General features: G+C 72.3%; 100 protein-coding genes, 1 tRNA gene, 2 pseudogenes and 1 CRISPR repeat array (2 of these 104 running past the window's edge). Of the genes and pseudogenes, 59 read left to right on the top strand and 44 right to left on the bottom strand.

The window, feature by feature from the left end; all coding sequences use genetic code 11:
- Positions 1–101: a CRISPR direct-repeat array (repeat unit 29 nt; unit sequence CCGCTCCCCGCGTGTGCGGGGCTGAGCCC); it reaches 1,882 nt to the left of the window's first position.
- Positions 102–240: 139 nt separating this feature from the next.
- Both AB0O01_RS21130 and AB0O01_RS21125 read right to left on the bottom strand, forming a co-directional pair.
- Positions 241–585 (bottom strand): hypothetical protein, encoded by a 345-nt coding sequence (locus tag AB0O01_RS21130; protein ID WP_365315361.1) that lies wholly within the window; start codon positions 583–585, stop codon positions 241–243.
- Between the two features lie 7 nt (positions 586–592).
- Positions 593–1,150 (bottom strand): hypothetical protein, encoded by a 558-nt coding sequence (locus AB0O01_RS21125; protein ID WP_365315360.1) that lies wholly within the window; start codon positions 1,148–1,150, stop codon positions 593–595.
- Between the two features lie 307 nt (positions 1,151–1,457).
- Between AB0O01_RS21125 and AB0O01_RS21120 the strand changes: the two genes are divergently transcribed.
- Both AB0O01_RS21120 and gltX read left to right on the top strand, forming a co-directional pair.
- Entirely contained in the window at positions 1,458–2,201 is a 744-nt protein-coding gene (locus AB0O01_RS21120) for a DUF317 domain-containing protein (protein WP_365315358.1), read from the top strand.
- A 167-nt stretch (positions 2,202–2,368) separates the two neighbouring features.
- The gene (gltX, locus tag AB0O01_RS21115) at positions 2,369–3,742 is read left to right on the top strand and encodes a glutamate--tRNA ligase (RefSeq protein WP_365315486.1); all 1,374 of its coding nucleotides are present in this window, start codon (positions 2,369–2,371) and stop codon (positions 3,740–3,742) included.
- Between the two features lie 9 nt (positions 3,743–3,751).
- Here the strand turns inward: gltX and AB0O01_RS21110 are convergent, their stop codons facing one another.
- The 9 genes from AB0O01_RS21110 to AB0O01_RS21070 all read right to left on the bottom strand — a co-directional run bounded on the left by AB0O01_RS21110 (position 3,752) and on the right by AB0O01_RS21070 (position 13,050).
- Positions 3,752–4,738 (bottom strand): glycosyltransferase, encoded by a 987-nt coding sequence (locus AB0O01_RS21110; protein ID WP_365315356.1) that lies wholly within the window; start codon positions 4,736–4,738, stop codon positions 3,752–3,754.
- Entirely contained in the window at positions 4,735–5,349 is a 615-nt protein-coding gene (locus AB0O01_RS21105; protein ID WP_365315354.1) for an HD domain-containing protein, read from the bottom strand. Before AB0O01_RS21105 ends, AB0O01_RS21110 begins: the two co-directional genes overlap by 4 nt.
- Positions 5,346–7,073 (bottom strand): carbamoyltransferase C-terminal domain-containing protein, encoded by a 1,728-nt coding sequence (locus AB0O01_RS21100; RefSeq protein ID WP_365315352.1) that lies wholly within the window; start codon positions 7,071–7,073, stop codon positions 5,346–5,348. Before AB0O01_RS21100 ends, AB0O01_RS21105 begins: the two co-directional genes overlap by 4 nt.
- A 21-nt stretch (positions 7,074–7,094) precedes the next feature.
- Positions 7,095–7,886: a radical SAM protein gene (locus AB0O01_RS21095; RefSeq protein WP_365315350.1), complete on the bottom strand. Its 792-nt coding sequence runs from the start codon at positions 7,884–7,886 to the stop codon at positions 7,095–7,097.
- A 73-nt stretch (positions 7,887–7,959) separates the two neighbouring features.
- Positions 7,960–9,021 (bottom strand): hypothetical protein, encoded by a 1,062-nt coding sequence (locus AB0O01_RS21090; RefSeq protein WP_365315349.1) that lies wholly within the window; start codon positions 9,019–9,021, stop codon positions 7,960–7,962.
- Entirely contained in the window at positions 9,021–10,136 is a 1,116-nt protein-coding gene (locus AB0O01_RS21085; RefSeq protein ID WP_365315348.1) for a GTP 3',8-cyclase MoaA, read from the bottom strand. Before AB0O01_RS21085 ends, AB0O01_RS21090 begins: the two co-directional genes overlap by 1 nt.
- Positions 10,137–10,139: 3 nt before the next feature.
- Positions 10,140–11,138, bottom strand: coding sequence for a D-2-hydroxyacid dehydrogenase (locus tag AB0O01_RS21080; RefSeq protein WP_365315346.1), 999 nt, complete (start codon positions 11,136–11,138; stop codon positions 10,140–10,142).
- Positions 11,135–12,445, bottom strand: a complete 1,311-nt coding sequence (locus AB0O01_RS21075) for a glycosyltransferase family 4 protein (protein WP_365315344.1) — start codon at positions 12,443–12,445, stop codon at positions 11,135–11,137. Before AB0O01_RS21075 ends, AB0O01_RS21080 begins: the two co-directional genes overlap by 4 nt.
- 44 nt (positions 12,446–12,489) lie before the next feature.
- Entirely contained in the window at positions 12,490–13,050 is a 561-nt protein-coding gene (locus AB0O01_RS21070; protein WP_365315342.1) for an ATP-binding protein, read from the bottom strand.
- Between the two features lie 261 nt (positions 13,051–13,311).
- Between AB0O01_RS21070 and AB0O01_RS21065 the strand changes: the two are divergent.
- The 3 genes and pseudogenes from AB0O01_RS21065 (at position 13,312) to AB0O01_RS21055 (ending at position 16,451) form a co-directional block, all read left to right on the top strand.
- Positions 13,312–14,756 (top strand): annotated as a pseudogene (locus AB0O01_RS21065) (carph-isopro domain-containing protein).
- A 10-nt stretch (positions 14,757–14,766) separates the two neighbouring features.
- Positions 14,767–15,726, top strand: coding sequence for an FAD-dependent oxidoreductase (locus tag AB0O01_RS21060; protein ID WP_365315340.1), 960 nt, complete (start codon positions 14,767–14,769; stop codon positions 15,724–15,726).
- Between the two features lie 257 nt (positions 15,727–15,983).
- Entirely contained in the window at positions 15,984–16,451 is a 468-nt protein-coding gene (locus AB0O01_RS21055; RefSeq protein WP_365315338.1) for a hypothetical protein, read from the top strand.
- 135 nt (positions 16,452–16,586) lie between these two features.
- Here AB0O01_RS21055 and AB0O01_RS21050 read toward each other — a convergent pair whose 3' ends face one another.
- The 4 genes from AB0O01_RS21050 to AB0O01_RS21035 all read right to left on the bottom strand — a co-directional run bounded on the left by AB0O01_RS21050 (position 16,587) and on the right by AB0O01_RS21035 (position 21,113).
- A complete protein-coding gene (locus AB0O01_RS21050; RefSeq protein WP_365315337.1) occupies positions 16,587–18,269 on the bottom strand; it encodes a relaxase/mobilization nuclease domain-containing protein in 1,683 nt (560 codons plus the stop codon).
- Positions 18,266–18,556 carry a plasmid mobilization relaxosome protein MobC gene (gene mobC, locus AB0O01_RS21045; RefSeq protein WP_365315335.1) on the bottom strand — a complete coding sequence of 97 codons (291 nt, stop codon included), beginning with the start codon at positions 18,554–18,556 and terminating at the stop codon, positions 18,266–18,268. Before mobC ends, AB0O01_RS21050 begins: the two co-directional genes overlap by 4 nt.
- Positions 18,557–19,595: 1,039 nt before the next feature.
- Positions 19,596–20,285, bottom strand: coding sequence for a hypothetical protein (locus AB0O01_RS21040; RefSeq protein WP_365315484.1), 690 nt, complete (start codon positions 20,283–20,285; stop codon positions 19,596–19,598).
- A gap of 6 nt (positions 20,286–20,291) precedes the next feature.
- Entirely contained in the window at positions 20,292–21,113 is an 822-nt protein-coding gene (locus AB0O01_RS21035; protein WP_365315333.1) for a helix-turn-helix domain-containing protein, read from the bottom strand.
- A gap of 738 nt (positions 21,114–21,851) precedes the next feature.
- Between AB0O01_RS21035 and AB0O01_RS21030 the strand changes: the two genes are divergently transcribed.
- Both AB0O01_RS21030 and AB0O01_RS21025 read left to right on the top strand, forming a co-directional pair.
- Entirely contained in the window at positions 21,852–22,100 is a 249-nt protein-coding gene (locus AB0O01_RS21030) for a helix-turn-helix domain-containing protein (protein WP_365315331.1), read from the top strand.
- Positions 22,100–23,260 carry a site-specific integrase gene (locus tag AB0O01_RS21025; RefSeq protein WP_365315329.1) on the top strand — a complete coding sequence of 387 codons (1,161 nt, stop codon included), beginning with the start codon at positions 22,100–22,102 and terminating at the stop codon, positions 23,258–23,260. Before AB0O01_RS21030 ends, AB0O01_RS21025 begins: the two co-directional genes overlap by 1 nt.
- A 270-nt stretch (positions 23,261–23,530) precedes the next feature.
- Here AB0O01_RS21025 and AB0O01_RS21020 read toward each other — a convergent pair.
- A tRNA-Gly gene (locus tag AB0O01_RS21020) sits at positions 23,531–23,604 on the bottom strand.
- Positions 23,605–24,465: 861 nt separating this feature from the next.
- Here AB0O01_RS21020 and dcd point away from each other — a divergent pair.
- Both dcd and AB0O01_RS21010 read left to right on the top strand, forming a co-directional pair.
- Positions 24,466–25,041 carry a dCTP deaminase gene (gene dcd / locus AB0O01_RS21015; RefSeq protein WP_365315327.1) on the top strand — a complete coding sequence of 192 codons (576 nt, stop codon included), beginning with the start codon at positions 24,466–24,468 and terminating at the stop codon, positions 25,039–25,041.
- An 8-nt stretch (positions 25,042–25,049) separates the two neighbouring features.
- On the top strand, positions 25,050–25,571 hold the full coding sequence (locus AB0O01_RS21010; protein ID WP_365315325.1) for a phosphoribosyltransferase: 522 nt from the start codon (positions 25,050–25,052) through the stop codon (positions 25,569–25,571).
- Positions 25,572–25,631: 60 nt separating this feature from the next.
- Here the strand turns inward: AB0O01_RS21010 and AB0O01_RS21005 are convergent, their stop codons facing one another.
- The 4 genes from AB0O01_RS21005 to AB0O01_RS20990 all read right to left on the bottom strand — a co-directional run bounded on the left by AB0O01_RS21005 (position 25,632) and on the right by AB0O01_RS20990 (position 32,215).
- Complete coding sequence (locus tag AB0O01_RS21005; protein ID WP_365315323.1) at positions 25,632–26,657, bottom strand: YIP1 family protein; 1,026 nt, start codon at positions 26,655–26,657, stop codon at positions 25,632–25,634.
- A gap of 66 nt (positions 26,658–26,723) precedes the next feature.
- Entirely contained in the window at positions 26,724–28,178 is a 1,455-nt protein-coding gene (locus AB0O01_RS21000; RefSeq protein WP_365315321.1) for an FG-GAP-like repeat-containing protein, read from the bottom strand.
- 207 nt (positions 28,179–28,385) lie between these two features.
- The gene (locus tag AB0O01_RS20995; RefSeq protein ID WP_365315319.1) at positions 28,386–29,699 is read right to left on the bottom strand and encodes a VCBS repeat-containing protein; all 1,314 of its coding nucleotides are present in this window, start codon (positions 29,697–29,699) and stop codon (positions 28,386–28,388) included.
- Between the two features lie 233 nt (positions 29,700–29,932).
- Positions 29,933–32,215, bottom strand: coding sequence for a (Fe-S)-binding protein (locus AB0O01_RS20990; protein ID WP_365315317.1), 2,283 nt, complete (start codon positions 32,213–32,215; stop codon positions 29,933–29,935).
- Positions 32,216–32,581: 366 nt separating this feature from the next.
- On the opposite strand from AB0O01_RS20990, the gene AB0O01_RS20985 reads away from it, so the two are divergent.
- The 7 genes from AB0O01_RS20985 (at position 32,582) to AB0O01_RS20955 (ending at position 41,283) form a co-directional block, all read left to right on the top strand.
- Positions 32,582–33,976, top strand: a complete 1,395-nt coding sequence (locus tag AB0O01_RS20985; RefSeq protein ID WP_365315315.1) for an MraY family glycosyltransferase — start codon at positions 32,582–32,584, stop codon at positions 33,974–33,976.
- A gap of 94 nt (positions 33,977–34,070) precedes the next feature.
- Positions 34,071–35,924, top strand: a complete 1,854-nt coding sequence (dnaK, locus tag AB0O01_RS20980; RefSeq protein ID WP_365315314.1) for a molecular chaperone DnaK — start codon at positions 34,071–34,073, stop codon at positions 35,922–35,924.
- Entirely contained in the window at positions 35,921–36,577 is a 657-nt protein-coding gene (gene grpE / locus AB0O01_RS20975; protein WP_365315313.1) for a nucleotide exchange factor GrpE, read from the top strand. Before dnaK ends, grpE begins: the two co-directional genes overlap by 4 nt.
- A gap of 69 nt (positions 36,578–36,646) precedes the next feature.
- On the top strand, positions 36,647–37,825 hold the full coding sequence (gene dnaJ / locus AB0O01_RS20970) for a molecular chaperone DnaJ (protein WP_365315312.1): 1,179 nt from the start codon (positions 36,647–36,649) through the stop codon (positions 37,823–37,825).
- A 47-nt stretch (positions 37,826–37,872) separates the two neighbouring features.
- Positions 37,873–38,292 (top strand): helix-turn-helix domain-containing protein, encoded by a 420-nt coding sequence (locus tag AB0O01_RS20965; protein WP_355735833.1) that lies wholly within the window; start codon positions 37,873–37,875, stop codon positions 38,290–38,292.
- Positions 38,293–38,818: 526 nt separating this feature from the next.
- The gene (locus AB0O01_RS20960; RefSeq protein WP_365315310.1) at positions 38,819–39,922 is read left to right on the top strand and encodes a substrate-binding domain-containing protein; all 1,104 of its coding nucleotides are present in this window, start codon (positions 38,819–38,821) and stop codon (positions 39,920–39,922) included.
- 329 nt (positions 39,923–40,251) lie between these two features.
- Positions 40,252–41,283, top strand: a complete 1,032-nt coding sequence (locus AB0O01_RS20955) for a LuxR C-terminal-related transcriptional regulator (protein ID WP_365315308.1) — start codon at positions 40,252–40,254, stop codon at positions 41,281–41,283.
- 189 nt (positions 41,284–41,472) lie between these two features.
- Here AB0O01_RS20955 and AB0O01_RS20950 read toward each other — a convergent pair whose 3' ends face one another.
- Positions 41,473–42,423 (bottom strand): helix-turn-helix transcriptional regulator, encoded by a 951-nt coding sequence (locus AB0O01_RS20950; RefSeq protein WP_365315306.1) that lies wholly within the window; start codon positions 42,421–42,423, stop codon positions 41,473–41,475.
- Between the two features lie 395 nt (positions 42,424–42,818).
- Here AB0O01_RS20950 and AB0O01_RS20945 point away from each other — a divergent pair, with 395 nt between their 5' ends.
- The gene (locus AB0O01_RS20945) at positions 42,819–43,154 is read left to right on the top strand and encodes a hypothetical protein (RefSeq protein WP_365315305.1); all 336 of its coding nucleotides are present in this window, start codon (positions 42,819–42,821) and stop codon (positions 43,152–43,154) included.
- Positions 43,155–43,298: 144 nt separating this feature from the next.
- Here the strand turns inward: AB0O01_RS20945 and AB0O01_RS20940 are convergent, their stop codons facing one another.
- Positions 43,299–43,709 (bottom strand): TIGR03618 family F420-dependent PPOX class oxidoreductase, encoded by a 411-nt coding sequence (locus AB0O01_RS20940; protein ID WP_365315303.1) that lies wholly within the window; start codon positions 43,707–43,709, stop codon positions 43,299–43,301.
- 177 nt (positions 43,710–43,886) lie between these two features.
- Here AB0O01_RS20940 and clpB point away from each other — a divergent pair, with 177 nt between their 5' ends.
- Both clpB and AB0O01_RS20930 read left to right on the top strand, forming a co-directional pair.
- Positions 43,887–46,484, top strand: coding sequence for an ATP-dependent chaperone ClpB (gene clpB / locus AB0O01_RS20935; RefSeq protein ID WP_365315301.1), 2,598 nt, complete (start codon positions 43,887–43,889; stop codon positions 46,482–46,484).
- Positions 46,485–46,675: 191 nt separating this feature from the next.
- Positions 46,676–47,206: a YbjN domain-containing protein gene (locus AB0O01_RS20930; RefSeq protein ID WP_365315300.1), complete on the top strand. Its 531-nt coding sequence runs from the start codon at positions 46,676–46,678 to the stop codon at positions 47,204–47,206.
- A 131-nt stretch (positions 47,207–47,337) separates the two neighbouring features.
- Here AB0O01_RS20930 and AB0O01_RS20925 read toward each other — a convergent pair whose 3' ends face one another.
- Positions 47,338–48,528, bottom strand: coding sequence for a pyridoxal phosphate-dependent aminotransferase (locus AB0O01_RS20925; RefSeq protein ID WP_365315298.1), 1,191 nt, complete (start codon positions 48,526–48,528; stop codon positions 47,338–47,340).
- A 130-nt stretch (positions 48,529–48,658) separates the two neighbouring features.
- Here AB0O01_RS20925 and AB0O01_RS20920 point away from each other — a divergent pair, with 130 nt between their 5' ends.
- The 20 genes from AB0O01_RS20920 to AB0O01_RS20825 all read left to right on the top strand — a co-directional run bounded on the left by AB0O01_RS20920 (position 48,659) and on the right by AB0O01_RS20825 (position 70,340).
- Complete coding sequence (locus tag AB0O01_RS20920; RefSeq protein WP_365315296.1) at positions 48,659–48,949, top strand: hypothetical protein; 291 nt, start codon at positions 48,659–48,661, stop codon at positions 48,947–48,949.
- Between the two features lie 374 nt (positions 48,950–49,323).
- Positions 49,324–49,845: a DUF2617 family protein gene (locus AB0O01_RS20915; RefSeq protein ID WP_365315295.1), complete on the top strand. Its 522-nt coding sequence runs from the start codon at positions 49,324–49,326 to the stop codon at positions 49,843–49,845.
- A gap of 121 nt (positions 49,846–49,966) precedes the next feature.
- Positions 49,967–51,616: a polyamine aminopropyltransferase gene (locus AB0O01_RS20910; protein ID WP_365315293.1), complete on the top strand. Its 1,650-nt coding sequence runs from the start codon at positions 49,967–49,969 to the stop codon at positions 51,614–51,616.
- A gap of 52 nt (positions 51,617–51,668) precedes the next feature.
- A complete protein-coding gene (locus AB0O01_RS20905) occupies positions 51,669–52,544 on the top strand; it encodes a carbon monoxide dehydrogenase subunit G (protein WP_365315291.1) in 876 nt (291 codons plus the stop codon).
- Between the two features lie 146 nt (positions 52,545–52,690).
- A complete protein-coding gene (locus AB0O01_RS20900; protein WP_365315290.1) occupies positions 52,691–53,482 on the top strand; it encodes an aldose 1-epimerase in 792 nt (263 codons plus the stop codon).
- A gap of 10 nt (positions 53,483–53,492) precedes the next feature.
- Positions 53,493–54,041 (top strand): orotate phosphoribosyltransferase, encoded by a 549-nt coding sequence (gene pyrE / locus AB0O01_RS20895; protein WP_365315288.1) that lies wholly within the window; start codon positions 53,493–53,495, stop codon positions 54,039–54,041.
- A gap of 130 nt (positions 54,042–54,171) precedes the next feature.
- The gene (gene fbaA / locus AB0O01_RS20890) at positions 54,172–55,203 is read left to right on the top strand and encodes a class II fructose-bisphosphate aldolase (RefSeq protein WP_365315286.1); all 1,032 of its coding nucleotides are present in this window, start codon (positions 54,172–54,174) and stop codon (positions 55,201–55,203) included.
- Between the two features lie 138 nt (positions 55,204–55,341).
- A complete protein-coding gene (locus AB0O01_RS20885; RefSeq protein ID WP_365315285.1) occupies positions 55,342–56,820 on the top strand; it encodes an MFS transporter in 1,479 nt (492 codons plus the stop codon).
- Positions 56,821–56,995: 175 nt separating this feature from the next.
- Positions 56,996–57,409 (top strand): DUF3151 domain-containing protein, encoded by a 414-nt coding sequence (locus AB0O01_RS20880; RefSeq protein ID WP_365315284.1) that lies wholly within the window; start codon positions 56,996–56,998, stop codon positions 57,407–57,409.
- Positions 57,410–57,553: 144 nt separating this feature from the next.
- Positions 57,554–58,402 carry a tryptophan 2,3-dioxygenase family protein gene (locus AB0O01_RS20875; protein WP_365315283.1) on the top strand — a complete coding sequence of 283 codons (849 nt, stop codon included), beginning with the start codon at positions 57,554–57,556 and terminating at the stop codon, positions 58,400–58,402.
- Positions 58,395–59,777 (top strand): aminotransferase class V-fold PLP-dependent enzyme, encoded by a 1,383-nt coding sequence (locus tag AB0O01_RS20870; protein ID WP_365315281.1) that lies wholly within the window; start codon positions 58,395–58,397, stop codon positions 59,775–59,777. Before AB0O01_RS20875 ends, AB0O01_RS20870 begins: the two co-directional genes overlap by 8 nt.
- 357 nt (positions 59,778–60,134) lie before the next feature.
- On the top strand, positions 60,135–61,076 hold the full coding sequence (locus AB0O01_RS20865) for an alpha/beta hydrolase (RefSeq protein WP_365315280.1): 942 nt from the start codon (positions 60,135–60,137) through the stop codon (positions 61,074–61,076).
- Between the two features lie 275 nt (positions 61,077–61,351).
- The gene (locus AB0O01_RS20860) at positions 61,352–62,413 is read left to right on the top strand and encodes an alpha/beta hydrolase (RefSeq protein WP_365315278.1); all 1,062 of its coding nucleotides are present in this window, start codon (positions 61,352–61,354) and stop codon (positions 62,411–62,413) included.
- The gene (locus tag AB0O01_RS20855; protein ID WP_365315276.1) at positions 62,406–63,662 is read left to right on the top strand and encodes an acyltransferase; all 1,257 of its coding nucleotides are present in this window, start codon (positions 62,406–62,408) and stop codon (positions 63,660–63,662) included. Before AB0O01_RS20860 ends, AB0O01_RS20855 begins: the two co-directional genes overlap by 8 nt.
- A gap of 290 nt (positions 63,663–63,952) precedes the next feature.
- Positions 63,953–65,236, top strand: coding sequence for a sensor histidine kinase (locus AB0O01_RS20850; RefSeq protein WP_365315482.1), 1,284 nt, complete (start codon positions 63,953–63,955; stop codon positions 65,234–65,236).
- Positions 65,236–65,910: a response regulator transcription factor gene (locus tag AB0O01_RS20845; protein ID WP_365315274.1), complete on the top strand. Its 675-nt coding sequence runs from the start codon at positions 65,236–65,238 to the stop codon at positions 65,908–65,910. The genes AB0O01_RS20850 and AB0O01_RS20845 overlap by 1 nt, the downstream gene beginning before the upstream one ends.
- 87 nt (positions 65,911–65,997) lie before the next feature.
- Entirely contained in the window at positions 65,998–66,693 is a 696-nt protein-coding gene (locus tag AB0O01_RS20840) for a hypothetical protein (RefSeq protein WP_365315273.1), read from the top strand.
- A 250-nt stretch (positions 66,694–66,943) separates the two neighbouring features.
- Positions 66,944–68,320: a histidine kinase gene (locus AB0O01_RS20835; protein ID WP_365315271.1), complete on the top strand. Its 1,377-nt coding sequence runs from the start codon at positions 66,944–66,946 to the stop codon at positions 68,318–68,320.
- A complete protein-coding gene (locus tag AB0O01_RS20830; RefSeq protein ID WP_365315269.1) occupies positions 68,317–68,982 on the top strand; it encodes a response regulator transcription factor in 666 nt (221 codons plus the stop codon). Before AB0O01_RS20835 ends, AB0O01_RS20830 begins: the two co-directional genes overlap by 4 nt.
- 128 nt (positions 68,983–69,110) lie before the next feature.
- Positions 69,111–70,340, top strand: coding sequence for a cytochrome P450 (locus AB0O01_RS20825; RefSeq protein WP_365315267.1), 1,230 nt, complete (start codon positions 69,111–69,113; stop codon positions 70,338–70,340).
- A gap of 16 nt (positions 70,341–70,356) precedes the next feature.
- Here AB0O01_RS20825 and AB0O01_RS20820 read toward each other — a convergent pair whose 3' ends face one another.
- Positions 70,357–72,015 (bottom strand): ABC transporter permease, encoded by a 1,659-nt coding sequence (locus AB0O01_RS20820; RefSeq protein WP_365315266.1) that lies wholly within the window; start codon positions 72,013–72,015, stop codon positions 70,357–70,359.
- Positions 72,012–72,908 carry an ABC transporter ATP-binding protein gene (locus AB0O01_RS20815; protein ID WP_365315264.1) on the bottom strand — a complete coding sequence of 299 codons (897 nt, stop codon included), beginning with the start codon at positions 72,906–72,908 and terminating at the stop codon, positions 72,012–72,014. Before AB0O01_RS20815 ends, AB0O01_RS20820 begins: the two co-directional genes overlap by 4 nt.
- A gap of 113 nt (positions 72,909–73,021) precedes the next feature.
- Here AB0O01_RS20815 and AB0O01_RS20810 point away from each other — a divergent pair, with 113 nt between their 5' ends.
- Entirely contained in the window at positions 73,022–73,525 is a 504-nt protein-coding gene (locus tag AB0O01_RS20810; protein WP_365315262.1) for a MarR family transcriptional regulator, read from the top strand.
- Positions 73,526–73,667: 142 nt separating this feature from the next.
- On the opposite strand, the gene AB0O01_RS20805 is transcribed toward AB0O01_RS20810, so the two are convergent.
- Positions 73,668–74,579 carry a diacylglycerol kinase gene (locus tag AB0O01_RS20805; RefSeq protein ID WP_365315260.1) on the bottom strand — a complete coding sequence of 304 codons (912 nt, stop codon included), beginning with the start codon at positions 74,577–74,579 and terminating at the stop codon, positions 73,668–73,670.
- A gap of 186 nt (positions 74,580–74,765) precedes the next feature.
- Between AB0O01_RS20805 and AB0O01_RS20800 the strand changes: the two genes are divergently transcribed.
- Positions 74,766–76,049, top strand: coding sequence for an adenylosuccinate synthase (locus AB0O01_RS20800; protein WP_365315259.1), 1,284 nt, complete (start codon positions 74,766–74,768; stop codon positions 76,047–76,049).
- A gap of 192 nt (positions 76,050–76,241) precedes the next feature.
- Here AB0O01_RS20800 and AB0O01_RS20795 read toward each other — a convergent pair whose 3' ends face one another.
- Together AB0O01_RS20795 and AB0O01_RS20790 are read right to left on the bottom strand one after the other, a co-directional pair.
- Positions 76,242–78,635 (bottom strand): FtsX-like permease family protein, encoded by a 2,394-nt coding sequence (locus AB0O01_RS20795; RefSeq protein ID WP_365315257.1) that lies wholly within the window; start codon positions 78,633–78,635, stop codon positions 76,242–76,244.
- Positions 78,632–79,351 carry an ABC transporter ATP-binding protein gene (locus tag AB0O01_RS20790; protein ID WP_365315256.1) on the bottom strand — a complete coding sequence of 240 codons (720 nt, stop codon included), beginning with the start codon at positions 79,349–79,351 and terminating at the stop codon, positions 78,632–78,634. Before AB0O01_RS20790 ends, AB0O01_RS20795 begins: the two co-directional genes overlap by 4 nt.
- A gap of 350 nt (positions 79,352–79,701) precedes the next feature.
- Here AB0O01_RS20790 and AB0O01_RS20785 point away from each other — a divergent pair, with 350 nt between their 5' ends.
- Both AB0O01_RS20785 and AB0O01_RS20780 read left to right on the top strand, forming a co-directional pair.
- Positions 79,702–81,063 (top strand): histidine kinase, encoded by a 1,362-nt coding sequence (locus AB0O01_RS20785; protein WP_365315254.1) that lies wholly within the window; start codon positions 79,702–79,704, stop codon positions 81,061–81,063.
- 173 nt (positions 81,064–81,236) lie between these two features.
- Positions 81,237–81,896, top strand: coding sequence for a response regulator transcription factor (locus AB0O01_RS20780; protein ID WP_365315252.1), 660 nt, complete (start codon positions 81,237–81,239; stop codon positions 81,894–81,896).
- Here the strand turns inward: AB0O01_RS20780 and AB0O01_RS20775 are convergent.
- The 3 genes from AB0O01_RS20775 to AB0O01_RS20765 all read right to left on the bottom strand — a co-directional run bounded on the left by AB0O01_RS20775 (position 81,889) and on the right by AB0O01_RS20765 (position 85,399).
- Positions 81,889–82,539, bottom strand: a complete 651-nt coding sequence (locus AB0O01_RS20775; protein WP_365315251.1) for a hypothetical protein — start codon at positions 82,537–82,539, stop codon at positions 81,889–81,891. The genes AB0O01_RS20780 and AB0O01_RS20775 overlap by 8 nt on opposite strands.
- Before the next feature lie 176 nt (positions 82,540–82,715).
- A complete protein-coding gene (locus AB0O01_RS20770; protein ID WP_365315249.1) occupies positions 82,716–83,417 on the bottom strand; it encodes a GntR family transcriptional regulator in 702 nt (233 codons plus the stop codon).
- A 578-nt stretch (positions 83,418–83,995) separates the two neighbouring features.
- The gene (locus AB0O01_RS20765) at positions 83,996–85,399 is read right to left on the bottom strand and encodes an aspartate aminotransferase family protein (RefSeq protein WP_365315248.1); all 1,404 of its coding nucleotides are present in this window, start codon (positions 85,397–85,399) and stop codon (positions 83,996–83,998) included.
- Between the two features lie 191 nt (positions 85,400–85,590).
- On the opposite strand from AB0O01_RS20765, the gene AB0O01_RS20760 reads away from it, so the two are divergent.
- Both AB0O01_RS20760 and AB0O01_RS20755 read left to right on the top strand, forming a co-directional pair.
- Positions 85,591–86,214, top strand: coding sequence for a type 1 glutamine amidotransferase family protein (locus AB0O01_RS20760; RefSeq protein WP_365315246.1), 624 nt, complete (start codon positions 85,591–85,593; stop codon positions 86,212–86,214).
- Positions 86,211–86,693: a MarR family transcriptional regulator gene (locus AB0O01_RS20755; protein WP_365315245.1), complete on the top strand. Its 483-nt coding sequence runs from the start codon at positions 86,211–86,213 to the stop codon at positions 86,691–86,693. Before AB0O01_RS20760 ends, AB0O01_RS20755 begins: the two co-directional genes overlap by 4 nt.
- 223 nt (positions 86,694–86,916) lie before the next feature.
- On the opposite strand, the gene AB0O01_RS20750 is transcribed toward AB0O01_RS20755, so the two are convergent.
- Entirely contained in the window at positions 86,917–87,678 is a 762-nt protein-coding gene (locus tag AB0O01_RS20750; protein WP_365315244.1) for an SLATT domain-containing protein, read from the bottom strand.
- 246 nt (positions 87,679–87,924) lie between these two features.
- Here AB0O01_RS20750 and AB0O01_RS20745 point away from each other — a divergent pair, with 246 nt between their 5' ends.
- The 7 genes from AB0O01_RS20745 (at position 87,925) to AB0O01_RS20715 (ending at position 94,717) form a co-directional block, all read left to right on the top strand.
- Positions 87,925–88,263, top strand: a complete 339-nt coding sequence (locus tag AB0O01_RS20745) for a YbaB/EbfC family nucleoid-associated protein (protein ID WP_365315243.1) — start codon at positions 87,925–87,927, stop codon at positions 88,261–88,263.
- A 117-nt stretch (positions 88,264–88,380) separates the two neighbouring features.
- The gene (gene recR, locus AB0O01_RS20740; RefSeq protein ID WP_365315242.1) at positions 88,381–88,980 is read left to right on the top strand and encodes a recombination mediator RecR; all 600 of its coding nucleotides are present in this window, start codon (positions 88,381–88,383) and stop codon (positions 88,978–88,980) included.
- Positions 88,973–89,635 (top strand): DUF5063 domain-containing protein, encoded by a 663-nt coding sequence (locus AB0O01_RS20735; protein WP_365315240.1) that lies wholly within the window; start codon positions 88,973–88,975, stop codon positions 89,633–89,635. The genes recR and AB0O01_RS20735 overlap by 8 nt, the downstream gene beginning before the upstream one ends.
- Positions 89,636–89,829: 194 nt before the next feature.
- Positions 89,830–91,107, top strand: a complete 1,278-nt coding sequence (locus AB0O01_RS20730) for an aspartate kinase (RefSeq protein WP_365315238.1) — start codon at positions 89,830–89,832, stop codon at positions 91,105–91,107.
- On the top strand, positions 91,104–92,201 hold the full coding sequence (locus tag AB0O01_RS20725) for an aspartate-semialdehyde dehydrogenase (RefSeq protein ID WP_365315236.1): 1,098 nt from the start codon (positions 91,104–91,106) through the stop codon (positions 92,199–92,201). The genes AB0O01_RS20730 and AB0O01_RS20725 overlap by 4 nt, the downstream gene beginning before the upstream one ends.
- A 660-nt stretch (positions 92,202–92,861) precedes the next feature.
- Positions 92,862–93,434: a SigE family RNA polymerase sigma factor gene (locus tag AB0O01_RS20720; protein ID WP_365315234.1), complete on the top strand. Its 573-nt coding sequence runs from the start codon at positions 92,862–92,864 to the stop codon at positions 93,432–93,434.
- Between the two features lie 242 nt (positions 93,435–93,676).
- Positions 93,677–94,717: a hypothetical protein gene (locus AB0O01_RS20715; RefSeq protein WP_365315233.1), complete on the top strand. Its 1,041-nt coding sequence runs from the start codon at positions 93,677–93,679 to the stop codon at positions 94,715–94,717.
- 20 nt (positions 94,718–94,737) lie between these two features.
- Here the strand turns inward: AB0O01_RS20715 and AB0O01_RS20710 are convergent, their stop codons facing one another.
- A complete protein-coding gene (locus AB0O01_RS20710) occupies positions 94,738–95,553 on the bottom strand; it encodes an SURF1 family protein (protein ID WP_365315231.1) in 816 nt (271 codons plus the stop codon).
- Between the two features lie 226 nt (positions 95,554–95,779).
- Here AB0O01_RS20710 and AB0O01_RS20705 point away from each other — a divergent pair, with 226 nt between their 5' ends.
- Positions 95,780–97,639: a prolyl oligopeptidase family serine peptidase gene (locus AB0O01_RS20705; protein ID WP_365315230.1), complete on the top strand. Its 1,860-nt coding sequence runs from the start codon at positions 95,780–95,782 to the stop codon at positions 97,637–97,639.
- A 15-nt stretch (positions 97,640–97,654) separates the two neighbouring features.
- Here AB0O01_RS20705 and AB0O01_RS20700 read toward each other — a convergent pair whose 3' ends face one another.
- Positions 97,655–97,978, bottom strand: coding sequence for a DUF6191 domain-containing protein (locus AB0O01_RS20700; protein WP_365315228.1), 324 nt, complete (start codon positions 97,976–97,978; stop codon positions 97,655–97,657).
- 346 nt (positions 97,979–98,324) lie between these two features.
- Positions 98,325–98,759: an ATP-binding protein gene (locus tag AB0O01_RS20695; RefSeq protein WP_365315226.1), complete on the bottom strand. Its 435-nt coding sequence runs from the start codon at positions 98,757–98,759 to the stop codon at positions 98,325–98,327.
- A 585-nt stretch (positions 98,760–99,344) separates the two neighbouring features.
- On the opposite strand from AB0O01_RS20695, the gene AB0O01_RS20690 reads away from it, so the two are divergent.
- The gene (locus AB0O01_RS20690; protein WP_365315224.1) at positions 99,345–100,349 is read left to right on the top strand and encodes a transcriptional regulator; all 1,005 of its coding nucleotides are present in this window, start codon (positions 99,345–99,347) and stop codon (positions 100,347–100,349) included.
- Here the strand turns inward: AB0O01_RS20690 and cutA are convergent, their stop codons facing one another.
- The 6 genes from cutA to AB0O01_RS20660 form a co-directional block, all read right to left on the bottom strand.
- Positions 100,350–100,688, bottom strand: coding sequence for a divalent-cation tolerance protein CutA (gene cutA, locus AB0O01_RS20685; protein ID WP_365315222.1), 339 nt, complete (start codon positions 100,686–100,688; stop codon positions 100,350–100,352).
- A 176-nt stretch (positions 100,689–100,864) separates the two neighbouring features.
- A complete protein-coding gene (locus AB0O01_RS20680) occupies positions 100,865–101,656 on the bottom strand; it encodes an ABC transporter permease (protein WP_365315220.1) in 792 nt (263 codons plus the stop codon).
- The gene (locus AB0O01_RS20675; protein WP_365315219.1) at positions 101,653–102,672 is read right to left on the bottom strand and encodes an ATP-binding cassette domain-containing protein; all 1,020 of its coding nucleotides are present in this window, start codon (positions 102,670–102,672) and stop codon (positions 101,653–101,655) included. The genes AB0O01_RS20680 and AB0O01_RS20675 overlap by 4 nt, the downstream gene beginning before the upstream one ends.
- A gap of 42 nt (positions 102,673–102,714) precedes the next feature.
- A complete protein-coding gene (locus AB0O01_RS20670) occupies positions 102,715–103,557 on the bottom strand; it encodes a DUF4097 family beta strand repeat-containing protein (protein ID WP_365315218.1) in 843 nt (280 codons plus the stop codon).
- Between the two features lie 81 nt (positions 103,558–103,638).
- A complete protein-coding gene (locus AB0O01_RS20665; RefSeq protein WP_365315217.1) occupies positions 103,639–104,157 on the bottom strand; it encodes a hypothetical protein in 519 nt (172 codons plus the stop codon).
- Positions 104,158–104,815: 658 nt separating this feature from the next.
- Positions 104,816–106,705, bottom strand: a complete 1,890-nt coding sequence (locus AB0O01_RS20660) for an NAD-binding protein (RefSeq protein WP_365315215.1) — start codon at positions 106,703–106,705, stop codon at positions 104,816–104,818.
- A 451-nt stretch (positions 106,706–107,156) separates the two neighbouring features.
- Here AB0O01_RS20660 and AB0O01_RS20655 point away from each other — a divergent pair.
- The 4 genes and pseudogenes from AB0O01_RS20655 to AB0O01_RS20640 all read left to right on the top strand — a co-directional run.
- Positions 107,157–107,528, top strand: a pseudogene (locus AB0O01_RS20655) (GntR family transcriptional regulator); the annotation flags it as partial.
- Between the two features lie 194 nt (positions 107,529–107,722).
- Positions 107,723–108,751 carry an ABC transporter ATP-binding protein gene (locus AB0O01_RS20650; protein ID WP_365315213.1) on the top strand — a complete coding sequence of 343 codons (1,029 nt, stop codon included), beginning with the start codon at positions 107,723–107,725 and terminating at the stop codon, positions 108,749–108,751.
- A complete protein-coding gene (locus AB0O01_RS20645) occupies positions 108,748–109,758 on the top strand; it encodes a transporter (protein ID WP_365315212.1) in 1,011 nt (336 codons plus the stop codon). The genes AB0O01_RS20650 and AB0O01_RS20645 overlap by 4 nt, the downstream gene beginning before the upstream one ends.
- Positions 109,759–109,815: 57 nt before the next feature.
- Entirely contained in the window at positions 109,816–110,616 is an 801-nt protein-coding gene (locus AB0O01_RS20640) for a class I SAM-dependent methyltransferase (RefSeq protein WP_365315211.1), read from the top strand.
- 13 nt (positions 110,617–110,629) lie between these two features.
- Here AB0O01_RS20640 and AB0O01_RS20635 read toward each other — a convergent pair whose 3' ends face one another.
- Together AB0O01_RS20635 and AB0O01_RS20630 are read right to left on the bottom strand one after the other, a co-directional pair.
- Entirely contained in the window at positions 110,630–110,851 is a 222-nt protein-coding gene (locus AB0O01_RS20635; RefSeq protein WP_365315210.1) for a DUF4287 domain-containing protein, read from the bottom strand.
- Positions 110,852–110,973: 122 nt separating this feature from the next.
- Entirely contained in the window at positions 110,974–111,600 is a 627-nt protein-coding gene (locus AB0O01_RS20630; protein ID WP_365315208.1) for a TetR/AcrR family transcriptional regulator, read from the bottom strand.
- 122 nt (positions 111,601–111,722) lie between these two features.
- Between AB0O01_RS20630 and AB0O01_RS20625 the strand changes: the two genes are divergently transcribed.
- Entirely contained in the window at positions 111,723–113,567 is a 1,845-nt protein-coding gene (locus AB0O01_RS20625) for an ABC transporter ATP-binding protein (protein WP_365315207.1), read from the top strand.
- A gap of 178 nt (positions 113,568–113,745) precedes the next feature.
- On the opposite strand, the gene AB0O01_RS20620 is transcribed toward AB0O01_RS20625, so the two are convergent.
- Positions 113,746–114,093 carry the 3' portion of a hypothetical protein gene (locus AB0O01_RS20620; RefSeq protein ID WP_365315206.1) on the bottom strand. It continues 3,684 nt past the right edge of the window, so only the last 348 of its 4,032 coding nucleotides appear in the window; its start codon lies beyond the right edge, outside the window — the gene reads right to left on this strand; it ends in the stop codon at positions 113,746–113,748.

Here is a 114,093-nt window from a genome sequence, read left to right as displayed (position 1 = left end):
CGCACGTCGAACCGCTCCCCGCGTGTGCCGGGCTGAGCCCAAGGGCCTGCTCCGGCAGATCCTGAACATGGGCCGCTCCCCGCGTGTGCGGGGCTGAGCCCCGATCCAACTCGGGGACGATCAGGGGTACGCCGTAGCGGGCAGCGTCCGTCACCAGCCCGGGTTCCTTACCCACCCCCGGACGGCGGGCCACCACCACGGCGTCCGCTGCGGCATACACCAGGCGCAGTACGGGTTCGCTCACCGGCCGGGCTCGACGTGGAGGCGGACGTGGGGCAGTGCCTGCCAGCGGGCCAGGACCGTGTCGTGTACGGGGTGGCTGGTGACGCTGACGTGCAGTGGTTCGGTGAGACGGGCCAGGGCCCGGCCGATGACGGCGATGTCCTTGTGCGGCCACCAGCCCCCGACCATGGAGACCGCGGCCTCGGCTTCCGGGATGGAGAAGGCGGCCCGGCCGCCGTGACGTTCGCCCTGACTCAGGCGCAGCCCGTCAGCGACCGTGAACACCCGCACCTGCGTGGCGAGCTGCGGGAACCTGCGGGCGACCTGGTCGCGGACCGCGGTGGTCGGGCACACGGCCGTCACCCGCCGCTCACCTTTCCGGGCGAGCCGTCCCAGAAGCCGCAGCGGCAGGTCCTCGGTGGTGACGACCTCGTGGACGAACCGCAGATGCGCCTGCGCCCAGGAGGGCAGCCGTGCCGCGCAGGCCCTCGCTCGCGCTCAGGACCACCACCGTCACCGCCCCTGCCCGTGTGCCTGGGGCCCTGTGGCGGGCGGTGCGCAGAGCGGATGCTTCGACCAGGCACCGGGCGAGGAGGGTGATCTGATGGGGCCAGCGCCGCACGGCGTCCGGCCACCGGCCCATACGGAGCAGCTTCTGCCCGGCCCAGGACTGCCTCGACAGCGGACCTGCCGCCCGCAGCAGGAGCCGTGCACGCACAACGGTGGCGCCGGCCACCACCGTCACAGGCGCGCGGCGCAGTGTGGTGGCCGTGGGGCGGGCGATGCCGTGCGGGGCGATCACCACCGTGCCCGGGACGGCCCGGGCCAGGGCCAGCAGGGTGCGCTGGTGGTGGCCGCCGAGCCGGAACGCGTACGGCTCGATGAGCACCAGCGGAACCGTCTCGGGTTCGTCCAGCGGGCGGTCCATACGACGCCCTCCCGGATGCCCTTCGTGCCGTGCACGGCGGTGAACCGGGCCCGCAGCCACACCGGGTCGTTCAGCTTCCCGAACTCCCGCGGACCGGCGGTGGCCGCCCGGCGGGCGAAGGCGACACCGTGGCGGGCCCCCGACGCTGCGTACGCGCCGTCCCGGCCTACGTCCAAGCGGCGATCCGCCCGGCGGCCGGCCCGGATCTCGAACCGGCTGGAATACCGCTGACGCGGCATGTCAACGTAGACGACCTTCGAAACCTTTGGGGCGCGGAGCCGATCTTGGCCACGCCCTTTACCTGGAGGTGCCTCTGCCATCATATCAGCTCTCCGGCAATCCTGACGGACCTGGCTCCCCGTACCCCGTCTACTGGGTCTCACCACGCCATCTGGCTGGCGACGACGACTCGCTCTGTCAGGCCGTCGGCGACACTCTCACCGCGCTCGGCTGGAACATGTGGCCCACGGCCCGCGACACTCTCCTGTACCTCAGCCCCGACGGACTGCACGGTGTCGAGTGGATTCTCGCCGCCCATCCCTTCGTACTCGGTGGACTACGAGTCGCATGGCAGTTGAGCGCCCGATCACACACCGCGTCCGCGATGACCGAATGGAACGCCTACTTCACTCCCGGAACCCCTCAGGAGGCATTGGCCGATCTCATCACCGCCACTGCCACCCTCGCCGGTGACGTGGTGAGGACGGTGCCGGACTCCGTCCTCGTCGCGCTCACCGCACAGGGGTGGATGCGGGACCTGGACCACCCCTCCACCACCGCCTCGGACCCCGGCTTCTCCACCAGCGTCTCTTTGGGGGCTGTACCAGCACTCATTCAGGACAGCGACCCCCGCCCGGGTCCGCTGGGCTGGCAGGCATGGGCCGAACCGGTCGTCGGTGACCCCTACCTGTGGTGCGCCTCGTTCAGCCCCAGCGCTCCGCACGCTCTCGTTGCCGCGTTCGCGACCTCACTCGCCTCGCCGGTTCCTGTACCGCGTCGCAGGCTGCCCGAGGGCACTGAGGGCAGACTCACCGTCGTCCGCCGTACGTAGCAATGACGTTCTGTAAGCGACGCGCGGAGAGCGGATCCCCCCCATGCGAGAGTGGACGATGGCGCGGGCGTAGGCGGAGTGGTCCGGGGTGAGTGTCCGGCGTCGGTACCCTGGAGCGCATGTCTACTGCCCCGGTTCGCGTCCGTTTCGCCCCCTCCCCGACCGGCATGTTCCACGTCGGCGGAGCCCGCTCCGCCCTCTACAACTGGGCAGTGGCGCGACAGTCCGGCGGCACGTTCGTTCTGCGGATCGAGGACACCGACGCGGCCCGGAACAAGCCGGAGTGGATCGACGGCATCATCAGCGCGCTCGCGGCGATCGGTATCCATAGTGAGGACCCGGCCTTCGAGGGGCCGTACTTCCAGTCGCACAACGCAGACCGGCACCGGGAAGCGGCTCAGCAGCTCTTTGCGGCCGGTCGGGCGTACTACTGCGACTGCACCCGGGAGCAGCTGAAGGAGCGCACCGGGTCGGAGCACCTCGGGTACGACGGGTTCTGCCGGGAGCGGGGGCTGACCTTCGAAGAGGGGCGGGCGCTGCGGTTCCGGACGCCGGACGAGGGCGAGACGGTCGTCGTCGACCTCGTCCGGGGGGAGCCGGCGTTCCCGAACAGCGCGATCGAGGACTTCGTGATCGCTCGCGGTGACGGGTCCCCGGTGTTCCTGATCGCGAACGTCGTCGATGACCTGGACGAGGGAATCACGCAGGTCATCCGTGGTGAGGAGCACCTGTCGAACACGCCGAAGCAGCAGCTGCTGTGGGAAGCGCTCGGCGCCAAGCCGCCCGTGTGGGCGCACCTCCCGGTGATCGTGAACGAGAAGCGGCAGAAGCTGTCCAAGCGCCGAGACAAGGTCGCGCTGGAGGACTACCTAGCCGAGGGCTTCCTCCCCGAGGCGATGGTGAACTACCTCATGCTCCTCGGCTGGGGCCCCGGCGACGACCAGGAGATCCTGCCGTACGAGGAGCTGGAGCGACTCTTCCGGATCAAGGACGTCAACACCGCCCCGGCCTTCTTCGACGTGAAGAAGCTGACGGCCTTCAACGGCGACTACATCCGTGCCCTCTCGCCGGAGCAGTTCGCCAACGCCTGTGCCCCGTGGCTCGTCGCTCCGTACGCGCCATGGGCGCCGGAGGCGTTCGATAAGGACCTCTTCGAGGCGGCGCCACTGGCCCAGACCCGACTGGCGCTGCTGTCGGAGATCACCAGCTACGTCGACTTCCTGTTCCTGGACGAGCCGGTCGAGGACGAGGCGTCGTGGAACAAGGCGATGAAGGCGGGCGCCGACGGCATTCTCACCGACACGCGTGACGAGCTGGCCGCCGTCGAGGAGTGGAAGGCGGATGACCTGAAGGCGGTCCTGCTCGCCGTCGGTGAGAAGCACGGGCTCAAGCTGGGCAAGGCCCAGGCGCCCATCCGGGTCGCGGTCACCGGCCGGACCATCGGGCTCCCGCTGTTCGAGTCGATGGAGCTGCTGGGGCGGGAGCGTGTGCTGGCCCGGCTTGATGCTGCGGCCACGAAGCTGGGCGCCGCCCAGGTATAGAGCCGGGCTTCAGGCGATCTTCGCTAGGAGGTCGCCCCAGGCGTTGGCGAAGTAGTTCGTGTCGAACCTGCTCAGGGCCTCGTACGCGGCCTTGGTCTCGGTCTGGCCTGTTGCCGCGCGGTCCCGGACCTGTGCCAGCAGGCGGTCGAGGTCCGGGGGCGGCTGGCCGGTCAGTGCGGCGAGGTCGCCCAGGCCGGCCAACGGGCGGATCACGCAGGGCAGCCCGAGCAGCAGGGCCTCGGCCGCACAGCGGCTCCAGCCCTCCCGCATCCGGGGCAGGAAGACACCGACGTCGCACGCGCGCAGCAGCCGTAGGTATCGGTTCCACTCCACGTCGTAGTGGGCCCCGGCGAAGCCGATGGTGTTGCTGCCGCTGGTGATCACCCGCAGGCCAGGGGTGCCGTTCAGGGCCGCGAAGACCTCCTCGGTGCCCTTCCAGTGGACGGCCTTGCCCGCGTACACGGCGATCACGTCCTCGGGCAGGCCGAACTCGGCACGGCACTCAGCGCGGTCGAAGCCGCGTGCCCGTTCGATCTCCGTCGCGTCGAAGGCGTTGTAGATCACCTGTACGTTATGGACGCCTCGGGCCCGGAGGAAGTCCGCCCAGTACGGAGCCACGCACACGACGGCGGCGCACTCTGGCAGCGCCCTGAACAATCGGTCCCAGAGCATCGCCTCGATAGGGGCGGAGTCGTGCTGCAACGGCTCGTAGTGGTGGAAGACGAACACCGTGCGGGCCCGCATCCGGGGTGTGAAGAGCAGCAGGCTCAGGTCGTCCCAGACGAATGTGCCGGTGGTGTCCTCCAGCGCTCTCAGGGTCGGGGCCAGGCGGGCCAGGTGGCGGAGCTTGCGCCAGCGGCGGGTGCGGTAGGTGCGCTTGTGGTCCGGGACCGTGCGCCACTCCACGTCGTCGGCCATCGCCTCGTGCAGCATCCGCAGGTAGACCCGGCCGCCGGTCCGGCCGACCGGCTCCATCGAGTGGACGATCCGTTTCACGGGCGTACCTCCTGTTGGTGTCGGACGTACTCGGCGTGGAGCAGGGAGTGCATGGCCTCCAGGTGAGGGCTGAAGTCGCGGGCCGCTTCCGCGAGCGGGAGGTGGAAGTCCCTCAGGGTCTGGAGGAATCGCCGTCGCCGGTCGACATTGGGGGAGGCGGCGAGGTCGCGCAGGTTGTGCACGCGGTCGGCGAGGCGGACGACCAGGTCCTCGGGTGGGAGCGCGGCCTGCTTGGTGCGCCAGCGGGTCTCGTCGCCGGCGGCCTTGGGGCGCTGTTCGAGGCGATGGTCGGCGGTCATCGCGCGGAGGCGATCAGTGAAGGGGGTGCCGAGGTAGTTGGTGAGGAGCGGCGCTGACTCGGGAGACACCTCCAAGGCGTCGTGGAGGAGAGCGAGGAGGAGCGTCTCGGGGTGGCTGACCCTGATCTCGGTGCGCAGGAGGGTGGTGACGGCCAGTGGGTGTTCCAGGTACGGGGTTGCCTGGTTGCGGGTGTGGCCGTCGTAGATGGTGAGGGTGAGGTTCGCGGCGACGCGTGCGCGGGACTTCTCGGTCGGACTCCATGTGGTGGTGTCCAGGGCGGTCAGGACTCTGTCCAGGTCGATGGGGCTCATCCGGCTTGTTCCGTCCGGATGAGCGGCGTCGTACGCGGGTCGGGTACGTGGTCGGCGAGCAGCAGGGTGTCGCTGATCGCGACGGCGTCCAGGCCCAGGTCTGCCGCGGCTTCCACTGCCTGCTCGGCGGTCCGCAGGATCGGGGTGCCCTTGCGGTTGAAGGAGGTGTTGAGGAGGAGGGGCAGGCCGGTGCGGTCGTGGAAGTGTTCGAGGAGTGCGCGCAGGCCCTGGTGGTCGGCGTTGACGGATTGTGCGCGGGCTGTGCTGTCGTGGTGGGTGACCGCGCCGATGCGGTCGGCTCGGCAGTGGCGGACGCGTGCGACCCGGTTCATGAACGGGTCGCCCTCCGATATGAACCACTCCGTGGCGTGCTCTGCGAGGACGGCCGGAGCGAAGGGACGGTACACGGCCCGTTTCTTGATCGCGTTGAGTCGGTCACGGGTGGCGGTGTCGCCCGGGTGAGCGAGGATCGAGCGGTGGCCGAGGGCTCGCGGCCCGAATTCAAGTCCTCCCCGCGACCAGCCGACGATACGGTGTTCGGCGAGGAGCGCGGCGACCGTGGGGATCAGTGCCGGCCCAAGGTCGGGCAGGGTGCGGTAGCCGGTCGGTGTCGCCGTCGTCGGTAGGGTGCCGGGGTACGGGCCCCAGGCCGCGTCGGTCGGTACGGGCAGGCGTTCCTCCCCGAGCTGGTAGTTCCAGCCGTACAACGCGGCGCCCACGGCGGTGCCCGCGTCGTGCGGCGCCGGTGCCACGAACAACGTGTCGAAGCCGCTGTCGGCCGCCAGTTGGCCGTTGAGGTGGGAGTTCAGGGCGCATCCGCCGGAGAACACCAACGCCGAGGCTCTGGTGAGCCGTCGCAGGTGTCGGGCAACGTGGATGACCGATTCGGCGAAGACCTCCTGGACGGCGGCGGCCAGGTCGGCTCGCTTGTGTTCCGGCTGCTCTGCGACGTTGTCGGCGGTCCAGGCACGGCCGTCGAGGAGCAGGGGTGTGCTGCTGTCGGCCGAGCCCCAGGGGTGGACGATACGGACCTCGCCGTCCTCGCCGAGCCGGACCAGCTCGCGTATCTGCGCTCCGTAGCGCTGAGGATCGCCGAAGGCGGCGAGCGCCATCATGCTGCCCTCGGGCTCGTCGCCGGGTGGGATCACGCGGCGGGCGAGGTTCCGGTAGAAGTGCCCGAGGGAGGAGTGGATGCGACGGGGCCCGGCTGGGCCGGGGACGACAGAGGGTATGGCCTGGTGGAGGCGGTCGATGCGATCGGGGCGCAGGTCGTAACCGGTGATGCGTTCCCGGCCGCGGCCGAAGTCGGAGCCGAGGGAGGAGCCGCCGGCGTCGATGACGAGGCCCGCCGCGTGCTCGTGACTGCAGAGCAGGTAGCCGGAGAGCACGTGCGCCGTGTGGTGGGAGAGGAGACGCAGGCGTTCGCCGAGCGGGGCCGGGAGGTGTGCGGCGAGTTCGTCGCGTTCCTCGGCCAGCCACCAGCCGGCGGCGGGGTTGGGTCGCATCGAGGCGGCCCAGACGGCGTCGATGTCCCGCGGTTCGAGTCCGGCGGCCTCCAGGCACCACTGGAGTGCCCGTGCCGGGGCGGTGAGCGTGCCCTTTCGGGCGGGGTGGTTGTGCTTGATGCCGCTCCAGCGTTCCTCTTCGGCGGCGTAGAGGCGGCCGTCGACGACCAGCGCGGCGCTGGTGTCGTGGTGGAAGTTCAGTCCGAGGGCTGCGGGCATGGCGGTGTACCTCCCGATCGGTCAGCGGGTGAGAGCCGGGACGAGCGCGTGGCCGGAGTCGGTGTACTCGTGGCAGCGCAGGCAGAACCGGAAGTGTTGGTCGCGGGGCGCGAACACCCTGGCCGCGAAGTCCTCGTCCCAGATGCTGAACTCGCTGTCGTCCTTTGCCATGGCGTTGAAGCAGCGGTAGCAGGAGCCGTCCGTCTCGATCATCAGGTGCTGATCGAGGTAGCGGTCGCAGAGGCCGCGCAGCTCGTTTGCGGGCTGGCCGACGTCGATGTGGTGCACGTGGTTGGTGACGTGGATGGCCCCGTGGTCGGCGCAGAGCTTCGCGAGCTGGGCGAGGCGGGCGGGAGCGATCCCTTCCAGGACGCTGTTGATCACGACGGTCTTGCCAGCCTCGCGGAGGCCGGGCACTACGGCGTGGACCTCGTCGTAATTCTCGTGCTCGTCGTCGCAGCCGATGAGGATCTGGTCGTACGAGCGGAGGGTTGCCTCCATGATCCGCTTGTTGCGGGCGAGGGTGATGGCGTTGGTGCCTAGGACCATGACCTTGTCCGGCAGGCGTGTGCGGGCCGCCTCGCTGAGGGCGGGAAAGTCCCGGTGCACGGTGGGCTCGCCGCCGTTGATGTGCAGCTGCTGGAAGGGAATGGTTTCCAACCGGGCCAGGACGCTGGTGAACAACTCCTGGGGCATGTTCTCGCCCTGGGCGCCATCGGCGAAGATGCAGAAGTCGCAGGACCGGTTGCACTTCGTCGTGATTTTGATCTTCGCCGTCTTCAGGACGCGGGGCAGGGGCGCACGCGCGGGCATGGCGGGGCTCCTTGTGTCAGGGGTGGACGTCATCGAGGGTGAGGCTGAGGAAGTCCTGCACAGTGCACTTCTGTCAGTGCCAGAGCGCGAGGGCTGCGCGCAGGACGTCGGCGGTGGTCGGACCGGTGGGGATCAGGGCTGCCATCCGGGCGGCCAGCCGCTGGGCTGGGGTGGCTTTGTCCGCCGCGAGCGTGTTCAGGGTCTGTGCGGCGGCTCGGAGTTCCTTCGCCTCGCGACGGATCAGGTAGTCGGTTGCCACTCCCGGTGGCGGGGCGAGGTAGTACGTCCAGCGGGCGACGCGTACGCGGAGCATTCCGGCGGTCATCACCCAGTCGGTACGGGCGTGCTCTTCGCCCTGGCCGACAGGGTGGCCCGCATCGGGGACACGGCGCATCGCCGCCTCCAGTGCGACGTGGGCTGCCCGGAGCAGATGACGTGGGCTGCGCGGACCAGCATCGGGTCGGTCGTCGGCATGGCCGAGGAACAGTTCGGCGTACCCGTCCAGCCCGTCCGGCCGCCACTGTGTGAGGGCGGCCGTCTTTCCGGGGCAGCGGGTCCGGGTCGCGAGCGCGGCGGCGGCGAACCAGCACGGGGCGAGGTAGTGCCAGGCCACGCAGTGACGCTGGTACGCGGTGATGTCCTCCAGCACGTTGTCGGTGCTGTCCGCCGCCAGCTGGTAGCGGCCGCCCAGCCGCCCCTGGAGAATGCTCCGGTAGAAGTGCTCGTCGATCTCGCGCCACGGCGCCATCTGGGCCCGGGACTTCCAGCGCTGGAAGTCCCGGACGCTCCCGCTGATCAGCGACCAGGTCGCCAGCTCGGGCGCCCAGATGAGCCGTCCCTCCGCCTCGGCCACGGTAAACGCGAAGCCGGGCGGATGCTCCAGGAGGCGCCGGTGGGAGACCTCCCTGCCGACGGCGGTGAAGTGCGCGGCGGCCAACCGGTGGTTCCAGTCCTCCCAGTCCGCTGGGGTCTGGGAGAGGAGGACCCGTACGTCGATGTCGGAGTGGGGAGCCAGGAGATCGGCCGGTTGCCATTTGTGGGTGAGCATCACCGCGCCGACCCCGTGGGCGTCCAGTTCGTGTTCGTACAGCGCTCCGAGCCCCAGGTAGAGGGGCGGCGCTTCGGCCACGGCCATCACCTGTCCCCCGTGGAGGCACGGGCGCAGGTGGTGGGCCGGGGTGTGTCCGTGGTGAGGAGAGGGAGCGTGGGGAAGGCGACGGGCGTGCCCTCGGGGCGTTCCATCCGGTCCCAGCGCAGGTCGTAGTCGACGTAGTGGAAGCCCTGCCAGGCGTCGTTGGCGTTGCGGTCGAGCATGGACTGGAAGAGGTGGGCGAAGGCGTCGCCGAGGGTGCCGTCGGCGAGGTGGGGCTTCAGGGGGATGTCGCGGTTGTGGAGGATGCAGGGGCGGGCCACGCCCGTGGGTGTGATCTTGATGCGGTTGGCGTCGGAGCAGGTGGCACAGCTTGAGTTGGAGATGAAGCCGATGGAGCCCGCCCAGCCGTCCGGGCGTAGATAACGCCCCGGGCTGCGGACCCCGAGTTCGTCCCTGCGCACCTCACCGGCGTGCGCGAACCACTCGTGGAGACGGTCTCGGACCTCGGCCTCGCTGATGAACTCGGTGTCGAAGAGCGCCTGTGCCGGGCCGATGTTCTGGAGTTCGATCAGGCGGACGGCGACGGGCAGGTCGCGGGCGAGCGCGGCCACGGCGAAGGCGTCGTCCAGGTAGGTGCGCTGGAGAACGCAGTTGATCTTCACTCGTAGGCCGAGGGCGAGGGCGGTGTCGAGGGTGTGCCGGGTGGTGCGCGGGTCGCCGCCGCCCATGATCTCGGCGGACCGGGTGGGGTCGAGGCTGTGGAGGCTGAGGTTGAGGTAGGTCAGGCCGGCGCTGTGGAGCTTCTCGACGCTCAGGCCGCGGCGCAGGTTGCCGTGGCTGGTCATGCCGATCGCGGCATCGGGCCCGAGGCCGTCGGCGAGGCCCGCGATCACGTCGAGGATGTCCGCCCTCAGGGTCGGCTCGCCGCCCGAGCAGTGCGCTTTCCTGATCTTCCAGGCTCCGGCCTCGGCGGCGATGGCCGCGTAGTCGGCGGCGGTCAGGGGGCGGTCCTTGTGCCCGTAGTCCGGCATGCAGCGCGGCTTGCAGAAGACGCAGTCCAGGTTGCAGAGCGAGTTCAGGGTGAGGGCGAGGTAGGGGTGGTTGCGGCCGGTCGCGGCGAAGGCGGCGGCCAGCTCAGGGGGGTGTGTGGTGGGCATGGGTCAGCCTCCGACGTAGGGAGAGTGGGAAGCGGGAGCCTCGGCCAGGCCATTGAGCGGCTGGCCAGAGAGGTAGCGATGCAAGTTGTCGGTGAAGAACGCGACCGCTTCATCCATGTATGTGCGGCTGAGTGTGGAGCTCTTCGGGGTGAGGACGACCCGGGGGTGGAGCCGCAGGGGGTGGCGGGAGGGCAGGGGCTTCGGGTCGAAGACGTCCAGCGCTGCGCCGCGAAGGTGTCCGGCGTTGAGGGCGGCCAGGAGAGCTGCTTGGTCGACGGTTGTCGCGCGGCCGAGGTTGAGGAAGAGGGACCTGGGCTTGAACGCCATGAAGAGGTCATGGTCGAAGAAGCGGTCCGTGGTTCGGGTGGCGGGGAGCAGATCGACCACGACTTCGGCGACTGCGACCGCCTGGCGTACCGTTGACGTGCGCATCCACGTGATCCCGCCCCCAGCAGCCAGGGGTGGCGTCCGCCGTACGCCAATGACGTTCATGCCGAAGGAGCGGGCCGCACGTGCGAGGTGTCCGCCGATGCTGCCGCAGCCGACGATCGTCATGGTCGCCCCCGCCAGGTCGAAGAACTCCTCGGCCAGGTCGTCCTTCCACCAGGTCCGGTTCCGCTGGGCCAGTCGGCTCATGAACAGTCCGCGTGAGAAGCCCAGGATCATCCCCATGGCGTGCTCGGCCATGGGCCTGCCGTGGAACCCGTACGAGCGGGTCAGGGCCACCCCGACCGAGTGGGCCTCGGCGACAGGCAGATGGTCAGTGCCCGCTGCCGGAGAGGCGATCCACCTCAGATGGGGCGCGTCGAGCAGCCACGACGGCTCGAGCCTCCAACCGAAGTAGACGTGCGCTTCGGCCAGCTGGTGTGGCACGTCCGCCTTGGTCGCCGTACGGAACTCGACACCGGGAAAGGCGGCCGACAGCGCCCGCTCGTGCTCGGGGGACAGACGCCAGAAGGAGTGCGGGGACTCCAGGCTGATCAGCACCACCGGCCTGTTCATCGCGCTCGGCCATCCGCGCTGGACGCCGCTTCCAGAGCCCAGGGGGCGATACGTTCGACGACGGCACCGATGCTGGCCTCATAGTCGTGGCGCGAACGCACCAGGGCCGTCCCGGCGCTTCGGAGCCGGTCGCGCTCTCGGGGCAGGATGTTGAGAGCACGGTGGAGCGCGGACGCCAAGGACCCGGCGTTCCGTGGTGCGGCGGTGAAGCCGGTCTCTCCCTCGATGACGGTCTGAGCCAGCCCCCCGGCCGTGGTAGCCACCACCGGGCCGGCACCGGCCGCGAACGCTTCCAGCGGGATACGACCGAAGGGTTCCTCCTGGGAAGGAACGACGACCGCGCGCAGGGCCGGGCTGTGCAGCCAGGCGCGGATCGCGGGGGTGAAGCGCGTGATCAGGGTCGCGTCCAGGTCGTATGCGTGAATGCGGGCCGCCAGGTCCTCCTGGTACGCGGTGGGTCGCTCGGGATCGCCCGAGGTCACGGCAGCCAGTACCAGGTGCGGGGTGCGGACCCTACGCTCCTTGAGGATGTGGAGCGCCTCCAGGAGGTCGTCGAAGCCCTTCGTCGGCACGGCACGGCCCATGGCGAGAAAGAATCCGGCGCGGGCCTTGAAGGGCAGGGCCGGTGTGCTGGCGGGCCTCGCCATCTCCTCCTGGATCAGTCCGTTGGGGACATCCACGATGCTCGCCCGGGGGACGGCGTAGTTGATGACGAGGTGGCCTCGCATGTGGGAGGAGATGGCACCGATCCGCCCGCCTCGGGCTGTCGCCGCTCGCAGGGCGTCCCGCTCCCAGCGGACTCGGGAGACGTCCTTGGGCCGCGTCAGCGCGGTCGTGGAGCGAGGAATGAGCAGCAGATCCGTGGTCGGCGACGCGTAGGGGGCCAGCCCGAGGAACGGGATGTCGAGGCCGATGAGGAGGGAGCGGCTGGTGCGGTCGGCGATGCGTACGGCTGCTTCGCCTGCCATGGTGCACAGCTGCACGGAGCTGCGGATCGAGTCAGGTGCTGCTTCAACCTCTGGGACCGTGATGACCTGGGCATTGGCCTGTCGCAGCATCTGCTGGACCTCGTTGGTCCACCTCCGATCGCGGGCTCGGGCCGTTTCCGGTACATGCGGGGTGATCACGGAGAGGCGGCCCGGCGGTAGCAGGCGGGCGAGGGCCGTGAGGAAGGAACGGTTGCTGAAGCCGGTGCCCGACTCGGCGCCGTAGAAGCCCTCGTGGAGGGCGACGACGACACGGGGACGACGGCCTGCCTCCCGCACGTCTGTGGATGGGGACGGTGGAACCGCATGGTCGATGCGCACCGTGTGGTGCCTCCTTCGGAAACGGGGTCTCGCGGGCGTGGGCATCAGGAGCTGGCGGCCGAGGACCCGGCCTCGCGGGTGAGGCGGCACCAGGCGCGGGTGCCGTGGGTGCCGGTCGTCAGCGACCAGGCGTCGGCCAGGGCCTCGACGATGACCAGCCCGCGTCCCGATTCGGCCTCCTCCGCGGGTGCCGAGGGACAAGTGAATGCCGGGCGCGGGCAGCCACCGTCGGTGACGGTGATCTCGACCTCCAGGCAACCGCCGGGGGTCGGAATCGTACGGTCGACGCACAGGACCAAGGGCGGGCTGCCCGAGGCGAACGCGTTCGTCGTGAGCTCGGATGTGATCAGGCGGGCGTCATCGAGCAGGTCCGACTCGGTGCCGTGGAGTGCGACCGCCACAGCCCTCCGGGAGACCTCGGCCACCTCCGGCCCGTAGGGAAGATCCGTGATCAGGGTGGTGGTGCCGGCGGAGCCGACATGATCCTCTCCGGAGACGGTGGAGACGGTGGAGACGGTGGAGACGGTGGAGACGGTGGAGACGGCGGAGACGGCGGAGACGGCGGAGACGGCGGAGGCCGGTCGTCCGATGTCCCGTTCCAGCACACCACCCGGACTACCCGCACCGCCTCGGGAGGTGCTTGTTCGGTGTCCCAAGACCCACCTCTTTCTCCGTCGGCGTCAGATGCGGCGCCTTCCGCCGGGATCGATCCAAGAACACCGCAGGAGACCGGTCACGCAGGACCCGATCAACGGGTCAACTCGGTCAACTTCCTTGAGCGGGTGATGATCCAGCTACCCGAAGGCGTCACCATGAGGGAGCGTGAGAAGTGATGGACGAACCACTGAGACAAGAGGTGGTCGCACGTGGCACCACAGACGGGAGAACCCAACGACGTACTGGCCGGGTGCCTCGACGAACTCGGGTGGAGCCCGAAAGCGCTGGCCCGCAAGCTCAACAGGGTGTTCGGAGCGGGAACCGTGGCCGAGTCAGCGCCGTACCACTGGCGGGACGTCGGCTCGCTGCCGCGCTCTCCGTTACCGATGATGGCCGCCTACGTGCTCGCCCAGGAACTGGGTAGACCTGTCCCGGTGGCCGAACTCTGGCAGGGCCGCGTGGGCGATTCCTCGGCGCTCGTCCCGGCGGACACGGATCTCGCGCGCCCCTGGACCGTGCAGGGCATGGAGGCGATCGTGGCGGTCTGGGTGAGGGGAGGGCTCGTCGACCGCCGCCGGTACCTCGCGATCTCGGGCGCGGGTCTCCTCGCGATCGTCGCCCAGTACCTCGACGGCACCGCCGGGCGCGGCCAGTACACGCCCCGGATCAGGCACTCCCTACGCGCTGATCCGCTCGTGGACCAGGTCGAACAGCATCTGCCCATGCTCTCCGCGCTCGACGACGAGCACGGAGGGGCACGCCATCTCCCGTACGTGGGTGCCCAGTTCCGTGCGGTCGGGCTGCTGATCCGTGAAGGCGGCCACTCTCCCGCCGCCGAGGGACGCCTCATCCGCGCCCTCGCGGAGATCGGCCAGCTGGCCGGCTGGATGGCCTTCGACGCCGCCGATCACGGTCTGGCGCAGCGCTACTTCGTCACGGCGCTGCGTGCGGCACACCAGGTCAACGACCTGCCCCTGTCCGCCCACATCCTCGGCGACCTCTCCTTCCAGGCGGCGAGCCGGGGCCACCCCGCAGACGCCATCGCTCTCGGAGAGGCCGCACGCCGAGCCAGCGACGCCGCCCCGCCGGTCGTACGGGCATCCGTCCTGTCCCGGCTCGCGTATGCGTACGCCGCCGCCGGCCGGGACAACGACTTCGCCCACAGCCGCGGAGTGGCCCGCGAGCTGATCGCCGACCGGGCCGGTGACCACCAGGAGCCCCGCTGGATGCACTTCCTCACCGACAACCACCTGGACTGCCAAGCCGGTTACGGCCTCATTCAGATGGGCCGTGCGCGGCTGAAGGCGGACGGTGGCACGAAGGGACGGCACTTCCTCGCCCAAGGGACGGAGATGCTCCGGTCCGGGGCGTACGTGTCCCGCGCGGCGACCCCAGCCAGCGCAGGGCCCTGTTCGAAGGGGCCTGGCTGGCCCTGGGCCACAGCGCCCGAGGGGATCTGGAGGCCGCCTGCGAGATCGGTAAGACCGCCGCCGACCGTCTCGACGCCGTGCGCTCGCCTCGCAGCGCGGCCCTGCTCCACCAACTTGCCGCAGACCTGCGCCGCCGCCAGCGCAACGCCCACGTACGCAGTTTCCTGCCGGTCCTGGAGCACGCGCTCGCCAGCCACGCCCCGTTGGCGCCACCTGGCCGTTAGTCTCGGGATCATGACCGCAGGGGAGCGCGTAGCGATTGTCGGGGCTGGAGTGGCGGGGCTGACGACGGCGGTCGTTCTCGCCGAGGCCGGGGTATCGGTACATGTGGTTGCCGAGCAAGTGCCGGGCGTTACGTCGCTGGCGGCGGGGGCGATGTGGGGGCCGTATCTGGTCGAACCGAAGGACAAGGTCGATCAGTGGGGGCAGCGGTCTCTGGAGGTCTTCCGGGAACTGACGGCGGACCCGGCCACGGGGGTCCGGCTCACCAGTGGCATCGAGGCGTCCCGCACGGCCGAGGCCCCGCCGGACTGGGCCACAGCTCTGCCCGGCTTCCGTGCGTGCGAGCTGGCCGAACTGCCGACCGGGTTCGCGTCCGGGTATCGGTTCACCGTGCCGCTGATCGACATGCCCGTATATCTCGGCTACCTGCTGCGCCGACTGGATGCCGCTAGGGGAACGATCGAGCGCCGCCGTCTGGGTTCGCTCGCGGACGCTGGACCGGCCTCCGTGATCGTCAACTGTGCTGGCCTGGGGGCCCAGGGGTTGGTCCCGGACTCCGGCCTGCGGCCCATCCGGGGCCAGCACGTAGTCGTCACCAATCCAGGGCTGACCGAGTTCTTTTCCGAGGACACCGGCCTCTCCCCGGACCTGTTGTGCTTCTACCCCCACGGCGACAGCGTCGTCCTGGGCGGAACTGCCATCGACGGTGAAGGCGACCTCACGGCCAACGACAAGGTGGCGGCCAACATCCTGGCCCGCTGCGCCGAGGTCGAACCCCGTCTTGTCGATGCCCGTGTCCTGGAGCACCGGATAGGCGCCCGGCCGACTCGCTCTGCGGTTCGCGTGGAGGCCGAGTGCAGGGAGGACGCCACCGTGGTCGTACACAACTACGGGCACGGGGGCGCTGGCGTCACACTCTCGTGGGGCTGCGCCGAAGAAGCCGCAAACCTCGTGGCCGCCGCCAACAGGTGAGACCTGCGGTGAACCAACCGCCGCTGAAGCCCTTCCTGTACGTCGTCGCCTGCGCAACCGGCATCGCGGGCGACAGCTGTCACGCTCTGCATGACCACGTAGCCGTCGGTTACAGGCTGGTCGCATAGGCACCCAGGGGCAACGCTGGCGGCGCGGCGTGCTGAGGCTACGGGCGGGTTGGTGGAGTTGTGGTGCCTCCTTGTGTGCCTGGGGCTTGTGGCAAGGACGCCGTTGGCGTGTGGCCGTCAGTCCTCTGCATGTTCGGCGAGGTATTCGAGGGTGTCTTCCGCGGTGACGATGGGGAGCAGGCGCTCGTACTCGGCGTAGTCCTAGTCGGTCATGAGGGCGACGGCGTCGCCGACCACGGAGCCCTCCGGGAGCTTGGCGAGGTACTTGCGGACCAGGTCGATGAATGCATGCCGCATCGCGTCGACGTCGCGCAGCCAGTCGGCCTCACGTCGCAACTGCGCCAGCCCGGCGGCCTGCTCTTCCGGAGTGATGGTGTTGAGCAGGAGGTGCTCGGCGCGGGTGAACGGCCGCCCGCCGCGGTGATAGGGGCGCTGGGGGTCGTCGCGGTGGCCGTACCAGTCGACGTCGGTGAAGAGGACGAGACATCAGGGCGGATGGAGGTCTCGGGCATGGGGGCTTCCTTGGAGGTGTCGTGTGATCGGTTTGCGATGGTGAGCGGTTCGGGGCGGTGTCTGTGGGTCGGGTTTGGGGCGTAGCGGTGCGTTTTTTGCGCGGGAGGCATGGGCAACGGGGAAGGGCTTTCGCTCCGGGCGTGGGGCGGCTGCTGACGGCTCTGGCCGATGGGTGGTCGGGGACATCTGCCAGTGACTTCCCTTGCCGGATGGCAGTGATCAGCGGCGTGGTGTGCGGGGCGTCGACGGGGTTGGCGTCTGCCGGGCGGGGGCTGGCTGGCTGTTGGCAGGAGCGGCCCAGTGGGCTTCCGCTGCCGAGACGCCGTAGGCGGGGAGGTCCGCGGTGCGGCGTAGACGCCAGACGAGGACATCGCTGATGGAGGTGGTGCTGGTCAGTTCGCGGCGCCGGGTGGCCTCGCCAAGGAGAGCGGCCGGGTTGCGGCCAGCGGCCTGAGCGTCGGCGAGGGTGGCTGCGAGGGCCGGCCAGCCAGGTTCGGCGAGGATTCGGTCGGCCAGCTCGGGCAGGGCCCGGCGCACTGCGGCGGAGTGGTGACGTTGCTGCGATGGGGCCAGATGCCGCCCCCGGTGGTTGAGCAGGGCCATGGGGTGTTCGGCGGCGGCCTGGTAGGCGGCGCGAAGGTGTGCGGCCTCGGCCTGCTGGGCGTGCTGCTTCGTGGCGTGCCAGTGCGCGGCGGCGGTGATCAGGAAGAACAGCATGTCGATCGCCATCGCGGTGGTGGCGCCGTCCTCGCCCCGGCCGAGGGCCGGACCGCTGTGGACGAGGTCGCGGGCGGCTCCGCGCAGGGCGTTGTCGTGGCCGCGTGCGGCGCGGACGTGGGAGCGGGAGGCCCGTTCGAACGCGGTGGCGGCGGCCTGTAGTTCGAGGTGGGTGTGGGTGGCGGAGGTCTGAGCGAGGGCGTCGAGGACTTCTCCTGCGGCAGCGATATGGGCGGCGATGACGGCGTCGTCACCATGGTCGATGACGCTCAGCGCCTCCCAGACGGCGGCGCTGGCGCGGCGGCGTGCGGTGGCGGGCCCGGTTACCGGTCGCTGGGTGGCGTCATCCGAGGTCTTGGTCCAGCGTTTGCGGATGCGGGGGAGGGAGAGGTCCGGGGCGAGTGTGGAGCCGGAGTAGAAGACGGGTTCGCCGCGGGCGTTGACGTCGCCGGGGAGGGCGACGGTGTAGCCGAGGGTGTCGCCCGACGGTGCGGTGCGGCGCCGGACGAGGACACCGGCTGTGGTGAGGCGGGCGAAGAACTCCTCCTCGCCGGCCGTGCCGGCCGCCGAGCGGCGGACCGTCTCGCGGAGTTCCTCGCGTGATGTGCGCTGCCGGTGGTGGCGGTCTGCTTTGTGGCGTTCGGCGCTGGTGGGGCGCTTGGCAGCGGTGCCGTCGCCGGGCTTGACCCGGTGCAGGTCGTAGTCGGCTTCGATGCGGCGGCATTCGGCCTGGGCACGCTGTCCGGAGCGGTGGTGGTCGGGGCGGCGGCCGTCTTCGCGGACGAGGGAGGCGATGAGGTGGATGTGGTCGTCCGCGTGGCGGACGGCGGCCCAGCGGCAGCCCGCGCCGTCCCCGGGGTCGATGCCGGTGGCGGCGATGACGCGGCGGGCGATGTCGGCCCACTCCGTGTCGGTGAGAGTGCGGTCGCCGGGTGCGGCGCGGACGGAGGCGTGCCACACGTGGGCGGTGGGGCGGGCGTCGTCGGTGAGGAGGTGGAGGGGTTCGTCCAGCAGCCGGGCGAGGTCGCCGAGGGTGGTGTGCGGATCGCGTCCGGGGTCGGGGGCGAGGCCGTCGAAGGAGGCGACGAGGTGGGGGTCGGTGTGCTCCTCGCGGCGGCCGGGGCCGTAGAGGTAGGCGAGCAGGCGGGTGGTGCTGCGGCCTTGTTTGTGGATGGAGGGGATCAAGCGGTGGTGCCTTCGGCGTGCGGGTCGGTCATGCGGGCGGTGAGGTGGCGGATGCTGTCGACGGCGTGGCGGACGGCGGTGATCGTGTCGTCCAGGTTGTCGGGGTGGGCGCCGCTGTTGAGGGCGCGGGCTGTCTGGTTGAGGTTGTTGTTCGCGTGCCCGAGCTGGCGCCGGAGTGCGAAGAGGGCGGTCAGGGTGTCCTGCTGGGTGGCGATGGCGGCTGCGGTGCGGTCGAGGTCGCGGGCGGCTGCGAGTGCGCTGTGGGCGAGGAAGCCGGCGATGCTCATGCCGGTCGCTTCGGCACCGGCGGTGATGATCTCGTGCTCGGGTTCGCTGAGACGGACGCTGTGGGCGCGGCGCTGCGTGCGGGCTCGCAGGCGGGGTCTGCCCCGACGCCGTACCGGCTGCGGTCCGCCCCCGGCCGCAGCCCCCGTCTCCGGTGCCCCCTGGCGCGGGAGACGGCCCGCCACCCCCGGGGCGGGCACGGGTTCGGACGCACCCCCGGCAGGGGAGTGTCCAAACCTCCAACTTGCTCCGCCGGTGGCGGGCCTGGTGGGTATGTCGTTCCGCGCGGTGGGGTGTTGACGGTGCCGATCGGGCATGTGCTGGTCTCTCTGTGATGGGGTCGATGGGTTGTGGCCTGTGAAGCTGACGGCTCGCGGTCCTGGGTCTTGATCGGCACTCGGTTCCGGGCGTTGGATGGTCCCCCGGTCCGGCGTTGGTCCGCAGGGTTGGTCCGCGGTCGCCTCTTGGTCCGCGCTATGGTCCGCAGTCTTCAGTCTGGTCCGGGACATGGTCCGCGCCTGCTGTGCTGGTCAGCGGTCCGCGGTCCACGCCCCGGTCCCTCCCCCGAGGCTCGTCCGCGGTCCACAGGTTGGTCCCCGGACCACGTTCCCTGTCTGGTCCGCGGTCGGTACGCCGGTCCCCGGTCTCGACCCTCGTCGACCAGGACCGCTTCGAGGACCGACCGATACCCCCTGAGCAGCAGCTTTCCAGGAGACGGTCGCGTGCCAGTCCCGGAGGACAGACGGTCGGTCCCCGGTCCCGAGCACGCAAGGCTCGCGAAGCGGTCCCCAGCCCGGTCCCAGGTCCGCGGCCCACGGTCCTCAAAGTGGTCCGCGGCCCACGGTCTGGTCCGCAGTCTGGTCCGCGCAGTGATTCGTGGTCCGCAGTCTGGTCCGGGCCCTGGTCCGTGGTCCGCGGCGTGGTCCGCAGTCTCCGGACCACGGTCCGCAGATGGTCCGCGCCCCCGGACCAGACCCGGCTCCCACCACTCCGCAGACGAAGACCACCACCCCCTCACCCCGCCCGGACCCGCGGTCCACTTCATGCGGCGGTCGGTTTCCGGTCCACCCGTGCCGCAGCCCGGTCCACCCGCGACGGATGCGGTGAGGTGCGTATGGCGTTCCCACGGGCGGCGCCGTCGGGACCCAGTCGGCGCTGGCGGCACGGCTCTCCCTCGGCCGCCTGGCACCACTCGCAGCGGACACCCAGCGGGTCGGGTGCACCGCGGGCGATGGCGGCTTCGCGGGCGGCGCGGGCCGGCCGGAACCGGGCCAGCTCGGCGCGGACCGCAGGCGGGATGCAGGACCCGATCCCCCGCAGCCGGACCTCGACGTCCCGGGGCGGGCCACCGCTGATCTCTCGATGTGTCGAGACGGGCACCGCACCAGCGGCCACAGCGCTGCGCTTGCTCAGAAGCTCGGCTCGCCAGGCGACGGGATCATCGGGGTCGGCAGCGGGGGTCGGGTCGGTGTGCCGGTCGAGGCGTTCACGGCGGTGGGTTCGCCACCTGCGGGCGATGTCCGCCGGGAGGATCGGGTACGGCGAGTCGAGGACATGGGCACGTATCGCTGCGCGGATGTCCCAGCCGTGGGCGGTCGTGAGGGGCACGTCGTGGAGCAGTTCGTGCCACTGGGCGAGCTGGTCGCGGGCTTGGGCCGGGTCGGTGCGGATGGCGCGGGGGTCGAGGCGTCCGGTGTAGGCGAGGACGGCGGCGGTTTCGCGTCGGTCCAGGGCGGGTCACTCCGTTCCGGTGGGTTCATCGAGGGCGGCGAGCAGGGCGGCCATGTGCTGCTCGCTCCGGGTCATGCGAGGCGCGGCGGCGGGGGAGCCGTCGGGTACGGCGTAGAGGTTCGGCCGACCAGGGGCGGGGGTGTGCTCCCGGGTGATCCAGGCACGCCGGTCGGCAGCCCAGGCGGCGGCGGTGCGCGGCTGCCACGAGTCCCGGTAGGTACGCCATTTCTCATCGGCGGCACGGAGGGCGTCCTCGCCGAGGCGGTCGAAATGGCCCTGCTGGTGCAGCCAGGCCCGGGTATCGTCGCCGATCTGCCATTCGCCGGATGCGATGAGCGGAGCAGAGCTGCTGCTGCTCTTACTGTTCACCTTCGGTTCTCTTCTGTTCTGGGGGTCGGAATCCGTTCCCCCGAGGGGTCGGAATCCGTGTCCCCCTGGGGTCGTATTCCGTTCCCCCGAGCCGGATTCCGGCCCTTCTTCCGGCGGCTGCGCAGGGCCGGATTCCGATACCCCGGGGGTCGGATTCCGGCCCCCCTCCGCACCCTGCCCGGCGAGAAACCGGGCAGTGACGGGAAGCTGGTAGTAGGTCTCGCCCCGCGGCCCCTTGCGGCCGTGGAGCTGAATCAGCTCACCGCTTTCCACGAGCTTGGCGAGGGCGTCGCGTACGGCGGTTCGGGAGGCGTTGGCGCGTTTCATGAGGGCGGGTACGGACGCGTACGCGACGCAGTGCCGGTCGGGGCAGCGGTCGGCGATCAGGGCGAGGACGATCCGTGCGGTGCCCTTGCTGCGGCTGTGTTCCCAGACCCATTCGCGGGCGTCATGACTCATCGGGCGGCGGCTCCTGGGGAGTGAGGTGGGGGGGTGCAGTGCTCTGGCTGCGCAGCGGCCGATGGCCCGGCACTCGGACAGGTCGGGTCCTCGCGTTCAGCGGATCGGGCGCGTGGCCAAGACAGCCACACCACCGCCGTAGAAGTCCAGCATTCACCCGAAGAAATCAGACAGCCGACGGCGAACACGTTCTACGAGCCATTCCTAAAACGGTAGACCCACATCCCCGGTTGGCGAAATAGACCGCTCATCAGGCGAAGCCAGAAGGATCACACCGGAAGACCGTTGACGTTTCGCGGGAACGCAAGCTACAACACAACACCCACGTCAGGCAGGCTTCCGCAAAGGTGTCCACGGCCCGCCCTCTGGCACCGCGAACCCGTATTTCAGGCCCCTTCCCTCTCCGTGCGGGGCGCAAGGTAGCCGACGATCGCCGGTTTACCAAACCGGCAAATGCAGGGGAGCATTGATTCCACGGCAGCACGAACCCTTGAAATCAACATGACCGGATCAGGGACAGCCCGAACCCTCGAAATCCCCTGCGCCGAACGAGGTCCGGTCCAGCACGAGTTGGCCGCCCACCGCACACCCGAGTGACATCGGACCAACCCAGACCCCACACCACCCGGCACCCGGCACCCCACGCAAAGGACGCACCACCCTTGCCCACCCCCGCAACACCCCCAGCCCAACCGACCACCGCCATCCTCTCCACCACCCGCACGAAGGCGACCGCCCATGCCTGACCGCCTCCTCACCGTCGCCGAGGCAGGCGAACTGCTCGGCACCGGAGAACGCTTCGTCCGCCGCCTGATCGCTCAGCGCCGTATCCGCTACATCAAGCTCGGCCGCCCGGTGCGTGTCCCGGAGAGCGCGATAGCCGAGTTCATCGAGGCGCGCACAGTCGAGCCGCGTCACCGCACCCGTCCTCGCCCCCTTGCCGGCCCCCGCCCCCGTCCCGGTTCCCGCTACGGACGAGCGGCTTGATGGCGGGACGCAAACCGCAGCGAAGACGCGAGTTCGGCACCGTCCGCAAACTGGCCTCCGGCCGCTGGCAGGCCCGCTACATCGGCCCGACCGGTCTCCGCTACACCGCCCCGGGGACCTTCGACACGAAGACCGACGCACAGGACTGGCTCAACCTCACCCGCGCCGACATCGAACGCGAGCACTGGCACGACCCGGACGCCGGTGCGGTCAACTTGGAGAAATACGCACTCCGCTGGCTGAAGGAACGCGGCCTGGCCCCCACCACGGTCGACCGCTACACCGGCCTCCTGCGCCTCCACATCCTCCCGGCCTTCGGCCCCGCCGACCTGGACGAGATCACCCCGCCCTCGGTCCGCACCTGGCGAGCCGACCGCCTCCAGGCCACCGGTGCGACCACCGTCGCCAAGTCCTACCGCCTCCTGAAAGCCATCCTCCAGACAGCCGTGGACGACGACCTCCTGCGCACCAACCCCTGCCGCATCAAGGGCGCAGGCAAGGAAGAGGCGGACGAACGCCCCACCGCCACCATCCAGCAGGTCTTCGACCTCGCCGACGCCATGGGCCCACGCTGGCGCCTGATGGTCCTCCTCGGCGCCTTCGCCTCCCTCCGCCCCGAGGAACTCGCCGAGCTGCGCCGCCACAGCATCGACCTCGACGAAGGCTCCCTCCGCATCACCCACGCCTCCCCGGAACTGACCAACGGCAAGCGCGCCACCGGCGACCCCAAAACCCGCGCGGGCAAACGCACCGTCCACCTCCCCGACTTCCTCCTCCCCGAACTGCGCCGCCACCTCCAGTGGTTCGCCGAGAAGGAACGCGACGGCCTCCTCTTCATCGGGGAGAAGGGCGCCCCCTTCCGCCGCTCGACCTTCGGCCGCAAGTGGCGCAAGGCGAGGACGAAGGTCGGGATGCCGGACAACTTCCGCTTCTACGACCTCCGCCACACCGGCAACACCCTGGCCGCCGACACCGGCGCCAAGCTGAAGGACCTCATGGTCCGCGCCGGCCAGTCCTCCGAGCGGGCCCAGCTCATCTACCAGCACTCCACGGCCAGACACCAGCGCAAACTGGCCAAGGCCATCGACGCCGAGGTGAGAGGCCAGTTACCACCCCCACGCGCCGCCGTCCTCCGTCTGCGGCACCCGGGACAGCGGTGACCACACACTGAGACAGGGCCTGGGATCGGTGCGGAACGGAACGGGGTTTTCGCACAAGCGACTTTGCACTCACCCCATGTAGCGGTGATGCAGATCACATAAAGCAGGTCTCAAGATTTGAGACAACTCGGCCTCGGCGTGACAGAAGGCGCCAGAGAGGCACTCCATAACGACACCCAGACGCTGACTTAGGGCACGCGAAGGGCACGCCACCCCGAAATTGGACTAGACAACAAACAACCCCCAGGCCAACAACCTGGGGGTTCATCATGGAGCGGGTGACGAGAATCGAACTCGCGCTCTCAGCTTGGGAAGCTGATGTTCTACCATTAAACTACACCCGCACAAGGAGCGGATCTTGGCGCCCCGAACGTGCGCTCACTCTACCTCATGCCGGGCCGCCGATGCTCATACCGGGGGCCCGGCGCTGTGCTGAGAGGGTGTCCCGGTCGCTGCCGGGAGGAGGGGTCCTTGCCCTGTACAAGGGCATCCCGCGTCCTGCCCAAGGGCACTCCGTGTCCCGCGGGAGAGGTGCCCCGCGCCCCGCCGGAAGGCGTGCCCCATCCCCCGCGGCACAAGCACCCCCACCCCCACGAACCCGGCATCCCACCCACCCCCTCCCCCCTCCCCCTGCCCCCCGTCAGCGTTCGACGCGGCTGCGGGGGCGCTCAGTTGGGGCGTACCGTGGAGGTCGGGTGTGGGTCGGAGTGCCGCCTGGAAGGGCGCCCCTTTCATCACGTAATGTGCGGGTTTCGTCCGGCGAGGAGCAGCCGGTCGTGGCTCTGGGGAAGGGACTCTTGGACTTGATGGAGCGCACCGTCGTCCGTTGTGCCGATGGGCACGTGTTCAGTACCGCTTCGTTTCCGATGCAGCAGGCCGAGCGGCTCGGGCCGGGTCGGCTCGTGCGTTGTCCGCGGTGTGCGCGGCTGCGCAGCGTCGTGCCGGTCGCCCTGGTGGAGAAGCGGTAGCGCCGACCGGGGAGGGAAGCGGCAGCGGAAGCGGCAGCGCCGACCGGAGATGGTGGTCGTAGCGGTGGCCGAAGAAGGAAGCCGTACCGGCGGCTGAGGAAGGCAGCCGTACCGGCGGCTGAGGCAAGGCAGCGGTGGCCGAGGGAGGAACCGGCCGCCGGGGAACGGAGTGGTAGCGCGGGGCGCGCGGGCCGACGCGATTGTCGTGGGTCCGTGTGCCGTGCGTATCCTCGGGGCGTGCTTCTCTCAGACAAGGACATCCGGGCCGAGATCGACGCCGGGCGAGTGCGGATCGATCCTTTTGATGAATCCATGGTGCAGCCCTCTAGCGTCGATGTGCGGCTGGACCGGTACTTCCGGGTGTTCGAGAATCACCGGTACCCCCATATCGACCCCTCCGTCGAGCAGATCGATCTGACGCGGATGGTCGAGCCCGAGGGGGACGAGCCGTTCATTCTGCATCCCGGTGAGTTCGTGCTCGCCAGTACCTACGAGGTCATCTCCCTGCCCGATGATCTCGCCTCCCGGCTGGAGGGGAAGAGTTCCCTCGGGCGACTCGGACTCGTCACCCATTCCACCGCCGGGTTCATCGACCCCGGTTTCTCGGGGCACGTCACCCTTGAGCTGTCCAATCTCGCCACCCTGCCGATCAAGCTCTGGCCCGGCATGAAGATCGGGCAACTGTGTCTGTTCCGGCTGTCGTCCCCCGCCGAATTCCCCTATGGGAGTGAGCGGTACGGGTCCCGGTACCAGGGGCAGCGCGGGCCCACTCCCTCGCGGTCCTTCCTCAATTTCCATCGGACCCAGGTGTGAGTCCTGCGGTGACCGAATCCGGTGGGCGCCGGGAGAATCTGACCTACGCGCGGTTCGGCGACGCCGTCCGGGAACTGGCCCAGACCATCGCCGACGACGGCTACGAGCCCGACATCGTGCTCTCGATCGCGCGGGGCGGGGTCTTCGTCGCCGGAGGGCTCGCCTACGCGCTCGACTGCAAGAACATTCACCTGGTGAATGTGGAGTTCTATACGGGGGTGGGGACCACCCTCGACATGCCCGTCATGCTCGCCCCGGTCCCCAACGTCGTCGACTTCTCCGAGAAGAAGGTCCTCATCGCCGACGATGTCGCCGACACCGGCAAGACGCTCAAGCTGGTCCGGGACTTCTGTCTCGACACCGTCGCCGAGGTGCGCTCCGCCGTCATCTACGAGAAGTCGCATTCGCTGGTGAAATGCGAGTACGTGTGGCGGCGGACCGAGGACTGGATCAATTTTCCGTGGTCCGTGCTGCCGCCCGTCCATCGGGTCACCGGCGGAACCCCGAGAGAGAACACCGAGGCTGGGTGAGGCTCTTCCCGGGCCACCGAATCAATCCACCGAATCAATCCACCGGGTCAACCCACCGGGTCAGAACGTCCCCAGCTTCACGATCGACAGCAGCGCGATCAGTTGGATCGCCGACGCCCCCAGCGCCTTCGGCCACGGCAGGTCGTGGGAGCGGGTGACCATCAGGGTCAGCAGCGCGCCCGCCGCCACCCAGGTCGCCCAGCCCAGGATCTGGACGAAGGGCGCGTCGCCGCCCGCGAACAGGGCGACGATCAGACGCGGGGTGTCGGTGATCGACGTGATCAGCATCGACAGGCCCACCGTCGGCTGCCACGCCCCGTCGCCGCCGAGCTGGCGGGCCAGGGTGTGGGTGACCACGCCCAGCACGAACGCGCTCAGCACCATCGCCACCGCCGTCGTCAGGACGATCGGGATCGCGTTGGCGAGCGTGGCGTTGATGGCGTCCTCGCGGGCGCCGTCGAAGCCGAAGACGGCCAGCAGGCCGTAGAGGAACGTCACGACGAGGGCCGGGCCCCACATCGCGTAGTCCCGCATCTGGAGGAACGTCTGGTTCGGGGCCAGCACGATGCCCCTCAGCAGGGCCTTCCAGTGCAGCCTCGGGCCTGCCGGAGGCGCTGGCGGGGTCGAACCCGCGTGGTAGGTCTGGCCCTGGGTGTAGCCGGACGCCTCGTCGACGGAGAACGCCTGGGTGTGGCCGGGGTTGTTCGCGGCGTACGGGTCCGGTGTGCCCTGGTGGTAGCCACCGCCGTCGCCGAAGTACTCCGGCTCGCCGTGATGCCCCTGGTGTCCTTGATACCCCTGGTGCCCCTGGTGCGTTTGATGGGCCTGATGGCCTCCGTAGCCGCCCCCGCCGCCCGGGTGCGGCGCCGGGGGCGCGGGGGGATGGCCGTACGCCGGCGGTGGTCCCTGGGGGGCCTGGGCCTGCTGCCCGTACGGAGCGTTGTGCGGTCGCGCTTGCGGGGTCCGGTTGTCCCGGCCGCCGCGTCCGATCCTGAATCCAGCCACGTCAACGAACGTACCTGGTCCCGGAGAGTGACGTACGGGAGCCGGGACCACCGGGTGGGGTTTGCGGCCGAGCTGTGACATCCCCTAAGGGGGTGATGCCGGTGCCCCCTAGGGTGCGCGGCTGCCGAGGGCAGCCCGGCGCTCGGCCTACTCGGCGAGTTCCCAGGCGAAGACCGCCGAGCCCTTCACCCCGGCCGCCGCCGCCGTGAAGGACGCCGCTCCGGACGTGGTCGGGCCCGCGGACGCGCCCCGCAGGACGGTGACGGCGCCGTTCTCGTTCTCGTAGCCGGAACCGACGACCAGTTCGGCCCTGCGGTCCTTGGTGACGTCGGTGAGCTGGACGGAGAGGCCGAAGGCGTCGCCGGTCTCGTTGGCGCCGGGGACGCCCGCGGTGTTCTGGGTGAAGGACTTGGCGCCGGTGCCGGTGAGGCCGGCGCGCGAGCCGAACAGGACCGTCACCGAGCCGCTGTCCCGGGCCGTGCCGTTGTCCTCGCCCCACGCGCCGACCGCCACATCGGCGAGGCCGTCGCCGTTGACGTCCCCGACCGCCACCGCCGAGCCGAAGAGGTCGCCGTTCTCGCCCGCGCCGGGCACGCCGGGCGTGTCCTGGTGGATGACGGTCGGGCGCTGGGCCGGGTCGGGGCCGTTCTTCGAGCCGTACCAGACCGCGATCCGGCCGCCCTTGCTGCCGCCGGGCAGGTCCGAGGACGGGTCGCGGTAGTCGCCGAGGACCAGGTCGCCGTAGCCGTCGCCGTTGATGTCGCCGGTCGCGCCGGGGTCGCCGTCGGCGCCCGGGAGGGCGAGCAGGGCGTAGTCGGACTCGGGGAACTGGTCGTTGCCCGGGGCGTGGGTGGCGTAGCGGATGTCGCCGCGGGCGTCACCGTCCACCGCCATCGGGTAGACGCGCTCGGCCTTGCGGTCGCCGTTCAGGTCTCCCGCGGTCACCTCGAAGGTGGTGCCGATGCCCTCGACGGGGAGGTGGGTGCGGGGCTTGCCGGCGCGGGTGAAGGGGCCGTTGTAGAGGCGGGTGGCGGTCTGGCCGGTGGCGGTCACATCGGCCTTGCCGTCGCCGTCGACATCGGCGACCGCCACGTCCGAGCCGTAGCCGCCCCACTCGGACAGTCCGCCGGGCTGGGGGAGTGTCACACCGCCGGACAGGCCGGACGCGCCGCCCCACAGCACGGTCAGCTCGCCCACGCCCCGCTTGGTGGTGGTGCTCTCGTACTGGGCGCCGACCACGAGGTCGCTGTAGCCGTCGCCGTCCAGGTCACCGGCGGCCAGGCTGTAGCCGAAGCGGTCGTCGGCCTCGGCGGTGCCGGCCACGCCGGGCGAGTTCTGGGTGATCACGGCCTTGCGGGAGGTGGCGGTGGAGACACCGGACGCCGATCCGTACAGCACCACGACCGCGCCCGCCCCGTGGACCGAGCCGACGCTCGCGCCCCAGGAGCCGATCGCCAGGTCCCGGTAGCCGTCGCCGTTGAAGTCGTGCGCGAGGCGGGAGGGCGCGGCGGCGGCCGGGGCGGCGGGCAGCACGGGGGTCAGCAGGCTCGTGGTCAGGCCGGCGGTGAGGGCGGTGGCGAGAAGAAGGGTGCGCTTGCGCAAGGGGACTACTCCGTGGCAGGGGGAGAAACGGTCGTGCGGGTGTGCCGTGCGGTGCGGAAACGTTCCGTCGTCGGCGATCAGGAGACCCGTACAGGAGTCGAAGGGTTGTACGGATTCCGGGACTGTATGTGAATCGGCTGTGCGGGGGCCAATGGGTTTTCGGGGCGGTGCACTTGGCGCCGCGCTATCCCCCCCCGCTGTCCCCGGCTATCCCTCGCTGTCCCCCAGGAACTCCGCCGTCGAGAACGTCACCGCCGGGGCGTCCGCCACCAGGGGGCCGCCCCGCGCGCCGCCCGGATGGACCGCCACCGCGTCCCAGGTCTCCCCCCGGTACGTCCGGACCACCAGGTCGGCCCGCTCGTCGCCGTCGAAGTCGCCCACCGCCAGCACACGGGACGTGCCGCGGGCGGCCGGGGTGAGGGTGATGGCCGGTTCCGGGGAGAGGCCCCGCGGACCGCCCCGGAAGATCCGCAGCTCCCCGGAGTCGTCGGTGGTCACCAGGTCGGCGTGGCCGTCGCCGTCGAAGTCGCCGGTGTCGAGCCGGGTGCCCGGGGTGTCGAGGGCGGCGCGGGTGGGGTCCGGGAAGTCGTAGCGCAGGGCGGTGCCGGACTCGGTGCCGATCGCCGCGTCCAGGGCGGCGCCGCGCCCGAACGGGCCGAGGACGGCGTCGGCGCCGGGCGGCAGGGCGATTGCGGCGTCGGTGGGGCCGTCGGGGCCGCCGGGCACCAGGAAGGCGTCGCCCTCGCCCGCCGCGGCCCGGACGACCAGGTCGTCGTAGCCGTCCCCGTCGGCGTCGACGGCCGGGCCGGTGGGGACGTTGCCGGGGGCCGGGACCGGGGCGTCGGCCGCCCGCGGGGCGCCCTTGCGGGTGAACGGGCCGCGCAGATAGCTCAGTTGCTGCTCGGAGGCGTGCAGGACGAGGTCCTGGGCGCCGTCGCCGTCGAAGTCCCCGCACACCGGCTGGTCCGGCCAGTCGTTCCCGGCGCGGGCCGCGTCCGGCACGGCGAGGGTGACGGCCTTGCCGGTGAGGCCCTGCGGTGAGCCGAAGAGGACCTGGACCGGGACCGGGGGGCGGCCCTGGCCGTCGTAGGGCGGGTCGGTGGACAGGACGAGGTCGGTGAAGCCGTCGCCGTCGAGGTCGCAGCTCGTCTCGGCGTCGAAGACGGCGGGCGCCTGGCCGTCGGTGCGGGCCGCCTGCCGGGCCGGGCTCAGCAACTGCCGTGCCCCGGGGGCGAGTCCGTCCGGGCCGCCGTAGACGATCCCGGCCCCGGCGTCGTCCGCGTGCGCCTGGTCCTTGACGAGGTCGTTGAGGACGAGGTCCCGGCGGCCGTCGCCGTTGAAGTCGTCGGGGGTGTCGCTGCCGTCGCCGCGCGGGACGGGGAGGCCGGGACGGGCCGGGGCGGCGGCCTTGTCCACGGGGGTGGGGTCGGCGCCCGTACCGGAGCCGGGGCCGCACGCGGCGAGGGAGAGCACCAGGGCGGCTCCCGCCGCCACCCACATCACGCCTGCGCCTGTGCGCATCACTCACCTCGCCGGCCACACCGTCAACGACCCCGTAATGATGCGCGTGTTGGGGGTGAGGGTGGTAGGGGGAGGGGGGAGGCCGAGGGGGGAGGTTCCGGGGGAGCGCGCGCCCCGCGCGGTTCGTGCAGAGCGCGCGGGGCGTACGGTTCGTGTGGGGCGCGCTGAGGGATCGGGACGATCGGCTACCGGACGATGCCGATGCCCGGCTACCGGACCACGCCCGGCTCCTGCTACTTCACCGGCTCGGGCTCCGGCTCCGGCGTGCTCGGGGCCTCGCCCGCCGGGTCCACCGGGGTCTTCACCGACTCCAGCAGCAGTTGGGCCACGTCCACCACCTGGACGGTCTCCTTCGCCTTGCCCTCGTTCTTCTTGCCGTTGACCGAGTCGGTCAGCATGACCAGGCAGAACGGGCAGGCGGTGGAGATGATGTCGGGGTCGAGGGAGAGGGCCTCGTCGACGCGCTCGTTGTTGATGCGCTTGCCGATCCGCTCCTCCATCCACATCCGCGCGCCGCCCGCGCCGCAGCAGAAGCCGCGCTCCTTGTGCCGGTGCATCTCCTCGTTGCGCAGGCCCGGGACCTTGGCGATGATCTCGCGCGGGGGCGTGTAGATCTTGTTGTGGCGGCCCAGGTAGCAGGGGTCGTGGTAGGTGATCAGACCCTCGACCGGGGTGACCGGGATCAGCTTGCCCTCGTCCACCAGGTGCTGGAGGAGCACGGTGTGGTGGATGACCTCGTAGTCGCCGCCGAGCTGCGGGTACTCGTTGCCGAGGGTGTTGAGGCAGTGCGGGCAGGTGGCGACGATCTTCTTGGCCGCCCTGGGCTTCGCCGACTCGGCGACGACCTTGCCGTCGTCGTCCAGCTCCTCGCCGAACGCCGTGTTCAGGGCCATGACGTTCTCCATGCCCAGCTCCTGGAACAGCGGCTCGTTGCCGAGGCGCCGGGCGGAGTCGCCGGTGCACTTCTCGTCGCCGCCCATGATGGCGAAGCTGACGCCCGCCATGTGGAGGAGTTCCGCGAACGCCTTGGTGGTCTTCTTGGCGCGGTCCTCCAGGGCGCCGGCGCAGCCGACCCAGTACAGGTACTCGACCTCGGAGAGGTCCTCGATGTCCTTGCCGACCACCGGGACCTCGAAGTCGACCTCCTTGAGCCACTCCAGGCGCTGCTTCTTGGCCAGGCCCCAGGGGTTGCCCTTCTTCTCCAGGTTCTTGAGCATCGTGCCCGCCTCGGAGGGGAAGGCGCTCTCGATCATCACCTGGTAGCGGCGCATGTCGACGATGTGGTCAATGTGCTCGATATCCACCGGACACTGCTCGACGCAGGCGCCGCATGTGGTGCAGGACCACAGGACATCCGGGTCGATGACTCCGTTCTCCTCGGCGGTGCCGATGAGCGGGCGCTCGGCCTCGGCGAGGGCCGCCGCGGGCACCTCGGCGAGCTGCTCGGCGCTCGCCCGCTCGTCGCCCTCCGCGGTCTTGCCGCCGCCCGCCAGCAGATAGGGCGCCTTGGCGTGCGCGTGGTCGCGCAGGGACATGATGAGCAGCTTGGGGGAGAGCGGCTTGCCGGTGTTCCAGGCGGGGCACTGCGACTGGCAGCGTCCGCACTCGGTGCAGGTGGAGAAGTCGAGCAGGCCCTTCCAGGAGAACTGCTCGACCTGCGACACGCCGAAGACGTCGTCGTCGCCGGGGTCGGTGAAGTCGATCGGCTTGCCGCCGGAGGTCATCGGGAGCAGCGCGCCGAGCGAGGAGCCGCCGTCGGCGTTGCGCTTGAACCAGATGTTCGGGAACCCGAGGAAGCGGTGCCAGGCCACGCCCATGTCGGTGTTGAGGGCGACGACGATCATCCAGGTGAAGGACGCCGCGATCTTCAGCCCGGCGAAGAAGTAGGTCAGGTTCTGGAGGGTGGACAGCTCCAGGCCGGACAGCGCGGACACCACGGGGTAGGAGAGGAAGAACGACGCCTCGTAGCTGTCGACGTGGTGCATCGCGCCCTCCAGCGCGTGCAGCATGAAGATGCAGACCCCGACGATCAGGATGACCGTCTCGACGAAGTACGCCTGACCGGTGTTGGACCCCGCGAACCGGGACTTGCGCCCCGCCCCGCCCGGCCGTGAGAGCTGCCGGATCACGATCAGCGCGAGGATCCCGAGCACGGTCATGGTGCCGATGAACTCGACGAAGACGTTGTACGGGGCCCAGTCGCCGATCACCGGGAGCAGCCAGTCGGCCTGGAAGAGCTGGCCGACGGCGTTCACGATGGTGAGCAGGAGGGTGTAGAAGCCGATCGCCACGAACCAGTGGGCGACGCCGACGATCCCCCAGCGGTTCATCCGGGTGTGCCCGAGGAACTCCTTGGCCAGCGTGATCGTGCGCAGCACGGGGTCGTTGGTGCGGGCCCCGGCCGGGATCGGCTGGCCGAGCGCCATGAACCGGAAGATCTGGAGGACGGCCCGGCCGAACAGGGCGACGCCGACCACCATGAGGACCATCGACACGATGATCGCGGCGAGTTGCATCTCAGGGCTCCTCGGGCCTGCGGGGGGACGGTGACCAGTCGGACATCGGCGGCCCCGTCATTACTAAGCGGTAACTTACCCAGTCCTTCGAGATTACCCCGCATCCCGTCTCGCACTGTAGCCAGCCGCTCGGTGATCTGTGTCGCTGAGGGGCACCTGTGTGCGTCACAGGGGCGCTGTGCGGTGCGGGGGTGCGTCACACGGGCGCTGCGTGGTGCGGGGGTGCGGTGCGGGGGCGCTGTGCGGTGCAGGGGTGGTCGTCCCGTGTGGTGCGGGGACGGTCCGTACGGGCGGCCCTGTGCCCCGGCGCGCCGAGTGCACCCCTGCATTCGTCACAAATAGTGACATTCCGTTTAGCGTGGGCAGGTGCTCTACGGGATCGCCGCGGCCGTGGCCGCCCTGCTGCTCGCCGCCCTGCTCTCGGCGCTGCTCGGCGCCCTCGCCCTGCGCCGCGGTCTGCTGGACCGGCGCCGGCGCGCCCGGCCGGTACCGCTGCTCGGCGGGGCCGCGGTGGTCGGGGCCACGCTGCTGGTCGCCGGGGCCGGGGAGTGGGCCGGGGTCGCCCGGCTCGGCGCCGGGGTCGGCGCGCTGCTGACGGCCGCGACCGCCGTCGCCGGGCTCGGTCTGGCCGCCGACCTGTGGCGGCTGCGCACCCGCTTCTTGCTCGCCGGTACGGTCCTGGCCGCGCTGTGGGTGGTCCTGCCGTACGGCGGGGGCGCCGGGGGTGTCGGGGCTGTCGGGGGTGTCGGCGCGGTGGTGGCCGCCTGCTGGATGGCGGGGGTGGCGCTGGCCTTCCGGTCCCTGGACCATGCCGACGCCCTCGCCGGGACGGTCGGCGTGGTGACCGCCTTCGGGCTCGGGGTGTGCGCGGCGGTGGAGGTGCGGGACGGGCTGGCGGTGCTGCTGAGCGTGCTGGCGGCGGCGCTGACCGGGTTCCTGATGCACAACTGGCCTCCCGCGCGGATCTCGTTCGGCGCCACGGGGTCGCTGTTCGTGGGGTTCGTGCTCGCGGGCGCGGCGCTGCTCACGCGCGCGGGTGGGGAAGTACCGGTGTCCTTCGGCGTGTTGTTCGCGGTGACGGCGGTGGCTGTCGCGGATGTGGCGCTGGTGGTGCTGGCGCGGCGGCTCGCCGGGCGGGCGCTGGCGGCCAGGGGTGGGCCGGACCATCTGGCGCACCGGCTGCGCCGGGCCGGGCTCACCGCGCGCGGGGCGGCGGTGTCGCTGGGCGCCGGGTCCTTCGGCGCGGTGCTGGTGGGGGTGCTGGTGCACACGGGGTGGGCGGACGCCTCGGCGGCGCTGTGGGTGGGGGGTGGGGTGGTGGTGATGGTGTGGGGGTTGCTGCGGGTGGAGACGCCGGGGGCGGGTCGGGGGCCGCTCCGCGGGGGTGAGGGGGTCTCCGGCGGACTGGTCGCCTTGGGCGGCGGGCTCTCCGGCGGGCGGTTCGGCGGGGGTGGGTCACGCTCCGGCGGACCGTCTCGTTCGGGCGTCGGACTCTCCAGTGCGCGGCTCGGTGCGAGAGGCGTCCCCTCCGGTGGACCTGCCCGCACGCGCGGCGGGGTCTCCGGCGGGCCGGCCGGCATGGGGCGCGCCTCCTCCAGCGAACCCCACGCGGGACCACCCGACCCGCCCCGCACCCCCTCCGCCGACCCGCCCCCCGCCCGGCGGGTCCCCTCCGCCCGGCGTTTTCGGCTGGGTGCAACCCTGGGCGGGCGGGCTGCGTCTTCCCAGGCCAGAGGATGGTTGCGTGTAAGGAGCGGATAAAGGTTGAGTCTGCTCGACTCAGCTCTGTTGACCCAGCGGAGCGAGTGATGCACACTTGAGCCCGTTCCACTCAAGTTGGCTGGAGGAATCAACCATGGCACGTGCGGTCGGCATCGACCTGGGCACGACAAACTCGGTCGTCAGCGTTCTGGAGGGCGGCGAGCCCACCGTCATCACCAACGCCGAGGGCGCCAGGACCACGCCGTCCGTCGTCGCCTTCGCGAAGAACGGTGAGGTGCTCGTCGGCGAGGTCGCCAAGCGCCAGGCGGTCACCAACGTCGACAGGACCATCCGGTCGGTCAAGCGCCACATGGGCACCGACTGGAAGATCGAGCTGGACGGCAAGCCGTTCAACCCGCAGCAGATCAGCGCCTTCGTGCTCCAGAAGCTGAAGCGCGACGCCGAGGCGTACCTGGGCGAGAAGGTCACGGACGCGGTCATCACCGTCCCGGCGTACTTCAACGACGCCGAGCGCCAGGCCACCAAGGAGGCCGGCGAGATCGCCGGTCTGAACGTCCTGCGCATCGTCAACGAGCCGACCGCCGCCGCGCTGGCGTACGGCCTCGACAAGGACGACCAGACGATCCTGGTCTTCGACCTCGGCGGCGGCACCTTCGACGTGTCCCTGCTGGAGATCGGTGACGGCGTCGTCGAGGTGAAGGCCACCAACGGCGACAACCACCTCGGTGGCGACGACTGGGACCAGCGGGTCGTGGACTACCTGGTCAAGCAGTTCGCCTCCGGTCACGGCGTGGACCTCGGCAAGGACAAGATGGCGCTCCAGCGCCTGCGCGAGGCCGCCGAGAAGGCGAAGATCGAGCTGTCCAGCTCCACCGAGACCTCGATCAACCTGCCCTACATCACCGCCTCCGCCGAGGGCCCCCTGCACCTCGACGAGAAGCTCACCCGCGCCCAGTTCCAGCAGCTCACCGCGGACCTCCTGGAGCGCTGCAAGACCCCGTTCCACAACGTCATCAAGGACGCGGGCATCCAGCTCTCCGAGATCGACCACGTGGTCCTGGTCGGCGGCTCCACCCGGATGCCCGCTGTCGCCGAGCTGGTCAAGGAGCTGACCGGCGGCCGTGAGGCCAACAAGGGCGTCAACCCGGACGAGGTCGTCGCCATCGGCGCCGCGCTCCAGGCCGGTGTCCTCAAGGGCGAGGTCAAGGACGTCCTGCTGCTCGACGTCACCCCGCTGTCCCTCGGTATCGAGACCAAGGGCGGCATCATGACCAAGCTGATCGAGCGCAACACCACGATCCCGACCAAGCGCTCCGAGATCTTCACCACGGCCGAGGACAACCAGCCGTCGGTGCAGATCCAGGTCTACCAGGGCGAGCGCGAGATCGCGGCGTACAACAAGAAGCTCGGGATGTTCGAGCTGACCGGTCTGCCCCCCGCCCCGCGCGGTGTCCCGCAGATCGAGGTCGCCTTCGACATCGACGCCAACGGCATCATGCACGTGACCGCCAAGGACCTGGGCACGGGCAAGGAGCAGAAGATGACCGTCACCGGCGGCTCCTCGCTGCCGAAGGACGAGGTCGACCGGATGCGCCAGGAGGCCGAGCAGTACGCGGAGGAGGACCACCGCCGCCGCGAGGCCGCCGAGACCCGCAACCAGGGCGAGCAGCTCGTCTACCAGACGGAGAAGTTCCTCAAGGACAACGAGGACAAGGTCCCCGGCGAGATCAGGACCGAGGTCGAGGAGTCCCTCGTCGAGCTGAAGGAGAAGCTCAAGGGCGAGGACAGCGCCGAGATCCGCACGGCCACCGAGAAGGTCGCCGCCGTCTCCCAGAAGCTGGGCCAGGCCATGTACGCCGACGCCCAGTCGGCGCAGGCCGCCGGGGGCGACGCCACCACCGGTGAGACCCCGCGGGCCGACGACGACGTGGTCGACGCCGAGATCGTCGACGACGAGCAGCAGCAGCGCAAGGACGGTGCGGCGTGACCGAGGAGACCCCGGGCTTCGAGGAGAAGCCCGACGTCCCCTCCGGCGCGACCCCCGACGACGCCGAGCCGAAGTCCGCCCCCGAGCAGGGGGCGGCTCCGGCCGGGGACGGGACCGAGACAGCGGGTCTGGTGGCCCAGTTGGACCAGGTGCGCACCGCGCTCGGCGAGCGCACCGCGGACCTCCAGCGCCTCCAGGCCGAGTACCAGAACTACCGCCGCCGGGTGGAGCGGGACCGGATCGCGGTCAAGGAGATCGCCGTCGCGAACCTCCTGACCGAGTTGCTCCCGGTCCTCGACGACATCGGGCGGGCCCGGGAACACGGCGAGCTGGTCGGCGGTTTCAAGTCGGTGGCGGAGTCGCTGGAGACCGTGGCGGCCAAGATGGGCCTTCAGCAGTTCGGCAAGGAGGGCGAGCCCTTCGACCCGACGATCCACGAGGCCCTGATGCACTCCTACGCGCCGGATGTGACCGAGACCACCTGCGTCGCGATCCTCCAGCCGGGGTATCGCATCGGCGAGCGCACCATCCGCCCCGCGCGGGTGGCGGTCGCCGAACCGCAGCCGGGCGCGCAGACGGTGAAGCCGGAGGGCGAGTCCTCGGACGCCGACTCCGACGGGACCAAGGAGAGCGGTGGCCCGGACGAGGGCTGACGTCGACCGGATGATCCGGATGACCCGGATCATCCGGACGGCGAGGAAGAGGGAGGAGGGACGTCGGGGATGAGTACGAAGGACTACATCGAGAAGGACTACTACAAGGTCCTCGGCGTCCCCAAGGACGCCACCGAGGCCGAGATCAAGAAGGCGTACCGCAAGCTGGCCCGGGAGAACCACCCCGACGCCAACAAGGGCAACGCCAAGGCCGAGGAGCGCTTCAAGGAGATCTCCGAGGCGAACGACGTCCTCGGCGACCCCAAGAAGCGCAAGGAGTACGACGAGGCGCGGGCGCTGTTCGGCAACGGCGGCTTCCGGCCCGGCGGCCCCGGTGGCGGCAACTTCAACTTCGACCTGGGTGACCTCTTCGGCGGTCAGCAGCCCCAGGGCGGGGGCGGAGGCGGCTTCGGCGGCGGGCTCGGCGATGTCTTCGGCGGGCTCTTCAACCGCGGCGGCGCCGGTCCCGGCACCCGGGTCCAGCCCCGGCGCGGCCAGGACATCGAGTCCGAGGTCACCCTCAGCTTCACCGAGGCGATCGAGGGCGCGACGGTCCCGCTGCGGATGTCCTCCCAGGCCCCCTGCAAGGCATGCTCCGGCACCGGCGACGCCAACGGCACCCCCCGGGTCTGCCCGACGTGCGTCGGCACCGGGCAGGTGGCCCGCGGCTCGGGCGGCGGCTTCTCGCTGACCGACCCCTGCCCCGACTGCAAGGGCCGCGGACTGATCGCGGAGAACCCCTGCGAGGTCTGCAAGGGCAGCGGCCGGGCCAAGTCCTCGCGGACCATGCAGGTGCGCATCCCGGCCGGGGTCGGTGACGGCCAGCGGATCCGGCTGCGCGGCAAGGGCGCCCCGGGCGAGCGCGGCGGCCCCGCGGGCGACCTGTATGTGGTCGTCCATGTCGACGCCCACCCGGTGTTCGGCCGCAAGGACGACAACCTCACGGTCACCGTCCCCGTGACCTTCGCGGAGGCGGCGCTCGGCGGCGAGGTCCGGGTCCCGACCCTGGGCGGCCCGCCGGTCACCCTGAAGCTCCCGCCCGGCACGCCCAACGGGCGCACGATGCGGGCCCGCGGCAAGGGCGCGGTCCGCAAGGACGGCAGCCGCGGGGATCTGCTGGTCACCGTGGAAGTGAGTGTCCCGAAGGACCTTTCGGGGAAGGCTCGTGACGCGCTGGAGGCGTACCGCGAGGCTTCCGCGGGCGAGGATCCGCGGGCGGAGCTGTTCCAGGCCGCGAAGGGAGCTTGATCGAGATGGACGGTCGTCGTCCCCGGCAGCGCGGGGGCATTCCCGAAATGACCGAGGAGACCCCGGTCTACGTCATCTCGGTGGCGGCCCAGCTCTCCGGTCTGCACCCGCAGACCCTGCGCCAGTACGACCGTATGGGCCTGGTCTCCCCGGACCGCACGCCCGGCCGCGGCCGGCGCTACTCGGTCCGGGACATCGAACTGCTGCGCCAGGTGCAGCAGTTGTCCCAGGACGAGGGCATCAACCTGGCCGGTATCAAGCGGATCATCGAGCTGGAGAACCACGTGGCCGCGCTCCAGTCCCGGATCGCCGAGATGGAGTCGGCGCTGGACGGGGCGGCGGCGGCGATGCGCCAGCGCGAGGCCCAGGTGCACGCGTCCTACCGCCGCGATCTGGTGCCGTACCAGGAGGTGCAGCAGACCAGCGCGCTGGTGGTGTGGCGGCCCAAGCGACCGCAGTCGGACTGACCGGCGGCACCCGCGAGGGGTGAGGGCCGGGAGGCGGGTGACCGTCCTCCCGGCCCTTACTCGTGTCCGCACGATCCGCCGGAGCACCTGCCGGGCATCCGCCGGGCATTCGCCGAGACGACCACCGGGACGACCACCGAGACGGCCGCCGGATCCCGTTCGCTCAGCGGAAGGTGATATTGCCATCTCGTTAAGTAGGATCACTTGACGGTTACGGCGCCCGGCGCGTTGGCTGCCAGTCGTCGGCGGCTTCCCGTGGTCCGGGCTGTGCGGCGCCGACCGCGGTCTTCCCGTCCGCAACGAACGCAACGCAACGACGGCAACGCAACGACGGCAACGCAACGACGGCAACGCAACGACGGCAACGCAACGACGGCAACGCAACGACCGCAACGCAACGACCGCAACGCAACCACCGCAACGCAACCACCGCAACGAACGCAACGCAACCACCGCAACCACCGCAGCGTCCGTAACCTCGGCACCGTCCGCAACGACCCCTACCCGCACTGGAGTGAGACCCCGAATGCGTCGTATCGCCATACCCGTGGCCGCGTCCTCGCTGATCCTCTCGCTCGCCGGCTGCGGCGTTCTGGGCGCGACGGGCGACTCCGGTGACGCCAGCCCCACCAAGGGCAACGACCTCACGGTCGGGCTGCTGCTGCCGGAGAAGGCCAACACCCGGTACGACAAGTTCGACCACCCCATCTTCGAGAAGAAGGTCGCCGCCCTCACCGACAATCAGGGCCGGGTGGAGTACGCCAACGCCGACGCGGACGCGGCCCGTCAGGAGACCCAGCTCCAGGCCATGATTGACAACGGTGTCGATGTCATCGTGCTGGACGCGGTGGACGCCAAGGCCGTCGCGGGCGGGGTGCGCAAGGCGAAGGACGCCGGGATCCCGGTCATCGCCTACGACCGGCTGGCCGAGGGCCCGATCGACGCGTACATCTCCTTCGACAACGAACTCGTCGGCGAGGTCCAGGGCCGCACCCTGCTGGAGGAACTGGGCAGCGGCACCGCCGCCGACCGGATCGTGATGATGAACGGCTCGCCGACCGACCCCAACGCGGGCCAGTTCAAGCAGGGCGCCCTGGACGAGCTGGAGGGCCAGGTCACCATCGCCAAGTCCTACGACACCAAGGACTGGAAGCCGGAGAACGCCGAGGCCAACATGGCCGAGGCGATCGACGAGATCGGCGCCGACAACATCGCCGGGGTGCTCGCCGCCAACGACGGCATGGCGGGCGGCGTCATCAAGGCGCTGGAGGCCGCCGGGGTCACCGAACTGCCCCCGATCACCGGCCAGGACGCGGAACTCGCGGCCGTCCAGCGGATCCTCACCGGCGAGCAGTTCATGAGCGTCTACAAGTCCTATCCGCAGGAGGCCGAGGCCGCCGCCGAGATGGCCGTGGCGCGGGTGCAGGGCCGGGACATCCAGTTCGACGCGCTGACCCGGGACCGGGTGGACAGCCCCACCCAGCAGGACATCCCCTCGCAACTGGTCACCGTGGTCGCGCTCACCGCCGACAACATCAAGGACACCGTGGTCGCCGACGGGATCTACCCGGTCTCGGACATCTGCACGGCCGACTACGAGGAGGAGTGCGCGGCGGCGGGTCTCAAGTGACCCCGCGCGCCCGCCCGTAGCCCCTCGCGGCCCGCCCCGTACGTCACTCCACATCTCTCACGTCCCGCAGGTCACCCGGCCCTCGGCGCCCCCGCCCGGCTCGGTGCGCCGGGGTGGGCCGGGGAGGGGCCGAGGACGGCGAAAACCCGTCCATAGCGGTGGTTTCCCCGGTTCGCTTCCCGCGGAGCCGTGTTGCGGACCAGGTCCGGGCCGCGCATAGTTGCGGAGCCGAAAGGTCTCGTCGGTGCCGGCCTCCCGGGTACACCCGGGGCCCGTCGGCGGACCGAACCGACGACGCGGAGAGGCTGGAACCGGGGGTGGAATGGGCGATGGCCGGGCACGGAAGGGAGCATCCCCACGGTGCCGACCGACTGTGCGAGGCCGGGGACCGCGTGTACTCCCGTGCCGTACGGCGGGGGAGGGTGCCCCGCACCGACGCCGGACCGGTCCCGTGTCTGCTGGAGCTGGCCCTGTTGCATCCCGACCCCGACGACATGGACTGGCTGGTGCCGACCGCCCCGCAGGAGGTCATGACCCGGCTGCTGCGCGGGGTCTACGACGAGGTCAGCGCGAGCCAGCGCCGGGTGGGCGCGGCGGTCGCCGCCGTCGAGTGGTACGCGGGCCTGGGCGGCTCCGCACCGGCCTCACCGCAGGGTGAGGGCGCCGCGATCCGGGTGCTGGACGGCCCGGCGCGCATCCAGGCGGCGCTGGACGAGGCGACCGACGCCTGCACCACCGAGGTGCTCACCGTGCAGCCGGGCGGCATCCGCCGCGAGCACGAACTCTCCGAGGGCCTGCACCGGGCGCTCGCCCTGCGCGGACGCGGGGTGCGGATGCGCGATCTCTACAACCATGTCGCCCGTCATGGCCAGGGCCTGCTGAACTACCTCGAACTGATGGGGGAGGCCGTACAGGCCCGCACCCTGGACGAGGTGATCGACCGGCTGATCCTCTTCGACCGCACGGTCGCCTTCATCCCGGCCAACGCCGACCGCACGATGGCCCTGGAACTGCGCCACCCCGGTCTGGTCGAGTACCTCGTCACCGTCTTCGAACGGCTGTGGCGGCTGGCGATCCCGCTGACCGCCCCGCTCCCCGACACCGGGATCGAGGGCATCTCGCACCGCGAGCAGTCCATCGCCGCGCTGCTCGCCGAGGGCCACCAGGACGCGGTGATCGCCGAGCGGCTCGGGATCAGCGTCCGCACCTGCCGCGCCCATATCGCCCGGCTCTCCGAGACGCTGGGCGCCGCCAGCCGGACCCAGCTCGGCGTCCGGATAGCGCAGGTCGGCCTGCACAGCCCGTCCGGCACCCCGGCCGAACTCACCATCCCGGGCCAGGAGTCCCCGACGGGACGGTGAGGCTCCGGAAGCCACGAGCACCGTCAGCCCGCCCGGCCCGCGCCGCTGCGCCGCCGCGCGCCTCACCCCCGGAGAACAGCACCCCCTGCCCCGCCCGGCACCCCCGGACAAACAGCACCCCCGGACAAACAGCACCCCCGGACAAACAGCACCCCCGGACAAACAGCCCCCCACCGCGGACGCGCCCCCTCACCGCCCCTGTTCCTTCTCCAGCAGCCCCGACTGGGCGATCAGATAGCCGAGCTGGGCGCGGCTGCCGCTGCCCAGGGCGGTGGCCAGCTTGGCGATATGGGCCCGGCAGGTGCGGACGTTCATCCCCAGGCGGCGGGCGATGGCCTCGTCCACATGGCCCTCCACCAGCAGCTTGGCGATGGAGTGCTGGATGTCGGTGATGCCGTCGGGGGCGGTCTCGTAGGGGGTGCCGGTGCTCAGCGGGACCGCGCGGCTCCACATGAACTCGAAGACCTTGATGAGGTACCGCACCAGACCGGGGTGGCGCAGTTCCAGGGCCACGGCGCGGTCGTCCCGGGTGGGGATGAAGGCGACCGACTCGTCGCAGATGATCAGCCGCTCCACGAGTTCGTCGATGGTGCGGTACTCGACCTTGTTGTCGGTGAACTGGGCGGTGTAGGCGAGGGTCTCGGGGCTGTGCCGGGCGGTGTGCTGGTAGAGGGTCTTGATTCGGACACCGCGGTCGGTGAGCGCTTTGTCGCGTTCCAGCCCCTGCATCAGCGTGGTCTCCAGCCGCCGCCCGCCGGGCTGGACGGTCAGCATCTCGGTCTGGCACTGCGCGGTGGCCAGATCGAGGGCGGCGTTGATCCGCTCGAATCCCTCCAGGACGGTCAGCGACGGGGTGGCCGTCGTTGTCTGGGTGGCGAGGCTCATGAACGGCTCGAAGATGTCGGTCAGTTCGACGGAGGTCCGCCGCCGTTCCGCTATCTCCCGCTCAAGGGGGTTGAGCCGCTGGGCCAGCGCGATGGCCGGGGGGACCGGGCGCAGCCATTCGGGGTCGTCCGGATCGGGGTGTAGCAGGGCGAACTCCATCAGACAGGGAGCCGCTTCCGCGTCCGTACGGGCGATACGTCCGCCACGGAGGGCCGCGGCGTAGAGGCGGCTGCCCTCCTCGCATAGTTCGGTCATCGGATGGGGATGCATCCTAGATGTCCCTTTGGCTACCAAATTTCCACCCCCCAGGGTCCTGAACATGCAGGAACATGATGCACCGTTTGTGTGGCCACGACGTGCCTGAATGAGCCATCGTCTTATCCGACGGGGGAAGAGGGGACCTTCAAGTGAGGACGAAGCCGACTATGCGCAAGAGAACGCTTCGCTCGGTGCTTGTCGCAGCCTTCTCCGCCGTTGTGGCCATCGGAACGCTCAGTGGCCTGGCCGGCGCGAAGGGCGACACCAGGGCTGACAGCAGTTGGGGGCTGGTGCGGGCGAGTGCGGCCGGCGAAGCGGACAGTAGTTGGGGTCCGAACACGCCAGTCCGCGTCGCACCGGTCCGGGCAAACGACAGTAGCTGGGGCTGACCGATGACCACTCCGCCGGACGACCGGTCGTTTCGCAGGGAAATGGCCACGGCATACCGCTCGGGCTGGCACTTCATCGATCTTGTCACCGCTCTCCCCCACAACGGTGACTCGCTGATGGTGACAGTGTTCGGAGAACCCGTGGTGGTGACCCGGGACGAGGACGGGGATGTGCGGGCCTATCGCTGTCTGCGCCGCCCCCGAGGTGCACCGCAGCCCGTGCGATGTGCCATCCGCTACGGAATGATCTTCGTCAATCTGGACCAGCGGGACCATCAACTGGCGGAGCCCACGCCCGCCGGCACACGAACCATCTCAGCCACCCCCCGCAGTGCCTGACGCGATTCCCCCGTCGTAACAGATCGCTCAGGTGCTTCCCCCCGCAGCGGCGTCACCGTGACCTGAACACGGTGACGCCGCTGCAGTTTTCCAGGATATTTCCGGGTATCGCCCGATCCTGGCCATGGCTGAAACTGATCTCTCTCAGCCCCGGCCCATCGCCCGGGTCACTGTGATCTCAATCACCACACGCGTGGGATTGACCGAGGGCGTCCGGTACCGCTCGGCATAGCGCCGCTCCGCCTCCGCCACCTGCTCGGGCTCCGCGCGGAGCACCGCCCGCCCCTCCAGCGTCGCCCACCGCCGCCCGTCCACCTGGCACACCGCCACCCGGGCCCCCTCCGCCCCGGCCGCCGCCACATACCGCGCCTTCGCGCTCCCCCCGTCCGTGATCACCCGAGCCAGCCGCTCCCCGGGGTCGTAGGTGACGCCGACCGGCACCACATGCGGGGTGCCGTCCGGGCGGATCGTCGTCATCGTGCACACATGCCGCTCACGCCAGAAGCTGAGGTACGGCGCGTCCGGCGCGCCCGGGTCCTGCGGATGGGAAGCCATGGCCGGAAGGTAACCCGGGAGGTGGCCCCCGCCTCACCTTGAGTGGAATAGACTCAACTTTATGCACGTTGGACGAGTCACGACGGGGCACTGCGGAGGGGGACCTCCGAAGACCCCTCCCGTGACCGTGCCGAGGGCGACGACGACGGCGAGGACGCCGAGGAGGAGACAGCGAACGTGGACGCCGAGCTGACCAACCGGAGCCGGGACGCGATCAACGCGGCCGGCCAGCGGGCCGTGACCGAGGGCAACGCCGATCTCACGCCCGCGCATCTGCTCCTGGCGCTGCTCCAGGGTCAGGACAACGAGAACATCACCGATCTGCTCGCCGCCGTCGACGCCGATCAGGCCGCCGTACGGGCCGGGGCCGAGAAGGCCATCGGCCAGTTGCCCAGTGTGACGGGGTCCACCGTCGCGCCCCCGCAGCCCAACCGCGAGCTGCTCGCGGTGATCGCCGACGCCCAGTCCCGCGCCCGCGACCTCGGCGACGACTATCTCTCCACCGAGCACCTCCTCATCGGCATCGCCGCCAAGGGCGGCCAGGCCGGCGAGGTGCTGACCGGCGCCGGGGCCACCGCCAGGAAGCTCCAGGACGCCTTCCGCGCCGCGCGCGGCGGACGCCGGGTCACCACCGCCGACCCCGAGGGCTCCTACAAGGCCCTGGAGAAGTTCGGCACCGACTTCACCGCCGCCGCCCGCGACGGCAAGCTCGACCCGGTCATCGGCCGCGACCAGGAGATCCGCCGGGTCGTCCAGGTCCTCTCCCGCCGCACCAAGAACAACCCCGTCCTCATCGGCGAGCCCGGCGTCGGCAAGACCGCCGTGGTGGAGGGCCTCGCCCAGCGGATCGTCAAGGGCGATGTCCCCGAGTCCCTCAAGGACAAGCGGCTGGTCTCCCTCGACCTCGGCGCGATGGTCGCGGGCGCGAAGTACCGGGGCGAGTTCGAGGAGCGCCTGAAGACCGTCCTCGCCGAGATCAAGGACTCCGACGGGCAGGTCATCACCTTCATCGACGAACTCCACACGGTCGTCGGCGCGGGCGCGGGCGGCGACTCCGCCATGGACGCGGGCAACATGCTCAAGCCGATGCTGGCCCGCGGCGAGCTGCGCATGGTCGGCGCCACGACCCTGGACGAGTACCGGGAGCGGATCGAGAAGGACCCGGCCCTGGAGCGCCGCTTCCAGCAGGTCCTGGTCGCCGAGCCGTCCGTCGAGGACTCCATCGCCATCCTGCGCGGCCTCAAGGGCCGCTACGAGGCCCACCACAAGGTGCAGATCGCGGACAGCGCGCTGGTCGCCGCCGCCACCCTCTCCGACCGGTACATCACCTCCCGTTTCCTCCCCGACAAGGCCATCGACCTGGTGGACGAGGCCGCCTCCCGCCTCCGCATGGAGATCGACTCCTCGCCGGTCGAGATCGACGAACTCCAGCGTGCCGTCGACCGGCTGCGCATGGAGGAGCTGGCCCTCGCCAAGGAGACCGACCAGGCGTCCAAGGACCGTCTCGACAAGCTCCGCCGCGACCTCGCCGACAAGGAGGAGGACCTGCGGGGCCTGACCGCCCGCTGGGAGAAGGAGAAGCAGTCCCTCAACCGGGTCGGCGAGCTGAAGGAGAAGCTGGACGACCTGCGCGGCCAGGCCGAGCGCGCCCAGCGCGACGGCGACTTCGACACCGCCAGCAAGCTGCTCTACGGGGAGATCCCGGGCGTCGAGCGCGATCTGGAGGCCGCGTCCGAGGCCGAGGAGGAGGCCGCCAAGGGCACCATGGTCAAGGAGGAGGTCGGCGCCGACGACATCGCGGACGTCGTCGCCTCCTGGACCGGCATCCCCGCCGGGCGCCTCCTGGAGGGCGAGACCCAGAAGCTGTTGCGCATGGAGGACGAGCTGGGCCGCCGCCTGATCGGCCAGGGCGAGGCGGTCCGCGCGGTCTCCGACGCCGTACGCCGCTCCCGCGCGGGCATCTCCGACCCCGATCGCCCCACCGGCTCCTTCCTCTTCCTCGGCCCGACCGGCGTCGGCAAGACGGAACTGGCCAAGGCGCTCGCCGACTTCCTCTTCGACGACGAGCGGGCCATGATCCGCATCGACATGTCCGAGTACGGCGAGAAGCACAGCGTGGCCCGGCTGGTCGGCGCCCCGCCCGGATACATCGGCTACGAGGAGGGCGGCCAGCTCACCGAGGCCGTCCGCCGCCGCCCGTACAGCGTGGTCCTGCTGGACGAGGTGGAGAAGGCGCACCCCGAGGTCTTCGACATCCTGCTCCAGGTCCTGGACGACGGCCGGCTCACCGACGGACAGGGCCGCACGGTCGACTTCCGCAACACCATCCTGATCCTCACCTCCAACCTGGGAAGCCAGTATCTGGTCGAGCCGCTGACCGGCGAGGAGGAGAAGAAGCAGCAGGTGCTGGAGGTGGTCCGGGCGTCCTTCAAGCCGGAGTTCCTGAACCGGCTGGACGACCTCGTGGTCTTCTCGGCGCTCAGCAGGGACGAGCTGGGCCGCATCGCCCGCCTCCAGATCGACCGCCTCGCCAAGCGCCTCGCCGAGCGCAGACTCACCCTCGACGTCACCCCCGAGGCCCTGGCCTGGCTCGCCGACGAGGGCAACGACCCGGCGTACGGCGCCCGCCCGCTGCGCCGCCTGGTCCAGACCGCGATCGGCGACCGGCTCGCCCGGGAGATCCTCTCCGGCGAGGTCAAGGACGGCGACACGGTCCGCGTCGACGCCTTCGGCGAGGGCCTGATCGTGGGCCCGGCGACGGGCAAGACACTGTAACCCTCGGTAACCGCACCTCTCCGTCCCCGTACGGCGACGGCCCGTCCCCGGCATCCGGCGGGGGCGGGCCCCCTCGTTCCGCCACCTCCGGCGGGATCCCGTCAGCCGACGGCGGAAGAGCCCGGCGGGGCTTGCCACCCCCCTCCCCGGATGGGGGAGGATGGCGGGATCCGTACGAAGGGAAATTCACGGTGACCATCGACCCGTCCTCGATTCCGAACTTCGGGGGCCAGCCCCAGCCGCAGCCCCAAGGACCGGCGGGCCCCGTCGTCCCGGATCAGGACCTCGTGAAGCAGCTCCTCGACCAGATGGAGCTGAAGTACGTCGTCGACGAGGAGGGAGACCTCGCAGCGCCGTGGGAGCAGTTCCGTACCTACTTCATGTTCCGCGGCGAGGGTGACCAGCAGGTCTTCTCGGTGCGCACGTTCTACGACCGGCCGCACAAGATCGAGGAGAAGCCCCAGCTCCTGGAGTCGATCGACGACTGGAACCGGCGCACGCTGTGGCCCAAGGTCTACACCCACACCCATGACGACGGCACGGTCCGCCTGATCGGCGAGGCCCAGATGCTGATCGGTCCCGGGGTGAACCTGGAGTTCTTCGTGTCCTCCACGGTGAGCTGGGTGCGCGCGGCGATCGAGTTCGACCGCTGGCTGATCGAACAGCTCGGCCTGGAGCAGGAGGTCAACGAGGCGGAGAAGCCCGAGGACGACGGCGAGTAACCGCCCGCTCCGGCCCAGGGGCCCACCCTCCGTGCGCCCACCGTCCACAGCCTGTGGACGGTGGCACGGCGGGACAGCCTCCCCCGGCCCGCGAGCGCCCGGCACGCCCGGGGCGCCCGGGACAGCCGTCCCTACCCCGCGAGCGTCTTCAGGCGCCCCACCGCCTCCTCCAGCACGGCCGTCCGCTTGCAGAACGCGAACCGCACGAACGGCGCCCCCGCCTCCCGGTCGTCGTAGAAGACCGCGTTCGGGACGGCCACCACCCCCGCGCGCTCCGGCAGCGCCCGGCAGAACGCGAAACCGTCGCTCTCGCCCAGCGGCCGGATGTCGGTGGTGACGAAGTACGTCCCGGCCGGGCGGAAGACCCCGAAGCCCGCCTCCGCCAGCCCCGCCGCCAGCAGATCCCGCTTGGCCGCCAGCTCCGCCCGGAACGCCGTGAAGTACTCCTCCGGCAGCGCCAGCGCCTCCGCCACCGCGTACTGGAACGGCCCCGAGGCGACATACGTCAGGAACTGCTTCGCCGACCGCACCGCCGCCACCAGCTCCGGCGCGCCCGTCACCCAGCCGACCTTCCAGCCGGTGAACGAGAACGTCTTGCCCGCCGAGCCGATCGTGACCGTCCGCTCCCGCATCCCCGGGAAGGTCGCCAGCGGCACATGCCCGGCCCCGTCGAACACCAGATGCTCGTACACCTCGTCCGTGACCACCAGCAGATCCCGCTCCACCGCCAGCGCGGCGATCACCGCCAGCTCCTCCCGGGTGAGGACCGTGCCGGTCGGATTGTGCGGGGTGTTGATCAGCAGCAGCCGGGTGCGGTCGGTCACCGCGTCCCGCAGCTCGTCCAGGTCCAGTCGGAACGCGCCCTCGCGCGGGCGCAGTGTCACCGGCACGCGCCGGGCGCCCGCCATCGCGATACAGGCCGCGTACGAGTCGTAGTACGGCTCCAGCGCGATCACCTCGTCGCCGGGTTCCAGCAGGGCCAGCAGGGCGGCGGCGATGGCCTCGGTGGCGCCGGCGGTGACCAGCACCCCGGTGTCCGGGTCGGGGGTCAGACCGTAGTACCGGGCCTGGTGCGCGGCGACGGCGGTGCGCAGTTCCGGTACGCCCGGACCCGGCGGGTACTGGTTGCCCCGGCCGTCGCGCAGCGCCCGTACCGCCGCCTCCCGGATCTCCTCGGGGCCGTCGGTGTCCGGGAAGCCCTGGCCCAGATTGATGGCCCCGGTCCGCACCGCGAGGGCGGACATCTCGGCGAAGATCGTCGTCCCGAACTCGGCGAGACGGCGGTTGAGGGCGGGGCGCGTGGCTGAGGTCATGCGGGTCATCCTGCGCGCAAGCTCTGGAGTTCCTCAACTCGGCTTTGAGGCGTGCACGCCGAGGGCATCCCCCGTTCACGCACAACACGGGACACCCACGGGGGGCCGTCCCGGGGGGATTCGGAAGGAGGATGACGCCATGGTTCTCGGCATCGTCCTGTTCGTCGCAGTGGTGTGGATCGCGCTGTTCGTCGTCGTCGCCGTCGTGCTGAGGCGGACCCGGAGCCTGCGCGGGCGGCCGAGCGCCCGGTCGGGGCGCGGCAGGTCGTACGGGTCGGGCGAGGGCGGCGCCGCCGGGGCCGTCGGCAGCGACGGCGGAAGCTGGTGGAGCGGTTCGTCCGGCGGCGGCCACTCCTGCGGGGGCGGTTCGTCCTCGTCGTCCTGCGGAGGCGGTGGAGGCGGCGGTGGATGCGGTGGAGGCGGCGGCTGACACGGGGCAGCCGGGCTCCTGAAGGGGGATGCGCATCCACCCGCCGAGCGCCCGCCGGGACCTCGCGTCCCGGCGGGCGCTCGTACGCCGGGGGATCCGCGACCGCGTACGCCCGTCCGGCACGGCGTACGCCGTAGTTGAACAGTTGAGCTGAGGAGCCCTCTGAGGGATGGAAACCCCACGAACTTGGGTAAAAACGCTGTGGGGGCACCGCAGTTCATGATTCCCTCTAAATCACCAACGCGGCCCCCTCGGATGTCCTTCGGACACCTCTGCTCACGGGGCTGACCGGGCCGATCCTCCCGGTGGCGACCGGGGTGCGCCGGACCCACACACCGCCTCTCTCTCTTTTGCGTGCTATGCGGAGCCGACCCATGCTCACGACCCTGAACACCTCGTACACCGACACGCGCGCGGCCGATCTCGCCTGGACCCTCGGGCGCGAGCCGCTGCCCGCACTCGCCACCCTCGACCTCGAACTGGCCGGAGCCAGAGTCCAGTTGAGACTGCTCGGCGCCTCCCACCAGGTCCTCCTGGAGGAGGAGCGGGCCACCTGCTCGGAGACCGTGGCCTGCATCCCGGGCAGCAGCACCCCCCTGCCGCTCGGCGTGGCCAAACGCGTGGGCGACTGGGAGTACGAATTCGCCGCCCGCGTCGAGGCCCTGTCCCCGGGCTCCTTCGCCGGCCGCGCCCAGGAACTCCTCGCCCTGGTCTCCGACCATCCCAACGGACTGGCCGGGGTCTTCCCGGGCAGCCCGCACGCCTTCACCGCGATGCTGGCCCAGCGCCACGAGGGCCAGGTCCACTGGCGCACCTGGCACGCCTACCCCCAGGACGGCCAACTCGTGGCGACCCGGACCAGGGTGGGGGTGCGGACACCGGCGACCGTGCGGTGACGGGGCCCGGTCCAGGACCGTCCCGCCCGGCGGCCGGTGAAACCCGGGACAGCCCGCGGGCGGCGAGTTCCACACGTGTGGGTGACAAGACGCACCGCACCGGTGACGTAACGTCGCAGTCGTGATCGACCCGCACGCCCCGGCCCCGCCCGGCCCCCCGCCGCCCTGGGGCACCCCTGGGGGACCGGCCGCCGTGCGACTGCCCGTGCGGCCCGCCACCGGCCGGTTCCTGGTCCTGGCCTGCGTCTTCGTCTGCGCCGCCTGCGGCCTGGTCTACGAGCTGGAACTGGTCGCCCTCGCCTCGTACTTGATAGGCGACTCGGTCACCCAGGCGTCCATCGTGCTGTCCGTGATGGTCTTCGCCATGGGCATCGGATCGCTCGCCGCGAAACGGCTGCGCCGGCTCGGCGCGGCCGGATTCGGCGCGGTCGAGGCCGTCCTCGCCCTGGTCGGCGGATGCAGCGCGATGGCCCTCTACGCGGTCTTCGCCTGGACCGGCGACTGGGGCGGTCTGTGGTCCCACGGCCCCCGGCTCCTCCTGGTCGCCTTCTCCCTGGCCACCGGGCTGCTCATCGGCGCCGAGGTCCCGCTGCTGATGGAGCTGATCCAGCGCATCCGCCGCCAGGACGCGGGCGGCGCGGTCGCCGACCTGTTCGCCGCGGACTACGTCGGCGCGCTGGTCGGCGGCCTCGCCTTCCCCTTTCTGCTGCTGCCCTTCCTCGGCCAGCTCACCGGGGCGCTGCTCACCGGCACCGTCAATGTGATCGCCGGCGGCGCCCTGGTGCTGGGCCTCTTCCACGGCGACCTCACCCGCCGTGCCCGCTGGCTGCTGCTGACCGCCAATGTCACCGTGCTCGGCCTGCTCGCCTCCGCCGCCGTCCTCGTCGACGACTTCGAACGCGCCGCCCGCCACGCCGTCTACGGCCAGGACGTCCGGGTCGCCGTGCAGAGCGAGGTCCAGGAGGTCGTCCTCACCGGCGGCACCCACGGCAAGCCCTTCGCGCTCTTCCTCGACGGCCGGCTCCGGGTCAGCGGCCGGGACGAGCGGCGCTACCACGAGGCGCTGGTCCACCCCGCGATGACCGGCCCCCACGAGCGCGTCCTGGTCCTCGGCGGCGGGGACGGCCTCGCCGCCCGCGAGGTGCTGCGCCACCCCGGGGTGCGCCGTGTCGACCTCGTGGAACTGGACCCGGAGGTGGTCCGCCTGGCCCGCCAGGACCCCGCCCTGGCCGCCCTCAACGGGCATGTACACGGCGACCCCCGGGTCCGGGTCACCGTCGCCGACGCCTTCGCCTGGCTGCGCTCGGCCCCGACCGGCTCGTACGACGTGGTGATCACCGATCTGCCGGACCCGGCCATCACCGACAGCACGAAGCTGTACTCGCAGGAGTTCTACGGGCTCGCCCGGCGCGCGCTCGCCCCCGGCGGGCGCCTCGCGGTGCACGCCGGGCCGCTCGCCAGCCGCCCGCGCGGCTTCTGGACCGTCGACACCACCCTGCGCGCCGCCGGACTGCACACCTCCCCCTATGCCGTCGGCGGCGGCACCACCGGGTTCGCGGCCGGACCCGACCGCTCCACCGGCACCCCCGAGCGGCCCCACGACTGGGGGTTCGTGCTGGCCGCCCCGGGCGCGGCGCCCCCGCTGCGGCTCGCCGAGCGCCCCCGGCCCGCCACCCTGACCCCGGACGCGCTGGCCCTGGGCGCGCGGGCGGCCGAGCGGACCCGGATCGGCGGTCTCGCCGTGTCCACGCTGGTGCATCCGCGCTACTGAATCCCCGGTGGCACGGGTGCGATTCCGGCCCTGCTGGGTAGGCTCCACCGACATGGAGCTTGAGGTCCTCATTCCGGTTGCCGCCGAGCGGCTCAGGGCGGTGCTCGACGACCCGGCCCGGGTCGCCGGGGCGCTCCCCGGACTCCAGCGGGACGCCGGGCAGGCGCCGGATGCGGGTCAGGCGCGGGACACCGGGCAGGCGCGGGACACCGGGGAGGCGCCGGGCGCGGGTGCGTCGCCGGTGACGGCCGGGCGGCTGAAGCTGCGGATCGGGCAGACGACCATCACCTACCGGGGGACCCTGCGGGTCGCTCCCCGGGGGGACGGGTCGTACGGGGTGTCCCTGGAGGGGGCCGAGGTGCGGGGCGACGGGGTGGTCGCGCTGGAGCTGGTCCTCACCCTGAGAGAGGGCGGCGAGGGCGACGGGGGCACGGTGGTGGTGCTCGCCGGGGGCGGGAGCGTGGGCGGGCGGATCGCGGATCTGCCGGGGGACGCGGTGCGGTCGGCGCTGGCGAGGCTGGTGAACCGGTTCGCCGAGAACGCCGATGCCGCTGCGGACGCGGACACCGCTGCCGACGCGGAAACCGACACCGACGCCGACACCGATGCCGATACCGACGCCGAGCCGGTCGAGCCGGAGACCGGGAGGGCCCCCTCGTCGTTGGAGGGGCTTGTGGACGACGAGATGCCCGCGACCCCCTCCGGGGCCGCCGACGAACCCCCCGCCGAGGCCGCGCACGCGCGCCGGACGATGATCGGGCGCAGCGCGGAGGAGGTGGACCACGCGCCGCCGCGCGGGCGCTACGCGCCGGTCCCGGCGCCCCAGACGGTGGCGCCGAGCAGTGCGCTGCGCTGGGCCGCGCCGGCCGCGGCGATCGCCCTCGCGTCGGCCATCGTGGTGACCCGGGCGCTGCGGAGACGGCGGTGAGGGGCGGGTCCGGTCCGGGGGTGGCTGCGGGTGCGGCTGCGGGTGCGTGGCGGGCCGGTCGCGCCCACGCGGCGGAGCCGCGTACGACCACAGCCCCGCGCCCCTGAGGGCGTCGCCGCTCAGGGCCGTCTACTAGGGTCTGGTGGGTGAGTGACCACGACATCACCCTGACCTCGGGGGACGCCCGGCTGACGGTCTCCCCCGCGCACGGCGGGCGGCTCGCGAGTCTTCGGATCGACGGCACCGAGCTGCTGCGCCAGGGGGAGCGGTACGGCTGCTTCCCGATGGTTCCCTGGTGCGGGCGGACCCGCGACGGGCGGTTCCGGAACGGGAACACCGTCCACCAGTTGCCCCTCAACTCCCCGCCGCACGCCATCCACGGCACCGCCCGCGACGGCGCCTGGCGCACCGCGCGGGTCTCGGCGGACGAGGCGGTGATCACCTACGACCTCGCCGACCCCTGGCCCTACCCCGGCCGGGTCACCCAGGTGGTGGCCCTGACACCGGAGAGTCTGACCCTGACCCTGGCGATCGAGACGTACGACAACTCCTTCCCGGCGCAGCTCGGCTGGCATCCCTGGTTCCGGCGGAGCCCGGACGGCTGGCCCGGGGCGGAGATCGGCTTCCGGCCGGGGTGGCAGGAGGAGCGCGGGGACGACCATCTGCCCACCGGGAAGCGGATCGAGCCCCGGCCCGGCCCCTGGGACGACTGCTTCGGGATGCCCGACGGCGTCGAGGTCACCCTCACCTGGCCCGAGCGGCTGGAGCTGACCGTCACCAGCCCCGAGAAGTGGGTCGTGCTCTACGACGAGCAGGAGGACGCGGTCTGTGTGGAGCCGCAGACCGGCCCGCCGGACGGGCTGAACACCGGACCGCGCCTGGTCACCCCGCTGGAGCCGCTGGAGGCCACCACCACCTGGCGCTGGCGGCGCCTCTAAGCTGGTCGGTATGACGGACGTACGGGGCGAGCTGCTCCAGCAGATCAAGGACAAGGCCGTGGTGCACGGCAGGGTGACGCTCTCCTCCGGCCTGGAGGCCGACTACTACGTCGATCTGCGCCGGGTCACCCTGGACGGCGAGGCCGCCCCCCTGGTCGGTTCGGTGCTGCTCGATCTGACCGAGGGCCTGGAGTTCGACGCGGTCGGCGGGCTCACCATGGGCGCCGACCCGGTGGCCGCGAGCATGCTGCACGCCGCCGCCGCCCGGGGGCGCAGGCTGGACGCGTTCGTCGTCCGCAAGGCCGCCAAGGCGCACGGGCTCCAGCGCCGGGTGGAGGGGCCGGACATCGCCGGGCGCCGGGTGGTGGTGGTCGAGGACACCTCCACCACCGGGGGTTCCCCGCTGGAGGCCGTGGCGGCGGTACGGGAGGCCGGGGCCGAGGTCGTCGCCGTCGCGACCATCGTCGACCGGGCGACCGGCGCCGCCGAGAAGATCGAGCGGGGCGCCGGGGTGCCGTACCTCTTCGCGTACTCCAAGGACGAGCTGGGTCTGGGCTGAGACAGGACTCCGCCGGGCCGGGTCCGTCTGGAAAGATGGGCGCGACGACGGCGTCATCTCTCTCAGGTCTAGGTCAGGGCCTTTCGCTGCACACGCAGTACACCCACCCGCACATACAAGGAGCGGACAGATGCCCATCGCAACCCCCGAGGTCTACAACGAGATGCTCGACCGGGCGAAGGCAGGCAGGTTCGCCTACCCGGCCATCAACGTGACCTCGTCCCAGACCCTGCACGCTGCCCTGCGCGGCTTCGCGGAGGCCGAGAGCGACGGCATCATCCAGATCTCGACCGGCGGTGCCGAGTTCCTGGGCGGCCAGCACAGCAAGGACATGGTCACCGGCGCGGTGGCGCTCGCCGAGTTCGCGCACATCGTCGCCAAGAAGTACGACGTGACGGTGGCCCTGCACACCGACCACTGTCCCAAGGACAAGCTGGACGGGTACGTCCGCCCGCTGCTCGCGGTGTCCGCGGAGCGGGTCGCCCGCGGCGAGAACCCGCTGTTCCAGTCGCACATGTGGGACGGCTCCGCCGAGACCCTCGCCGACAACCTCGCCATCGGCCAGGAGCTGCTGGCCGTCGCCGCCGCCGCGAAGATCATCCTGGAGGTGGAGATCACCCCGACCGGCGGTGAGGAGGACGGCGTCACCCACGAGATCAACGACGACCTGTACACCACCGTCGAGGACGCCATCCGCACCGCCGAGGCGCTCGGTCTCGGCGAGAAGGGCCGCTATCTGCTCGCCGCGTCCTTCGGCAATGTCCACGGTGTCTACAAGCCGGGCAATGTCGTGCTCCGCCCCGAGCTGCTCAAGGACCTGAACGAGGGCGTCGCCGCCAAGTTCGGCCGCCCGGCCGACGCCAAGGTGTTCGACTTCGTCTTCCACGGCGGCTCCGGCTCCACCGAGGACGAGATCCGCACCGCGCTGGAGAACGGCGTCGTCAAGATGAACATCGACACCGACACCCAGTACGCCTTCACGCGTCCGGTGGTCGGCCACATGTTCGCGAACTACGACGGTGTGCTGAAGGTGGACGGCGAGGTCGGCTCCAAGAAGACCTACGACCCGCGCACCTGGGGCAAGCTGGCCGAGGCGGGCATGGCGGCGCGGGTCGTCGAGGCGTGCGGGAACCTGCGGTCGGCGGGGCAGAAGCTGAAGTAGGACAGTTTCCGGAGGGGAGTTCCCCGAGGGGAGTTCCCTGACGGTTCCCCGGACGGTTCGGGGAACAGTTCCCTGAGGGGACAGAGGTTCTGTGGCGAGCCCGGCGTCATCGCGCCGGGCTCGCTGTATATCTGGGGGATGCCTGACGTCCGGATCTCCTCACCGCAGGGCAAGTGGCTCCTGTTCACCACCGTCCTCGGCTCCAGCATGGCGCTGCTGGACTCGACCGTCGTCAATGTGGCCCTCCCGCGCATCGGCGAGGACCTGGACACCGATCTCGCGGCCCTCCAGTGGACCGTCAACGCCTACATGCTCACCCTCGCCGGGCTGATTCTGCTCGGCGGCTCCCTCGGCGACCGCTACGGACGCCGCAAGGTCTTCCTCATCGGCGTGGTCTGGTTCGCCGTGGCCTCGCTGCTGTGCGGGCTCGCCCCGAACGCCGAGGTGCTGATCGCCGCGCGCGCCCTCCAGGGCATCGGCGGGGCGCTGCTGACGCCGGGCTCGCTGGCCCTGATCCAGGCGTCCTTCCACCCCGACGACCGGGGGCGCGCGGTCGGCCTGTGGTCCGGGTTCGGCGGCATCGGGGCGGCCGTGGGACCGTTCCTGGGCGGCTGGCTGGTGGACGGTCCCGGCTGGCGCTGGGTGTTCCTGCTGAACGTCCCGCTGGCACTGGTGTGCGTGCCGGTCGCGCTGCGGCACGTACCGGAGTCCTCCGACAACAAGGCGCACGGGCGGTTCGACGTCCTCGGGGCCGTGCTGGGGGCGCTGGCGCTGGCGCTGGTGACCTACGCGCTGATCGAGGCGCGGTCGGGGGCGCTCACGGTGGTGGTGACGGCGGTCGCGGGGGTGGCGGCCGGGGTCGCCTTCGTCATGGTGGAGCGGCGGCGGCCGGATCCGATGATGCCGCTGGACATCTTCGCGTCCCGCCAGTTCACCGCCGTCAACCTGGTCACCCTCTGTGTGTACGCGGCGTTCGGCGGGTTCTTCTTCCTGGCCGTCCTCCAGTTGCAGGTGGTCTCCGGTTACTCCGCCCTCCAGGCCGGTACGGCACTGCTGCCGACGACGGTCCTGATGCTGCTCTTCTCCGCCCGCTCCGGGGAACTCGCCGACCGGATCGGCCCCCGCATCCCGCTCACCGTCGGCCCGCTGCTCAGCGCGGGCGGCCTGCTGCTGATGACCCGGGTCGGCCCGGACGCCTCCTACCTCACGGACGTGCTGCCCGCGCTGCTGGTGATGGGCCTCGGCATGGTCACCCTGGTGGCGCCGCTCACCGCGACCGTGCTGGCCTCCGTGGACACCGCGCGGGCGGGGCTGGCCAGCGGTATCAACAACGCGGCGGCGCGGGCGGCCGGCCTGGTCGCCGTCGCCGCGCTGCCGCTGCTCGCCGGGATGAGCGAGGACGCGTACCGCTCCGCGCCCGCGTTCGACAGCGCGTTCGGGCGGGCGATGGTGATCTGCGCGGGGGTGCTGGTGGTGGGGTCGGCGGTCGCCTTCGCGACGGTCCGGCGCCCGCCGCCGGACTGCACCCGGCCGGAGTGCAACGGCCGCGGCGGGGTGCTGACCCCGCCGCTGGAACCGGGGGTGAAGTCCGGGGGGAAGCTGGGGGAGGGGGTGTAAGGGGTGTAGGGGGTGTAGGGGAGGTGGGGGGGGGATCCCGTAGGGGGTCTGAGGTCGTGGGGGGATCCGGGGGGCGTGGGCGGATCCCTTGGGGGGGATCCGAGGGCGGTGGGCGGATCCCTTGGGGGGATCCGGGGGCGTCGCGTCGGGTGGCCGATGTACGAGACTGGACCCCATGACGATTCACGAGAACCTCCTCGGGGGCCCGCCCCCCACCCACCTCCCCGACGACCCCGAGCCCCGTGAGCTGCTGGCCGGCGGCACCCCCGCCGCCGAGGTCGCCGCGAAGTACCCGACCTCCTCGCTGGCCTGGGCGGTCCTCGCCGACGACGCCTTCGAGCGGGGCAGCGCGGTCGAGTCGTACGCGTACGCCCGTACCGGCTACCACCGGGGGCTGGACGCGCTGCGGCGCAGCGGCTGGAAGGGGCACGGCCCGGTGCCCTGGGAGCACGAGCCGAACCGCGGCTTCCTGCGCGCGCTGCACGCCCTCGCCCGGTCGGCGCAGGCGATCGGGGAGCAGGAGGAGTACGAGCGCTGCACCCAGTTCCTGAAGGACTCCTCGCCGACGGCGGCGCAGACGCTGGGCTGAGCGGCTCCCGCTGTGCGTGGTGCCCCCGGGTCACACCTTGCGAGGTGGCGGGGGCACACCGCAGGATGCCAGGTGGGGACCGGGGCCCCCGTGCCGGCATCGGCAGGGGCGGACCGCTACCCGGAGCAACAACAGGAGACAGCGATGTCCCACGAGGCTCACGAGCCCGCGGCTCCGCATCTCGACTTCCAGGGGACCACCCCGTACGAGGACTACGTCAGGGCGGACGTACTCACCCACCTCCAGCACACCCTCTCCGACGATCCCGGAGAGATGGTCTTCCTGGTCACGACCCAGGTCATGGAGCTGTGGTTCACGGTGATCGTCCATGAGTGGGAGACCGCGGCGCGTGCCCTGCGCGCGGACGACGTCCCCACCGCGATCGACGCCCTCAAGCGGTCCGTACACGAGCTGGAGGCGCTGAACGCCTCCTGGAGGCCGCTCGGCCGGCTCACCCCGCAGCAGTTCAACTCCTACCGGAGCGCCCTCGGCGACGGCTCCGGCTTCCAGTCGGCGATGTACCGGCGGATGGAGTTCCTGCTCGGCGAGAAGTCCGCGTCCATGCTGGTCCCGCACCGCGGCGCGCCGCGCGTGCACGGCGAGCTGGCGAAGGCGCTGCACGAACCGAGCCTGTACGACGAGGTCCTGCGGCTGCTGGCCCGCCGGGGGCACGCGGTGCCGGAGGCGGTGGTGACCCGGGACGTGTCCCTGCGGTACGAGGCGGACGACGCGGTGGAGGGCGTGTGGGCGCGGGTGTACGGCGGGGAGGGTGACGCGGGTGGTGACGGGGGCGGTGACCTCGTGCGGCTGGGGGAGGCGCTGACGGACGTCGCGGAGCTGGTCTGGCGCTGGCGCAACGACCATCTGGTGGCGACCCGGCGCGCGATGGGCGCCAAGGCCGGGACGGGGGGTTCGGCGGGGGTGGCCTGGCTGGAGAAGCGGGCCCGGAAGAACGTGTTTCCCGAGCTGTGGACGGCGCGGTCCCATGTCTGAGCGGGGGATGGGGCGGGCCGACCTGGCGCCTGCGGCCGGGAAGCTGGACGCCGGTGACCCGCTCGCCGGGAAGCGGGCGGCGTTCGTCCTCGACGGGACGGTGTACCTGGACGGGAACTCGCTGGGCGCGCTGCCCGCGCACGTCCCCGCGCGCGTGGCGGATGTCATCGGGCGCCAGTGGGGTGAGCTGCGGATCCGCTCCTGGGAGGAGAGCGGCTGGTGGACCGCGCCGGAACGGATCGGCGACCGGATCGCTCCGCTGGTGGGGGCGGGTCCTGGGCAGATCGTGGTCGGTGATTCGACGAGTGTGAATGTGTTCAAGGCGGTGGTGGCGGGGGTTCGGATGGGGGCCGGGGGGCTTGGCGGGCCGGGTGAAGGGGGGCCTGGTGAGCGGGGGATCGGTGAAGGGGCGCCGCTTGGTGTGCGGGGGGCCGGTGATGCGGTGTCCGGTGCCCGGGGGTCCGGTGATGTGGTGTCCGATGCCCGGGGGTCCGGTGCAGGGGTGTCCGGTGTGCGGGACGAGATCCTCGTTGACGCGGGGACGTTCCCCACGGACGGGTACATCGCCGAGTCCGCCGCGCGGCTTACGGGGTGTACGGTCCGGGCGGTGCGGCCGGAGGAGGTGCCGGGCGCCCTGAGCGGGCGTACGGCGGTGGTCCTGCTGAACCACGTCGACTACCGCACCGGACGGCTGTACGACCTGCCCGGTCTGACGGCCGCCGTCCGGGAGGCGGGCGCGGTCTCGGTCTGGGACCTGTGCCACAGCGCGGGCGCGCTGCCGGTGGGGCTGGACGAGCACGGGGTCGACCTCGCGGTCGGCTGCACCTACAAGTACCTCAACGGGGGGCCGGGTTCACCGGCGTACCTGTATGTGAGCCGGGCCCGGCAGAGCGGCTTCGACTCGCCGCTGCCCGGCTGGAACTCGCACGCCGAGCCGTTCGGGATGCGCGCCTCCTACGAACCGGCGCCGGGCGCGCTGCGCGGGCGGGTCGGCACGCCGGACATCCTGTCGATGCTGGCGCTGGAGGCGGCACTTGAGGTGTGGGACGGGGTCTCCCTGGCGGAGGTCCGGGCGAAGTCGCTGGCCCTGACGGACTTCTTCCTGGAGTGCGTGGCGGCGTATGTGCTGGCGGGGCGGGTGGAGTGTGTGACGCCGAGGGCGCACGCGGAGCGGGGGAGCCAGGTCGCCCTGCGGTGCGGTGACGCCGGGGCGGTGATGCGGGAGTTGATCGCGCGGGGGATCGTCGGCGACTTCCGGCATCCCGATGTCCTCCGTTTCGGTTTCACGCCGCTGTATGTGGGGTTCGCCGAGGTGGAGCGGGCGGCGCGGGTGTTGGGGGAGGTGGTGGCGGGCGCCGAGGGGCGGGGGGTGTAGGGGGTGTACGGGGTGTAGGGGCGGGGGGTGTAGGGGGTAGCTGTTCTGCGGGGGCCCTGTGCCGGGTCCCCGCGGGTACTGCGGTCGGTCGTGCCGTCTCGTGCCCGTCTCGGGTCGTCCCGCGCCCGTCCCGTCCGGTGCCCGTGCCGTCTCGTGTCGTGACGTATGTGGTGTATGTGGCGGGTGGTGGTCCGGCACAACAGAACCGTTTTCCCCTCACCCTGCGTGACATCCGCGTGTCCCCGCATGTCACCCGCCTGGTACCGTCCCCGCCAACGGCCGAATCCCCACCTGGTCCGCCACCCACTCCCCCCGCGCGAAAGCCGGGGAGGTACCCCGTCGTTGAGAGGTTGGAGCATGCCGGACGACGTCGCCGCAGCCAGGGCCGCCGTGGCAGCCGCCGAGGAGGCGTCGGCCTTCTCGCACCCGCCCGTCGCCCCCGACGCCACCGCCGCGTACGGCGACCACCCCGACCAGGTGATCGACTTCTACGCCCCGAGGGCGACCGTCGAGTCCGATTCATCCGCTCTCGCCCCGCTTGTGGTCGTGCTGCATGGGGGTGCGTGGCGCTCCGCGTACGACCGTCGGCACATCGCCCCGTTCGCCGGGTTCCTGGCGCGCAGGGGTTTCGCGGTGGCCAATGTCGAGTACCGGCGCGGGGGTTCGGACGCCGGGCCGGGCGAGCGGGGCGGGGCGGGGGCAGGTGGCGGGGAGGGGGCTTCGCCCGCTCCGGCGGGGCGGTGGCCGGACACCTTCGACGACGTCGTCACCGCGCTCGATGCCCTCCCCGCCCTGGTCCGGGAGGCCCTCCCGCAGGCCGACCCCCGCCGTACCGTCGTCGCCGGTCACTCGGCCGGCGGCCATCTCGCGCTGTGGGCGGCGGCCCGGCACGTCCTGCCCGCCGACGCCCCGTCCCACTGGCGTACCCCCCGTCCCGCACCCCTGCGCGGGGTCGTCGCCCTCGCGCCGATCGCCGACTTCGCGGTCGCGGAGAAGCTGGAGGTGTGCGGTGGGGCTGCCGCCCAACTCCTGGGCGGGGCGGGAGAGTTCGCGGTCCGCCGACCGTACGCGGACCCGGCCCTGCTGCTCCCGACCGGGATCGCCACGACGCTGGTCCAGGGCGTGACGGACGCGGTGGTGCCGAAAGCGGTCGCCGAGTCGTACGCGGAGGCGGCGGCGAAGGCGGGGGAGATGGTGGGGTTGACGCTGCTGGCGGATGTGGGGCACTTTCCGCTGATCGACCCGGCGGCGGACGCGTGTGCGGTGGTGGTGGAGGAGATCGCGCAGTTGGCTTGGTGAGGGGGTGAGGGGAGGGGCTGGGGGCTGGGGGGCTGGGGGGCTCTGGGTGGTTGGGCGTGGCGGGCGTGGGCCCCTGGGGTGTGCGCCGGGGGCGTGGGCCTGGAGGGCTTGGGCCGGAGGGGTGTGGGCCCGAGGGGTGTGGGCCGGGGTCATACCCGTAGTACCTGAGAGGGACTCGCCGGAACCGCTCCCTGGCGGGACGCGAGTGACCGGCGGAGATCCGTAACTTCCCCTTTGGAACGGCCCGGTGGACGGGCCGAGGGGGAGGTACGGACATGGGCCGGGGTGTGGGCCGCGGCGCGGGCCGGGATGTGGGCCGGGGTGTGGATCGGCGCGACGCGGGCGGCGGGCAGGTGCAGGCGGGCCGCCGTACCCGGGGGCGATGGTTCCGTGCGCTGCTGGCCGCTCTCGTCATGGCCGCCCTGGTCGTCCCCCTCGCCGCCGCCACCCGTCCCCGGGTCCCCGCGCCCGCGCCGGCCGACCTGGGCCGGATCACGGCGGCGACGCTCGGTGCGGCGTACGCGGCGAACCGCGCCAACGCCGCCGAGGCGGCCCGGATGGCCGAGGACCACGGCGACCGCCACCGCGCGGCGATGGAGCGCGCGATGGCCCGGGACCCCGCCCGGCAGTTCCTCGCCTTCGACGGCCGGGGACCGGGTCTGGCCACCGAGGTCTTCGGCGACCTGGCGGGCGCCGACCGGATCGCCGTCCTCATACCCGGCTCCGACACCACGCTCGACACATACGCCCGCTTCCGCGCCACTGCGGTCTCCCTGCACCGGCATCTCGCGGCACGGCACCCCCGTACCGCGGTGATCGCCTGGCTGGGCTACGAGACACCGGGCACGGTCGGTACGGCGGTCATGACCACGACCCGCGCGCAGGAGGCGGCCCCGGAGCTGGCGGAGTCCGTCGCCGCCCTGTACGGGATAGCGGGAAGGGACACCGAGATCTCCCTCCTGTGCCACTCCTACGGCTCGGTGGTCTGCGCCCGCGCGGCCCCCGCGCTGGAGGCGGAGGGGCTCCCGGTCGCCGACCTCGTCCTCCTCGGCAGCCCGGGGACGGGCGTGGACCGGGCCTCGGACCTGCGCACCTCGGCCAGGGTCTGGGCGGGCCGAGGCGCCCGGGACTGGATCGCGGACGTACCGCATGCGCGGGCCGACCTGCTCGGTACGACGGTCGGCTTCGGCACCGACCCGATGTCCCCGGCGTACGGGGCCCGCCGCTTCGCGGCCGGTTCCGCCGGGCACGGCGGGTACTTCGCGCCGGGCTCGGAGTCGCTGGCCAACCTCGCCCGGATCGTCCTCGGCGAGACCGCGGAGGTGAGCCATGACTGACCGACCGCACGCGCTCGGCGCCGCGCTCCGCCACCGCGCCCGCCGCCTCGACGCGGCCACACCCCCGGGGCGCGACCGTGCGGTGGACGCCCTGCGGGCCTTCGCGATCCTCGGGGTGGTGCTGGGCCACTGGCTGGTGACGGCGCTGGTGGCCGAGGGCGACACCCTGCGCGCGGCGAGCCCGCTGGACCCGATGCCCTGGCTGGCGCCGGTGTCCTGGCTGTTCCAGACGCTGGCGGTGTTCTTCCTGGTGGGCGGGCAGGTCGCGACCCGGAGCCTGGCCTCCGCGCGGGCCCGTGGGGTCGGCTACCGCCCCTGGCTGGCGGCCCGGCTGTCGCGGCTGTTCGCCCCGGTGGCCGCCGTCCTCACCCTGTGGACGGCGACCGCCCTCGCGCTGCTGCTGGCCTCGGCCGACCTCACGACCCTGCACACCCTGCTGAAACTCGCTCTGTCCCCCCTGTGGTTCCTGCTGGTCTTCGCCGTGTTGACGGCGGCGACCCCGCTGCTGACCCGGCTCGGTCCGCTGTGGCCGCTGGCGGTGGTGCTGCACATCGACCTCATCCGCTTCGGTCTCGGCGGCCCCGACGCGCTGGGCTGGGTGAATCTGGCGGCGGGCTGGCTGGTGCCGTACACCCTGGGCGCGGCCTGGACCCGGGGTGAGCTGGAGCGGCCCCGCGCGGGCTGGACCCTGCTGATCGGCGGGGCGGTGGCGACGGCCGGGCTGATGGCGTGGGCGGGGTATCCGGCCTCGATGGTCGGGGTGCCGGGCACCGAGGTGTCCAACCTCAACCCGCCGACGCTGGCGGCGGTCACCTTCGGTCTGGCGCAGTGCGGTGCGGCCCTGCTGCTGCGCGGACCGTTGCGCCGCTGGATGCGCCGCCCGGTGGCCTGGGCGGCGGTGGCGCTGCTCAATCTCTCGGCGATGACGATATTCCTCTGGCACCAGACGGCGATGATGGCGACGACGGCCACGGCCCTGCTCGCCGGCCGCCTGCCCGGTCTGCACACCCGCCCCGACGACCTGACCTGGATCGCCCACCGGCTGGCCTGGCTCCCGGTGTTCGCCCTGGCGCTGGGAGTGTGCTGGGTGGCGTTCCGCTCCCGCGAGCGGACCGGCCCCACCGACCCCCGCACAGCGAAAGCCACCGCCCCGAACCCGTCGGCACCCCCACCACTCCCGCGCCGAGAACCGGCAACGACAGCGACATCAACAGCGACTACGAAGGGGGCGGACCGATGTCTAGGGTGAGCGGTATGAACGGCAGGGGGAACGGGGACGAGCGCCCCGGGAGGAACGCGGGGAAGGACGGCGCCCCGGACCCGGCGGCCACCCGGCGACGAGGCACGAACCCGGCAGCCGCCGGACCGCGAGGCACGGACCCGGCGGCCACCGGGCCGGACGGCACGGCCCCCGTGACCGGGCGTCGGCGACCCGCCGCTCCCGCCGCTCCCGCGGCGGACACCTGGCTCGACCCGCGCCGCGCCACCACCTGGCTGCGCGGCCTGGGCACCGACCTGAGGACCCTGTCGTACGACCCGATGCCCCCGTCCCTGTGGCTGCGCTGGGTGCCGCACGGGCTGGTGGTCCTGCTGGCGACCCTGGTCCTGGTGGCCGACCTCGACCAGCTCTCCGACGCGTATCGGCTCGGCATCCAGTCCGCCGTGGCCCTTTCCCTGGTCCAGAGCGCGGCGGTGGTGCTGGGGCCGTGGTTCCCGGCGGCGGCGTGCTGGCTGTCGCTGGCGACGGCGACGGTGACGGCGCTGGACGCGCGCGAGAGCCTGCTCTACTTCCCCGGGACCCAGGGCGCGCCCTGGCCCTGGGCACCGCCCGCGCTGGGCGCGCACGCGATCGTGCTGTTCCTGCTGGCGCTGCGGGTGCGGCCGGCGGTGTCGGCGACGGCTCTCGGGGTGAGCGCGCTGGTCACCTGGATCGTGCAGGGCCTGCTGGGCGCTTCGGGCTACAGCTCGACGGGTGCCGTCGCGGTGGCGGTGTTCGCGGCGGTCACCCTGGTCGGGGCGGCGCTGCGCGGAAGCCGGGTGGCGCGGGTGAAGCTGGTGGAGCAGACCGGGATCACGGAGGAGGAGCGCGCCCGGCGCACCCTGCTGGAGGAGCGCAGCCGGATCGCCCGTGAACTGCACGATGTGGTGGCCCACCACATGTCGGTGATCTCCATACAGGCGCAGGTGGCCCCCCACCTGGTGGAGAACCCGCCGGACGCGCTGAAGGAGAACCTCGACGGCATCCGCCAGAACGCCCTGGAGGCGCTCACCGAACTGCGCAGGGTGCTGGGTGTCCTGCGGTCGGAGCACCCCGGTGACGCGGAGGGCCTGGCGACCGGTGCCGCGCCGCACGCCCCGCAGCCCACGCTGGACCGGCTGGACGACCTGATCGACAACACCCGGGCGGCGGGTCTGAGGATCACCACGGACATCGTGGGCGAGCCGAGCCGCCCCTACCCGCAGGGGGTGGAGCTGTCCGCGTACCGGATCGTGCAGGAGGCGCTGAGCAACGCGTTGCGGCACGCGCCGGGTTCGGACGTCCGGGTGGAGATCACCCACTTCCCGGAGGGCCTGTACCTGGGGGTGATCAACTCCCGTCCGAGCCGCCCGGTGCAGCCGTCGCCGGGTGCGGGACACGGGCTGCTCGGGATGCGGGAGCGGGCGACGATGCTGGGCGGCCAGCTCACCGCGACCAGAACCCTGCACGGCGGCTTCTCGGTGTCTGCGTTCCTGCCGAGGGACGGGACGTCGGCGACGGCCCGCACCGACTTCCCGGACGGACCCGCCCGGCCGGACCTCTCCCTGTACCTGAAGGACATCTGATGACCAGCGGCACGATCCGCGTACTGATCGCCGACGACCAGCAGATGGTCCGGCAGGGCTTCACCGTGCTGCTCAACACGCAGTCCGACATCGAGGTGGTCGGCCAGGCGGTGAACGGCCTGGAGGCGGTGGCGATGACGGCGGAGCTGACGCCGGACGTCGTCCTCATGGACATCCGGATGCCGGAGCTGGGCGGCATTGAGGCGACCCGCAGGGTCACCACCGCGACCGCCCTGACCAAGGTCCTGGTCCTGACCACCTTCGACCTCGACGAGTACGTCTACGAGGCCCTGCGAGCCGGGGCCTCCGGCTTCCTCCTGAAGGACGCCTCGGCGGACCAACTGGCCGAGGCGGTCCGCGTGGTGGCGGCCGGTGACGCCCTGCTGGCCCCCGGCATCACCCGCCGCCTGATCGCCGAGTTCTCCCGCCTGGACGCGCCCCCGCCGACCCCCCTGAAGCAACGCGTCGCGGACCTCACGGAACGCGAGACGGAGGTCCTCGTCCTGATCGCCGGCGGCCTGTCCAACGCGGAGATCGCCCGGCAGCTCGTGGTCGCCGAACAGACGGTGAAGACCCACGTCAGCCGCATCCTGGTCAAACTCGGCCTGCGCGACCGCACCCAGGCAGCGGTGTTCGCCTACGAGTCGGGCGTGGTGCGCCCTACGGGGTACTGACCGGGAGCCCTCCCGCCGGGATGCCCATGGCGCCGGTCGGGGCTGTGCCGAACGAGCGAGTCCTGCACGATTCCAAGGAGCGTCCGCGTGGTTGAGACGTCGAACAAGGTCGGGACCGGGACCGGGACCGGGAGCGGGAGCGGGGCCGCCGAGTACAGCGCGAAGAGTTTCTTCGTCGGCCTGCTCATTCTCTGTGTTCTGGGTGGCGGCGGCTGGTTCGGATACGTGCAGATCTTCACCAAGGGAGTCGAGCGGCTTCCCGCCCGGGTGTGCGACGACGCGGTGGACCGCGGAACGGTGACGCGGGCGCTGCCGTCCGCTCGCACGGCGGAGGAAGAAGCCGGTCGAAAGGGCGAGGGCGAGAGTCTCCGGTTCTCCTGCCGTATCGCCACCAGCTCCGATTCCCTACTCTCCGGACACGCGCGGATCGATGACGCGTCCGTGCGGACCTGGCAGAACCGCAATGGAGTGGGCGCGGGCGGCGACGCCGTGCACGTGTCGTCGGGCGGAGTCGAAGCCCTGGCACAACGGGACTCGGACAGCGGGTGGTCATCCGTCTATGTCGCCTGTGTCCCACGGGGAGCGGACGCGGGTGACGCCTCCCAGTCCTTCGCCCTCATCGCCGAGGGCAGTGTGGTCGGGGACAGCGGAGCGACCGGCGCGGAGCTGCGCCAGGCGGTGACGGACTTCTCCTATCAGCTCGCCGCGCACGCCTATGCCCTCGCCGGCTGCGAGGAAGCCCGCCCGCTGCCCGAGCGGCTCCCCCGCTACGGAGACCGGTGAGCCGGGCCACGGAACCATCTGAGCCGGGTCACGGAAACCATCTGAGCGAGCCACGGAAACCATCGGACCGCCCCTCCGAGCGGGCCCCGCCCGCAGCCTCCCCCTCTCCCCGCAGCCTCCCCCTCCCTCCCCGCAGACCTTCCTCCCCCTGCGGACCTGCCCCTCCACCCCGTAGTACCTGAGACGGACCCCCCACGACCCTTCTCACTGGTGACGACGGTGGGGTGGGGTGGCGCATACCGTTTTCTGTGTGAGTGAGACAACCCAGACGATTCCCACCTCGCCGGAGGCCGACGGCGGGGCGTATCAGCGCAGTCCGGAGTTCCGGGCGGCCGTGGATGCCCTGCGGGGGCTGCGGCAGGACCTTGTGGAGGACGCGTTCGCCTACCGGCCGCTGCCCCGGATGAGCATGGACGGGCCGTTCACCCGCCGGCTGCGGGGGCGGGCGCGGGAGTACGTGGCCTACACACCGCAAGCCGCGGTGGGCGCCCTCGGCCTGCTCGCCTTTCTGAACGGATGGTTCAGCGGATCGTTCAGCCCGGTCCCCCTGCTGACCGCCCTGCTGGCCCTGGTGCCGGTGCTCGCGACCCTGGTGCGGCCGGTCGGCGCCTTCTGGATGTCCATGGCCGCGACCCCGATCGCGACGATGTTCAGTGGCGCGTGGCACGACTGGCCCTGGTCGGCAGGCACCTTCACCAGCCATCTCGCCGTGCTGACCGTGGTCGCCCTGCGCACCCGGCCGCGCACCGCCGCCTGGATGTGGGTGCTGACCGCGCTGTACGGGCTGCTCACCGACGCCGTCGTCGGCGGCGGGTTCGACGGCGGCGGGACCTTCGGCCCCATGCTGTTCGTCTCCGCGCTGATCCTGCTCGCCGTCTCCGTCCGGTACATCCGGCGCGAGGCCAAGGACAAGGTCATACAGGCCCAGCAGGAGGTCACCGCCCAGCAGACCGTCACCGAGCACGAGCGCTCCAAGCGCACCCTGCTGGAGGAGCGCACCACCATCGCCCGCGAACTGCACGATGTGGTGGCGCACCATATGTCCGTGGTCGCCATCCAGGCGGAGGCGGCGCCCTACCGGGTCGAGAACCCTCCGCCCGAGCTGGAGCGCGCCTTCGCCACCATCCGGGAGAACGCCGTCTCGGCCCTCACGGAACTGCGCCGGGTCCTCGGCGTCGTCCGCGCGGAGGACTACGAGGCCCCCGACGCCCCGCAGCCCACCCTCGGCGACCTGGACCGGCTGCTCGACAACGTCCGGGACGCCGGCCTGGAGGTGGACAAGACGGTGACGGGCGCGGTGCGGGAGCTGCCGCAGGGCGTGGAGCTGTCGGCCTACCGGATAGTGCAGGAGGCGCTCAGCAACACGCTGCGCCACGCGCCGGGCGCCCCCGCGCGGGTCGAGGTGGGTTATGTGCTGGGCGGGCTGGGGCTGCGCATAGTGAACGACCCGCCGCCCAACCCGTCCCTGATCAAGCCCTCCCCCGGCGCGGGGCACGGCATCACCGGGATGCGCGAGCGGGTCTCCATGCTGAGCGGCGAGATGACGGCGGGGGCGGTGGACGGCGGAGGGTACGAGGTGGCGGTGTTCCTGCCGGTCGCCCGGGTGAGCGAGGGGGGTGAGGCATGACGATCCGGGTGCTGATCGCGGACGATCAGATGATGGTGCGCGAGGGCTTCTCGGTCCTGCTGAACGCGATGCCGGACATCGAGGTCGTCGGCGAGGCGGTCAATGGCCGCGAGGCGGTCGAGCGGGTGCGCGAGCTGGCGCCGGACGTGGTGCTGATGGACATCCGGATGCCCGAGATGAACGGGATCGAGGCCACCCGGGAGATCATCGCGGCGGACGGCGGGGCCAAGGTGCTGGTGCTGACCACCTTCGACCTGGACGAGTACGTGTATCAGGCGCTGCGGGCGGGGGCCTCCGGGTTTCTGCTCAAGGACGCCTCGGCGCGGCAGCTCGCGGAGGGGGTGCGGGTGGTGGCCGGCGGGGAGGCGTTGCTGGCGCCGTCGGTCACCCGGCGGCTGATCACCGAGTTCTCGAAGCTGTCCGACGCCCCGCGGGGCATGGCCGCCGCCCAGGCGGCCTACGGGGAGCTGACCGAGCGGGAGACGGAGGTGCTGGTGCTGATCGCGCAGGGGCTGTCCAACTCGGAGATCGCCGAGCGGCTGGTCGTCGCCGAGTCCACCATCAAGACCCATGTCAGCCGGGTCCTGGTGAAGCTCGGACTGAGAGACCGCACCCAGGCCGCCGTCTTCGCCTACGAGGCCCGGCTCGTGACCCCCGGGTGAGCGGGAGGGGCCGGGTGGGCGGGGCGAAGGCCGCGCGGGACCGGGCCGCGCGGCGACTGCGGCGGCCGTTCCTTCGACCGTCGGGAACGGTCTGGTCAGGGGGGCGGGCGGCGGGCTAGCGTCCGGGCATGGCAAAGATGGCAAAGGGTGAGATTTCGCAGGTGTTCGATCCGTGGGACCCGGCCTTTCTGGCGGATCCGTATCCGGCGTACGCGGAGCTGCGGGCGCGGGGGCGGGTGATCCGGTACGAGCCGAGCGATCAGTGGCTGGTGCCGCATCACGCGGATGTGTCGGCGCTGCTGCGGGACCGGCGGCTGGGGCGGTCGTATCAGCACCGGTTCTCGCACCAGGACTTCGGGCGGACGGCGCCGCCGGCTGAGCAGGAGCCCTTCCACACGCTGAACGACCACGGGATGCTCGATCTGGAGCCGCCGGACCACACCCGGATCAGAAGGCTGGTGTCGAAGGCGTTCACCCCGCGGACGGTGGAGCGGCTGAAGCCGTATGTGGAGCGGCTGGCGGGGGAGCTGGTGGACGGGCTGGTGCGGGAGGGCGGGGGCGATCTGCTGGCGGATGTGGCGGAGCCGCTGCCGGTGGCGGTGATCGCGGAGATGCTGGGGATCCCGGAGAGCGAGCGGGCGCCGTTGCGGCCCTGGTCGGCGGACATCTGCGGGATGTACGAGCTGGCCCCGTCGCCGGAGACGGCGCGGCGGGCGGTGCGGGCGTCGGTGGAGTTCTCGGAGTATCTGCGGGAGCTGATCGCCGAGCGGCGCAAGGAGCCGGGGGAGGATCTGATCTCCGGGCTGATCGAGGCGCACGACGAGGGGGACCGGCTGACCGAGCAGGAGATGATCTCCACGGCGGTGCTGCTGCTCAACGCGGGGCACGAGGCGACGGTGAACGCGACGGTCAACGGGTGGTGGGCGCTGTTCCGCAACCCGGACCAGTTGGCGGCGCTGCGGGCGGATCACTCGCTGGTGCCGTCGGCGGTGGAGGAGCTGATGCGGTACGACACGCCGTTGCAGTTGTTCGAGCGGTGGGTGCTGGACGACATCGAGATCGACGGGGAGGTGATCCCGCGGGGGTCGGAGCTGGCGCTGCTCTTCGGTTCGGCGAACCATGACCCGGCCGTGTTCACCGCGCCCGAGCGGCTCGATCTCACCCGGGCCGACAACCCGCACATCTCCTTCAGCGCCGGGATCCACTACTGCATCGGCGCCCCGCTGGCCCGGATCGAACTCGCCGCCTCCATGACCGCCCTGCTCGACCGGGCACCAGGGCTGCGCCTCAGCACCGAGCCCGACCGCAAGCCGAATTTCGTCATCCGGGGATTGGAGGGACTGAGAGTGGAGGTCTAAGGCGGGTGCGGGACGGTCAGCCGCTGGCCAGGTCGCGGCGGCGGAAGGCCGCCAGGCCGACCGTGGTGAACGCCGCCGCGAGGGCGAGGAGGACGAGGACCGGGGGCCAGCTCGGGTCGGCGCCGGGGAGCTTGGGGAGGTGGCCGTAGGGGGAGAGGTCGAGGACGAGCGGGGGGACGTCGAGGGCGGGGCCGATCCAGCCGATCAGCAGGACCGCGCCGGCGACGCCCCAGGCGGCGGGGGCGAGGGAGGGGGAGATGCCGTACAGCAGGACGGCGAGGGAGCCGATCAGCCAGATCGCCGGGAGCTGGACGAGACAGGCGGCGAGCAGGGCGCCGAGGTCCCGGCCGTATCCGGCGGCGAAGCCGAGCGCGGCGATCAGCATGATCAGGGCCGAGCCGCCGTAGGCGATGAGGAGATGGCCGGCGGCCCAGCGCAGACGGCCGACGGCGTTCGCGAGGACCGGCTCGGCGCGGCCCGAGGTCTCCTCGCCGTGCAGCCGCAGAACGGAGGAGACGATGAACAGCGCGGCGATCAGGCCGAGCATGCCGACCATGGAGGCGAGGAACGCGTCGGTGACACCGCTCCGGCCGCCCATGCGTTCGATGATCTCGCGGGCGCTCTCGTTGTCGCCGAGGAGCTCGACGGCGCCGTCCGTCAGACCGCCGTAGACGGCCCCGGCCAGGAAGAAGCCGATGCTCCAGCCGAGGACCGTGCCGCGCTGGAGGCGCCGGGCCAGGGCGCCGGCGGTGGCGAGGCGTCCGGCGGGCGGGCCGGGGCGGGTGGGCAGGAAGCTCATCCCGACATCGCGGCGGCCGGTCAGTTCGTAGGCGACCAGGGCCTGGAGGGCGACGGTGGCGGCGATCAGAAGGAGCACCCACCAGCGTTCGGCGGCGTAGGGGCGCAGATTCTCCAGCCAGCCCAGAGGGGAGAGCCAGGTGAGGACGGAGGAGCCGTCGGCGGTGGCCGAGTCGCCCGCCGCGCGCAGCACGAACGCGGTGCCCAGGACGGCGGCGGTCAGTCCCCGGGCGAGCCGGGCACTCTCGGTCAGTTGCGCCGCGATGGCCGCCGTCGTCGCGAAGCCCATGCCGACACCGGCGATACCGAGGCCGAGGGCGAGGGCGCCGGAGAGACCCTGCCCGGCGAGTCCGGCCACCAGCAGCAGGGCGAGAGCGGCGTTGGCGGTACCGGCCGTCAGCAGCGCGGCGGTGAGGGAGGCGCGGCGACCCACCATCCCGGACGCGACCAGTTCCTGTCGGCCGCTCTCCTCCTCGTCCCGGGTGTGCCGGACGACGATCAGCAGGCTCATCACCGCGGCCAGCGCGGCGGCGTAGATGCCGACCCGCCACGCGGTCAGGGCGCCGAGGGAGTCGCCGAAGACGGGGCCGATGAGGGCGCGCAGGGAGGCGTTGGTCTCCATCTGGCCGATGAGGTCGGCGCGTTCGGCGGCGGTGCCGTACATCGAGGAGAGGGTGTGGGGCATGGAGAGGACCATCAGGGCGTTCACCGCGACCCAGACGGGGATCATCAGCCGGTCGCGGCGCAGTGCGAAGCGCAGCAGGGTGCCGGTGCCGGCGAAGGGGCGGGCGCTGCCGGGGCGGACGGCGAAGGCGGTCGGGGGGCGCCGGGCGGCCGTCGGGCCCGGGGTGGTGACGGGGCTCGTGGGGCGGGTCATCGGGACGGCACCTCGTCCTGGTAATGGCGCAGGAAGAGTTCCTCCAGGGTGGGCGGGGAGGAGGTCAGGGACCGTACGCCGGACTCGCCGAGGGCGCGCAGGACGGCGTCCAGGTGGTCGGAGTCGACCTGGAGGGTGACGCGGCTGCCCTGGATGTCGAGCTGGTGCACCTCGGGCAGCCGGAGCAGGGCGCCGGGCGGGCCGGTGAGTTCGGCGCTGATGCTGGTGCGGGTCAGATGCCGCAGATCGGCGAGCGAGCCGGTCTCCACGGTGCGGCCCCTGCGGATGATGCTGACCCGGTCGCACAGTTCCTCCACCTCGCTGAGGATGTGCGAGGAGAGCAGCACGGTCCGGCCGCGCGCGCGTTCCTCGGCGACACAGCACTGGAAGACCTCCTCCATCAGCGGGTCGAGGCCGGAGGTCGGCTCGTCCAGGATGAGCAGATCGACGTCGGAGGCGAAGGCGGCGACCAGGGCGACCTTCTGCCGGTTCCCCTTGGAGTAGGTGCGGCCCTTCTTCGTCGGGTCGAGTTCGAACCGTTCGACCAGGTCGGCGCGCCGGGCCGGGTCGAGGCCGCCGCGCAGTCGGCCGTAGAGGTCGATGGTCTCGCCGCCGGAGAGGTTGCGCCACAGGGTGACATCGCCGGGGACGTAGGCGATCCGGCGGTGGACCTCGACCGCGTCCGTCCACGGGTCGCGGCCGAGGATCCGGGCGCCGCCGGAGTCGGCGCGCAGCAGGCCCAGCAGGACCCGGATGGTGGTGGACTTGCCGGAGCCGTTGGGACCCAGAAAGCCGTGCACCTCACCGGATTCGACCGCCAGGTCGAGGCCGTCGAGCGCATGGGTCCGGCCGAACGACTTGTGCAACCCGGAGACGCTGATTGCCTTGGTCATGATTGTGAACGTACGCTAGCTTCACAAATTTGTGAAGTTAAGGAATCGTATAAACCACGCATAGACTCGGGGGAGGCGGCTGAGCGGGGCGGATCCAGGGAGATGATCGGACGATGCCGGAAACGAGCGGCGAGGTCCCGCCCGAGCGGGACCCGGAGACCGTGTCCAGGTTCGTCGAGGCGTTCGCCGCGCAGTTGGTCGAGGCCGGGATGCAGCGGATGGCCGCCCGGGTCTTCGCCGCGCTGCTCGCCTCCGACGCGGGCGCCATGACCTCGGCCGAACTCGGTGAGCAGCTCCGGGTCAGCCCGGCCGCCGTGTCCGGCGCGGTGCGCTATCTCGCCCAGGTCCACATGGTCTCCCGCGAGCGCGAACCGGGCTCGCGGCGGGAGCGCTACCGGGTGCACAGCGACCAGTGGTACGAGGCGCTGACCAACCGGGACGCCGTGCTGAAGCGCTGGGAGGGCACCCTGCGCGAGGGTGTCGACACACTCGGGGCCGACAGCCCCGGCGGGCGCCGGGTCGCCGAGACGCTGGCGTTCTTCGAGTACCTCCAGGGGGAGATCGGCAAGCTGATGGACCGCTGGCGGGAACACCGCGACCAGCAGTTCGGGGCGTAGGGCGCGGAGGTCGGCGGAGGTCGGCTTAGGGCTGGCGGCGACCGGGACTTCCGCAATGCTGTTGCGGAAGTGAAATCCGCCTACCCCTCCAGGGCAGGGCGCCCGGCGCCCGCCTGCCGCCGCCCGCCACCCCGCGCGCCCGCTACCCCGGCAGGACCAGCCCCAGTGCGTTCTCCCACACCGTCCAGGTCCGCCGCCGTACCGGGCCCGATACCGCCGTGTCCGCCCGGTAGCGGAAGTCCGGGCCCGAGATGGTGACCCGCCGGCCCGCCGCCCGCAGCGGGACCGCCGCCGCGCCGACCGACACCGGCCGTACCTCCACCGCCGCCGCCCCCGCCCCGCCCGGAGTCACCGACACCGCCTCCACCGGCTGCTCCAGATCGACCAGAGTGTCCCCGTCCACCTCGACCCGCAGCCGGGCCGGGCCGCCGCCACCACCGAACGCCGGACCCCCGCCGCCGCCCCGCGCCGGACGGGGCACCACCAGACTCCGGACCAGCGAATGGCAGGACCGCAGCCAGGTCCCCGTCGGCGCGAGATCCTCCGGACGGGACGGGCTGCCCGGACCGTCGTTGCCGCCGCCGGGGACGGCGTCCGGGCCCGCCCCTTCCAGCGGCGGGATGCTCAGCGCCCCGAGCACCACGCCGTCGCTGTCGTCCACCAGCAGATCCAGCCGCCGTACCGCCCCGTCGAGCACCGACCGGGCCGCCGCCACGGCGCCCGCCGGGACCCCCAGGGCATGCGCGATCCCCAGCAGCGGCCCCACCGGCACCACGGACAGCGCGCATCCGGCCAACTCCCGCTGCCGGTGCAGCACCGCCACCGCACGGGCCAGCGCCCGGTCGTCACCGATCACCACCGGCCGCCGCGACCCCCGCCGCTGGAGCGCCCGCGCGAACTCCTCGGGCCCGTCCGGCAGACAGACCTTGGTCGCCGCACCCGCGCTGAGCACGTCTTTCGCGATCCGTACCGACTCCCCGTCGGTCTGTCGGGCGACCGGATCGATGACCACCAGCAGGTGATCGGAAGTCGCGAAAGTCGCCACCTCGGCCATGCCTCGCTTCCTCGGGTAGCATCTTTGTGCAAGAGCCCCTTGCGCTATTGCGCCAGGGGCTTCGTCTATTCCGGGGCATCCGGTCCGACGGGTTGCGGCCGACGAGGGTCGCCGGGTACGAGGCACACGCCGTGCCGCGTACGCCCCTGACCCTGGACATGCCCCGCCCGGAAGGGGTGTACGCGCGTGCCCGCACTTGTGCTGCTCGGTGCTCAGTGGGGTGACGAGGGCAAGGGGAAGGCCACCGACCTGCTCGGTGGCTCCGTCGACTATGTCGTCCGCTACCAGGGCGGCAACAACGCCGGCCACACGGTGGTCGTGGGCGACCAGAAGTACGCCCTGCACCTCCTCCCCTCCGGAATCCTGTCCCCCGGCTGTACGCCGGTCATCGGCAACGGCGTCGTCGTGGACCCCTCGGTGCTGTTCTCCGAGCTGAGCGGTCTCAACGACCGGGGCGTCGACACGTCCAAGCTCCTGATCAGCGGTAACGCGCACATCATCACCCCGTACAACGTCACCGTCGACAAGGTGACGGAACGCTTCCTCGGGAAGCGGAAGATCGGGACCACCGGGCGCGGTATCGGACCCACCTACGCCGACAAGATCAACCGGGTCGGCATCCGGGTCCAGGACCTCTACGACGAGTCGATCCTCACCCAGAAGGTGGAGGCCGCGCTCGATGCCAAGAACCAGATGCTGACCAAGCTCTACAACCGGCGCGCCATCGCCGTCGAGCAGGTCGTCGAGGAACTGCTCGGCTACGCCGACAAGCTCGCCCCGTACGTCGCCGACACCGTCCTGGTCCTCAACCAGGCCCTCGACGACGACAAGGTGGTCCTCTTCGAGGGCGGCCAGGGCACCCTGCTGGACATCGACCACGGCACCTATCCGTTCGTCACCTCCAGCAACCCCACCGCGGGCGGTGCCTGCACCGGGTCCGGCGTCGGTCCCACGAAGATCAGCCGGGTCATCGGCATCCTGAAGGCGTACACCACCCGCGTCGGCGCCGGTCCGTTCCCGACCGAGCTGTTCGACGCGGACGGCGAGGCGCTGCGCCGGATCGGCGGGGAGCGCGGGGTCACCACCGGCCGCGACCGCCGCTGCGGCTGGTTCGACGCGGTGATCGCCCGGTACGCGACCCGCGTCAACGGCCTCACCGACTTCTTCCTCACCAAGCTCGACGTCCTCACCGGCTGGGAGCAGATCCCGGTCTGCGTCGCCTACGAGATCGACGGCCGCCGGGTCGAGGAGCTGCCGTACTCGCAGAGCGACTTCCACCACGCCAAGCCGGTCTACGAGAACCTGCCGGGCTGGTCCGAGGACATCACCGGCGCCAAGTCCTTCTCCGACCTGCCGAAGAACGCGCAGGCGTATGTGAAGGCGCTGGAGGAGATGTCCGGGGCGCCGATCTCCGCGATCGGGGTGGGCCCGGGGCGGGACGAGACGATCGAGATCAACTCGTTCCTGTAGGGCAGGCAGGCACAGGGCAGCAAGCAGCAAGCAGCAGGCAGCAAGAACGGCAAGACACGCGGGTCGGGGCCGAGGGGTCGCCCACCAGGACGCCCCCCGGCCTCCGGCCCCGGCCCCCTCAGCCCCGGCCTCCGCCCCCCGGCCTCCGCCCCCAGCCCCCAGCCCCGGCCCTCCCCCGGGACGGGACCCCCGCTACTCCGCCCGCAGCGCCCGCCCCGCATCCACCCGCGCCGCCCACCCCGCCGGGAGCAGCGCCCCCGCGACCGCCACGGCCAGGCCGCCCAGCGCCAGCAGCGCCAGCAGCGGCGCCGAGTGCACGGCGACGAACGGCTCCGGCAGCCGCATCCCCACCGCGTCGCCCATCAACGGCACCACCCGGCGGTGCAGCAGCACCCCCAGCGGCACCCCCACCACCCCCGCCACCAGCCCGACCGCGCCGACGGAGGTCAGCACCATCCCCACCGTCTGCCGGGGCGTCATCCCCAGCGCCCGGTGGACACCGAGGGCATGGACCCGGTCGCGGGTGTCCAGCACCGCCGTGTTCAGCACACCGAGGCCCGCGACCACGACCAGCAGCAGGGTGAGCATCGCGATCAGCGCGTTCATCGCCACGATCACACTCGACGAGTCGTCCCCGCCGGAGTGGGCCAGGGCGCCGCTGCCGTCCAGGGCCGTACCCAGCGCCGAGAGATAGGCGGACGCGGAGACCCCGGCGCCCGGCTCGGCATGGAAACGTCCCGGCGCGGTGTCCAGCCCGAGCGCCCCCAGGGTCGCGACCGGGGTGAGCACCGTCATCCCGTCGTTCTCGGTGAAGAAGGCCGCGCCGACGATCCGTACGGTGGTCTCCCGGCCCGGCGCCGAGAGGGTGACCGTCCCGCCGACCGCGACCCCGGCCGCCCGCAGGAACCGCTCGGTCACCACCGCCTCCCCGGGCCCCTCGAACCACCGCCCCGACACCAGCGCCGGAGCGCCCCAGCGGGCGTCGCCCGTGTAGCCGGAGACGGACGTGGGCCCGCTCACGCCGGACGCGGTGACCTCGGCGCCGGTCGTGCCGTAGAAGCGGCGGGTGTCGGGGTGGGCGCGCAGGGCGGCGGCCACCCGGTCGGGGTCGGCCGGGGCGCTGACGGGCTCCTGACCCGGCGCGGGAACCGCCTGGGCCCCCGGCGGGCCGCCGGCCGGGCCGAGGTCCACGACGACCGGCGCCGCCGAGTCCAGCGTCCGGTGCGACTGGACCGCGCCCAGCGACAGCGCGAGCCCCACCGCGAAGGTCACGGTCAGCGCGGCCAGCGCGACCGCCGCGCCGGTCGTCGCCGAGCGCGCCGGACGGGCGAACGGCTGCGCCAGCCCCAGGCTCACCGGACGCGGCACCGGCAGCCGCCCGGCCAGCCGCCGCACCCGGCGCCCCCGCCCGCCGCCCGGGGTGCGCCCCCGCCCCACGGTGAGCGCGGCCGTGGCGGGCAGCCGCCCGGCCCGCAGCGCCGGAACCAGCGCGGCGGTCGCGACCAGCGTCAGGGCGACGGCGGACACCGCCCCGTACACCCACCCGGGCAGCCCCGCCGGGGCCCCGGCGTAGGCGTCCTCGACGGTGCCCAGCACCGGACCGGCCAGCACCCGCCCGAGGGCCGCCCCGAGGACACAGCCCAGCACCGCCGGGACCAGCGCCTGCACGACATACGCCCGCACCACCTGACCCGGCGTGAACCCGAGCACCTTCAGCACACCGATGCGGCGCCGCGCCGACCCCACCGCCCCGCTGACCACGATCCCGATGATCAGCACCGACATGGCCAGCCCCAGCACCCCGAAGGCGGCGACGAACGGGACGAAGGCGAGGGTGTTCGCCAGCATCTCCTGGCGTACGGCGAGATAGGAGCGGGTCCCGGTCAGGGTCCCCTCCGGCACCGCCGCCGCGATCGCCGCCCGCCCGGCGTCCACCGCCGCCTCGCTCCCGGCGTCCCGCAGTTGGTACAGCATCTGGTACGCCGCCGGCTCGCCCGGCGCCGCCAGCGCCGCCGCCTGCTCCGGCGTCACCCAGGCGTCGGCGGTCCCGGTGACCGAGCGGGCCACCCCGACCACGGTCAGCGTCGGCGCCCCCGGCAGCCCCGGGAACTCCAGCCGCGCCCCCGGTGGCAGCGGCCCGCCGGTCTCCTCCGCGAGCACCAGCTCACCCGGCGCGTCCGCCCACTCGCCCTCGACCAGCGACAGTTGGTCCACCGGCCCCGCCGGGTCCGCCCGCCCCACCACGGTCATCGACGGCAGCCGCACCCCCGCCGGGATCTCCGGCCCCGTCCCGGACCCCGTACGGGCCTCGGCCTCCAGGATCCGGAACGGCCCCGCCGCCGCGCTCACCCCGGACGCCGTCGCGCTCGCCGCCGGACCACCGGCCGCGCCCCCGTCGAACCGTGCCGTCAGATGGGCCCCCCGCGCCGCGTCCATGGCCTGCGCGAAGGGCGCCCGGGAGGCGGCCAGCACCCCCACGGCCACCACCGACGCGGCGACCGCGACCAGTGTCGTCAGCACCATCACCACCGTCTGCGCCCGGCGCCGCCCGACACCGGCCCGCACCACCTTCCCCAGCGCGCTCACGCCGCCACCCCGGCGTCCCGCACGACCCGCCCGTCGACCAGCTCGACCGTGCGGGTCGCACAGGCCGCGGCCAGCCGCAGATCATGGGTGACCAGCACGATCGTCTGCCCGTCCGCGTTGAGCCCGGCCAGCAGTTCCCGCACGCCGTCGCCGGCCGCGCTGTCCAGCGCGCCGGTCGGCTCGTCGGCCAGCAGCAGCGCCGGACGGTTCATCAGGGCGCGGGCGACGGCGACCCGCTGGCGCTCCCCGCCGGACAGCCGGCCCGGGTGGGTGCCCGCGTACCGGGCGATGCCCAGCCGTTCCAGCAGCTCGGCGGCCCGGCGCCGGGCCTCGGCGCGCGGCAGCCCGGCGAGCTGCGCGGGCAGCAGCACATTGTCGACGACCGTCAGATCGTCCAGCAGTTGGAAGAACTGGAAGACCAGGCCGATCCTGGACCGCCGGTAGCGGGCCGAGGCCGCCTCCCCGAGCCGGTCCACCCGCAGCCCGTCCACCGTCACACTGCCGCCGGTCGGCCGGTCCAGCCCCGCGATCAGATGCAGCAGGGTCGACTTCCCGCTCCCCGAGGGCCCCAGCACGGCGAGGCACTCCCCGGCCGCCACCCGCAGATCCACCCCGGCCAGCGCGGGCGGCCCGCCCTGCCCGTAGGACCGGCTCACCTCCCGCAGTTCGACGAGCGGACGGCCGTCGGCGGACTGCGCCGGCGCGTACATGGTCATGGGCCCTCCCGGGGCGGCGGTTCACTGGTTCCGACCTCTGCCGCGACGCTAGGGACACCCGCCGGGCCGGGTCGTCGCCCGCACCGACGAGCACCTGTGCGGCTGGCGATGCAGCGGCGCGCGGTGTCATCCCGGGGAGGTACGCCGCCGGTGTACGGCCGGGGCGGGAAGATCCCCGGCGGGAGGGACGCGGGTGAGCGGGGGGCGTTGCCAGACTGGGGTGACGGGAGGAGGGAGCCGGGATGGGAGTGGTGAACCGGATACGGGACGCGGCCGGCCGGGCGGGAGCCGCGTTCGGGGGGCGAGGTCCGGTGGGCCGGGCGGGAGTCGCGTTCGCGGGACGAGGTCCGGTGGGCCGGCTACGGGAGGCGCCCGGCCGGCTACGGGAGGCGCTCCACCCGCGCGGCACCCCGCCCCCGCCCCCACCCCTGCCTTCACTCCCACCCCCTCACCCCACCCGCTGGGCCTGGATCGCCGATGTCGTCCTCGCCCTGATCCTCGCCGTGTCCACGGTGGGCGCCGCCCTCGACGCGGCGCAGGACGGGCCGGGTGTGCCGAGGTTCGGGCCGTTCCAGGTCGCCGAGCCCGGGGTGACGGCCCCGGACCCCCCGGCGCCGCCCGAGATCCCCCCGGCACCCCCGCCCGGCCACGCCCCCGACGAGCGGGCGCACACCTCAGCCCTGCTCCTCGCCGCCCTGACCGCGCTCCCCCTCGCCGTGCGCCGCCGCTACCCGCTGGCCGCCTTCTGGGCCGTCCTCGCCCTGACCCTGCTCTACCGGCTCCGTCACGGCGAGGGCTCCGCGGCGACCGATGTGACCGGCGTCCACACCTTCCTGAGCTGTGTGGTGGGCGCGTACAGCGCCGCCGCGCACAGTCCGCACCGGCGCCGGGCGCTGGGCGGGATCCTCGCCGGGGCGGTTCTGATGGCGGTCCTGCGCGACCAGTTCTTCCCGTACCTCACCCCGGGCTATGTGCCCTTCCTGGTGCTGGTCGCGGTGGGGCTCGGGGCGAACGCGCTGCACATCTGGCAGCAGCGGGTGCGCGCCCTCCAGGCCCGGCAGGACAGCGCCACCCGGCGCGCGGTGGAGCGCGAACGCGCCCGGATAGCCCGGGAACTGCACGATGTCGTCACCCACAATGTGAGCGTGATGGTGATCCAGGCGGGCGCGGCCCGCAAGGTGATGGACACCGCCCCCGACCGGGCCCGCGAGGCCCTGCTGGCGGTCGAGGCGGGCGGCCGTACGGCGATGACCGAACTGCGCCATGTGATGGGCCTGCTGACGATGTCCGAGGAACCCGCCGGCCCCGGGGACCTGGCACCGCAGCCCGGCCTCGACCGGCTCGAAGCGCTCACCGACCGGGTGCGGGCCGCCGGGACGCCGGTCGGGCTCACGGTCACCGGCACCCCGGCCGCGCTGTCGCCGGGCGCCGATCTGGCGGCCTACCGGGTGGTGCAGGAGGCGCTGACGAACGTCGTCAAGCACGCGGCGGGGGCCCGGGTGCGGGTGACGGTCGCGCACACCCCGGCCGAGGTGCGGATCGAGGTCGCCGACAGCGGCGGTACGTCCGCCGCGCCCGCCGGGGCGGGGGAGGGGCGGGGGCTGCTGGGGCTGCGGGAACGGCTCGCGGTGCACGGCGGCACCCTGACCGCCGCACCCGCCCCGGCCGGAGGGTTCCGGGTCCTGGCGACGATCCCGGTGGACGCCCCATGACCCCCGACGGCCCCGACGGCCCCGACGGCCCCGACGACTCCATCGGCCCCGGTGGCCCCCATAGACCCGCGCCCTCCGTACCTCTCACGCCCCCCGCGCGCCCCGTATCCCCCGCGCGCCCCGCGCCCCCCATACCCCCCGAGAGCCCGGCGGCAGCCCCCGGCCCCCGGGTGGTGATCGCCGACGACCAGGCCCTGGTGCGGACCGGCTTCGGGATGATCCTGGCCGCCGACGGCATCGAGGTGGTGGCCGAGGCGGCGGACGGCGAGGAGGCGGTGGCCGCGGTCGGCCGCACCCGCCCCGACCTGGTGCTGATGGACGTCCGCATGCCGGGCCTGGACGGACTGGAGGCGACCCGGCGGATCCTCTCCCTCACGGCCTTCGAGCCGCCCCGCGTCCTGATCCTCACCACCTACGACCTCGACCGGTATGTCTACGCGGCGCTGGCGGCGGGCGCGAGCGGCTTTCTGCTGAAGGACGTCACCCCGGAGCACCTGGTCGCCGCCGTCCGCCTCGCCCGGACCGGCGACGCGCTGCTGGCCCCGGCCATCACCCGGCGCCTGGTGGAGCGGTTCGTCGCCCAGGGCGCCGGAACACCCGCGCTGCACCGGGATCTCGAAGTGCTGACCCCTCGTGAGCGCGAGGTGCTCCAGGCCCTGGGCAGCGGTGCGAGCAACTCCGAGCTGGCGGCCCGGTTCGCGCTGAGCGAGGCCACGGTGAAGACCCATGTGGCCCGCATCCTGGCCAAACTCCGCCTGCGGGACCGGGCGCAGGCGGTGGTGGTGGCGTACGAGACGGGGCTGGTCACGCCGGGCGGCGGCGGGCTCAACTGAAGACGATCATCGACCCCTGCGCCAGACTCCGGGTCGCGGCGGCGTGCAGCCCGAGCCACACATGCCGCTCACGGGCGAAGGGGCTGGGGTCGTAGGGCGCGGGGACGGCGGGCTCCTCCAACTCCGTGGGCGCGAGCGGCGGCTGCGGCGGGGCCGGGGGGTTGGCCGGGTCGATGCCGATCGCGGGGGCGACCTGCTCCAGGTCCCGCAGCAGCCCCTGCGCGGAGCCCAGCGGACCGCCGCCGGCGAGGAGTTCGTCGCTGGAGAGGGGGTGCGGGAAGTCGACCGGGACGTAGGCGCCCGCGTGGTCGTAGTGCCAGACGAGATGGGACTGCTGGGCGGTGGACTCGAACATCTCCAGGAGCTGCTCGTAGTCCCCGCCGAGTTCGTCGACCGGGGTCACCGGCAGCCCGCGCACCTGGAGCAGAAAGGCCCGGCGCAGGAAGTGCAGGGCGTCGTAGTCGAATCCGGCGACCGGTGCGACGTCCCCGGACAGCCCCGGCATGTACTGGTAGACCGGCACCGGTGGCAGTCCGGCCTCGGCGAGCACCTTGTTGTACTGGGCGAGTTCCTCGGCGAAGGGGTTTTCGGGGGTGTGGCACAACACATCGACGAGAGGTACCAGCCACAGGTCACAGGCCAAAGGACAACTCCCTCACAGAGTTCCGGGGATGGTGCGCGCTCGGCACGCCGGTCAGGGAAGCGTAATCGGTCCGCCCCGCCCCGGCCCCTCCCGCGCACACGTTCGGTGCCGGTCCCTTACCCACTCCGTGACGCCCGCACCGCATATGCCGCCAGCCAAAACGCCCCAGCGCGGGCTCAGTCCGCCGACAGCCGCTCGATCAGCGCCAGTGAGTGCGCGTTGTACGCGGCGACGACGCCCCGCGCCGCCGCCACGTCCCGCCCGCGCAGGGCGTCGACGAGGTCGGTGTGCCCGGCCCACAGCAGCCCCCGCACATCGGCCAGCGGACGCAGCCGCTGCACCGCGCACACCCAGGACTGCACCCGCAGCCGGTGCAGGAAGTCCGCGAGATAGGGGTTGCCGAACAGCGCGCTCAGCTCCCGCCAGAACCGCAGGTCGTAGCCGATGAGGACGGTGAGGTCCCCGGCGCGGGCCGCCCGCTGGGCCTCCTCGCCGCGCCGCCGCACACCGGCCAGCGCCCCGGCGGTCCGGGGATCGGAGGGGTCCCGGAACCCCTGGTGCCCGGCGCCGAGCGCCTGGAACATCCCCTCGGTGACCAGCGCCCGCGCCTCCACCAGCCCCCGGAAGTCGGCGACCGAGTACTCCCGGACCCGGAACCCCCGGTGCTGGTCCGCCTCCAGCAGCCCCTGCGCGGAGAGATCGACCAGCGCCTCCCGGACCGGCGTCGCCGACACCCCGTACTGCTCGGCGATCTCCTTGACCGTGAACGCCTGCCCCGGCGGCAGCCGTCCCGCCAGCACCTCGTCGCGTAGCGCGTCGGCGATCTGCTGCCGCAGGGTGTTGCGGGTCACCGCGCCGTTGCCACTGCTGCCGGGCATGATCCGGGCGTCCTCTCCATGGGTACGCGGATGGCGTGCTCGTACGTGTGTCTACGAGCACGTCACCTTACGCGTTCAGGCTCCCGAGAGGATCGGCCGTCCGCCCTCCTGCCCTGCCTTCCTGCCCCGCCGGGCAGCCCGCCGGCCCACCGGCCGACCTGGGCCCCGGCCGACCTGGGCCCCGGCCGACCGGGCCCCCGGGCCGACCTGGGCCCCGGCCGACCGGGCCCCCGGGCCGAGCTGGGCCCCGGCCAACCGGGCCCGGCGGCCACCCGGCCACGACCGGCCAATCCGGCCCGGCGGCCCACTGGCCCACCGGCCAACCCCCGCCCGGCGGGCCCAGCAGCGCGCCAGCCCAGCGGCGGCCCACCGGCCAACCGGGCCCACCGGCCAACCGGGCCCGACGGCCAACCCGGCCCGGCGGCCCACCTGGCCCACCGACCAACCCCCGCCCGGCGGGCCCAGCAGCGCGCCAGCCCAGCAGCGCCCCACCGGCTAACCCGGCCCCCCGACCCACCGGCCCACCAGCCCCCCCCGACCCACCAACCCAGCGGCGCGCCCCCCCAACGCCTCCAGGCTCAGCCAGCGGCGGCGGCACCCGCCGTAGTGAACCCGTCCGCCACCGACAGCGCCGAATCCAGCGCCGCCAGCCCCTCCTTCAGTTCGGCCTCGGTGACATTGCAGGGCGGCACGACATGCGTGCGGTTCATGTTCACGAACGGCCAGATCCCGGCGGCCTTCGCGGCGGCGCCGAACGCGGCCATCGGGGCGTTCGCCTCACCGGCCGCGTTGTACGGCACCAGCGGCTCGCGGGTCTCCTTGTCCCTGACCAGCTCCAGCGCCCAGAACATGCCGAGCCCGCGCACCTCGCCCACGCTCGGGTGCCGCTCCGCCAGCTCCCGCAGCGCGGGCCCGACGACGCTCTCCCCGAGCCGGGCCGCGTTCTCCACGACCCCCTCCTCCGCCATGACCTCGATCGTCGCGACGGCGGCGGCGCAGGCCAGCGGATGCCCGGAGTAGGTGAGCCCACCGGGGTAGGCCCGCTTGCCGAAGGTCTCGGCGATGGCCGGCGAGATCGCGACCCCGCCCAGCGGCACATACCCGGAGTTGACGCCCTTGGCGAAGGTCAGCAGGTCCGGTACGACATCGAAGTGGTCGGCGGCGAACCAGCGCCCGGTGCGCCCGAACCCGGCCATCACCTCGTCCAGCACGAAGACGATCCCGTACCGGTCGCACAGCGCCCGCACCCCCGCCAGATACCCGGCGGGCGGCACCATGATCCCGGCGGTGCCGGGCACCGTCTCCAGCACGATCGCGGCGATGGTGGCCGGGCCCTCGAAGGCGATGGTCGTCTCCAGGTGCTCCAGTGCCCGCGCGCACTCCTGCTCCTCGCTGTCGGCGTAGAAGCGGGAGCGGTAGGGGAACGGACCCCAGAAGTGGACGGTCCCGGCGGTGCCGGAGTCGCTGGCCCAGCGGCGCGGGTCGCCGGTGAGGTTGATCGCCTGCTGGGTGCCGCCATGGTACGAGCGGTAGGCGGAGAGCACCTTCGGGCGGCCGGTGTGCAGCCGGGCCATCCGGACGGCGTGCTCGACGGCGTCGGCGCCACCATTGGTGAAGAAGATCTTGTCCAGGTCCCCCGGGGTGCGCTCGGCGATCAGCCGGGCGGCCTCGGAACGGGCCTCGACGGCGAAGGCGGGCGCGAAGGTGGACAGGTGTGCGGCCTGCTCCTGGATCGCGGCGACGACCTTGGGGTGCTGGTAGCCGATGTTGGTGTAGACGAGGCCGCTGGTGAAGTCGAGATACCGGTTGCCGTCGTAGTCCCAGAAGTACGACCCCTCCGCGCCGGCCACGGCGAGCGGGTCGATGAGCTCCTGGGCGGACCAGGAGTGGAAGACGTGCGCACGGTCCGCGGCCTTGACGGCGGCACCGGCCCGCGGGTCGGGCTGGACGGACGGAGTGGACTGAGGGGACTGAGGGGTCATGCGGGGAGCGTAAATGTCAGTGATACGGACGCGGTATCGGCGCCCTGTCTCGCGCCCTTCCCCTTTCCACGACACGTTGTCGAAGCCCGAAGCACTCTCCCCCACTTGACAGCATGCTCCCAAAATGACAGTCTCCTGTCATGAGGCCGCCGGGAACGGCGCACACCACACCACACCGGGGAGCCGAGCCCATGACCGCCACCACCGCCACCCCCCGCAAGCCCGTCCACCTCGCCGTCTACGACACGCTCGCCGACTGGGAGACCGGCCACGCCACCGCCCACCTGGCCCGCGCCGGGTACGAGATCCGCACGGTCGGCCCCACCACCGCCCCGGTCACCAGCATCGGCGGCCTGCGCATCACCCCCGACCTGGCCCTCGCCGACCTGAGCCCCGAGGACTCCGCCCTCCTGATCCTCCCGGGCGCCGACCTCTGGGACTCGTCCGACGACCTCGCCCCCTTCGCCCGCACGGCCCGCGCCTTCCTGGCCGCCGGGACCCCGGTCGCCGCCATCTGCGGCGCCACCGCCGGACTCGCCCGCGAGGGCCTCCTCGACGACCGCGACCACACCGGGGCGGTCTCCTTCTACCTCGCCGCCACCGGCTACGCGGGCGGCGCCCGCTACGTCGAGACGGACGCGGTCACCGACGGCGGCCTGATCACCGCCGGCCCCACCGAGCCGGTCGCCTTCGCCCGCGAGATCCTCGGCCTCCTCGGCGTCTTCGACGGCGAGGTCCTGGACGCCTGGTACCGCCTCTTCCACCACTCCGACGCCGGCGCCTACGAGGTCCTGGCGGCGGCGGGCGCGGCGTGAGCCGGGAACGCCAGTACCTGCTGAGCCGGGCCGCCCTCGCCGGCTTCCGCCTCAACGGCCAGTTCCTCGCGGTCGCCGAGGAACTGGCCCGGCCCGCCGGACTGACCGCCGCCTGGTGGCAGGTGCTCGGCGCGGTGCTGCCCGATCCGCTGCCGGTGGCGGGGATCGCGCGCGCGATGGGCATCACCCGCCAGAGCGTCCAGCGCATCGCCGACCTGCTGGTCGAGAAGGGCCTCGCCGAGTACCGCCCGAACCCGGCCCACCGCCGCGCGAAACTCCTCGCGGCCACCGAGGAGGGCGTGGCCGCGATCCGCCGCATCAACCCCGGCCACGCCGCCTACGCCGACCGCCTCGCCGACGCCTTCGGCAACGACACGGACCTCACGGAGGCGGTACGCCTCATGGAACGCCTGTCGGCGGCCCTGGAGACGGCGGGGCCGCCGAAGGCGGAGGACGCCGGGCCGGTGGCGGGCCCGTAGCGAGATCGTCCGGCGGGAGACGACGTCCACGGACTGGACGCACACGGTCCCCGTCGGTGACGTGGCCCGCGCAGCCCGGTGACCTTTCCCTCCCCCTCGGTGTGACGCCCTGCTTTAGGGGCGCGAGGAACTGCGCGACCAGCCACAACGCACCCGCACCCGACAACGCACCCCCACCCCTATCCACCACGCACCCCCACCCAAAACGCACCCCCCACCCCCCTCACCGCGCCTCCGGCGGACGTTGCCGCGGCATGTTCGGCCGCGCGGGCCCGGAAGGGGGCGCCGGGGCCCGCCCCGCCCCCACACCCCCGTCCCGCAGACCCCCCACCCCCACCCCCGCCCCCTGCATCCCCAGCGGAGCGCCCCCCGTCCGGAACTCCACCATCCAGTCCGCCGTCTCCACCCGCACCAGCTCCGCCACATCCTCCGAGAACCGCCGCAGCACCCCCAGGCACCGGTCCGCCGCCTCCCCGGCCGTCCCGTCCGTCGGGCCCAGCACCTCCCGCACGCTCTCCGACGCCCACTCGAATTGCAGCGTCTGCAACCGCCGCTGCACCGCCTGCGCGGTCGCCACGTCCCGCATCCACCCGGAGGTCACCCCGAAGCACCGGTCCACCCCGGCGCACGCCACCGCCAGCAGCAGCGCCAGATACCCCCAGACCGCCGACCCGGCCAGCACCCCGGTGAGGTCCAGCAGCGGCAGCGCCGCCCCCACCACCGCCCCGCTCGCCGCCCCGGCCCGCAGCACCCGCGCGCCCCGCCGCTTCCACACCCGGTCGGCGAGATACCAGGCCGCGGTCCGGAGCGCCCCGCGCTCCACCCACCGGTACAGCTCCTCCAGCCGCTCCGCGGGGTCCCCCCAGTCGCCGGACGGGAACTCCCGCCCGGTCAGATCGCCCGGCCGGGGCCCGGCCGCGCCCTCGCCGCCCCGCCCGTCCTGCGGCGGACGCGGACCCTCGGGCTGCCTCTCCGGCTGACCCACCCGGCACTCCCTACTGATCACGGTGCGTGACTCCTGATGCTGATGCGCCGCACCTTTATTACCGCCCAATGGGTGGCGAAGAAGACGGTTTCACTCCTTTTCCACCCGGAATCCGCCTGGAAGTGGGTCTTGATCAGGTAGAGGAATCATGATCGGCTCACTCGAAAGAGTGGCGGGGCGACGGCCGCGCGGACCACGTAGGCTCGTGCCGAACGGGAAAACCCGTACGGACAAGGAGTGCCGATCGTGATCCCCGGTGGTGGCCAGCCCAATATGCAGCAGTTGCTGCAACAGGCGCAGAAGATGCAGCAGGACCTGGCACAGGCGCAGGAGGAACTGGCGCGGACGGAGGTCGACGGCCAGTCCGGCGGCGGCCTGGTCAAGGCCACCGTCACCGGCGCCGGTGAGCTGCGCGGCCTCGTCATCGACCCGAAGGCGGTGGACCCGGAGGACACCGAGACCCTCGCCGATCTGATCGTCGCGGCCGTCCACGCGGCCAACGACAACGCCCAGGCGCTCCAGCAGCAGAAGCTCGGCCCGCTGGCCCAGGGCCTCGGCGGCGGTATCCCCGGCCTGCCTTTCTAAAGCGGGCGCCCGCCCTCTACCGTACGCAGCAGATACGCACAGGCGTCACAGCCGGCCGGCCGGACAGGTGTCACCGGCAGACCGGACAGGTGCCACCGGCAGAAAGGACGGCAGTCCGTGTACGAAGGCGTGGTCCAGGACCTCATCGACGAACTGGGGCGGCTGCCCGGCGTCGGTCCCAAGAGCGCGCAGCGGATCGCCTTCCACATCCTCCAGGCCGAGCCCACCGACGTCCGCCGGCTCGCGCAGGCGCTGATGGAGGTCAAGGCCAAGGTCCGGTTCTGTGCCGTCTGCGGCAATGTGGCGCAGGAGGAGCGGTGCGGGATCTGCCGGGACGAGCGCCGGGACCTCGCGGTGATCTGCGTGGTCGAGGAGCCCAAGGACGTCGTCGCGATCGAGCGGACGCGTGAGTTCCGGGGCCGCTACCACGTGCTCGGCGGCGCGATCAGCCCCATCGAGGGCGTCGGACCCGACGACCTGCGGATACGAGAACTTCTCGCCCGGTTGGCCGACGGTTCGGTCACCGAGCTGATCCTGGCCACGGACCCGAATCTGGAGGGCGAGGCGACGGCGACGTACCTCGCCCGCATGATCAAGCCCATGGGCCTCAAGGTCACCCGCCTGGCCAGCGGCCTCCCGGTGGGTGGCGACCTGGAATACGCGGACGAGGTGACCCTCGGCCGCGCCTTCGAGGGGAGACGACTCCTAGATGTCTGACGCCACGCTGCACGCCACGAGCCAGGACCCGGACGACTTCGCGGTGCAGATCGCGGACCAGATCGAGAGCTTCCTGGTCGCCGTCACCGAGGTCGCCAAGGGCGACGAACCGGACTCGGCGGTTCCCTTCCTGCTCCTTGAGGTCTCCCAGCTCATGCTGGCGGGCGGCAGGCTGGGCGCGCACGAGGACATCGTCCCCGACGAGCGCTACGAGCCGGATCTCGGCCCCGAGCCCGATGTCGACCAGTTGCGCGAGAACCTCGCCCGGCTGCTGGAACCGGTGGACGTGTACTCCGAGGTCTTCGACCCCTACGAGCCGCGCACCGCCCCCGTCCCGGCCCGGATCTCCGACGACCTCGCCGATGTCATCACCGATCTGCGCCACGGCATGGCCCACTACCGGGCCGGGCGGGTCACCGAGGCCCTGTGGTGGTGGCAGTTCTCGTACTTCTCCAACTGGGGCTCCACCGCCTCCGCCACCCTGCGCGCCCTGCACTCGGTACTGGCGCACGTCCGCCTCGACCAGCCGCTCAAGGAGCTGGACGGGCTGGACACGGACGAGGCGCTGATGGGCGACGAGACCCTGGAGTTCGAGGCGGGCCAGGTGATGGCCGAGGAGATCGCGGGACCCCTGGGGCTGCGCTCGGCCACGTGAGCGCCGGGTGGGGCACGCGATCTCTGTGATGCCCGGCACTTTCCCGAGTGGCGGCGGTGAGCGGCGGGCATATGCCCTGCTGGAGCGGGCGGGCGACCGCGCCGGACGGCGTATCTCACCATGCGATATCCGGAAGGTCGTTTTCGGCCGCTCGTTAGACTGAGCCGACACAACGGACTGAGCGAGGAGCGCACGTGGGCCTTGTCGTGCAGAAGTACGGAGGCTCCTCCGTAGCCGATGCCGAGGGCATCAAGCGCGTCGCCAAGCGGATCGTGGAGACCAGGAACAACGGCCATCAGGTGGTCGTCGTGGTCTCGGCGATGGGCGACACGACGGACGAGCTGATCGATCTCGCCGAGCAGGTCTCCCCGCAGCCCGCCGGGCGTGAGCTCGACATGCTGCTGACCGCCGGGGAGCGGATCTCCATGGCCCTGCTGGCGATGGCGATCAAAAAGCTGGGCGCCAAGGCCCAGTCGTTCACGGGCAGCCAGGCGGGGGTCATCACCGACTCGGTCCACAACAAGGCCCGCATCATCGATGTCACCCCGGGCCGGATCCGCACCGCCCTGGACGAGGGCAACGTCGCGATCGTCGCCGGATTCCAGGGCGTCAGCCAGGACAAGAAGGACATCACCACGCTGGGGCGCGGCGGGTCCGACACCACGGCCGTGGCGCTGGCCGCCGCGCTGGACGCCGAGGTCTGCGAGATCTACACCGATGTGGACGGCGTCTTCACCGCCGACCCGCGGGTGGTCAAGAAGGCGAAGAAGATCGACTGGATCTCCTTCGAGGACATGCTGGAGCTGGCCTCGTCCGGCTCCAAGGTGCTGCTCCACCGCTGTGTGGAGTACGCCCGCCGTTACGACATCCCGATCCACGTGCGGTCCAGCTTCAGCGGGCTGCGCGGCACCTGGGTCAGCAGCGAGCCGATCGATCAAGGGGACCAGAAGGTGGAGCAGGCCATCATCTCCGGTGTCGCGCACGACACCTCCGAGGCCAAGATCACCGTCGTCGGTGTGCCGGACAAGCCGGGCGAGGCCGCCTCGATCTTCCGGACCATCTCGGATGCCGAGATCAATATCGACATGATCGTGCAGAACGTGTCGGCGGCCTCCACCGGGCTCACCGACATCTCCTTCACCCTCCCCAAGAGCGAGGGCCGCAGCGCCCTCGACGCCCTGGAGAAGGCCAAGGCCGTCATCGGCTTCGACACCCTGCGCTACGACGACCAGATCGGCAAGATCTCCCTGGTCGGCGCCGGGATGAAGACCAACCCCGGGGTCACCGCGGACTTCTTCACCGCGCTGTCCGAGGCGGGCGTGAACATCGAGCTGATCTCGACATCCGAGATCCGTATCTCGGTGGTCACCCGGGCCGACGACGTCCCGGAGGCCGTCCGGGCCGTGCACAGCGCGTTCGGGCTGGACTCCGACAGTGACGAGGCCGTCGTCTATGGGGGCACCGGCCGATGACCGGGCGCCCGACGCTCGCGGTCGTGGGAGCGACCGGGGCCGTCGGCACGGTCATGCTCCAGATCCTGTCCCAGCACGCGGACATCTGGGGCGAGATCCGTCTGATCGCCTCCCCGCGCTCGGCCGGCCGCAAGCTGGCCGTGCGCGGCGAGGAGGTCGAGGTCGTGGCACTGAGCGAGCAGGCGTTCGACGGCGTCGACATCGCCCTGTTCGACGTGCCCGACGAGGTGTCCGCCCAGTGGGCGCCGATCGCCGCCGCCAAGGGCGTGGTGGTCGTGGACAACTCCGGCGCCTTCCGGATGGACCCGGACGTCCCCCTGGTCGTCCCCGAGGTCAACGCGCACGCGGTCCGGATGCGCCCGCGCGGCATCGTCGCCAACCCCAACTGCACCACCCTGTCCATGATCGTCGCCCTGGGCGCGCTGCACGCCGAGTACGGTCTGCGCGAGCTGGTGGTCTCCTCGTACCAGGCGGTCAGCGGTGCCGGGCGGGCCGGGGTGGACACCCTGCGCGAACAGCTCGCCCTGGTGGCCGGTACGGAGCTGGGGACCGCGCCGGGCGATCTGCGCCGGGCCGTCGGCGACCGCACCGGGCCGTTCCCGGAGCCGGTCGCGCTGAACGTCGTCCCGTGGGCCGGGTCGCTGCGCGAGGACGGCTGGTCGTCGGAGGAGATGAAGGTGCGGGACGAGTCCCGCAAGATCCTCGGTCTGCCCGCCCTGCCGGTCGCCGTGACCTGCGTCCGGGTGCCGGTGGTCACCACCCACTCCCTCACCGTCCACGCCCGCTTCCAGCGCGAGGTCACCGTGGCCGGGGCGCGCGAGATCCTCGCCACCACGCCGGGTGTGGTGCTGGTCGACAACCCGGCCGCCGGGGAGTTCCCGACCCCCGCCGACGCGGTCGGCACCGACCCCACCTGGGTCGGCCGGGTCCGCCGCGCCCTGGACGACCCCACCGCCCTGGAACTCTTCGTCTGCGGTGACAACCTGCGCAAGGGCGCCGCCCTGAACACGGCCCAGATCGCGGAACTGGTGGCGGCGGAGCCGCGGGGCGGGAGCGCCGGAGGCGGGAGCGCCGGAGGCGGCGACGACCGCTGAGCCCCTGAGCCCCTGCCCTCCCTGGACTCCCTGCCCTCCCTGGGCCCCTGGGCCCCTGGGCCCCTGAGCCCTGGACCTCTGGCCCCTTGGTCCGCGCTGGGTGCGCTCCCATGTGGGGAATCGGTGGCAGGGCGGGGCCCGGACGGATATTTGTCCTGGCGTCTGCGGGATCGGTTTGTAGGATCTGTGTTCGGCATGTGAGCCGGGTAATGGTCCTGACCACTTGAACCGGTGGCCTGTGCCGTTCGAAGATTTCCTCCCGCCCTCCGCAACCGCGCGAAGGGCGGTAAGCGTCTACGCCGTCGCCCTTCCGGGCTTTATCCGTGCCCTACCGGGCGCGGAGACGCGTGTAGACCGGCGTGGGGACGCCGTGCCGCGGGCGTGGGGACGCCCGCTCCAGGTGGGACATAGGGGAAGAGCGGGACGCATGTGGTCAACTGAGGCACCGTCATCTGTGCAGCCCGGCGAGAGAGGCGAGAGAAGGACGTCGGCCGCACACCACGGCGCAAAAGTGACGCCCGGCACGTACAACCCTCGCGGGGGCAGGCGTGTCCAACTGGCGTGGCAGAGGTACTCGACTTCACATCGGCTGCGCGCGGCACCGCACTGCGACCGCCCGTACCGCGCCGTCGGCCCAGAGCGGCCGGCGGGCCCGGTGGCATGCCGGTGATCGCCCCCATGCCCGCAGCGCAGCCCACGCCCATCCCCGGCCAGCGCGAGTCCACCGAGGACATCGCCGCGGGGACCACGGTCGACCACCTCACCGAGACCTACCGCACGCACTACCGCTCGCTGCTCGGTCTCGCCGCCCTGCTCCTCGACGACACCGCCTCCTGCGAGGACGTCGTCCAGGAGGCGTTCATCCGGGTCCACTCGGCCCGCAAACGGGTCCGCGACCCGGAGAAGACGCTGGCCTACCTCCGCCAGACCGTCGTCAACCTGTCCCGCTCCGCGCTGCGCCGCCGCATCCTCGGCCTGAAGCTGCTCTCCAAGCCGATGCCGGACATGGCGAGCGCCGAGGAGGGCGCCTACGACCAGTTGGAGCGGGACTCCCTGATCAAGGCGATGAAGGGCCTCCAGCGCCGTCAGCGCGAGGTCCTGGTGCTGCGCTACTTCGCCGATATGACCGAGGCCCAGGTCGCCGAGTCGCTCGGCATATCGCTGGGCTCGGTCAAGGCGTACGGCTCACGCGGTATCGCGGCCCTGCGGCTGGCGATGGAGGCATCGGCATGAGCGGCGACGGCAGCGAGGGCCGGGCGGGCGAGGGCCCCGAGCGGCGCCACCTCCGGGTGCCCCGGGTGCCTCAGGAGCCTCAGATGCCCCAGGCCCAGGGACACCAGGTGCCTCCGGGGCCGCAGGTGCCGCAGGTGCCTGGGGAGCCGCCCGTGTCCGGTCCGGCGCACCCGTGCCACCAGTACCAAGAGCACCACAAGCACCAGGAACACCCGCACACTGGGAACGGAACGAGCGCCACCGTGAACGACCCTCTCGACGACCAGGGCCCCGGGGGGCTCGACTCGGACGAGCTGGAGCTGCGCGGCCTGCTGCACCAGGTGGTGCAGGACATCGAGCCCCGCGACGGCACGCTGGAGCATCTGCGCCGGGCGGTGCCCGCGCGGCGCGCCCGCAAGCGGCAGGCGGCGGTCGGCGTGGCCGCGGCGGCCCTGTTCCTCGGTACCGCCGTGCCCGCCCTGGTGCATGTCTCCAACTCCACCGGCTCCAGCGCCGACCCCTCGATCGCCGGGCTCGGCCAGGACGCCACGGGCGGCGCCAGCGAGGGCGCGGGCCCCGACGGCGGCTCCGGCACCGTCGGCGGCTCGACCGGCGGCGGCCCCGCCACCGGCCACGAGGGCGACCAGGAGGACGCCTCCGGCGACGACGACAGCCCCGGGACCACTCCCGGCGTCCCGCCCGGCGGCCCGTCGCCCTCCGAGGTGCCCACCACCCCGGTGTGCACGGCCGCCCAGCTCGGCGGGGGCACGGCCGCCGCCGACGTCCCCGACTCGGCCGGCACGGTCTACGGCACCTTCCGGATCAGCAATGTCTCCGGCGAGAGCTGTACCGTCACGGGTCCCGGCACCGTCACGCCGATCCCGCTGGGCGCCGCCGACCCGGCCAAGATCTCCGTCGCCCGGCACGCCTCGGGCGATGTCGCCGCGGAACTGCCCGACCCGTCCACCGAGACCGGCCAGCTCGTGCTGCTCCCGGGTGCCGCCTACGAGGTGCGGTTCGCCTGGGTGCCCGCCGAGACCTGCCCCGTCGAGGGCGGCGGCACGGGCGGCACCGGCGGCCCGTCCCCCGATCCGTCCCCGAGCGCCGACCCCGGGACGACGACCGGCGGCAGCACGGGCGGCGACACCGGCACGAGCACCCAGCTCGTCACCGAGGACGGCACGGCGGACGGCAGCGTCCAGGTGTCGTACACCCCGGAGGCCGGTTCGGAGTCGGTGTCGGTGGTGGTGCCGGACGCGTGCGCCGGGACGGTCTACCGGACCGGGGTGCTGGCGGGGTCGTAGCGCGGACCGGGCGGGGCGCCCTAACGAGTGGCGGCGGGCGCCGGTTCCCGGCGCTGCTCCCCGGGGTCCCCCTCGGGGGCGTCCCCGAGGCCCATCCGGGCGTCCCGTACCGACTCCACCTCGCGGCGCAGCAGCCGGAACCACATGAAGACCACGAAGCCCGCGAAGACGAACCACTCACCGGTGTAGCCGAGATTCTGGAACGCCTTGAGGTCGAGCCCGGTGTCGGCGGCGGCCGTCGCGGGCACCGCCCGCATCCCGGAGTCGCCCTCGTCCAGGGTGATCCAGGCGTCGAAGATCTCGTAGGGCACGAGATTGACCAGGGAGGCCGAGCTGATCGCGCCGGTCTGGCCGGCGGGCAGTCCGCTGAGGGCGGGCACGCCGTTGCTGCCGGGGGTCTCGGACGCCTGGAGCGCGCCGGTGACGGTGACCTCGCCGGCCGGCGGGGCGGGGGCCCGCGCGGTGTCGGCGGTGCCGGGGAGCCAGCCGCGGACCACGGGCAGGGCCCGGCCGTCGTCGGTGCGCAGCAGGGTGAGGACGTAGGCGCCGGGGCGTTCGTCCAGGGGGCGGTCCGGGACCAGGAACTGCTCGGCGTACTCGCCGGTGGCGGTGGCCCGTTCGCCGGAGGTCTCCTTGTCGACCGGGAGCAGCTCGGTCAGCGGCCGGGCCGCGCCGGTCCGGTCGGTGGTGGGCTCCTCGGTCGCCGAGCGGTGGGTGTCCATCCGCTCCTCGAACCGGCTGAGCTGCCAGGACCCCATGAAGACGCAGAAGGGGATGGCCAGCACGACGAAGACGTTGATCCCCCACCAGCGGGGAGTCAGCAGAAACCGGTACACGCCCCCACGGTACGGGGGCGGGGCGGGGCGTCCGGGCGCGGGGGTCGGTTGCGGGGTCGGTTGCGCGGCACGGCAGTGGCCGGCGGGGTCGGCGGGGCCGGTGGGGCGGGTGCGGACGGACCGGCCGGGTCGGCAAGGTGTGAGGTCGGTGAGTGGTTGGGCAAAGTTATCCACAGGCTGAGGGGCTCGGGCGCGCGATGTCGGTCCGGACGGGCAGTATGGGGCCATGACTGAGAGCAACGGGTCCGTCTCGCCGGATCATCAGCACCGTGTGTCCATGCCGGACTGGGAGAAGCGCTTCAGGGCACCCCGGGTGTCCCTGCCCGACTGGGCGGAGGACGCGCCGGACCGCTCCCTGTTCGTCTCCAATGCGACAGGGACGTACGAGCTGTACGCGTGGGACCGGTCGACCGGGGCGCAGCGCCAGGTCACCGACCGGCCGAACGGCACGACGGACGGTGTGCTCTCCCCGGACGGCGCCTTCGTCTGGTGGTTCGACGACAAGGACGGCGACGAGTTCGGGGTGTGGCGCCGCCAGCCCTTCGAGGGCGGCCCCGACGAGCCGGCCACGCCGGGCCTGGACCCCTCCTACCCGGCGGGCCTGGCCCTCGGCCGGGACGGGCGGACGGCGGTGGTGGGCCGTTCGACGGACGACGAGGGGACGAGCATCCATCTGGCCCGCTCGGGCGAGGAGCCGGTACTGATCTACCGGCACCGCGAGTCGGCGGGCGTCGGCGATCTCGCGCACGACGGGGCGCTGATCGCCATCGAGCACACCGAGCACGGGGACGCGATGCACTCCGCGCTGCGCGTGGTCCGCCCCGACGGCACCACGATCGCGGAGCTGGACGACACCAAGGGCGGCACCGAGGAACTGGGCCTGGAGGTGCTGGGCTTCGCCCCGGTGGACGGGGACACCCGGCTGCTCATCGGCCACCAGCGGCGCGGTCGCTGGGAGCCCCTGGTGTGGGACGTGGCGGCGGGCACGGAGACGGACCTGTCGCTGGAGCTGCCCGGCGATGTCAGCGCCGAGTGGTACCCGGACGGCACGGGGCTGCTGATCGTGCACAGCTTCGAGGCCCGCAGCGAGCTGTTCCGGTACGACCTGGCGAGCGCCGCCCTGGAGCGGGTGCCGACCCCGCCGGGGACGGTGTCGGGGGCGACGGCCCGGCCGGACGGGTCGGTGGAGTACCTGTGGTCGTCGGCGGCCGAGCCGCCGGCGGTGCGGTCCACGGACGGCTCGGTGGTGCTGGACCCGCCCGGGATGAAGTCCCCGGGGTCGGTGCCGGTGGAGGACGTGTGGGTGGAGGGGCCGGGCGGCCGGATCCACGCGCTGGTGCAGAAGCCGGCGGGGGCGACCGGCCCGCTGCCGACCGTCTTCGAGATCCACGGCGGCCCGACCTGGCACGACAGTGACGCCTTCGCCGCGGGCCCGGCGGCGTGGGTGGACCACGGGTACGCGGTGATCCGGGTCAACTACCGCGGCTCCACCGGCTACGGCCGGGCCTGGACGGACGCCCTGAAGCACCGGGTGGGCCTGATCGAGCTGGAGGACATCGCGGCGGTTCGCCAGTGGGCGGTGACCTCGGGGCTCGCCGACCCGGCCCGGCTGATCCTGACCGGCGGCTCCTGGGGCGGCTACCTCACCCTGCTGGGCCTGGGCACCGAGCCGGGCGCCTGGACGGTCGGCATCGCGGCGGTCCCGGTCGCCGACTACGTCACCGCGTACTACGACGAGATGGAGGCGCTCAAGGCCATGGACCGGACCCTGCTCGGCGGTACGCCGGAGGAGGTGCCGGACCGCTTCGAGGCGTCCTCGCCGCTGACCTATGTGGAGGAGGTCGAGGCGCCGGTCTACATCTCGGCCGGGGTCAACGACCCGCGCTGCCCGATCCGCCAGATCGACAACTACGTCAAGCGGCTGGAGGCCCGGGGCGCCGCCCACGAGGTGTACCGCTACGACGCGGGGCACGGCTCGCTGGTGGTGGACGAGCGGATCAAGCAGGTCCGGCTGGAGCTGGACTTCGCGAACCGGCACCTGGAGGGCGTACGGGACGGCGGTCCGGGCGCGGTCCCGGTCGGCTGACGCGCCGCCGGGCGCCTACCCGGCGGGTGGCGGTGGCAGCCGGACCACCGCCACGCCGCTGTCCAGGTCGACGCGGGTGCGGTGCGGGGGAGCGCCGTCCTCCTCGTCGTCCCGCATCAGCAGCGAGGACTGGCGCTCCTTCAGCTCGTGCGCCTTCCCGGCGGAGAGCGCCCCGTGCAACTGCTCGAACCCGGTGGCGGACACCTGCCCGACCCGCGCGGAGTTCCGCCAGGGCAGCAGCCCGGCCCGGCCCATTCTGAGCAGCAGTTGATCCACGAAGGCGATGACGGTGAGCAGGATCACCAGCCCGGGAAGCGTGACGAAAACAGCGAACTCCATGGGGCCAGTGTGCGCCCATGGAGTCCGCGGGGGGAGGGGGTTGGGGGAAGTGGTCGAACGGAGGTGCGGGGAGCGGAGCGCCTCACGGCGGGCCGTCCGCCACCGGTGGTTCAGGTCGGCAGGCGCCAGTGCGGGCCACCGGGGTCGCCCAGCCGCCCTCGTCCACCGCGGTCATGCCGATGCCGTCCGATGGGGGGGCGCCGGCTCGCCGCCGGCCACCGATGGCGCTCTCGCCCCGGTCCCAGAGCCGCAGCGGGCCGTCCTTTTCGCCTGCTGGGCGGTGACCCCGTTCACCTGGGTGACCCGGGTGGTGTCCTGGTACACCGTGCGCTGCCAGGCGTCGCCATCACGGGGACTCCCCGGCGGACACCTCGGCGGGTACCACCAGCCGGCACCAGGTCTGCGCGCCGCCGTCGCCGGTGCCCCAGCTCCCGTTGTGTTCCTCGGCGATGGCCTGCACCATCAGCAGCCCCCGCCCGGACTCCGCGCTCGCATCCGGTGCCAGCGGCACAGCCTCCCTGGGCATCCCGTCGATGACGACCATGATGAGGAAGCCGTCCCGGACGCCCAGCACGAGACGGATCTCCCTCGTCCCGCTGTGCCGCAGCGCGTTCGTCACCAGCTCGGACACGACGAGGCAGGCCGGGTCGATCAGCGTCTCCAGCCCGACGAGCCGCAGCCGCGCGGCGGCGATCCGGCGCAGGACGCCGACCCGATGGGCGTCCTCCTCGCGGACCGGGGCGCCGCGGTCACGCGGAGCGACCGCGATCCGCTCATCCATCACCGCCCCGTCCGATGGTGGGAGCGGGCGATGTCGTACGGCTGTCGTCGTCATCACGTCCTCAAGGGGTGCGAAGAGCTGATGAAGTGGAGTGGCTCGCACGGTCCTGCCGACGGGGCTCGTCGCGGGGAGCGAGGAGGCGTGGCGTTCTCGTCATGTGCCGTGCGGGTGGGTACAGAAGGCGTGTCCGACGGCCGAGGCGCGGGCACGTATCCAGCCAACGCCAGATCGTTGTCACCCGGGAGAGCCAGAGTGAGGTGCATTCACCGGTGGGGGCCGGATCGGGGGGCCAGGATGGAATCCGGCATTCGAGAGAACACCTGAGGGCGGCGCATGGTGAGTCCGGAGGGCATCGGCAATCTGTTGTGCGGCTTGCGCCGGAAGGCCGGTCGGTCGCGATCCGAGCAGGCCCAGCACCTGGCGGATGTCAGTGGGGAGCCGGTTGACCCGGACAATCTGAAGCGGTGGGAGACCGAGAAGCGTCTCCCCACCCCCGTCTTTCACCGCGTGATTGCGGTGGGATACGGGGCCACCGTCGAGGAAATCCAGAAGGCGGTGGCCGCCAGCCGCCGCTACCGGCGACTCATGTCAGCATCGGTACTGCTGGGTCAGGACGAGGAGGACGATGTGGACCGCCGCGCGTTCGGTCTGTCGGTGCTCGCCGCCGGGATCGCCACCGAACCATGGGGAAGGCTCGCCGCTGCGGTCTCCGGTGGTCCCCCTGACAGCAGGACGGTTGAGCGCTTGGTCACGGACACGGCCGAGCTGTTCGTCACCGAGCACCATCTGCCCGCCAGGCAACTGGCCCGGCGGCTGGGCGCACATCTGGAGATCCTCACCTCGCTCATCCCGCGCTCCGGTGCCCACCGTGCCGCGCTGACCGTGGCAGCCGGTGAGACCGCCGCACTCGCGGGCTGGGCCGCCTTCGACACGGGCGACCTGGAGCAGGCCCAGAACTACTACGGGACAGCCGCGCTCGCGGGACGGGAAGCCGGGCACCCGGCCGTTGTGGCCCTCGCCCTGGGCTATGCCTCCTATGCCCTCCCCCCGGACAAGGCCCGCACCGTGCTGTCTTCCGCTCAGCAGCATGTCCGAGGTCCCGGCTATGCCACCGCCCGCTCCTGGCTGGCGGGCCGGGAGGCCGAGGAAGCAGCACTCCTCGGTGACGACGACGGAGCCGTGCGCGCGCTGGAGCGCGCCACCACTGCCTTCGACTACGCCGACCCCGGTACCGAGCAGGCGTGGACGCGCTTCTACCGGCGCCCACGCCTCGACTCCCTGATGCTGTCGACGTACTCGCGGTTGCGGCATCGGGACCTGGAGAAGGCCGCACAGGACGCTTTGACGCATTTGGGCGAGGACGACTCCAAGGTCCGTATCGCTGTCCTCGCCGACGTGGCGACCGGGTACCTGGTCTCCGGCGACCTGGAACAGGCCGTGTCGGTCGGGCACCGGTTCGTCGAGGCCGCTCTGGATACGCCCACCACGATGGGTCGGCAGCGACTCGCCTCCCTGGCCACCCGTCTGCCGGTGCAGAACAGCGCGGCGCACGACCTCACCGAGAGCATCCGCACCGCGCTGGCCGCCTGATCAGCCCTCGGCCGTCTCGGCGCTCACCCACAGGAGGTACTCGTCGCTGCCGAACAGCACGGGTGTAGCGATGATCTCCGGTGTGTCGTAGTGGTGCACCGTTTTGATGTGCTGTTCCAGCGCTGGATAGCGCTCCACCGTGGTCTTGTAGAGCACGCGCCACTCCGGTTCGGTCTGCACCGCGCCCTCCCACCGGTACACGCTGGTGACCGGCCCCTCGATCTGCGCGCATGCCGCGACCCTGGCCTCCACCGCGCTGGAGGCCAGAGCCGTAGCCCGGTCGGCGCTGTCGGTCGTGGTCAGAACTGTCAGATATTCGGGCACGGCCTTCTCCTTCATACGCGGATGCTGCGACCGTACTGGGCCCGCCGCAAGTCCTTGGAGCCATGGGCCTGTTGAACGAGGCGGGCCCGCTCCCAGCCGGATGCCCGGATGGCCGGATGACCACCGAACGTGAACGGCCCCCGCTCAGGCGGGGGCCGTTGGTCGTGGGGAGGGGCGGGGCGGGGCCGGGGTCAGCTCGGGTCGCGGTGGAAGAGGGACTTGGACCAGAAGTAGCCGAGGACGGCCAGGGCCAGGCACCAGGTGACGGCGATCCAGCCGTTGTTGCCGATCTCCGTGCCGAGCAGCAGGCCGCGCAGGGTCTCGATGGCCGGGGTGAAGGGCTGGTACTCGGCGATGGGCTGGAACCAGCCCGGCATGGCGTCGACCGGCACGAAGGCGCTGGACAGCAGCGGCAGGACCATCAGCGGCATGGCGCTGTTGCTGGCGGCCTCGGCGTTGGGGCTGCCGAGGCCCATCCCGACCGCGATCCAGGTGAGGGCGAAGGCCATCAGGGACAGCAGCCCGACCGCGAGCACCCATTCCAGGACGGTGGCGTCGGTGGAGCGGAAACCGATGGCGACGGCGACCGCGCCGACCAGGAGCACGCTCGCCACGCACTGGATCACACTGCCGAGGACGTGGCCGATGAGGACCGAGCCGCGGTGGATGGCCATGGTGCGGAAGCGGGCGATGATGCCCTCGTTCATATCGGTGGCGACGGAGACCGCGCTGCCGATGGTGGTGCCGCCGATGGTGAGCAGCAGGATGCCGGGGACGACATAGGCGAGGTAGTCGGAGCGGTCGACCCCGCCCTCGATGCCCGCGCTCATCACATCGCCGAAGATGTAGACGAAGAGGAGCAGCAGCATGACCGGGGTGAGCAGCAGGTTGAGGGTGAGGGAGGGGTAGCGCCGGGCGTGCAGGAGGTTGCGCCGGAGCATGGTGGACGAGTCCCGCAGGGCGAGGGTGAGGGAGCTGCTCATCGGGCGTTCTCCTTGTGGTGACCGGCGGCCTGGCCGGGGATCTCGGGGGTGGTGGCGGTGAGGGCGAAGAAGACGTCGTCGAGGTCGGGGGTGTGGACGGTGAGTTCATCGGCCTCGACCCCGGCGGAGTCGAGCCAGTCGAGCAGGGAGCGCAGTTCGCGCTGGGTGCCGTCGCTGGGCAGGTGCAGGGCGAGGGCCTCGTCGTCGCGGGCGACCTCGCGCAGGGCGGTGGCCGCGGCGCGGTACGCGGCGGGGTCGGTGAAGCGGAGCCGGACGTGGCCGCCCGGGATGAGCCGCTTCAGCTCCTCCGCGGTGCCCTCGGCGGCGATCTTCCCGTTGTTGAGGACGGCGATCCGGTCGGCGAGCTGGTCGGCCTCTTCGAGGTACTGGGTGGTGAGGAAGACGGTCACCCCGCCGCTGACGAGTTCCTTGATGATCTGCCACATGTTGTGCCGGGAGCGGGGGTCGAGCCCGGTCGTGGGCTCGTCCAGGAAGATGATCTTCGGGTCGCCGACCAGGGTCATCGCGATGTCCAGGCGGCGCTTCATCCCGCCGGAGTAGGTGGCGGCGGGCTTCTTCGCGGCGGCGGTGAGGTCGAAGCGGGTGAGGAGTTCGGCGGTGACCCGGCGGCCCTCGGCCTTGCCCAGATGGTGCAGATCGGCCATGAGGAGCATGTTCTCCTCGCCGGTGATCAGCCCGTCCACGGCGGAGAACTGACCGGTGACCCCGATCGCGGCCCGCACGGACTGGGGAGCGCGGGCCAGGTCGTGACCGGCGACCTGCGCCTGACCGCCGTCGGCCCGGATCAGGGTGGAGAGGATCTTCACGGCGGTGGTCTTCCCGGCCCCGTTCGGGCCGAGCAGGGCGAACACCGAGCCGGTCGGGATGGCCAGGTCGACGCCGTCGAGGACGGTCTTGTCGCCGTAGGACTTGCGCAGATCGGTGGCGGAGACGGCGAGGGCGGGCCGGGGGCCGCCGTCCCGGTGGTGGCGGCCGGTGGGGGTGGCTGAAGGCATGACGGGGTTCCGTTTCAGGGGAGTTGGCTGGTGGGAGGGGGGTCAGATCCGGGCGCGGCGGACGTCGATGTTGCCGTGCCGGGTGCGGGCGTGGACCCGTACGGTGTCCTCGCTGTGCTGGGGGGCGCCGGAGGTGGCCAGGGAGTTGCGGATCTGGCCGGAGCCGGCGTCGATGTCGAGCCAGGCGGCGGTGCCGTGCCGCACCCCCACGTCGATGGCGCCGTACTGGGTCTTCAACTCCACCGTCCCGGAGGCGACTTCGCCGATGCGCAGGGTGCCGTGGGCGGTGGTGGCGGTGACGGAGGCGGCGGCGCGGGTGATGTCGATGTCGCCGTTGGCGCCCTTCACCCGTAGTTCGCCGGTGACCGCGCCGACCGTGGTGGTGCCGTGGGCGTTGCTGAGGACGGCGTCCCCGTCGACGGTGCCGACCCGCAGACTGCCGGAACTGGTGCCGATCTCGGCCGCGCCCTCGACCCGCTCCACGGAGATCGAGCCGTGCGACGCGGTCAGCCACAGCGGCCCGGTGGTGTCGAGCCGGACATCGCCGGAGGAGACCTTCGCCCGGACCTCGCCGAGCCGTCCCTCGCCGAGGATCTGCGTCCAGGCGCCGGTCAGTTCGACATCCGATCCGGTGGGCAGCTCGACGGTGATGTCGACGACCCCGGTCCGCCCGAGGAGACCGGACTTGGGCGTCCGTACGGTCAGCGCGCCCCCGGCGCAGGACACCTCGGTCTGCGCGGCGGCCTTGGTGTCGAGGTCCTTCTTCGGGTCGCGGGGCGCGACCCGGACGACGGTGTCGGTGCGGTCCCCGGCGGTGAACTGGAGGGAACCGGCCTCCACATGGGCGGTGACGGAGATGGCGGTGGGAGTGTCGAAAGAAGGCATGGCGGTTCCGTCCTCCCGGCTCGGCGAGCCGTCGGTGGGTGGGGATGGGGGTCTGGTCCGGGGTGGTCGGTGGGGCTGGGGTCAGCGGGTCCAGCCGGTGAAGCTGTGCCCGAGGCTCCGGGCCCGCTCGGGTGTCCGGGGCCGGGTGGCGCCGGGGCCGTCGAGCGCGGCGGAGGCGGCCCGGACCAGCCAGGCGTTGACGGACAGTCCGTCCCGGCCGGCGGCCTCCTCGACGCGGGCCTTGAGACGGCCGGGCATCCGCAGATTGACGCGGGCGGGGGCGCCGTCCTCGCCGTCGGCGAGGTACAGCACGGGGGCCGCCGTCTCCGCCTCGGGGGCGATGGCGCCACCGTCGCCGGTGGGTGGCGTCACGACGAACTCCGGGTCGAGTCCGCGCAGCCGAACCTCGACGGAGCCGGGGGCCAGTTCGCGGGTGATCTCGTCCATCGCGGCGGAGAGCAGATTGAGCATGCTCAGACGGGTTGCCGAGGTCAGGGGCGCGATGAGCCGCTCGACCAGCTCGCGGACATCGTCCCCATCGGCCTGCGCTGCCACCGTGAGTTCCCGGTGGAGAGTGTCGACGTACGGGGTGAGGTTCATGACGTCATCATGGCACCGCGATGGCGCCATGCGCAACCCTCATTGGCGCCGAGGGCGGCGCCGGGCAGGTTGCAGCTCCGCTGAGCTGCACTGATGCCGGGAAAATGGTGGGGGTGGGAGTGGTGTTGGAGGGGGTGGGGTGGGGGTGGGGGTCCCAAATGTCCGGTGGTGGGGGGTCGGTGGCGCCAGGTGGGGATGGCTGGCGCCGTGGGGGTGGGGGTGGCGCCGGGTGGCGCCAAGGGGGGGCGAGTGAGGTCCAGGGGGCGAGTGAAGTCAGGGGGCGGGTGAGGCAAAAAAAGGGGGGTGAAGCCAATGGGGTCGGGTGGGGCCAACCGGATCGGGTATCCGGCCGGGTCCCGTCGGGCCCGCCAACCCGTCGGGTCGGCCAGCCTGCCTGGGGTCGGCCAACTCGCCGGGGTCGGCCGACCCGTCGGGGCCTGCCAACCCACTGGGGCCTGCCAACCCGCCAGGCCCGCCATTCCGCCGGGGTTGGCCAGCCCGCAGACCCCGGCCAACCCCCGGGGCCTGCCAACCCGCCGGGCTCGCCAACCTGCCGGGGTCGGTCAACCTGAGGGGTCGGCCAGCCCCCCCCCGGGGCCCGCCACCCCGCCGGGGACGGCTAACCCCCCGGGGCCCCGCCAACCCCCCCAACGCCCCGCTACCCCCTCGCCGCCCCCCGTCCCAGTAGTTCCGCCAGGCCCCGTCTCGTCGCTGCCAGGATCACCCGGTCGCCGGCGTTCAGGACATAGGTGTCCGGCAGGTCCCAGACCAGGCCCGACGGGAGCGGCGTGCCGTCGCCCGCGCGGTGGCGGCCGGAGGCGTCCGTGTCCAGGGCGAGGATCCGCCACGCCCCGGGGCGGAACGCGTCCGCCACCGTCCGGCCCTCCAACTGGGGCTGCCCGCCCACCTCCAGCGCCGCGAACAGCAGCACCCGCCGCTCCACCGGGATCGCGCCCAGGATCTGCCGGCCGAGCATCGCCGACGCGAAGGCCGGGGCCGCCAGGTGCGAGACGCTGCGGCTGCGGGTCGGGGCGTCCGGGTGCGCGGCGCGCAGGGTGCGGTACACGGCGGTGGCGAAGCCGTCGTCGTACAGCCGGAGCACCACGCGGAGCTGGGAGCGGAGCGAGCGCGCGTACAGCACCGCCTCCAGGTTCGTGGTGTCCTCGCTGGTCAGGGCGAGCAGGGCGGAGGCGCGGTGGATCTTCGCGGCCTCCAGGACACCCTCCTCGGTGACATCGCCCAGCACCACCGGGACCCGCAGCCGCCGGGCCGTCGCCATCCCGCGCGCCTCCGGGTCGGACTCCACGCACACCACCGGGATGTGCAGTTCGCGCAGCCGGGTCAGCACCCGCGTACCGATCTTGCCCAGGCCCAGCAGCACCACATGGCCGCTCAGCCCGCGCGGCGGCCTGCGCAGCGAGGACGCGGTGCGGAAGGTGCCGAGCCCCTCCAGCACCGCCGCCAGCAGCACCGGCAGCAGCAGCAACCCGACCAGGCCGGAGAGGAGTTGCAGGATCTGCTGCCCGACGGGGGCGTCGACGGCCGGTTCGTTGATCGCGAACAGGTCCAGCAGGGTGATGTAGGTGGCGTGCAGCGGGTGATCGTCGGTCACCACCATCAGCGCCACCGCCAGCGCGATCACACAGGCCACCAGACCCGCCAGCGACCAGCGCAGCCGCCGGGAGAAGAGCGAGGCCAGCGGGACGCCGGTCCGGGCGGTGGACAGATGCGGGCCCGAGTACGACACCTGCTCCAGCACGATCGTCGCCCGGCCCGTCGCCGCCGTCACCGCCGCCGCGTCCGGCAGGAGCTGCGGTCCCTGGTCCCCGCTCGCGTCCGAACCGTCCGCGCCCGCCGGGTCGTTGCTGGTGGCGGAGAGCAGGGCGAGGGTGGCCAGCCCGGGGTCGGCGACCTGGCCCGGCGCGGGCGGGTGCCGCTCCACCGCCCGCAGCATCAGCCCGTCCGTCTGGACCACCTTGCTGGTGCCGGTGAGCGCCGTGGCCGCCAGCGCGGGTGCCGCCGTGTCGGCGTCGGAGAGGACCACCGTCGTGGCCTGCGCGCCGCCCGGCGCCCCGTCCGCGCCGGTCGCCAGGGCGGACGCCTGGTCGAGGAGTTCCTCGATGTGCTGGCCGAGGCGGCGGTTGTAGAGGCGCAGCACCAGCCGGAGACGGGGGTTGAGGCGGCGGGCGGTCAGCGCCGCCCGGATGTTGGTCTCGTCGTCGTCGTACACCAGCGCCAGGGCCGCCGCCCGGTCCACCCCGGCCGCCGCGAGCACGGCCTCGGTCGGTTCGGCGGCCTCCACCAGCCGCTCCCCGTCACCGGCCCCGGCCGCCGCCCCGGCCCCCGCCGCCGTCACCGGGAAGCGGTTGCCGACCGCCGCGCCCACCCGGTCCAGCAGCGCCGCCGACGCGGCCCGCGCCCGGCCCACCACCGGGGGGCGCACCCGGGGTCCGGCGGACGGGACGACGAGGGTGACCTGTTCGCCGTAGACCCCGCGCAGCTCGGCGGCCAGCCGGTGGGCCAGCCCGTCGTCCCCGCAGACGACCATCGGCGGACCCGCCCGCCCCGGCCCCGGGCTTCCGGGCCCCGGGCTCCACGGACCCTGACGCCACAGCCCCTGACTCCCCGGATCCGGGCTCCAGGGCCCAGGACTCTCCGGCCCCGGGCTCCACGGACCCGGACTCCCCGGACTCACCGGACTCCCCGGGCCCACCGGATTCCCCGGTCCCGCGCCAGCTCCAGACCCCGGCCCCGATCCGGGCCCTGTACCCGACCCCGACCCCGACCCCGGCCCCGATCCCGCCCCTGACCCCGTACCTGATCCCTGTCCCGGAATGCTCGCCACGAGGTCTCAGACTGCCGCAGCCCGAACGCCGGTTCCAGCGGGCGCCCCGCGGCCCGGCCCCGGCCCGGACCCGGACCGGGTTTGACATCCGTCCCGCCCCCCTTCCATGCTTGTGCTAATTCATTAATGGAACTACGGAAGAAGCGAAGGTGACGTGGTCGAGTACCGGATCGACCGTGGCAGCGGCGTCCCGGCCTATGTGCAGCTCGTCGAGCAGACCGAACGGGCCCTGCGCATGGGCACGTTGAAGGTCGGCGACAAGCTGCCGACGGCCAAGGAGGTCGTCGCGGCCACCGCCGTCAACCCCAACACCGTGCTGCGGGCCTACCGCGATCTGGAGGCGGCCGGGCTGGTGGAGCTGCGGCGCGGCCTCGGCACCTTCGTGACCCGGTCGCTCGCCCGGCCCGGCGCCGAGGACGACTCCCCGCTCCGCGCCGAGCTGGCCGACTGGACCGCCCGCGCCCGCCGCGCCGGACTGGAGCGCGCCGATGTGCTCGCCCTGATCACGGCGGCCCTGGACGCGTACGACGGCGCCTCCGCCCGGTCCGCGGCGCCCCCGGAAGCCCACGACACCGCGGCGCCCCCGGACACCCACGACACCGGCGTGCCCACGCGCGAAACCCCCGCCGCGAGCAGGCCCCGCCCCCCACGGCAGTCGCAGCCCCCACGCCAGTCGCGGTCCCCGCGACAGTCACCCCCCGCACGCCACCAGGAGGACGCATGACCGCGCCCGACGCGCCGCCCACCGCGCTGCGCGCCACGGGACTCGGATTCCGCTACCGGAGCGACTGGAGCAACTGGAGCGACTGGAGCAGCCGACTGGGCTGGAACCCCCGCAGCCGCCGGAACCCCCGAAGCCCACAAAGCCCTCAGAGCCGCCCGACCCCCCGCGACCAGAGCACCCGGCCCGCCGCCTGGGCCCTGCGCGACTGCGAGTTCACCGTCCCCCGCGGCCGGATCACCGCCCTCGTCGGCCGCAACGGCGTCGGCAAGAGCACCCTGCTGCACCTGGCCGGGGGCCTGCTGCGGCCCGGCGCCGGAGAGATACGCGTGCTGGACACCGTCCCAGGGACCCCCGCCGCGCGGACCCGGGTCGCCCTGGTCACCCAGGACAAACCCCTCTACCCGCGCTTCACCGTCGCCGAGACCCTCCGCCTCGGCGCCCGGCTGAACCCGACCTGGGACCCGGCCGCCGCGGAGCGCCTGGTGGCCGAGGGGGACATCCCGCTCACCGCGCGGCTCGGCGAGCTGTCGCCCGGCCGCCGGACCCGCGTCGCCCTCGCCCTCGCCCTCGGCAAGCGCCCCGAACTGCTGCTCCTGGACGAGCCGATGGCCGACCTGGACCCGGTGGTGCGCGGCCAGATCATGGCGGCGCTGATGACCGAGGCCGCCGAGTACGGCACCAGCATCGTGCTCTCCTCCCATGTCCTGCCCGAGCTGGAGCAGACCTGCGACTGGGTGCTCCTGCTCCGGGACGGCCGGGCGGCGCTGTGCGAGGACGCCGACGCGCTGCGCGAGGCGCATGTCCTGCTCACCGGCCGCGCCGACCGGGCCGGTGACCTCGCCGACCACATCGTCGTCCGGCGCAGCACCAGCGGGCGGCAGCTCACCGCGCTGATCCGGCCGTGCGGCCCGCTGCCCGGCGGCTGGCACGTCGAGCGGCCCAGGCTGGAGGACGTCCTGATGGGCCACCTCCGCGCCGACGACCCCGGCCCCATCCCCGGCGCCCCGGCGGAGGTGGCCGCGTGAGCGCCCTCGACCTGCGCCCGGCCGCCACCGCCGCCCGGCGGCACACCACCCGGGGCGCCCTGTGGCTGGCCCGGCGGCAGGCCCGGGTGCCGATCGCCGTCACCGTCGCCGTGCTCCTGGTGGCCGCCGCGGTCGCCGCGTACTCCCGCGCCGGGATGCTCGACGACCTCGCCGGCGGACGCTTCGCCCACTGCGACACCGGCCCCCTGCACTGCTCCCGCCCCGGCGACGGGCTCCCGCTGCTGCTGGACATCGCCCCGCTCCAGTACCTGGGCCTGTTCAACATCGCGCTGCCCGTGCTGATCGGCGTCTTCTGGGGCGCCCCGCTGCTCGGCCGCGACCTCGAACTCGGCACCCACCGCATGGTGCTGTCCCAGGGCATCAGCCGCACCCAGTGGTTCACCGCCCGCTACGGCCTCGCCGCCGTCTGCGCGGTCACCGGCGCCGGACTGCTCTCCTGGCTGTTCGCCTGGTGGCGGGAACCGGCCGCCGACCGCAACTACGGCCTCTTCTGGTACGAGACCAGCGCCCTCAGCGGCTCCGGCCCCCGGGTCGCCGCCGCCGCCCTCTTCGGGCTGGCCGCGGGCACCCTCATCGGGCTGCTCACCCGCCGGGTGCTGGCCGCGATGGGGCTCACCCTGCTCGCCACCGGGCTGACCGTCGTCCTGCTCGAACTCGCCCACAAGACCCGGGCGCTGGTGCCGCCGCAGTCGTACCTCAGCGCGGGCGCGAGCCCCAAGCCGCCGATGGGCGAGAAGTGGTCCACCGGCACCTACGGACTGATCACCGCCGACGGCCGCCGCGACGACGTCATGAGCTGCCCCTACCCGTCCGGCGCCGACCTGCGGCAGTGCATGGCCGACAACGGCTATGTCTCCCGCTACTACCAGGCCAACCCGCCCTCCGACTACTGGGCGTTCCAGTGGCTCGACACCGGCATCCTGGCCGGCGCCGCCCTGCTGCTCACCCTGGCGACGGTACTGATCCTGCGCCGCCGAGCCGCGTAAGCCCCTCCCACCACCGAGCCCATCCCCCTCACCTCACCGCACGGAGGTCATCCCGTCATGCCCGCGGACGCCAAGTCACCGAAGAAACTGCGCAGCAACCGCGCCTCCCTCGCCCACAAGGCGGGCTACGCGCTGAGCAACCCGGCCAAGGTCGTGCCCTACGTCCGCCGGGCCACCCGGGACGCCTGGCTGCGCGTCAAGCACCCCGACCACGTCGGCTACTACCGCGCGGTCATGGCCTCCGACACCCGCCGCAGCCCCGAGGCCGCGGTCGGCAGCAAGACCCATGACCGCTGGCTGGCCCTCGGGCAGATGCAGTTCGACTATCTCGTCGAGCACGGACTGCGCCCCGGGCACCGGATGCTGGACATCGGCTGCGGCAATCTGCGCGGCGGCTGGCGGTTCATCGACCACCTCGACAGCGGCGGCTACTACGGCATCGACATCTCGCCGGACATCCTGGTCGCCGCCAAGCGCACCCTCACCGAGCGCGGCCTCCAGGACAAGCTGCCGCATCTGACCATCACCGGCGATCTCACCCTGGACTTCCTGCCCGACGAGCACTTCGACGTCGTCCACGCCCACAGCGTCTTCTCGCACTCGCCGCTCGGGATGATCGACCAGTGCCTCGCCCATGTCGGACGGGTGCTCAAGCCGGGAGGTTTCTTCGACTTCACCTTCGACCGCACCGAGGGCACCGAGCACCAGGTCCTGCGCGAGGACTTCTACTACCGCACCGAGACCCTGCTGAAGCTGGCCGGGAGCCATGGGCTGCACGCCCGGTTCATGGCGGACTGGGAGACGCGCCCGCACGGCCAGTCGAAGATCCGCGTCAGCCGCAGCCCGCTGCCCGACTGACCCGGGTACGCGTTCAGGGTCGCCCACCGCTCTCCTCGGCGAGCGTGTGGGCGACGAGCGCGTTGGCGTGGCCGTGCCCCACCCCGTGCTCCTCCTTCAGCAGCTTCACCAGCTCCATGTGCTTGGCCGGGAGCGCGTCCCGCACGATCTGCTGCCACTCCGCCACCGGCCGCCCGTACTTCTTCTCGATCGCGGGAAAGTAGCTCGCGGGACCCTTGACGACTGCGTCGGCCATGACGACGGCTCCTTCATGCGGATTCATGCGTACGGTGATGTCTGTCACCGATACAGACGCCCTGACGTGCGGAAACTGATCGCCCCACGCGATGTGCCCTGCGTCACACCTCCCGGCCGCCGTCACCCCGCGCCGTCACCCCGGGCCAGCACCCCGCCCTCCAGCGCCCGGACGACCTGCGCGGCCACCCCCGGCGCCGGGACCGTCCCGGACTGGGCCGCCTCCGCGCCCGCGTACACCAGCGCCCACAGCACCTGCATGATCCAGGTGGCCGACACCCCGCTGTCGAAGACGCCGTCGCGCTGGCCGCGTTCCACGAGGGCGAGGATCAGCCGCTCGGTGGCGTCCTCGCCCTCCGCCTGCTCGGCGGCGGCGTCCTCGAAGATCTGCGGTTCCCCGAAGACGAACAGCATCCGGTGGCCCACCCCGACCACCGCCGCGACCAGCCGCCGCATCGCCTCGTCCGGCGGCCCCTGCTCGGTGGCGGCGTCGTGCACCGCCCGGTCGATGATCTCCAGGGAGTCCAGCACCGCCGCGTGGAGCAGCCGGTCGCGGTCCGGGAAGTAGCGGTGCAGGGTGCTGCGGCCGACGTCGGCGGCCTGGGCGATCTCCGCGAGGGTGGCCCGGCGGTCCCGGGCCAGCACCGAGGCGGCGGCGTCGAGGATGGCGCGCCGGGTGCGGTTGCGGGTCCCGGACTCGACGGGGGCGGAACCGGCGGGGGCGGGCTCGGCGGGGGACGTCGTGCTCATGTGCCGAATATATCGCTGGACACCTCACTATGGAACTTGCATACTCGAAAATGGGACGCCAGTGTCCCAAAAATAAGAAGCACCATCCCAGGAAGCGCAATCCCAGGGGGAGAGAGCCCACCGTGCCCGACATCGAAACCCAGGAGCAGCAGCAGCCGCCGAAGGCGCCCCCCACCCTGCCCAACCTCCGTCTGCTCTGGTCCTTCATCCGCCCCCACCGCCGCACGCTCGCCGCCGGTCTCCTCCTCGGGCTCTTCGTCACCGCCACCACCCTGGCGACCCCCCTCGCCACCAAGTGGGTGCTGGACGGACTCGCCGCGTCCCGTTCGATCGCCCCGGCGGTCGCCCTGCTGTCCACGCTGATCGTGGTGGGCTCGGTGACCCAGTTCGCCCAGTGGATCCTGCTCGGGCGGATGGGGGAGTACGTGGTGCGCGACGCCCGGCGCTCGATGGTCCGGCGGCTGCTCCGGCTGGAGATCGGCGCGCTGGGCGGCCGGTCCGCCGGTGAGCTGGTCACCCGGGTCACCTCGGACACCGTGCTGATGCGCGAGGCCGCCGCCTCCAGCCTGACCCAGCTCGTCAACGGGGCGATCGGGCTGGTCGGCGCGCTGGCCATGATGGCGCTGCTCGACCTGGTGCTGTTCGCCGTCACCTTCGCGAGCCTCGCCGTGGTCGGGGTGCTGGTCGCGCTGCTGATGCCCCGGTTGGCGACGACCCAGCGCGCCGCCCAGGAGTCGGTGGGCCGGCTGGGCGCGGCCCTGGACGGAGCACTGCGGGCGATCCGTACGGTCAAGTCGGCGCGGGCGGAGGAGCGGGAGTCGGAGCGGATCGTGGCCGAGGCGGACGCGTCCGCGCGGCACAGCGTCAGGGCGGTCCGGATCGACGCCACCGTCTGGACGGTCACCATGGCCGGGGTGCAGCTCGCGATCCTGCTGATCCTGGCGATCGGCGCGGTCCGGGTGGACTCGGGCGCCCTGGCCGTCTCCAGCCTGATCGCCTTCCTGCTGTACGCCTTCCAGTTGCTCGGCCCGGCCACCGAGCTGGCCCAGGAGTTCTCCCAGCTCCAGTCCGGTATCGCGGCGGCGGCCCGGATAGCGGAGATCCAGAAACTGGAGGTGGAGAAGGGCCACACCCGCACCCCCGCCACCCTCTCCGCCCGCACCCCTGTACCTGCCCCCACCCCCACCCCCACTCCCACCCCCCATGTCCTGGCCTTCGAGGAGGTCACCGCCCGTTACGCCCCCGACGGCCCCCCGGTCCTCGACGGCGTCTCCTTCGCCGTGCCGCGCCAGGGGCACACCGCGATCGTCGGCCCCTCCGGCGCGGGCAAGACCACCGCGTTCTCCCTGATGCTGGAGTTCCTGCGCCCGGACACCGGCCGGCTGGTCCTCGACGGGCACCCGCTCCAGGAGTGGCCCGCCTACGAGACGCGCCGCCGGATCGCCTATGTCGAGCAGGACACCCCGCTGCTGCCCGGCACCCTCGCCGACAACCTCCGCTATCTGCGCCCCGCCGCCACCGACGCCGAGCTGTGGGCCGCGCTGGACGCGGTCGGGCTGACCCGGCGCGCCGGGGAACTGCCCGAGGGGCTGGACACCGTACTCGCCGGGGCCGTCGTCTCCGGCGGTGAGCGTCAGCGGGTCGCGCTGGCCAGGGCGTTCGTCGCCGACCCGGAGATCCTGCTCCTGGACGAGGCGACGGCCCAGCTCGACGGGGTGACCGAGGCGGCCGTGCAGTCCTTCATCCGGGACCGGGCGGACCGGGCGGCCGTGGTGACCATCGCGCACCGGCTGTCCACGGTCGTGGAGGCGGACCGGATCGTGGTGCTGGAGCAGGGCCGGGTCCGGGCGACGGGCACCCACGCCGAACTGCTCACCACCGACGACCTCTACCGGGACATGGTGGCGGCCCTCCGCCTGGCGGCCCCGGCACCCGAACCGAAGCCGGAGGCACCTTCCCGGGCCTAGTGGCCGACCCCTGGGCCGACACAGAAAAACCCGATCGCTGGCGACGGGGGATGCACCAGCGATCGGGCTATGGCCAAGCCTAACAAGCCGGTTGCCGCCATGGGGGCCGACTGCTCGGGAGTGGAGCCGCTGTGTGACCGGGATCACGTAGGAGAGGGGGGCGGCGCCGGGCGCGCGACTACGTCCCACAGGGCGGTTCATAGTCCAGCCGGGGCAGGTACTCGTCCCACTTCTCCCTGGTCAGGACGGATCGGGTGGCCGCGCAGATCCGGCGCTCGGCCGCCTCCACGTCCAGGTCCCAGAGCCGGACCGTGCCCGAACCGCTGGACACCCCGAGCATCCGGCTGTGCGGGCTGAAGGAGAGGAAATTGCCCGTCTTGGCCTGGGGACTCATCGACTGCCCGAGCGACACGGCCGCCCCCGGCCGCCCCACGCCCCACAGCCGCACGGTGTCGTCGTTGCCGCCGCTGGCCAGGGTGTGCCCGTCGGGGCTGAAGGTGAGGGAGACGATCGCCTCGGTGTGCCC

The sequence above is a fragment of the Streptomyces sp. NPDC093252 genome, assembly GCF_040683675.1.
Taxonomy (GTDB): Bacteria; Actinomycetota; Actinomycetes; order Streptomycetales; family Streptomycetaceae; genus Streptomyces.
Note: the sequence above shows the minus strand (reverse complement) of the source record. Positions and strands in the feature narration are given on the sequence as shown.

What these genes read in the sequence shown, in the direction of transcription:
- AB0O01_RS21125 (WP_365315360.1), bottom strand. Translation starts at nt 1,150, where the DNA reads ATGGACCGCCCGCTGGACGAACCCGAGACGGTTCCGCTGGTGCTCATC.
- gltX (WP_365315486.1), top strand. Translation starts at nt 2,369, where the DNA reads ATGTTCCACGTCGGCGGAGCCCGCTCCGCCCTCTACAACTGGGCAGTG.
- AB0O01_RS21105 (WP_365315354.1), bottom strand. Translation starts at nt 5,349, where the DNA reads ATGAGCCCCATCGACCTGGACAGAGTCCTGACCGCCCTGGACACCACC.
- AB0O01_RS21100 (WP_365315352.1), bottom strand. Translation starts at nt 7,073, where the DNA reads ATGCCCGCAGCCCTCGGACTGAACTTCCACCACGACACCAGCGCCGCG.
- AB0O01_RS21095 (WP_365315350.1), bottom strand. Translation starts at nt 7,886, where the DNA reads ATGCCCGCGCGTGCGCCCCTGCCCCGCGTCCTGAAGACGGCGAAGATC.
- AB0O01_RS21090 (WP_365315349.1), bottom strand. Translation starts at nt 9,021, where the DNA reads ATGGCCGTGGCCGAAGCGCCGCCCCTCTACCTGGGGCTCGGAGCGCTG.
- AB0O01_RS21085 (WP_365315348.1), bottom strand. Translation starts at nt 10,136, where the DNA reads ATGCCCACCACACACCCCCCTGAGCTGGCCGCCGCCTTCGCCGCGACC.
- AB0O01_RS21080 (WP_365315346.1), bottom strand. Translation starts at nt 11,138, where the DNA reads ATGAACAGGCCGGTGGTGCTGATCAGCCTGGAGTCCCCGCACTCCTTC.
- AB0O01_RS21060 (WP_365315340.1), top strand. Translation starts at nt 14,767, where the DNA reads ATGACCGCAGGGGAGCGCGTAGCGATTGTCGGGGCTGGAGTGGCGGGG.
- AB0O01_RS21055 (WP_365315338.1), top strand. Translation starts at nt 15,984, where the DNA reads ATGTTCGGCGAGGTATTCGAGGGTGTCTTCCGCGGTGACGATGGGGAG.
- mobC (WP_365315335.1), bottom strand. Translation starts at nt 18,556, where the DNA reads ATGAGCATCGCCGGCTTCCTCGCCCACAGCGCACTCGCAGCCGCCCGC.
- AB0O01_RS21035 (WP_365315333.1), bottom strand. Translation starts at nt 21,113, where the DNA reads ATGAGTCATGACGCCCGCGAATGGGTCTGGGAACACAGCCGCAGCAAG.
- AB0O01_RS21030 (WP_365315331.1), top strand. Translation starts at nt 21,852, where the DNA reads ATGCCTGACCGCCTCCTCACCGTCGCCGAGGCAGGCGAACTGCTCGGC.
- AB0O01_RS21025 (WP_365315329.1), top strand. Translation starts at nt 22,100, where the DNA reads ATGGCGGGACGCAAACCGCAGCGAAGACGCGAGTTCGGCACCGTCCGC.
- AB0O01_RS21005 (WP_365315323.1), bottom strand. Translation starts at nt 26,657, where the DNA reads ATGTCACAGCTCGGCCGCAAACCCCACCCGGTGGTCCCGGCTCCCGTA.
- AB0O01_RS20995 (WP_365315319.1), bottom strand. Translation starts at nt 29,699, where the DNA reads ATGCGCACAGGCGCAGGCGTGATGTGGGTGGCGGCGGGAGCCGCCCTG.
- AB0O01_RS20990 (WP_365315317.1), bottom strand. Translation starts at nt 32,215, where the DNA reads ATGCAACTCGCCGCGATCATCGTGTCGATGGTCCTCATGGTGGTCGGC.
- dnaK (WP_365315314.1), top strand. Translation starts at nt 34,071, where the DNA reads ATGGCACGTGCGGTCGGCATCGACCTGGGCACGACAAACTCGGTCGTC.
- dnaJ (WP_365315312.1), top strand. Translation starts at nt 36,647, where the DNA reads ATGAGTACGAAGGACTACATCGAGAAGGACTACTACAAGGTCCTCGGC.
- AB0O01_RS20965 (WP_355735833.1), top strand. Translation starts at nt 37,873, where the DNA reads ATGACCGAGGAGACCCCGGTCTACGTCATCTCGGTGGCGGCCCAGCTC.
- AB0O01_RS20960 (WP_365315310.1), top strand. Translation starts at nt 38,819, where the DNA reads ATGCGTCGTATCGCCATACCCGTGGCCGCGTCCTCGCTGATCCTCTCG.
- AB0O01_RS20955 (WP_365315308.1), top strand. Translation starts at nt 40,252, where the DNA reads ATGGCCGGGCACGGAAGGGAGCATCCCCACGGTGCCGACCGACTGTGC.
- AB0O01_RS20950 (WP_365315306.1), bottom strand. Translation starts at nt 42,423, where the DNA reads ATGACCGAACTATGCGAGGAGGGCAGCCGCCTCTACGCCGCGGCCCTC.
- AB0O01_RS20945 (WP_365315305.1), top strand. Translation starts at nt 42,819, where the DNA reads ATGACCACTCCGCCGGACGACCGGTCGTTTCGCAGGGAAATGGCCACG.
- AB0O01_RS20940 (WP_365315303.1), bottom strand. Translation starts at nt 43,709, where the DNA reads ATGGCTTCCCATCCGCAGGACCCGGGCGCGCCGGACGCGCCGTACCTC.
- AB0O01_RS20925 (WP_365315298.1), bottom strand. Translation starts at nt 48,528, where the DNA reads ATGACCCGCATGACCTCAGCCACGCGCCCCGCCCTCAACCGCCGTCTC.
- AB0O01_RS20920 (WP_365315296.1), top strand. Translation starts at nt 48,659, where the DNA reads ATGGTTCTCGGCATCGTCCTGTTCGTCGCAGTGGTGTGGATCGCGCTG.
- AB0O01_RS20915 (WP_365315295.1), top strand. Translation starts at nt 49,324, where the DNA reads ATGCTCACGACCCTGAACACCTCGTACACCGACACGCGCGCGGCCGAT.
- AB0O01_RS20905 (WP_365315291.1), top strand. Translation starts at nt 51,669, where the DNA reads ATGGAGCTTGAGGTCCTCATTCCGGTTGCCGCCGAGCGGCTCAGGGCG.
- pyrE (WP_365315288.1), top strand. Translation starts at nt 53,493, where the DNA reads ATGACGGACGTACGGGGCGAGCTGCTCCAGCAGATCAAGGACAAGGCC.
- fbaA (WP_365315286.1), top strand. Translation starts at nt 54,172, where the DNA reads ATGCCCATCGCAACCCCCGAGGTCTACAACGAGATGCTCGACCGGGCG.
- AB0O01_RS20885 (WP_365315285.1), top strand. Translation starts at nt 55,342, where the DNA reads ATGCCTGACGTCCGGATCTCCTCACCGCAGGGCAAGTGGCTCCTGTTC.
- AB0O01_RS20880 (WP_365315284.1), top strand. Translation starts at nt 56,996, where the DNA reads ATGACGATTCACGAGAACCTCCTCGGGGGCCCGCCCCCCACCCACCTC.
- AB0O01_RS20875 (WP_365315283.1), top strand. Translation starts at nt 57,554, where the DNA reads ATGTCCCACGAGGCTCACGAGCCCGCGGCTCCGCATCTCGACTTCCAG.
- AB0O01_RS20870 (WP_365315281.1), top strand. Translation starts at nt 58,395, where the DNA reads ATGTCTGAGCGGGGGATGGGGCGGGCCGACCTGGCGCCTGCGGCCGGG.
- AB0O01_RS20865 (WP_365315280.1), top strand. Translation starts at nt 60,135, where the DNA reads ATGCCGGACGACGTCGCCGCAGCCAGGGCCGCCGTGGCAGCCGCCGAG.
- AB0O01_RS20860 (WP_365315278.1), top strand. Translation starts at nt 61,352, where the DNA reads ATGGGCCGGGGTGTGGGCCGCGGCGCGGGCCGGGATGTGGGCCGGGGT.
- AB0O01_RS20855 (WP_365315276.1), top strand. Translation starts at nt 62,406, where the DNA reads ATGACTGACCGACCGCACGCGCTCGGCGCCGCGCTCCGCCACCGCGCC.
- AB0O01_RS20850 (WP_365315482.1), top strand. Translation starts at nt 63,953, where the DNA reads ATGCCCCCGTCCCTGTGGCTGCGCTGGGTGCCGCACGGGCTGGTGGTC.
- AB0O01_RS20845 (WP_365315274.1), top strand. Translation starts at nt 65,236, where the DNA reads ATGACCAGCGGCACGATCCGCGTACTGATCGCCGACGACCAGCAGATG.
- AB0O01_RS20830 (WP_365315269.1), top strand. Translation starts at nt 68,317, where the DNA reads ATGACGATCCGGGTGCTGATCGCGGACGATCAGATGATGGTGCGCGAG.
- AB0O01_RS20825 (WP_365315267.1), top strand. Translation starts at nt 69,111, where the DNA reads ATGGCAAAGATGGCAAAGGGTGAGATTTCGCAGGTGTTCGATCCGTGG.
- AB0O01_RS20820 (WP_365315266.1), bottom strand. Translation starts at nt 72,015, where the DNA reads ATGACCCGCCCCACGAGCCCCGTCACCACCCCGGGCCCGACGGCCGCC.
- AB0O01_RS20815 (WP_365315264.1), bottom strand. Translation starts at nt 72,908, where the DNA reads ATGACCAAGGCAATCAGCGTCTCCGGGTTGCACAAGTCGTTCGGCCGG.
- AB0O01_RS20810 (WP_365315262.1), top strand. Translation starts at nt 73,022, where the DNA reads ATGCCGGAAACGAGCGGCGAGGTCCCGCCCGAGCGGGACCCGGAGACC.
- AB0O01_RS20805 (WP_365315260.1), bottom strand. Translation starts at nt 74,579, where the DNA reads ATGGCCGAGGTGGCGACTTTCGCGACTTCCGATCACCTGCTGGTGGTC.
- AB0O01_RS20790 (WP_365315256.1), bottom strand. Translation starts at nt 79,351, where the DNA reads ATGACCATGTACGCGCCGGCGCAGTCCGCCGACGGCCGTCCGCTCGTC.
- AB0O01_RS20770 (WP_365315249.1), bottom strand. Translation starts at nt 83,417, where the DNA reads ATGCCCGGCAGCAGTGGCAACGGCGCGGTGACCCGCAACACCCTGCGG.
- AB0O01_RS20765 (WP_365315248.1), bottom strand. Translation starts at nt 85,399, where the DNA reads ATGACCCCTCAGTCCCCTCAGTCCACTCCGTCCGTCCAGCCCGACCCG.
- AB0O01_RS20760 (WP_365315246.1), top strand. Translation starts at nt 85,591, where the DNA reads ATGACCGCCACCACCGCCACCCCCCGCAAGCCCGTCCACCTCGCCGTC.
- AB0O01_RS20735 (WP_365315240.1), top strand. Translation starts at nt 88,973, where the DNA reads ATGTCTGACGCCACGCTGCACGCCACGAGCCAGGACCCGGACGACTTC.
- AB0O01_RS20725 (WP_365315236.1), top strand. Translation starts at nt 91,104, where the DNA reads ATGACCGGGCGCCCGACGCTCGCGGTCGTGGGAGCGACCGGGGCCGTC.
- AB0O01_RS20720 (WP_365315234.1), top strand. Translation starts at nt 92,862, where the DNA reads ATGCCGGTGATCGCCCCCATGCCCGCAGCGCAGCCCACGCCCATCCCC.
- AB0O01_RS20705 (WP_365315230.1), top strand. Translation starts at nt 95,780, where the DNA reads ATGACTGAGAGCAACGGGTCCGTCTCGCCGGATCATCAGCACCGTGTG.
- AB0O01_RS20700 (WP_365315228.1), bottom strand. Translation starts at nt 97,978, where the DNA reads ATGGAGTTCGCTGTTTTCGTCACGCTTCCCGGGCTGGTGATCCTGCTC.
- AB0O01_RS20695 (WP_365315226.1), bottom strand. Translation starts at nt 98,759, where the DNA reads ATGGATGAGCGGATCGCGGTCGCTCCGCGTGACCGCGGCGCCCCGGTC.
- AB0O01_RS20690 (WP_365315224.1), top strand. Translation starts at nt 99,345, where the DNA reads ATGTCAGCATCGGTACTGCTGGGTCAGGACGAGGAGGACGATGTGGAC.
- cutA (WP_365315222.1), bottom strand. Translation starts at nt 100,688, where the DNA reads ATGAAGGAGAAGGCCGTGCCCGAATATCTGACAGTTCTGACCACGACC.
- AB0O01_RS20680 (WP_365315220.1), bottom strand. Translation starts at nt 101,656, where the DNA reads ATGAGCAGCTCCCTCACCCTCGCCCTGCGGGACTCGTCCACCATGCTC.
- AB0O01_RS20675 (WP_365315219.1), bottom strand. Translation starts at nt 102,672, where the DNA reads ATGCCTTCAGCCACCCCCACCGGCCGCCACCACCGGGACGGCGGCCCC.
- AB0O01_RS20670 (WP_365315218.1), bottom strand. Translation starts at nt 103,557, where the DNA reads ATGCCTTCTTTCGACACTCCCACCGCCATCTCCGTCACCGCCCATGTG.
- AB0O01_RS20665 (WP_365315217.1), bottom strand. Translation starts at nt 104,157, where the DNA reads ATGAACCTCACCCCGTACGTCGACACTCTCCACCGGGAACTCACGGTG.
- AB0O01_RS20660 (WP_365315215.1), bottom strand. Translation starts at nt 106,705, where the DNA reads ATGGTCGTCTGCGGGGACGACGGGCTGGCCCACCGGCTGGCCGCCGAG.
- AB0O01_RS20650 (WP_365315213.1), top strand. Translation starts at nt 107,723, where the DNA reads ATGACCGCGCCCGACGCGCCGCCCACCGCGCTGCGCGCCACGGGACTC.
- AB0O01_RS20640 (WP_365315211.1), top strand. Translation starts at nt 109,816, where the DNA reads ATGCCCGCGGACGCCAAGTCACCGAAGAAACTGCGCAGCAACCGCGCC.
- AB0O01_RS20635 (WP_365315210.1), bottom strand. Translation starts at nt 110,851, where the DNA reads ATGGCCGACGCAGTCGTCAAGGGTCCCGCGAGCTACTTTCCCGCGATC.
- AB0O01_RS20630 (WP_365315208.1), bottom strand. Translation starts at nt 111,600, where the DNA reads ATGAGCACGACGTCCCCCGCCGAGCCCGCCCCCGCCGGTTCCGCCCCC.